Origin of the sequence: Flagellimonas profundi, from assembly GCF_017313275.1 — a bacterium.
In the GTDB taxonomy this organism is placed as follows: Bacteria; Bacteroidota; Bacteroidia; order Flavobacteriales; family Flavobacteriaceae; genus Flagellimonas; species Flagellimonas profundi.
The window spans coordinates 1,672,474-1,787,816 of the sequence record NZ_JAFLNM010000001.1 but is presented as its reverse complement, the minus strand read 5'-3'; the positions used below and the strand labels follow the sequence as shown (position 1 = coordinate 1,787,816).

The window sequence follows — 115,343 nt, the reverse complement described above, 5'->3', positions numbered from 1 at the left end:
AAATTATATGGGGTGGAAGTATGGTCGGCCGCTACCCAAAGTAGAAATAAAAAGGTTCCTGCCAATCCTGTTATGAACAACAGTGAAAAATCCAACCAGCGACTACGCGCTTTGTGTTTGTAGTCAAAATATGTGGCAATAGCTGTAAAAGCCAAGAGCATTAAAAACCAAAACAAAGGGGATAATAGAAAAAAGCCTTTTTGGGAATGCTCGCTGTAGTTCAAAATAGTTCTTTCCCTTTTTACCAAAGGCTTTCCATTTAAGGTAGTGTTTCGCAATTGCTCCATGGTATAATAGGGCAAAAACATATGTTCCTGCACGGAGGCCTTTCTATCCACAGGTGAACCAAAAGCCAAGTCGATTCCAAACATGGACCAGGTATTTACCCCCATAAACTGACGAACTAGTTGGCGGAATGTATATTGTTTCTCAAGATGCGAGCCATCAAAAACAATAGCATCGCCAAATTGTTCTTTTAAAATATCCCCCGTAATGCTGGAACAGTTGTTCAGTAAAGGGTCATAAAGATAATCCCTGTTTTCCGGTAGATAGTTTTCCTCAAAAAAAGCCAAGAGCTGATTGCGCTGCTGTAGGTTCAAGTCCAATATTTGCTCTTTTACCCATCTTTTTTCCAATTCGTACTCGTAAAGGAATGCTTCAAAACTTCTCCGGGAAAGGGAATAGATCATTTTGCCCTTGGTGAAGTTCAAATAAAAGTTAGGTTGATTAAAATCAAATGTACCGTAGTTGTACACCACGTCGATTCCCAAAGCAGGATCTTGGACACGGAAAGCGGTATGCCCAAAAGCAGAATAAAGTTCATCGCCCGTAGCGCAAGTAAGCAAGCTTACTTTTGAATTTTCTGTGAGCTGTGGGGTTTGGGAAAAAAGAGAGTTCCCGATGATGAAGCAAAAAAATAATAGATGGAACTTTTGTCTCATTCTGAATTTTATCAGGACAAATATCAGAATAAAAACGGCTCGGTACACCATCCCTTGCCCACAGTTTAATTTTTCCGTTATTTTTACAGAAACCTAATTCTATGAAGTCCTATATTCCCAATTTTTTAACCTTGCTCAACGTGTTAAGCGGTTGTATTGCCACGGTATTTGCAGTGCTCAATCATTTGGAGTGGGCTGCACTTTTTGTGTTCATTGGAATTTTCTTTGATTTTTTTGATGGTCTTGCCGCACGTGCGTTGAACGTACAGAGTGAAATAGGAATACAATTGGATTCGCTGGCCGATGTGATCACCAGCGGATTGGTGCCAGGCGTGGTCATGTTTCAATTACTGAGCATGGCAGAAAGAGGAGGGTGGAACTTGGGTTTTATTGGGCATGATACCGAGTTTACATTGTTGCCTTTCGTTGGTTTTGCCATAACCTTGGCCTCAGCCTACCGATTGGCCAAGTTTAACGTGGATGAAGATCAAGTGTCATCTTTTGTGGGATTGCCGACACCAGCGAACGCACTTTTGATCTTGTCGTTGCCAATGATTCTTCTGTACCATAACAACGAAGTGCTGAGCAACATTATCTTAAATCCATGGTTTTTGGTGATTCTTACGATTTTAAGTTCGTATTTATTGAACTCTCCTATACAATTGTTTGCTTTGAAGTTTAAAAACTGGAGTTTTAAGGATAACGGAATTCGCTATTTATTCATCATTGGAAGTCTTATATTGTTGTTGACCCTACGCTTTTTGGCCATACCTGTGATTGTCGTTGCTTACATTCTAATGTCTTTGATCGATGGAGGAGGAAAAGCCACATAACTTTCGGCAGAATGGCACTTCCAATAGTGTTGTTTATCCATCCAAGGTGGGATTGGAACTGCTTATTCCTGTTCTTCTGATTTTTGGTATAGGCATTGTGATCAGTTTTGGAAAAAGTAGTTTGGTAGGTGTGATTGTTCAGTTTGCAATCATGTTTGCCTTTATGGCACTGTTTTTCTCCGTTTCTTATGAAGTTACCGCTGAAGTTTTAACCGTCACAATGTTTTTCTTCATTAAAAAAAGCATTCGGATTAAAGATATTACAAGGATAGTAGAGTCGAACAATCCATTGAGTTCCCCTGCAGCTTCCTTAGATCGTTTGGAAGTGTATTATGGAAAATACAGCAGTACCGTTATCTCTCCAAAAGACAAAATGAAGTTTATCGAACACTTAAAGCGACTTTCGCCATCTATTCAAGTTGAATTGAAAAAGAAAAATAGGAAGTAAGGGAGTGTTAAAAATCAAGCTTCTTTTTACGTAGCTCAAAGTTCTGCCCCAAATAGACTTTTCTCACCATTTCATCCACGGCAAGTTCCTCGGGTATCCCAGCTTTTAGAATACCACCTTCGAACATAAGGTAAGAACGCTCTGTAATGGCCAAGGTTTCCTGTACGTTATGATCTGTAATCAGAATACCGATATTTTTGTTCTTCAACTGGGCAACAATACGTTGAATGTCCTCTACCGCCACGGGATCAACTCCTGCAAAGGGTTCATCCAGCAGAATAAATTTGGGGTCGGTTGCCAGAGCTCGAGCAATCTCGGTACGTCTACGTTCACCACCCGACAACAGATCACCACGGTTTTTACGGATATGTCCCAAACCGAACTCATCTATAAGGGACTCCATCTTCATGTGCTGCTCCTTTTTGCTCAAATTGGTAAGCTGCAGGACGCTCAAGATGTTTTTCTCGATGCTCAATTTTCGGAATACGGAAGCTTCTTGGGCCAAATAACCGATACCGTGCTGTGCCCTTTTATACATAGGGAAGCTGGTTATGTTGGTGCCATCCAAATAAATGTTGCCGCCATTGGGCTTTATCAAACCAACGATCATATAGAATGATGTGGTCTTTCCGGCTCCATTGGGGCCTAACAGTCCAACAATCTCACCTTGATTCACTTCAAGGGAAATACCCTTAACAACCTTACGGCCTCGGTAGGCCTTCATTATATTTTCTGCGCGTAGCTTCATAGGAATTTGCCAAAACTAAACATATTCTTTGTCTACCGTATGGTCTTTTGGATTTTTTTAAGCTTCGCTTTCTTCCAAATCTTCCCAATATTCGTAGGCGCGACGTAAGTGGGGAATCACAATGGTTCCGCCCACCAAAGTGGCTATGCCAAGGGTCTCCATCACTTCTTCTTTGTTGGCACCCGCTTCTCTGGAGCTTTCCAAGTGGTACTTTACACAATCGTCGCAACGTAACACCGCAGATGCTACCAGTCCCAAGAGTTCCTTGGTCTTAACATCCAAAGCCCCCTCCATAAAGGCATTGGTATCGAGATTGAATATACGTTTGATCAGCTTGTTGTTCTCGGCAAGCAGCTTATCGTTCATCTTGGCACGATAGGCATTGAACTCTTCTACTTTATTTGGCATTTTTTCTTGCTTTCTCTTTTCTTTCTTCTTTTTTGACTACCATTCTCGAAATAAAAATACTTACCTGATATAAAACAAGTACGGGTATACACACGATAATTTGACTTGTGATATCCGGAGGTGTAATGATTGCGGAGAGTATCAGAATGATTACCAAGGCTATCTTCCTGTATTTCTTTAGGATTTCAGGGGTTACCAGTCCGACTTTCGTCAAAAAGAAAATAACGATGGGCAATTCAAACATGATTCCACAAGCGATTACAGAAGCCCTAACGGTTCCGATATAGGACCCGAGGTCTATTTCGTTCAATACTTCCTTACTTACCTGGTACGACCCCAAAAAGTTGATCGACAAGGGGGCTACTATGTAATATCCAAAGAGTACCCCAAGGAAGAACAGCCCTGAAGCTGTAATAATGAATCCCCTGGAATGCTTTCTTTCGTTTTCGTAAAGTCCGGGACTGATGAATTTCCAAAGTTCCCAAAGAATGTAGGGGAACCCAAGTATGACACCCGCCCATATGGAAGTCCAGATATGTGCGGAAAACTGCCCGGCCATCAATCTACTCTGTATGGTAAACGGAATGGTGTCGCCACAGAATTCTGAATCTACCCCGAAGAACTTTCCAATGTTACAGAAAAACTGATAGGTCGGGAAATCCATGTTCTTGGGACCGAACAATATCGTATCAAAAATAAAGCCCCTGAATACAAAGGCCAGACATGCAATGATCACCACTGCCAAAGTGGAGCGCACCAAATGCCAACGTAACTCTTCCAAATGGTCCAAAAAGGACATTTCATCCGGATTTTTTCTCTCTTTTTTAGCCATTATAGGATTCCCTCGTTTATAAGGTTATGGATGTGGACCACGCCTGCATATTCATCACCGTCAAAAGCCAGTAATTGGGATATGCTTTTCTCCTGTAACAATTTTAGGGCCTTGATCGCCAAAGTGTCCACATCAATTGTTTTGGGGTTGGAGGTCATAATGTCCCTAGCGGTTAGTCCACTTATATTATCGTATTTGCTCAGCATTCTTCTTACATCTCCATCGGTAACAATACCAACCAATTTACCTTGATCCAATACAGCGGTAACACCTAGCATTTTTTCAGATATTTCAACAATAACATCTTTTACCTTGGTATTGATATCGACTTGTGGTTTTTGATTGTTTACCACAATATCCGCAACGCGCAAATATAGCTTCTTTCCCAATGCTCCACCAGGGTGATATTTGGCAAAATCGGAACTACTGAACCCTTTCAGTTCCAATAAGCATATAGCGAGTGCATCTCCCATGGCCATTTGGGCCGATGTACTGGTCGTAGGAGCCAGATTGTTCGGGCACGCCTCTTTTTCCACATAGGTGTTGAGTACAAAATCTGCCTGTTTGGCCAATACAGAATCCATATTGCCCGTAATACCGATAAGTTTATGGTTCGCGATTTTAATCAATGGCAGCAATGCTTTGATTTCCGGTGTATTTCCGCTTTTGGATAAACAGATGACCACATCGTTTTGTTGGATGGTGCCCAAATCTCCGTGAATGGCATCGGCAGCGTGCATAAATATGGCCGGGGTTCCTGTGGAGTTTAATGTGGCCACAATTTTTGAGGCGATTATCGCGCTTTTCCCAACGCCCGAAACAATCACCCTTCCGTCCGATTCTAAAATATACTGGACAGCTTGCGCAAATTGGTCGTCCAGAAGACCAATTAAATTAGCTATGGCCTTGCTCTCGATTTCAAGGGTCCGCTTTGCTATGGATAAAATTGACTTGGTGTCGCTCAAAGTAATTAACCGATTAACTGATTGTATTCCTAAAAGAATGTCTTATATTTAAGATTACAAAACTAATCAAACTATCTTTTACAGACTATTATGGAAGTGAGAATAGATCCTTCTGTAATCGATTGGTTTAAAATGAAAGCTTCAACTGCCTTTTAGGTTGCTTGTAATAAATTGAAAATGCGGAAATGAGCCTAATGAACACTGATTTGCATTCCTCGCTCAAAAAATATTTTGGTTTTTCAAAGTTTAAAGGATTGCAGGAAGATGTAATCCAGAACATTCTGAACGACAACGATACTTTCGTGATTATGCCCACAGGTGGAGGGAAATCGCTATGCTATCAATTACCGGCTCTTATGAAAGAGGGAACCGCCATTGTTGTTTCCCCGTTGATCGCCTTGATGAAAAACCAAGTTGACGCTATACGGGGAATATCAGAGCAGCACGGTATTGCACACGTTCTGAACTCTTCTTTGACCAAAACCGAGGTGAAGCAGGTAAAAGAGGATATTGTTAACGGAGTGACCAAATTACTTTATGTAGCACCGGAATCCTTGACAAAGGAAGAGAATGTTGACTTTTTGAAAAACGTTAAACTTTCCTTTGTTGCAGTGGATGAAGCCCACTGTATATCGGAATGGGGACACGATTTTAGACCCGAATACCGAAACCTTCGTGCGATTATCAATCGATTGGGCGATAATATTCCGATCATAGGGCTTACGGCAACCGCTACGCCAAAAGTGCAGGAAGACATCATTAAAAACTTGGGTATGACAGATGCCAAAGTTTTCAAGGCATCGTTTAACCGCCCTAACTTATTTTATGAGGTTCGTCCCAAAACAAAAGATGTTGATGCTGATATTATCCGTTTTGTAAAGCAAAATCAAGGAAAATCGGGAATCATTTATTGCCTGAGTCGTAAAAGGGTAGAGGAATTGGCGCAAGTGCTTCAGGTAAACGGAATAAGTGCCGTGCCCTATCATGCAGGGTTCGATGCAAAGACCCGCTCCAAGTACCAAGATATGTTTTTAATGGAAGAGGTGGATGTGGTTGTGGCCACCATTGCCTTCGGAATGGGTATTGATAAACCCGATGTTCGTTTTGTGATCCACCACGATATTCCCAAGAGCATTGAAAGCTATTACCAAGAAACCGGTCGTGCCGGTAGGGACGGGGGAGAAGGGCATTGCTTGGCTTACTACGCCTATAAGGATGTGGAAAAGCTGGAGAAATTTATGTCGGGCAAACCCGTGGCAGAACAGGAAATTGGAAATGCCCTGTTGCAGGAAATTGTAGCCTATGCAGAAACATCCATGTCCCGAAGAAAATTCATACTACATTATTTCGGCGAAGATTTTGATGAGGTTAATGGCGAAGGGGCCGATATGGACGATAATGCCAGAAACCCTAAGCCCAAAGAAGAGGCCAAGGAGGAGGTGGTGAAACTTTTGAACGTGGTCAAGGATACCAAAGAGAAGTTCAAGACCAAGGAGATTGTAAAGGTATTGGTAGGTAAGACCAACGCCATGATATCTTCCCATAAAACCGACGAAAAAAGTTTTTTTGGCATAGGAAAGGATAAGAACAAGGAATTTTGGATGGCCTTGACAAGACAAGTATTGGTTGCAGGGCTTCTAAAAAAGGAAATTGAGCGATATGGTATTCTTCATGTGACCAAAGAGGGTAAAAAGTACTTGGATAACCCAGAGTCGTTTATGATGACCAAAGACCATGTTTATTCCAAAGAAGATACAGGTAACATTGTTACTGCCGAAAAATCAGGGGGAGCAGTTGCGGACGATCAATTACTGAAATTACTTCGTGACCTCCGTAAAAAAGAGGCTCAAAAAAGGGAAGTACCGCCATTTGTGGTATTTCAAGACCCCTCTTTAGAGGATATGTCCCTTAAATACCCAATTACCATGCAAGAAATGATAAACATTCAAGGTGTGGGTGAGGGTAAAGCAAAAAAATACGGAAAACCGTTTGTGGACCTTATTTCCAAATATGTTGAGGAAAACGACATAACAAGGCCGGATGATCTTGTGGTAAAAAGCACAGGTGCGAATTCTGGTCTAAAGCTTTATGTAATACAAAGTGTGGACAGAAAATTACCTTTGGATGATATTGCTTCTGCCAAAGGACTGGAACTGCCCGAACTGATCAAAGAGATGGAGCAAATTGTATTCAGTGGGACCAAGCTGAATATTGGTTACTGGATCGATGAGATTTTGGATGAGGACCAACAAGAAGAAATCCATGACTACTTTCTGGAAGCGGATAGCGATTCCATTTCAGCTGCCGTAGATGAGTTTGAAGGCGACTACGAGGATGAAGAACTTCGTTTGTACCGCCTTAAATTTATAAGTGAAGTCGCGAATTAAAATTCGCGACTCAACTCACCTGTAGTAATTGCCGCTACAATAAATCCAAAATAAAGGATTACGATTACCAGGGAAATCAAGGATAGTCCCAATCCTACGTAGGATAATATTTTACCCGTTTTCACATTGCTGTAATCGGTATAACTTTCTGGGCTTGATTCGTACAATTGGGTGGCCGTCTTGGCTTTCACCAAACCGATAATGCTAAAAATAGCGCCAAAAGGGCCACAGCATATCAAAGTGCCGACAATGGAGAGTATCCCCATTGTCAACACTGTGCTTGCCCCGGGTAAGGGTTGTTGGCTCATAATATTGTCTTATTGATATTGTTCTAGAATTTCTTGCATTCTTTCTGGGTCTTGCAAAGTGTCCCATCCAAATTTGGAGATGGCCCAGATAGACAATAACAAATAGATTACGTTTAAAACAATACCTATAATGGATAATATCCTACCTGTTTTTACATTTTTAACGTCTTCGTACATTTCTGGATTTTCCGCGTAAAGCTTCAATGCCTTATTGGCCAATACCAAGCCAATTACCCCGAAAATAAGTCCGATGACACCATAGCAGCAACAAGTTATTATAGAAATGATGCCAAAGACGATGATCAGCGTTGCGTTTGGAAGTTTTTGTTGTTCCATAATTTAAGTTTTTAATTAAAAAGGTTATGCATTTTTAGGATATAACTTACTATAATGGTACCCGCTGTTATGAACATAAGAACCATCTTGGTTTGCTGGGAATACTTGAATTTTAAAAAGGTGCTCGTAATTAAGAATACGAGAAGAACCAAAATGGGATAAATGGCCGGATACATTTGAAATGCAGCCAAAAACTCACCATGAACCAATAAATCAACAGAGCGTTGCATGCCACAACCTGGGCAGTCGAGCCCTAATAGCTGTTTGTTGAGACAAGGCAGCATATAGTCCTTTAAGCTGATGGCGTTTATGGTTGGTGTTAGGTACATCATAGTCTGTGGTAGCCGAAAAATACTATTATTTTTGTATTCGGGTTTAATTTTTACGTCATTTTTTACCACAACAATTAATTATGGGCAAGTTTTCCATCGGAGATAGGGCAGAGGTGCTGGACGAAGCAATTTCGGGCATTGTACAAAAAGTGGACGGCGATAAGGTGACCTTGATCACGGATGATGGTTTTCCGATGCATTACGATACAGCCGATCTGGTTAAAATTGAAGGTGATATTTCTGTTTCTAACCACGAAGTGGCCAAAATCAAAAAAGAAAAGGAAATTCCAAAAAGAAGAAAAGCACCCACCATTAAACCTAAGGAGCGCAGCGCTCCCAAATTGGAGGTGGACCTGCATATTCATCAACTGGTAAAATCAAGCAAGGGAATGAGCAACTACGACATGCTCAATGTACAATTGGAAACCGCTAAAAGACAATTGGATTTTGCCATCCAAAAACGGATTCAAAAAGTGGTTTTTATCCATGGAGTGGGAGAGGGCGTCTTAAAAGAAGAGTTACATTATCTGTTCAATAGATATGATAATGTAAAATTTTACGATGCTGACTATCAAAAATACGGTCTCGGAGCTACCGAGGTGTATATTTATCAGAACGGTTAATTGGGAACATTGGTGGTTACCTCCCCAAATTGGCTTATGGTCAAATTGGTGATGCGCTCACCACTATCCGTTACAAAGGAAATGCCGCTCAAACTTATGGTGTGAACAAACACAGTGGCATCGTTGGGATCAACAGCAGTTTCAATGATCACCATTCCATCTTCTGCTTCAACCTCATCGATTACCGTGGGTTGGGCCGGAGGTATGTTATCACAAAAATAGCCGTTGTCCACTCCATCGGAAAAAATTCGGTAGATTACTTGGGATTGGTTGGGTACCGAGCTTTCAGTAGTCACAGTTTCTCCTACCACCCCATTGTTCAGTACACCACTTTGAAGCTCCAAGATAAGGGCTTCGGCATCATTTATTTTAAATAACAAATTGGTGGATGTTGGGATAAGGGCACTACAAGATTGCGCAGAAACACTATCAAAATCAATGGTCTCGATCTCTAAATCACCATCACTGCAAGAAAAGAGCAAAACCAAACCAACGATTGAAAAGATAAATTTTCTCATGCTCCAAATTTAACGTAATTCCATTTTAATACCCCAATACTAGGTTGGACTTTAATTGAAATTAACTTTATTTCACGTACTTTTGCACGTGTTAAAATGTAATCTTAGCCATGCAAAAAGTGTATCTGGATAATGCTGCGACAACGCAGGTAAGGGATGAGGTAATAGCGCGAATGCAAGAGGCACTCGCCGAACACTACGGTAACCCATCATCTACCCACAGTTTTGGTAGGTCGGCAAAAACTGCAGTGGAACAAGCAAGAAAAACAATTGCCAAAACCTTGAATGCACATCCATCCGAAATAATTTTTACTTCGGGCGGTACAGAGGCTGATAACATGATTTTACGTTGTGCTGTAAGAGATTTGGGGGTTGAAACCATTATCACATCCAAAATAGAGCATCATGCGGTACTCCATACTGTTGAGGAACTTGAAAAGGAATACAACATCAATGTTTGGTATGTGGATTTGGATGAGTTCGGCAACCCAAAAATGGACCATCTCGAAAGCTTACTCAAAAAGGACGATTCCAAAAAATTGGTCAGTTTGATGCATGTGAACAACGAGATAGGAAATATAACGGATATAGCTGCTGTTGGAGAACTTTGCAAAGCAAACGACGCACTTTTTCATTCAGATACGGTGCAATCCATAGGTCATTATCCTTGGGATGTGCAGGCCGTTCCCATTGATTTTATGACAGCTGCTGCCCACAAATTTCACGGACCAAAAGGAATTGGATTTGCCTTTATCCGTAAAAATTCTGGATTGAAACCATTGATTGTCGGTGGTGCACAGGAAAGAGGTTTAAGGGCGGGAACAGAACCCTTCCACAATATTGTTGGTTTGGAAGAGGCTTTTGTAAGGGCTTATGAACACTTGGATGAGGAAACTGAAAAAGTAAAGGAACTTAAAAAATATTTCCTGGAAAGGATGGAGCAAGAGATGCCCGATGCAGTTTGTAATGGACTTTCTGGAGATTTGGAGAAAAGTACCTATACCTTGACCAATATCCGGTTACCGTTTGATAAGCAAAAAAGTCTCATGCTATTGTTTCATTTGGACATGAAGGGTATTGCCTGTTCCAAAGGAAGTGCCTGCCAATCCGGTAGTGACCAGGGTTCCCATGTACTGTCTGAAATTTTATCGGGGACAGCGTTGGAAAAACCGAGCGTGAGATTCTCTTTTTCCTTTTACAATACCAAGGAAGAAATCGATTACACCGTTGAGGTGTTAAAAGAGTTTGCGAACAATTAATTAGTTTCTGTTCCTTCTTTTTTCCCTGTCGTAAGGAAATTTTCTGGATGCGGTTTTCATCATTTTATCGATGAGTTCCGTAGTATTTTTACCTGTTTTTTTGGAAATTTCGTTCTCATATTTCCAAAGCAGTTTGCCCGTATCCCCATCACTTATCTTGACTCCGATCCGCCCATAGTTGGCATTTCCACTAAAATAATCCAATATGCTAAAGTCCGTGGGAACCCCTTTTGAAAGTAGAATGTTGAGGTTGAGGTTACCGCTGATGATCCCATCTACATCCAGAATTCTGCACAATTCCTGTGTGGTATAGGTGTCAATGTTATCGTAGTCGATATTGTTTTGTGCCAAAATAGCATTGGTGTTCATAATGTTCTGGAAGTCAACATTGAACTTTTTTCGTTTTTTTCGTTTGGAAAAATAGGTTTCCAATGCATTTTGCACCGCATAACCTTCTTTTTCCGCCAATACGCTCAGTTCACTCCTGTCTACCGCTTTTTTTAACTCTAAATGCGCTATGAACGGAACAATGGCCAAAATTTCATGATCATCGGTAAGTTCATCAAACCTGAGATTCTCGTAAATATTTTTTTGAGCGGATGCCATCGCAGTGGTCAAAAGGATGAAAACAAGGACAATTTTTTTCATTAATCTGTTTTTAGTTCAATAATCCTGATTTATTGGCTCCTAGTTGCAAAAAGGCTGGTTGATGTAATAATAGGCTGATGTGAAAAAATAATGATTTATTGATCAATCTAATTTTTCGCTTGCAAAAGTAAGTCTATTTCCTGAAAAAATTGCCAACAAAGGTTGTGGAGTTGCCTACATTGTCCGTAACCGTGACTTTTAATTCACATTCCGTGTCATTGGTGATGTTATCGTCAAAATTATAGGTTATGGTATTTGTCTTGGGTTCGTATTCCATCAGAATCCATTTGCCGTTCAAGGTGGCGGAATAGGAATCTATACCACTCAGGTCATCCGAAATGGAGAGGCTTAAATAACTATAATTGCTCAACCATTGTTTTTCCTTAAAATTTTTGGGTCTTACTTCTGGTGCAACACTGTCCTTTACGAGGGTGTAGGTTCCCAGTGTTCGGGTTCTGGTGGTAAAAGAGCCATCTCGTTTGTATGTTTTTGAGTAAGAGGGCCTCATTTTGCTGTCCAAATGTGCAATAAACAGTTGTTTTCTATCCGCTTCGGAGTATTTAGTGGGGTCAAAACTAATGGTGAAATTGCGATGTGCCGCCACACTGTTATCATGAATGGTAATGGTATCGGAGCCTTTTTCCAGGTGAATAAAGAAATCCTTATAGAAGGTGTTCGCTGGGAAATAGACTTTGGCAGCACCAAGATCAAAATTGTTGGGCTTGTTGGCAATCACAAAGTCTTCTGTAACAGCATTGGCTTTGTCAATTTTCTTCTCTTCTTTTTTTCCTTCTATGGGGATAACAAGTTTTGTGGTGTTTCCTGCCAAATCTGAAATTAATAACTCCACATTGTAGGACATTCCTTCCTCTATATCAATTTTACCATCGTTGTACAGGGTTTTGTAAATGCTTAAGTGATTGTACGGTTCCCTGAAACATTTTTGGATTTTTTGCCTATGGTCGTAAAAATGGGCATAATCGATAAGCGTGTTAATGTACCGTGTTTCTCCAAAGGAGAAGGAATCAAAATCGAACTCGGAATACAACCTGCCATTTACTGATTGTTTTATGGCGTACACACCATTTTTGTTGGCCGCCATATCCAAACGGTCAAAACTGTTGATGCCTAAACCGATAGTGCCAATGGCAGTGATCTTATCGGCCAAATAGGAGCCATCCGATTGTCGTGTATAATTTAGCTGGATTTTGTCTGCACTCTGATTGATCAAGGCATCATCCGATAACGGGTAACCATAAAGCCCCAACAAAGTTGGGTCTGTGGCATCCCTGACCTCATAACCGTAAAGCAAAGGGTTTGTGGGCTTCCCATTTACGCTGTTTCGTATTTCAAAATGAAGATGTGGTCCAGCGGAGCTACCGGTGTTTCCCGAGTAGGCTATGGTGCTTCCTCTGGTTACCTTAAGTTCTCCATAATCCGGAAACATTTCTACCTCGTATGATTGTTTTTCGTACTGTATTTTTTTTACATATTCTTCTATTTCGGGCCCAAATTTTTGAAGGTGCGCATATACCGATGTGTAACCATTTGGGTGCGCTACGTACAAGGCCTTGCCGTATCCCCAATGAGAGATTTTTATACGGGTCACTGTACCGTCGCTAATGGCAAAAACCGGAAGTCCTTCCCTTTGTTGGGTCTTAATGTCCATTCCTGAATGAAAATGATTGGAACGAAGCTCACCAAAAGTTCCTGCCAAAACCAAGGGAATATCCAATGGGGCACGAAATGTATCTTGAGGGTACTTTTTCTGGGCAGGAAGATATAATGCAATTAAAAAAAGGACTAAAAAAAAGTTGCAACGCATATATAAATCAATAATTCCTTACGAATGTAACCAATGTTTTGATTTGATAAAAGATTTAATCCTTTGCATAAGGCTTAAAGCAATGCTTTAAGAATAAATCCTAAAAGTATTGCGAGGTTGTACTAGGTTGGTTAACTTTGTGTAATACGTATTGTTGTTTGCAAATATGAGCGAACTAGTTGAGATTGTGGATTCTTTGGAGAACAAGGTGAGCAAATTGCTGCACAAAATGGAGCTGTTGTACCAAGTCAATGCCAAATTAAAACAGGAATTGGAACTTCTGGAAGAGAAAAACGAACTCAAAGAGAACGCTCTAAAGGAATGGGAGGAGAAATATGACTCCCTTAAAATGGCGAACACAATGCTGGGTAGTAATACAAGTAAAACAGAAGCTAAGCTCAAAATAAATACATTGATCCGCGAACTTGATGTTTGCATAGCCAAATTGGCGGATTAACTGGTACCGAGATTATGGACGAGAAGCTCAAAATAAAGCTTTCCATTGCTGATAGGGTATATCCTTTAACGATTGACCCAAAGCAAGAGGAAGGGTTGCGAAAAGCGGCCAAAAACATAGAAAATTTGGTTAAAAAGTTTGAGCAAAACTATGCCGTTCGGGACAAGCAAGATGTACTGGCCATGTGTGCCTTGCAATTTGCATCCAAAATTGAGCAAGGAGGAATAGATCGTTCGGAAAATGCAGAGGCTGCAATGCAACGCCTTAGGGCACTGGACGAATTGGTACATTCCAAATTGGGAGAATAAGTTCTTATAAATAAAATATTGTTACTGCCCACATTGGTAATTAATTTTTGACAAACTCAACACTATTATAATTAGAAAGGGTGAGTTTAGGCTGTAAAAGCAGGCCCTACTTGTATAGGGATCCTTGATCAGTCTGTTAGCCCTAAACCTGTATTTAGGAGTTTGTACAAAACTTCGCCAATGTGGGCTTTTTTTTTAACTAAACACAAGCAAACATGGATAATATCATATTAATAGCCGTAGCAGCCGTTGTAGGGTTGGCGATCGGATTTGCAATTGCCAAGATGATGGAGAAGGGCAAGGCATCCAAAACCATTGCCAATGCCAAGAAGGAAGCGGCCGACATTATTAAAGAAGCCAAGAAGGAAGGTGAGAGTATAAAAAAAGATAAGATTTTCCAGGCCAAGGAGAAGTTTTTGGAGTTGAAGGCGGAGCACGAGAAAGTCATTATCAATAAAGACAAAAAAATTGGTGAAGCCGAGAAGAGGACAAGGGATAAAGAGTCCCAAGTGAGCAGCGAACTCGCCAAGAACAAAAAGCTGAACGATCAACTTCAGGAAAAAATTAAAGAGGTTGCCTATAAAAGCGATATTCTAGATAAAAAGCAATCCGAAGTAGAGAAACTTCACAAAAGCCAAGTGCAACAGCTGGAGGTAATATCCGGGCTTTCTGCCGAGGACGCCAAGGCACAATTGCTCGAGTCTTTAAAAGAGACAGCTAAAAGTGATGCCATGGCTTACCTTCAAAACACTTTGGAAGAAGCAAAACTTACCGCACAGCAAGAGGCCAGAAAAATTGTGGTCAATACCATACAGCGTATCGGAACCGAGGAGGCTGTGGAAAATTGTGTTTCCGTATTTAATCTGGAGTCCGACGATGTCAAGGGACGAATCATTGGACGTGAGGGTAGAAACATCCGAGCCCTTGAATCGGCTACCGGCGTAGAGATCATTGTGGATGATACACCGGAAGCTATTATTCTGTCCTGTTTTGATTCGGTAAGGAGAGAAGTGGCCCGATTGTCTTTGCACCGATTGGTTACCGATGGTCGAATCCACCCTGCACGTATTGAAGAGGTGGTGAAAAAGACCGAAAAACAAATCAATGAAGAAATTGCAGAGATAGGAAAGCGTACCGTAATCGATTTGGGCATACATGGATTGCACCCAGAGTTGATCAAAGCGGTTGGTAGAATGAAATATCGTTCCTCTTACGGTCAAAACCTATTGCAGCACTCCAGAGAGGTTGCAAAGCTTTGTGGTGTAATGGCAGCCGAATTGGGTCTTAATCCAAAAATTGCCAAACGAGCTGGATTGCTTCACGATATAGGTAAAGTACCAATGGCCGAAGTGGAAGTGGAAACACCCCACGCTATTTTAGGTATGCAATGGGCCCAGAAATATGGTGAAAAAGAAGAAGTATGCAACGCTATTGGTGCCCACCACGATGAAGTTGAAATGACCACTTTGATCTCTCCCATTGTACAGGTTTGTGATGCGATCAGTGGAGCTAGACCTGGGGCAAGAAGACAAGTACTGGATTCATACATTCAACGTTTGAAGGATTTGGAAGATATCGCATTTGGTTTTAATGGAGTGCAAAAGGCATACGCTATTCAGGCGGGTAGGGAACTACGCGTTATAGTGGAGAGCGAGAAGGTGAACGACGATAAAGCGGCCGAGCTTTCTTTCGAAATCTCACAAAAAATACAGACAGACATGACCTACCCTGGTCAGGTAAAAGTTACCGTAATTAGGGAAACCAGGTCTGTGAACGTAGCCAAATAATAGTGTTCTAATTTCTGGTATTGTTCAAAATCCAATTGATGGGAATGTCTTGATATTGGGAACCAGATCGGTTTGTGGTATTGGTCGCATTTTTTGACATTACAACAAGCCACATACCATCTCCATAGGTTATTGTAGTGATTGAATACCCCTTATCGGCACGTTCTTTAATCCATTCGAACGGATAGGTGGTTTCGGTTTTCCAGGATTGTGAGCCAAGTTTGGAACCTTTGCTCATGGTTAGGGCCCATAGGCCATTGCCATAAGTTGCAGAGGTAATTGCATAGCTTTCGTTCCAATTATCAATGATCCAGTCCCTGGGTATGTCGTAACTGGTCTTCCATCTTTGGGTTTGAATCCCCGTGTTTTTGCTCATGGTCAAATACCAATTGCCGTTACCGTTCATCATTGCGGTAATGCTATAGCCATCGTCCCATTTTTCATTGACCCAATCTTTTGGGAATGTACTGGACCTTCTCCAGGATTGCGGTCCCAGGCCATACCCTTTGCTCATTAACACCGCAAATTTCTTTTTACTTTCATCATAATCAAAAGTGGTAATGTAAAAGCCTTCTCCCCATTGTGTTTTTATCCATTCGCTAGGGAAGGTCGAAGATTCGATTATTCTTTGTTCCGAATAAGATGTTTTACTGTTGCTGTCCATAACCGCGGCCCACACCGATTCCCCATCCATACCATTGGCCAATACAGTCACCGCATTGGTTTCTACAGGAAAGGATATTTCACCCTTGTTCAAATAGACCAATAATTGAAAAAGCTCTTCGTCCTCTTCAAAATAATCGTCTATATACCCTTTTGTAAGCGCTTCTGGATTTAATTTGACCCAGTAGAGCATGGGTTTCATGGTTTGTGTGAAATCACCTCCTCCAAAAGCATTATCGTCCGCTGTATATGCCTCGTATGAAGCTCCGTTTTCTTTAATATAAAAATTGTCCGCACTGTAGCTGCTATTCGATGGCCCCCTAACTATTTGTGCACCGAATCCATCCAAATATCTATCGGTTGAGCCATCTGATTTAGTGAAGTTTTTATAAACACATGTATAACTGGCCAATTTGTCTGCCCCATTGGCATAATATTTTACGCGCACCAACGCTTCATTTTCACCATAAAAAATAACAAGGGCAGTATATTTTACTTCACCGCTGACCCAACTGGTCTCGTAATAGTCTTGTGAAAATCCAGAAATCGAGGATAAGAAAATCAGTAGTAGAACAAAAATGTTTTTCATGATTGGTGGTAGGAATGGTTTGTTAAATTAATATTTAAAAGTGCTACTAAATTGAAAAAAACACCAAAAAAATAGGTGTATTGCCAAATTAAGCACGTAAAAGCCAGTTTTTTGAGAAGCATTTCACATTTTGTCACCTTTTAACCTAATGGCCAACTGACAATTATCATACTTTTCAAAAAAGAATCAAGGTAACTTCATTCAGCGAATTGATAAAGTACCTGAGCGATGAAAAATGGTGTGCCCGTTTCAAAAATAATGACCAAAAACTTGGTTACTTTAGGCCTGTCTGATGAATTGGTGACTGCCGAGCGACTATTTAAAAAACATCATATTCGACATATACCCGTTGTCGAGGGAGATAAAATCAAGGGGATGTTGAGCTATACCGATTTACTGCGGATTAGTTTTGCCGATGCCATAGATGAGAATGAGGAATATGTGGACACAATTGTCTACAATATGTTTACGATTCCCCAAGTGATGGTACACGATGTTGTTAGTGTAACTTCCGATACGACCATTAAAGAGGTGGCCGAAATCTTATCGAAACGGGAATTTCACGCTTTGCCCGTTGTTGACGATGGTAAACTCAAAGGTATTGTAACCACTACGGACTTAATAAGGTACTTTTTGAAAAGTATTTTCTAAAAAATATCAGAAGGGATGGTATAGGGGACATTAGGTTTAGACCTTATTCTTCCTCATTGCCATTTTCTTCCTCATTGCCATTTTCTTCGTCATCTTCTGTTTCCTTGTTGAGCTTGTGCTCCAGAATATTGAGCTTCTTCATCTTTTCTTTCCAAGTTTGAAGCGCTTCTTTTTGTTTGTCCAATTTGTTGATGACCTCTTTTACCAAAGGATTGTCTTCGGAGTCGTCCGAGAAAAACTGAAGATTGTTCTCCAATTGACGGATTTCCGATTTTACATCATCAATTTTGCGTTTAACAAACACACGTTCGTTGCCAATGGCGTAGTTGTCTTCTGTTTTTGCAAGTTCCTGAACTTTGTTTCCATACTTGAGCAACTCGGACTGTTGCCTGCCAATCCCCAGCTTTTTGAACAAGGCATCCACAATTTTGTTGAACTTACTATTGATGTGCTTTTTGTTATAGGGAATACGGCCGTATTTTTTCCATTCCGCCAAAAAGGCCTTAATGTCTTCAATATCCTTTTTCTTGTCGCCGCTAAGTTGAAATTCCTTTAAACGATCCAAGCATTCGCTCTTCTTTTTAAAGTTTTCAAATTCTTCTTTATGGGCTTCGTTCTTTTCAGCATGTAATCTATCAAAGTAATGGTTACAGGCGTCTTTGAACTCTTTCCAGATTTTATCGGAATATTTTCTTGGGACATGGCCAATTTTTTTCCAATCCCTCTGAATCCGTTTCATTTGAGGGGTTACCTCGGACCAGTCATCACTATCTTTTAAAGAGACCGCCAATTCCAATAGCTCTTTTTTCTTTTCAAGGTTTTGCTGCTGTTCTTTCTTTTGGTTTTTATAGAAGGCATTCTTGGTCCTATTGAACTTGCGAACGGTCTCCTTAAAATGGCTCCAAGTATCCTCATTTACTTTTTGGGGAACCCTGCCCGCCTTGAAGAAAGCTTCCCTAAGGGCCTCTACTTCTTTTATTTGTTGTTGGATGCCTCTGTGGTTGTCCGCAACATTCTCGGCTATTTTGGCAATGTTACCTATGATCCCCTGCTTTTTCTCCAGATTCTTCTCGTAGGACTTTTCCAGTTCTTGGAAGTGTTCCTGCCTACGTTGGTGCATGGCCTTGGTGGCATTGCTGAATTTTTCCCAGATCTCTTCACGGTGTTCCTTGGCCACAGGGCCTATGTCCTCTTTCCAGATCTTGTGAAGGGTTTGGAGTTCCCTAAAGGCCTTGTTCAAATCCGGTTCATCTACCAAGGCTTCGGCACGCTCCACCAATTTTTGCTTTTCTTCCAGATTGTGCTTAAAATCCAAATCGCGCAATTCGCGGTTTAGATGCAGAAAATCGTAAAAGATTTCCATATGATGATGGTAGGTACGCCAAACATCGTTATAACTGGCACGTGGAATGGGTCCTGCATTTTTCCAGCGGCTCTGAAGGTCCTTAAAGTTATTGTAGGTGGTGTTAATATCCTCCTCGATATCAATAAGTCCTTTTAACTCTTCAATAATGTCCAATCTCTTTTGAAGGTTGGTCTTCAAAGATTGATCTAATTGCTTATAATATTGGTCTCTCTTTTCACGAAAATCGGAATACACTTCGTTGAATTGCCTTTTGGCGACCGAATTATATCGAAAATCTATTTCGTTACCACCTTTGGATACAAATTCCTCCTTTTTCTCATCAAGGAACTCCTGAAATTTTTGGTCGAACTCATGTTTAATGGCACTAACATGCTTGTTAATGGCCTGTACTTTCTCATTTTTGACCAAACGTTGTAATTCGCCAACAAGGTTTTCCATGGACATGGAATGGTAGTCCAGCATAGGGATGGTGTGACGCTTTTCGTTTTCACTATCCTCAGCGTCCTCGGCATTGGATTCATCTATTTCGTCCAAATGTTCGTTGGAATCGTCCTTTTCTGCAGTTTTTTTCTCGCTCTTGGTTTCGGAAACAGTTTCCTCCTTGGGTTCTTTTGAACCATCGGTTTCTGATACAGTTTCTTCGGCTACTTTGGGCTCTGCCTTTGTGGTCTCCTCCAAATTAGCTTTTTTATTCTCTGATGTTTCCTCTGTGCCACCTTCAGCTTGCTGAAGTTTACGATCGTTTTCCTGCATTATTTGCTTATTTACCTACTTGATTGATGAAAGTTATAGCCAATTTAACAACTAAATTGTCTAATAGCAAAAGTATTGATTCTTCTTTTGCACCATTTAAAGCTTGTACGGAATGGCTGAATCCTTATGTGGATAGCTGGTTTTAGCCTTTGTTCCAAATTTCCCAAGCTTTTTCGGCTTGTTGTTCCAGCATTTTTAACCCGTTGCATATGGTAGCTCCATTGGCTTCCCCCAGCGCTAGAAAACGGGTTTTTTCAGGATTGTAGATCAAATCGTACAACAAATGCTCAGGTCCAATATGCTGGTAGGGTAATGCAGGTTTATCTTCAATATTAGGGAAAGTTCCCAAGGGGGTACAGTTAATGATCAGGGTATTTTCCTTAATGATGCTTTCGTCCAGTTCCCCGTAAATGTACTGTCCTTCTTTTTTGTTGCGCGAAACATAGGTGCTTGTAATACCTAGTTCGTCAAGAACAAAACGGACTGCTTTGGAGGCACCTCCCGTTCCCAAAACCAAAGCCTTGGTGTGATGTGGTTGTAAAAAAGGTTCCAACGATTTTTGAAAACCATAAGCATCTGTATTATAACCTTTCAATCCGGTTTTTGAAAATTGAATGGTATTTACAGCTCCGATTTTGGCAGCTTTGGGGTCCAATTCATCCAAATAGGGAATAATATCCTGTTTGTAGGGAATGGTAACGTTCAGGCCTTTTAAGCTAGTGTCGGACAGTATGCTTTTAACTTCATCGATCTGCTTAATATCAAAGTTTTCATAGCTATGATCTTCTAGGCCCAATTTCTTGAATTTCTGAGTAAAATACCCTTGCGAAAAAGAGTAAGAAATGTTTCTACCTAGAAGCCCGAACCTGTTCATTTTTTTGTCTGTTGTTGCCATACCAATCCAAAATCAATAATACCAAAATCCCCATTAATATAAAAAGTATGGCCCACCAGGTTTCTACCTCTGCCAAATGTGGTAAGTGACGTTCGTAGTTGAGGATAATTTTATCCCCATTGGAATCCAATAAAGGATTTCCGGCCCCATCCAACTTAAAAATGGTTCTTTTCCATGGCCACAGCACGCCCAATGATCCTGTGATGAATCCTAATAATACTGCTGTTGTTGTAGCTTTAAAATGTTTTAAAACATAACTCAGTAAATGTGAAAAAGTGACCAAACCTGTTGCCGAACCTAAAGTAAAAACTCCCAGAATTTTAAGGATTTGTATACGCTCTTTATTCTTCCAGAAACTAAAATCCCCAGAGAAAATCTCCGAAAATGTATCATAAAGGGCATTGACAGAATCTACCAAGAGCAGCACGTAATTGCCCAATAAAATTAATATGAACGAACCTGATAGCCCGGGAAGCGTCATCCCGGAAACACTTATGATACCACAGAAAAAAATGAATAACAAGTTGTCGTTTTCTTTGGCAGGGCTCAAAAAACTAATGGATATACCTATAATCAACCCTACGATGCCTGCTGGAATGGTGCGTTGATTCCATGGAGAAAAATCCTTTCCTATGTGATAGATGGAGCCGATGACCATGCCAAAAAATGTGGCCCAAACAAAAAGTTCATTATGATCCAAAAAATAGTCCAAAATGCGGGAAACGCTAAAGTAGCTCACCAGCATCCCGAAAATCAAAAGGCCTAGGAATTTGGCATTGATGTATTGAAAAAAACTTTTGAACCTGCCGTTGAACAATAGTTTCAAGGCTTTGGAATTCAGTTTTTGAAGGGAATAGATAAATTCTTCATAAAAACCGGCCACAAAAGCAACAATACCCCCCGAAACTCCAGGAACTTTGTTGGCAGCTCCCATGCATAAACCTTTTATGACCAAGAAGAAATTATCCAGAAATGTTCTAGGTTGTTGTGGCATGAGACCTTATGGTTTTCCTTATTTTTTGGAAGCTACTCTTTCCAGGATAAAAATAAGTGAAAAACCTAGTATGGCTAATACTATGGCAAGCATTAATTTACTATCTCCCTCAAAAGCACCGGGCAGCACGTTCATATCGTCCACAACCACGGTTTTTTCGCCAAAGGTTTTGGTCTCCAAGACTTTTTTCCAAGGCCAAATTTTGTTCAAAGAGCCAAGAATGAACCCGGTCAATAGGGCCAAAGTGATGTTTTTGTAGTGGTTGAACATCCATTTGAGTAGGCGAGCAAAGCTCAGGAGTCCGAAAATAGCACCAACACCTACCGTTAGAATGATTTTAATATCCCTTTCGTGAACAGCATCCAAAATTGTCTTGTAGGAACCCAACAATACAAGGATAAAAGCTCCCGATATTCCTGGAAGAATCATTGCGCAAATCGCAAGGGCACCCGAGAGAAACAGATAAGGCAAGCTGTCTACATTATCATTGGCGGGCAGTTCGGTGATAAAAAATGCCAAAGCGGCACCGGATACTAAAACCACCGCAGTTCCCAAGGTCCATTTTGTAATCTCTTTTCCCACAAAAAAGATACTGGCCAGCACCAATCCAAAGAAAAAGGACCATAGCAAAACAGGTTCGTTTTCCAATAACCAACTCAAAAATTTCGCTAGAGATAGCACGCTGATAAGGATTCCAAGGAAAAGGGACAACAAAAAGTTGCCGTTCACTTTGTTCCAAACGGCTTTGATACCATCTTTCCTTAAAATTTTAACCAAGGTAAAATCTATACTGTTGATGGAGGTGATAAGTTCTTCATAAATGCCCGAAATAAAGGCTATGGTTCCTCCTGAAACTCCTGGTACTACATCGGCGGCCCCCATGGCCATACCTTTAAGGGTAACGAATACGTAGTCCAGTAAACGACGTGCTTGCATGAATATGGAATAATCTGTTGGCTACTTGGCTGTTTTTCTGATTTTTGAAACCAGCGCTTTCACCCAATCTACTTCAATGAATTCTGGGAATTCTTTTTCAAACTGCCGCAATTTACCAATATCCACTTTCATGGCCTTGGATAAAATGGTTTTTGCTTCGTCCAAATCGCTATTTTTTAAATGAATGCCTGCCAATTTATAGGTCAGTTCCGAATTATCGGGGTAAAATTCCAATCCTTGTATCAAAACCTGAATGGCAGAGTTGTAATCGCCGATCTTGTTGAGCACCTCGGCCCAATTTTTCCAAGTACCCAATTCGTAGTTACCCAGGTCCACGGTTTGTTTGTAAGCAAAATCAGCTTCATCATAATTGTTCAGGGCGAAATAAATCTTGGCGGCTTTTTTCCAGTATTTTGGGTTTTCACCATCAATATTTATGGCCTTGTTGATGTAATGCAGGGCTTTGTCATAATTTTTCTGCCCAAAATGGAAATCGGTTATGGCCAACCAACCCTTGTCCAACAAAGGGTCTTCGTGAACTGTGTGGTAGTAATAATACTTTGCCAAATCAAAGTTGCCCAGTTTTTCATGACATTTGCCAAGTCTAAGAAAAGCATACGAGGTAGGGTCTTCGATGGATATGGTGGATTCATAATTTTCGATGGCTTCGTTGTACCTTCCCAATTTCTCCAGAACTTTGCCCTTTTCAAAATAGGCCCCGATAAAGGAATCATCGGAGATAACGGCAAAATCAAAAGCGGTCAACGCTTCCAAGTAAAGGTTCTTGGCCAAATACATTTTTCCCAATTGGTGCCATGCGACTTCGCAATAGGGGTTTCGGTCCAAATAATCGTTCAGGTAATAAATGCTTCCGTCAAAATCTTCTAAAAATTCAAAGCAGTATACAACGTTGTAGAGTGATGAATAGTCCCTGTCATCAATTTCCACGCAGCGCATAAAGCTGAGCTTGGCCTGCTCATAGTCATCCATAAAAAGGTACTCCATTCCCAATAGGGAGTAGATGTCGAAGGAGTGGTCGGTAATGTCCAATGCTTCCAGCAATAGGTTTACGGCCTCCTGGTGTTTGTCCTGTTTGGATCTGATGTTCGCCCGTTGGATGAATACTTCTTCATTGGCCGCGTTTATGGTCTGAATTTCATCCAGAAGCGTTTCGGCAGCTTCAAATTTGTCTTCAAACGCCAATACTTCTACCTGTAACAATTTAAGTTCCATTGAATTGGGATGTTGCTCCAGACCAATTTGAATGGCTTTTTTGCCCAGGGAGACTTTACCGTTGTTAAGGTAGTGGTGAATGATTTCCTCAAAGTCCTCCGCATCAAAGAAATAGACGTCATCCGTCTTGAGCATGGACTCAAATTTGTTTATGGATTTGTCAGGATATTCGTTAGATTCTAACGCCATAGGAACGTTTTTGGTTGAACTATGGACTTAAAATTAACCTTTTGAGGTGCTCTTAAAGTCCAATTTAGGGGTATGTTATCAACAAATTAGTTAACAGTATCGGATTTGTAGCTGTCCAAAATGTCGAGGATTTGGTCGCATCCTTCCTCAATTTCTTTCATGGAAATTGTTAATGGAGGCGATATTCTCACTGCTTTTGGCTCAAATAACAGCCAGAAAAGAATAAGTCCTTTTTTTGCGGCTTCCAGGACCAAATAATCGGCTACTTCTTTGCTCTTCATAATAGGTGCGAGCATTAATCCTTTGCCCCGTATTTCTTTTATCAATGCATGTTGCAATAGTTTTCGGAACAGTTTTTCCTTTTCCAAGGTTTGTGGAATCAGGTCTGTTTCGGTGATTTCTTTCAGGGTCGCTAAACTTGCCGCTGCAATCACGGGATTTCCGCCAAAGGTGGTGATATGGCCAAATTTAGGATTCTCCTTTAAATCGGCCATAAGCTCGTGCGATGCCACGAATGCTCCGACAGGCAAACCTGATGCCATACCTTTTCCAATGACCAGAATGTCCGGTGGACAGTTGAAGTGTTCAAAAGCGAACAATTTGCCCGTGCGCCCAAAGCCAGGTTGTATTTCGTCCAATATCAGTAGGGCTCCCACTTCGTTGCAACGCTTTCGTACTTTTTCCAAATAACCGTTTTCTGGCACAATAAACCCAGCACCACCTTGAATGGTTTCCAGCACTACGGCAGCTGTTTTTTCGGTAATGTTTTTGATTTCTTCTTCAACGTTGAACTGAATGGAACGAATATCTGGAATCAACGGTCGGAACGCACTTTTGCGCTCTTCCAGTCCCATAAGGCTCAAACTGCCCATGGTGTTGCCGTGATAGGCATTCTTGGCGGCAATCACTTGTGAGCGACCTGTATGTCTGCGGGCCAATTTTATGGCACCTTCCATGGCTTCTGTTCCCGAATTGACCAAATAGGTGGTGTTCAAATTATCGGGAAGGTGCGAGGCCAAAAGTTTGGAGAATTCCACAGCAGGCTTTTGTACATACTCGCCATAGACCATTACATGCATGTATTGATCTACCTGGTTTTTGATGGCCTTCACTACTTTGGGATGACAATGCCCCAAACTACAAGCCGATACGCCTGCCACAAAATCCAAATGGGCATTCCCATCCTGGTCGTAGACGTAGTTCCCATTTGCATGGGAAACTTCCAAGGCCAATGGGTGCTGGGAAGTTTGGGCTTGGTATGTAAAAAAATCTTTTTTGGACATTATCGGCTTTGCGCTTTCTTTTTAAGAACGGGCTTTTTGGGTTTAACCGCCTTGGTATTGGGGGCGTTTATGGGGTCGTTTTGATTGTTCTGCCGTTCGTTTTCCTCGGCATCAATATCAATAGGATTGTCTATGCCCCGAATTTTGACCAATTCAATAGTATTGTCGTCTTCGTCAAAAATTTCTTCTTTGGACCTGATTCGTTCATCGCCGCGCCAAACAAAGCCTTTTAACTTTCGACTCTGTACGGGTAAATCTGTCTCGGGGAAAATATCTCCATCAGGATTCACAAAAAATGTAATGTCCTCTATGTCGCTATCTGCCATGAGCAATCTTATTTTACTACAAATGGTTTTATCTATACCTACAAGTTCCTCATCATCGTTATAGACATAGTAAATAACCTCGGTATTCTGGACCAGATCAATAATTTTCAATTCATTTTCTATAAACTTGCCAAAGAGGTTCTTTCCCTTGGCTTGATTATATCCAGTACCACTTATCGTATCCAAGGAAATGATAAAGGCATTCTCTATCACTTTCAGGGAATCCAGTTTATCGGTTTCCATATCCGATATCAAATGAATGCTGTCCCCCGTGATCTGATTATCCACATTCCATAAAATGGGATCGGTAATCAATTGGGTAATCCCTGTTTTCTCCTCATAATGAATGGAATCGCATTTGCCGCTCAAATCGGTTTTGTAGAATTTGGCATTTCTAAATGCTCTTAAGATTCGCTCTTCTTCTTTTCCTGTTACCATCAAGGTGTCACCGTGCATGTAGAGTGAATCCTTTTGCACCAAGCTGATGGAAACTGCCCTTTTGGTGGCAAAAACAGAATCTTTGGCCTTGTGCACTTCAGCATAATGTGCTCTGATCACCCCATTGTTGATGGTATCCGTAATCTGAATATTGTTCGTGGCCGAGGCAAACTCCCTTGCCTTGTCAAAATACAGACTGTCTCCTTCAATAATCTTGTTATCGTAATCGATTCGGGTATTTTTAATGCCGTAGCCTTGCTCGATAGTGGTATCGTAAAAACCACGCTCACAATAGATTTTGTATTCCTCTCCCGTTATGGTGGAGGGTCCGTACATGTAGGCATTTTTAGAGGTGGTGTAATAGTCCAGTTGTTCCGAATCAATAATGTAATCGGGATTGTCTATGTGCACATTACGCTGGAACTGGTATTTTTTTGGGGTCATAAAATAGGTGCCCACTTTACTGGTAAGCACATTGGCGGAGTCTACCACTTTCCCACCTGAATTGTAATAGGCCTGCTGATTTTCCCTATCAAAATAAAGGGTGTCAGTGGTCAATCGCATTTGTCCATTTGTCAAATCTACTTTTTCCCATGCTTTGGCCAGTTTGGTGTTTCCATCATAATCCATTTTGCCGCTGTTCATTTCAATCGAATCCCCTTGTTGAAGACGGATGTTGCCGATGGCTTTCAAGCGGTTTTCCTCAGCATAAAAAATAGCAATGTCGCACCAGAGGTCGGCACCTTGATGCTCAAACTGCACCTGTCGCTCATCGTCTTTGCTAAAAATGGAGGCACCTGGGAACTGGGCCTCATCTTTGGTAAAGTTGGCCCCGTAAACAATATTGATTTGTCGACCACCCTCAGGTTGCTGTTCTTGAGCAAACGTGCTAAAAGCAAAAAGGGATAGAATGAAAAATGAAATGCTTTTCAAATTCATGAAATTTTGCCCAAAAGTAGGATTTTTAACGGAAGTGGCATATTTCGTTTAGAAAGCTTTGGGATTTCTCTTTCAAGTGATTGTAACTGGTTTTTACTTTCCTCTTTTTAATGTAAGGGTGATTTGCCCACAGTGATATATATTGTGATATAGCACATGGCCCAATAACTTAGTTCTGGATATGGGACCAAAAAATGGAGTTTCAATAGTTTCTGCCCATTCTTTTTCGGATAGACTTTCAACAAGGTCACTCAATTTTTTATATCCGTCTTCCACTAGTTGTTGGCTTTCTTCCTTGTTGTAAACTTCACCTGTGTCCTTTTCGCCCATGGTGGTGTTTTTAACTTCGGTAGGAATGCCGAAAAATTGTGTGAGCAGGTGCATGATTTCCCCAATATGACGATATATAAATCCGACCGAAGCGGTATCATCGTTTAATTTTAGGGTGCTGTTTTCCTGAGTGATCTCGTTGAAAGTGAAATCACATGTTTTTCTGTTCTGTGCGATTAAATCCTTAAGAATGTTTTTGGTCATATAAATTATCGGTTCAAATAAGCGGAATACATCCAAATGAGTTTTTCCTGTTCGCGGATGTAATCACTCATAAGCGCATTGGTACCTTCATCGCTTGATTCCCCGGACATTTCCAAAAGCTCTCTTTCCAAAGGAAGCAATACTTCATACCCGTCTAAAATTACTTGGACCGCAACAGGGCCACTGGATATATTTTTGGCGGCTTTGATTTTGGATAACGTTGTGTAATCCCCATACGTATGAAGCGGGGTAAAGCCCAAGGTTAAAATTCTTTCAGCGATTTCGTCGATTTTAACCAATGAATCGTTATAAAGCTCTTCAAATTTTGCATGCAGTTCAAAAAACTTTTCTCCTTTGATGTTCCAATGGAATCCACGGGCATTCATGTAGAATATCTGATAGTTGGCCAACAACTCATTTAACTTATCGGCCAAATCGCTGGACGCTTGTTTATCCAGCCCTATTTGATTCAGTTTACTTGTCATAACAGCTTATTTTAGTTTATCCAAAGATAACTTCAGGCCGCCTTTTATACAGTGATATAGGTCACATAAAAAGAGGCTAAATCAATCGTTTTTCTTCATTAAACTCATGGCGAATCCACCACCTTCAGCCATTTGAACGGTTAGTGATGAACCTTTGCTGATATCGATTTTCTCAATGCTGATGGCAGTGGGATTGTTTTTGTAATGGGCATCCACTGCATCTTTATAAATGATCGCATCATATGAAACACCCTTGTCCAGAAAATCAAAATCGATCGTGACTTCCCGTGCATTTTCATCGGTGATACTGCCAACAAACCAATTGCCCGTTTCCCTTTCTTTTCGGGCTATGGTAACGTAGTCGCCCACCTCTCCGTTCAATACTTCGGTTTCGTCCCAGTCCACACCAACATCCCTGATAAATTGCAATGCAGGTTGCCCTTCATAATTTTCGGGCAGGTCGCAAGCCATTTGAACAGGACTGTAAATAACGATGTATAGCGCCAATTGCTGCGCCAGTGTTGTGTTTACCCGGTTATTTTCCTTTGTGGGGATTTCAATGTCAAAAACTCCGGGAGTAAAATCAATAGGGCCTGCCAACATTCTGGTAAAGGCCACAATGGGCAAGTGTTCGGGAGGATTTCCGCCATCGGCCGACCAGGCATTGAATTCCTGTCCACGAAGCCCTTCTCGGGCTATGGCATTGGGGTAGGTCCTTCGGATTCCTGTCGCTTTAATGGGTTCGTGGGCGTTAATGGCCACATTGTACTTGGCCCCAGTCTCCAATACTTTCCTGTAATGGTTTACCATCCATTGTCCGTGGTGGTATTCTCCTTTTGGGATGATCTTACCTACATAGCCAGTTTTAACCGAATGGATGCCCAATTGATTCATTAATTGGTAAGCCGTATCCAGTTGTTGCTCGTAGGTTCGTGGTGCAGCTGAGGTTTCGTGGTGCATAATGATTTCTACACCTTTTTCCTTGGCATACTGGTTTAATTCTTGCAGATCATAATCAGGGTAGGGTGTCACAAAATCGAATACCCCTTCACGGTCCTCAAAACCTATCCAATGTTCCCATCCCGTATTCCAGCCTTCGACCAAAACCCCAGAAATGTTGTTTTTGGCCGCAAAGTCGATATATCGCTTTGTGTTTTCAGTGGTAGCACCATGTTTTCCCGTAGGTTTTAAATCGTTTGTAAAGGTGTTCATGTCTTGGGAGCCGGCATAGTCCCAAGTAGATTTACCGACATGCATTTCCCACCAGATGCCTACATATTTTTTGGGTTCGAACCAGTTAATATCTCCCAATTTGTTGGGCTCGTTAAGGTTTACGATCAATTTTGATTCGATTAGGTCGCTGGCCTTATCTGTAATTTGGATGCTGCGCCAAGGTGTTTTAAAGGGCAGTTCCCGTTTTACTTTGTACCCGGTTCTATCGGAGCCTACCAGTTCACTGGTCAATAGCAAAGATTCGTTGTCGACCTTCAAGGTCATTCCAGCATAATCGGTAAGATTGGCCTCGTGAAAGCTTAGGTGCAGCCCATCTTCGCTCCGCATGGTCACTGGGGTGTTCACGGCATTTTCGGGAATAAAGGTTGCGGCAAGGTCTTCGTTGTCTCTTTTGGACATTGCATCAATTTCAGAAACCTTGGTTGTGTTATACAGATGTTCATAGATATCCCAGTCACCAGGAATCCAAAATGTGGTATAATCCTCGGTCAATTGGAACTCCGTATTTTCATCTATTATAATTATGCTATCTATCCCTTGTTGCGATAAAAACTCGTAACGGAAGCCAATGCCATCATCATAAGCCCTAAAATAGATATTGAACTTGCGTTTGGGAGCTGTGGTCTCTTCCAGTTCCACTTTAAGCTCATTGTAATGGTTCACGACTTCCCTTTGCTCGCCCCAGGGCATTTCCCAAGTTTCATCGACCGTATTTGTTGTTGAATTGACAATGCTCAGATTTCCCTCCAAGGATTCTTGATTTTTAAAATCAAAGCTCATGGAAGAGGAATCGATCACAATTTTGTTCTTGTGATTCACCATATAATAAGGTGTGCCATCTTCCGAAAGATGAAAATCAATAGCGTTGGTTCCATTGGGGGAGGCAACAGATAACTTTGCAGGTTCTTTAGTGCAGGAAATAAGGGTGGCTATTAAAAATAGCAGGGTCAGTGTTTTGTTCATTGTATTGATTTTTAATCAATTAAACATGTAGGTAACTAATTCTCCGTGATTGGACAATTGGACCTATAAGTTACTGAAAAATGAACAAAAAATCGAGGCTTATCTATGAATAGTCTGTAGCCTATCGGGACCTACGGATACTATTTTAATGGGTACGTTCAACTGTTTTTCCAAGAACGCAATATAGTCGTTCAGGGTCGCAGGTAAATCTTCCGCTTTAGTCAGTTTTGTAAGGTCTTTGGACCACCCTTTCATTTCGGTGTATATAGGTGTTACGTATTCTTCCTCGATGTTGTAAGGTAGGTGCTGAATTTCTTCCCCCTTGTACTTATAAGATGTGCAAACTTTAATGGTGTCAAAACCGCTCAAAACATCGGCTTTCATCATCATAAGCTCCGTAACCCCGTTTATTTGGACCGCATATTTTAGAGCTACAAGGTCTAACCAGCCACAACGGCGTGGTCTACCTGTTGTAGCACCGAATTCGTTGCCTATTTTAGCCATTTTAGCACCATCCTCATCAAAAAGTTCTGTAGGGAAGGGTCCGCTGCCCACACGCGTGGTATACGCCTTGAAAATCCCTAACACGCGCTTGATGTTATTAGGTGCAACACCCAATCCTGTACAGGCACCAGCGGCTGTAGTATTGGAAGATGTCACAAACGGATAGGTTCCAAAATCTATATCTAAAAGCGATCCTTGTGCACCCTCTGCCAAAATTTTCTTTCCTTCTGCCTGTGCCTTAAAAATATACTCCTCGCTATCAATAAAGGTCAATTTTTTCAGCGTTTCCACACCTTCGCAGAAGTCGGCCTCCAATTCATCCAAATTATACTGGATGTCCACATCATAAAAATCGATCATGGCCTCGTGCTTATTGGCCAGGGCACGGTATTTTGTTTTCCAATCATCAAACTCCAAATCTCCAACACGCATACCGTTACGGCCGGTTTTGTCCATATAAGTTGGTCCGATACCTTTTAGGGTGGAACCAATTTTGGCCTTTCCTTTTGAAGCTTCTGAAGCGGCATCCAATAAACGGTGTGTTGGTAGTATAAGGTGTGCCTTTCTAGAAATGAAAAGCTTGGATTCGATATCTATATTGAACTTCTCCAAGTTGTCCAATTCTTTCTTGAAGATTACAGGGTCTATCACAACCCCGTTGCCCACAACATTGATGGCATTTTCGTGAAATATTCCTGATGGGATGGTGTGCAGGACGTGCTTTATGCCATCAAATTCCAGTGTGTGCCCTGCGTTTGGACCTCCTTGAAATCTGGCGATAATATCGTATTCCTTGGTCAGTACATCAACAATTTTTCCTTTTCCTTCGTCTCCCCATTGGAGTCCAAGCAATAAATCTACCATGTAATGTTCGGGTTATTCGGTTAGGTTTTCTTCTTTGTTTCGAGTTCCGTAGAAATATAATGAGTGATTGTTGATCTTGATGTCAAAAACCTCTTCAATTGTTTTTTTGATGGATTGGATGCGAGGGTCACAAAATTCCACTACTTCACCAGTGTCCGTTAATATGACGTGGTCGTGCTGACGGTTGAAATATGATTTCTCATATTTCGCCTGGTTCTCACCAAACTGATGCTTTCGCACTAATTTGCTTTCCAGTAAAAGTTCGATTGTATTGTAGAGTGTTGCTCGGCTTACCCTATAATTCTTGGTTTTCATTTTAATATAAAGGGACTCCACATCAAAATGATCATCACTATCGTAAATTTCCTGTAAAATGGCGTAGCGTTCAGGGGTTTTGCGGTGTCCTTTTTCCTCAAGGAACGAGGTGAACACGTTTTTTACAATTTCCTGATTTTTATTGTTTCCCATAGCTCGTTATACTCTATGCTAATGTGCAAAGGTACAGTTAAAAATTAAATTCTGGTTACTTTATCAATACCTTCCACTTGCTTTAAACTGTTCATCAAACGTTTCAGGATATTGTTGTTTTTTACCACTAGTGTAATCTTTCCTTTAAAGGTACCGCCATCCGCGCTAAAGTTAAGGTTGCGCATGTTCACGTGCATATTATCCGAGATGATCTTGGTAATATCTTTCACCAATCCCATATTGTCGATCCCCGTGATTTTGATGTCTACGGAGAATTCTTCTTGAGAGGAATCTATCCATTTGGCACTGATGATGCGGTAGGCATAATTGGATTGCAGTGAAATAGCGTTTGGGCAGTTTTTTTTGTGCACTTTAATGCCATCGTTCACACTTACAAAGCCAAATACCTCGTCCCCTGGAATTGGATTGCAGCATTGCGACAGTTTATAGTTGAGCCTTTCTTCCTCCTTGCCAAAAACGAGCAGATCGTATTTGGTGGTAATCTCGTTTTTATCAATATCCTTAGGGGCGGGTGTCTTTCGCATCCTATTTTTAAAGAAATTGATAAACGCATTGTGATAGGAGGATGCAAAATCCTTCAGTTTGTCGTTGTCGATTACACCGATACCGACCCTATAAAAGAGATCCAAACTTGTCTTCAGCTTGAAAAAAGTTACGAGTTTGTTGACAGTGTCCTCATTCAAGTTGATTTTTTGTGCCTTCAGTTTACGGCGCAAAATCTCTTTACCTTCTGCTGCAACCTCTTTTTTCTCCTCGCTCAGCGATGATTTTATTTTAGATCTTGCCCGGGCTGTTTGTGCATAATCCAACCAGGTTTGGGTGGGCTTTGCACTTTCCGATGTTATGATTTCCACTTGGTCACCACTGCGGAGCTTGGTTCCCAAGGGCACCAATTTTCCATTGACTTTGGCACCCCGGGTCTTCATCCCGATTTCTGTGTGGATGTTGAAAGCGAAGTCCAGGGCCGTTGCACCCTTGGGCATTGATTTTAAATCTCCTTTTGGGGTGAAGACAAATATTTCTTTGGAATACAGGTTCAGTTTAAATTCCTCCACAAAATCAACTGCATTGCCATTGGCACTTTCCAATGCTTCCTGCAATTTGTTCAGCCATTCCTCAATGCCCTGTTCTTTTTGTGCTCCGTGCTTGTATTTAAAGTGGGCCGCATAGCCTTTTTCTGCAATCTCGTGCATGCGCTCACTTCTGATCTGCACTTCTACCCATTTTCCCTTTGGACCCATAACCGTGATGTGGAGCGCCTCGTAACCGGTGGATTTGGGAGAGGTAATCCAGTCGCGAAGACGTATGGGGTTGGGGGTAAAGTGATCCGTAACAATGGAATATATTTTCCATGCTAGGAATTTCTCATTCCTACGGTCCGATTTGTATATAATCCGAATCGCAAACTTATCGTAGACCTCATCGAAAGTGACATTCTGGGTCTTCATCTTTTTACGGATGGAGAAGATGGACTTCATACGACCTTTGATGTAGTAATTAAGGCCTTCCTTGTCCAAAGAGGTACGGATAACATTTGCAAAATCCTCAATGTAGGCAGCACTTTCTTCTTCGGTATCTTCTATTTTGGCCGAAATGTCATGATACACCTCGGGTTCCGTATATTTTAGGGAAAGGTCTTCTAAATGTGTTTTGATGTTGTACAGTCCAATTCTATGCGCGAGCGGGGCATAGATGTACAAAGTTTCCGATGCGATTTTCACCTGTTTGTGCTCCGGCATGGAATCCATGGTGAGCATATTGTGGTAACGGTCGGCTATTTTAATGATGATTACCCGGACATCATCATGCAGCGTCAGGAGCATTTTGCGAAAGTTCTCAGCCTGCTGACTGATATCCTTGTCCTTTTTTAGATGGGCAATCTTTGTAAGCCCGTCCACAATCCGCGCTACGGTCTCGCCGAACATGCGTTCAATATCGTCCAAAGTGTAGGCCGTGTCCTCAACCACATCATGGAGAAGGGCAGAGGCAATGGAAACGGCATCCAGCCCAATTTCCGAAGCTACGATCTTGGCAACGGCAATCGGGTGGAAAATGTAAGCTTCCCCGGATTTTCTTCGCTGGTCCTTGTGGGCATCCACAGCCACATCAAAAGCGGTACGGATCAACTTCTTGTCCTCGTCCGTAAGCGTCTGGTAGCTTATGCGAAGTAATTCCTTGTACTGCTTCGCAATCTCCTTGTTCTCTTTTTCAATAGCAGCCTCTGTCATAGTATTTTAAATTTACTACAATCTTATTATCTAACCAACAAAATCTATGCCTTTAGGTTTCGGATACGTTCCACCAAAGGTGGGTGGGAGTAGTGAACAAAAACGTAGGCAGGGTGTGGGGTTAAGTTGCTCAAGCTTTTCTTGGATAATTTTTTTAAGGACGAAACCAAAGGTGTTGCGGCAAATGTGTTCTTGGCAAAGTCATCGGCCTGGAACTCAAATTTTCGGGATAAGTAGTTCATGATCAATCCTGTCAATTCGGAAATTGGACTGTACAACAGCGCGAACCCGACCAAAGCGGCATGAAAGCTTGGTGTGGATACCCCTATTGCCAAAGATATTTCTGGATGGTTGATGAACAAGGATAGTATAAAAAGTGTTAGTCCAGTGGTCAACAATGAGACCACAAGATTCACAATGATGTGTCTGCGTTTATAATGACCTACTTCGTGGGCCAGGACCGCCACGATTTCATCTTCGGTCAAATCATTGATCAAAGTGTCGAATAAGGTGATGCGTTTTTCTTTTCCAAAACCCGAAAAATAGGCATTTGCCTTGGTAGATCTTTTGGAACCATCGATCACGAAAATATTTTGAAGTTCGAACCCTACTTTTTGGGCGTAGTTTTCAATGGAGTTTTTAAGGCTACCGTCTTCAAGAGGCGTTTGCTTGTTGAACAATGGTACAATTAGTCGACTGTAGAACAAATTGATAAACAGGATAAAAATACCTACTGCAATCCAAGCATAAATCCAAAAATTGGGCCCCGTGGATTGGTAGAACAGCATAAACAACGTTAAAATCCCCCCTCCAAGAATGATTGTTATGATGCCGCCTTTTATTTTGTCGGAGAAAAAGATGGATCTGGTTGTTTTGTTGAACCCGTATTCTTCCTCGATCACAAAGGTTCGGTAATAGGAGAAGGGGAGCCCCAAAATAGCACTACCCAACATAATGATACCGAAGAAAATCAATGCCATTGGGATACTGTCCTCCGTAATGGAACGTGTGAATTGGTCTACCCATTCAAAACCTCCAAAAGCAAGGAAGCAGATGGTCAGGACCAGTGAAAATCCATCCGAAATAATCCCGAATTTGTAATTGGTCCGTTTGTATTGTTGCGATTTTTTATACTCGTCTTCATCAAAAACATCGGCAAGTTCGGGTGGCAAAGTAGATCTGAAACGTTTGGCGTTCAGGTACTCCAAATACTGTTGAACCAAGTATTGGACCACAAGAATGGCCAGGATTACATAAAAGAGTGTATTTTTTTCCATAGCTTAAAATCCGCGCTGCCGCTTCGCCTCAAATATAAGTATTGCGGCGGATACCGAAACATTCATGGAGTCTATTTCTCCTTGCATCGGTATAATTATGTTTTGGTCGGAATTTTGAAGCCATTTTTCTGTCAATCCAGTAGCTTCTGTTCCCATTACGAGGGCCGAAGCGGCTTTAAAATCACAATCCACATAATTCTTGGAAGCGGTTAAGGCAGCACAGTAGATTTTGATTTGGTTGGTTTGTAAAAAGTCAATGATCTCGTCCGTTGTACCCACGCCTATTTGGTTGGTGAAAAGGCAACCAACGCTAGAACGGATAATGTTTGGACTATATAGGTCGGATTTGGGATTTGCTATTAAAACGGCATCGACTGCAGCGGCATCTGCGGTGCGCAACAATGCACCGATGTTCCCCGGCTTTTCGGGTGCTTCGGCAACCAACACCAAAGGTGTTTTATTTGTAAAGGAAATATGTTCCAACCCATGATCTTTGGAATGCATGAGCCCAAGAATACCCTCTGTGGTGCCGCGATGGGCAATTTTGCCGTAAACGCTTTCGGAAGCCTGGATGATTTCTGGATTTGAGCCACTGGTAAAAGCTTCAATGGAACCGGAGCCCATGATCTCAGGACAAAAAATAAGGGTTTGTAAAGTGTATCCTCCCTTTTGGGCCAATTCAATTTCCCGCTGTCCCTCCACAACAAAAAGCCCACTTTTTCTCCTTTCACGTGATTTCTCTTTTAGGAGCAGGATTTTTTTAACCAATGGATTTTGGGCACTACTGATCAGTTTAGCTTCCATACACCTGGTAAAAATAGCCATTCCTGTAATTATAGAAAGAGGTTTTCGACCAACAGGTAAAATTAAAACATGAACAAAATAACCATCCCATTACTTTTTTTGGGCTTGACCGCTTGTAAACAAACCCCTAAGCTTGTAAAGGTTGAAGAACCTGTTCAGCAAGAGATTTCAGAAACCAAGAACCAATATCCAGATGCATTGGAAGCGGTTTTTGATGCTCATGGAGGTTTGAATGAATGGAAGAAACAACGAACATTGTCTTTTGTACTTCCCAAGCCGAATTTACCTGAAACACACACTATTGATCTCTGGACCAGAAAGGATAGAATTGACACCGAACAATTTTCAATGGGTTTTGATGGCGAACAAGCCTGGCTTTTGAATGTAAACGGCAGTTATGAAGGTGATGTGGGCTTTTACCATAATTTGATGTTTTACTTCTATGCCATGCCCTTTGTATTGTCCGACGAAGGAATTATATACTCGCAAGCTGAAGACTTGAATTTTGAAGGTAAAAGTTATCCTGGAATCAAAATCGCTTATCAATCCGGAGTTGGTGCTTCTTCCAAGGACGAATATTATATCCATTTCGATCCAGAAAGTCATAAAATGGCCTGGTTGGGCTATACGGTGACTTATCGTTCAGGGGAGAGTTCTGACAATGTAAGGTGGATCAATTACGCAGATTGGCAAGAGGTGAATGGATTGGTGTTGCCAAAATCCATTACATGGTATAGTTATGAGGGAAGAAAAGTTTTAGAGCCTGCCAGTACGATTGCGTTTAAAGATGTCACCATTAGTGAGGATCCTCGGCAGGATGGTTTTTATGCTAAACCAGAAAACGGGGAATATGTGCCTGTCAAAACCAACTGATTGAAAAAACAAAAAGGCGCTCAAACGAGCGCCTTTTTTTCTTAAAAAAATTAGATTTCTATTTTCCTTCTCTTTCGTATTTTCCCATGTACCTTTTCCAAAGTTCGGTCTGGTGGGTTTCCAAGGAAACGTCCCTACCATCGATATAGGCTTTGGAAAGTTTGTTGGTCCTCATATCCAACGCATCCCCTTCAGAAATAAATAGGGTGGCACTTTTACCTTCTTCCAAAGTTCCGTACATATCGTCAATGCCCAAGATTTTGGCGGTATTGCCAGTGATCAATTGTAAAGCCGTTTCCTTATCGAGCCCTTGAGCCACTGTTTGCCCTGCATAAAAAGCAAGGTTCCTCACTTGGAAATTAGCGGCATCTTCATTCTGCAATCCTACCAAAAGACCGGCATCTACCAACAATTTTGGCAATTTGTAGGTAATGTCATAATCATCATCATCAAAACTCGGCAAGGAGTGGGTACGGCCTACCAAAACAGGTATATTGTGTTGTTTTAGTAGATCGGTAATTTTGTTGGCACGATATCCTCCAACGATCACCACGTTTTTAACACCCATTTCTTTGGCCAAGGTCACTGCATCGGTCATTTCCTTTTCGCCATCGGCATGGATGTACAAACGCTGTGAGCCATCAAAAAGGCCCTGCATAGCGGCAAAGGGCAAGTTCTTCTCATCTCCGTTGGCTTTTCCGTATGCCATGGAATTTTGGAAGAACGTTTTAATGTCATCCATTTCCTTTCCGTAATCTTCGTTGGGAATGTACCCTCTTTCTTCACCTCTCCACCAGCGACCTCTTCTAAAGAAATTAGGCCAATTCAAGTGAATGCCATCATCTGTTTTAAGAGAGGCATCTTCCCAGTTCCAGGCATCGAACTGCACAATACTGGAAGTTCCCGAAATGGTGCCTCCCTGGGGTGTCACTTGTCCAATAAGAACACCATTGGGCCGCATACTTTCCACTACTTTGGATTCTGCGTTGTATGCGATCAAACTACGAACATGTGGAATCATTTCGCCAATTTCGTCTTGATCGTCACTTGCCCTAACGGCATCAACTTCTACCAGACCAAGGGATTTGGAAGGAGCAATAAAGCCAGGATATACATGTTTGCCCTCGGCATTGATCATGGTGCCAATGGTCGGCGCCATCAAATCGGCTCCAATGGCCGTAATTTTCCCATCCTTAAAAATGATGGTACAGTTCTCTATCACCTCTCCATTACCAATATGGGCCGTAGCGCCAAGAATGGCAATTTGTTCGGATTGAGGTGGGGCAGGGGTTTGCTGTGCGTTCAATGAAACCCCAAAAACAATTGCTATGATTAAAAATATTCTTTTCATGATCTATTTTTTAAAGGGTGTCACAATTAAACTCTTGTTTCTTGCTCTGAACGGGAGTTCTGGATTTTTCACCTTTTTTGTTCTCGTTCAACATCATTCCGATCAATTGGTTACGTTCCTTTTTGATGGATTCCCTCAGCTTTTTGTCCTTTTCGAGATCGAAATACACTTTTCCTTCGATCAAGGTTTTTTCAGCTTTGGCATAAACGGATAGCGGATGGTCTGTCCACAGGACAACATCGGCATCTTTTCCTTCTTCAATACTACCTACACGGTCGTCCAAATGAAGCAGCTTCGCTGGATTCAATGTTACCATTTTCCATGCTTCGATTTCTGACATGCCTCCGTATTTTACCGTTTTGGCGGCTTCTTGGTTCAACCTTCTGGACATTTCGGCATCATCACTGTTGATGGCGACGGTCACTCCTTGGCTGGACATGATGGCAGCGTTGTAGGGAATCGCATCGTTCACTTCATATTTGTAGGCCCACCAGTCACTGAATGTACCTCCGCCAACACCATGTTCGGCCATTTTATCTGCCACTTTGTAGCCTTCCAAAATGTGGGTGAAGGTGTTCACGCGAAAATCAAATTTCTCAGCGACCTTCATCATCATATTGATTTCACTCTGTACATAGGAGTGACAAGAAATGAAACGCTCTCCGTTCAATATTTCGGCCAATGTTTCCATTTCCTCATCGTGACGGTATGGTTCACCGCTCTTTTTCTTTTCGTCATACTCCTTGGCACGCTGGAAATAATCAATATATACTTGCTCAACACCCATCCTTGTTTGTGGAAAACGGGAGTAACTGCCCCAGTTGGACTGTTTTACGTTTTCACCTAACGCAAATTTGATGAACTTGGGTGAATTGTCGAATACCATATCCTCTGCACTTTCTCCCCATTTCAATCTAAAAATAGCGGATTGCCCACCAATGGGATTGGCCGAACCGTGCAACAATTGGGCGGTGGTAACACCTCCGGCCAAATCGCGATAAATGGCGACATCCTTTGAATCGATAACATCTTCCATTCGTACTTCGGCAGAGGAATTTTGCCCGCCCTCGTTAATGGATAGCGCAGCAATATGTGTGTGCTCGTCAATAATTCCAGCAGTTAGGTGTTTGCCAGTAGCATCAACCACTGTGGCACCACCTGCACGCAAGTCTTTTCCGACTTTGGAAATTTTTCCGTTTTTGATGAGCACGTCAGTATTTTCCAAAATGCTTTCGCCTGTCCAAACCGTAGCATTTTTGAACAGTATATTTTCTTGCTTTGGTTTTTCCTTGAATCCATACCCTACATTGGGGTAGGTAAGAGCCATGAGTGTTGGTTTCTCAGCAGCTTCTTTCTCTTTGGATTTTTCTTCAAAAGATGAGGTTTTGGTCATTGTGGCCGAAGTTTCGTCACCATTTGGAAGAACCACGCTTCCCTTTATGGTTTCGGAGCCTGGTAAAACATGTGCTACCATTCTGTACGAACCAACATTGTCCCCACTGAAAGAGATGTTCAACCAATCTGAGGAATAATCTATTTTGGAGTCTACGGATTCGTCCCCTTTTTTAATTTCGGCCTTTGGCTTGTCAGCATCTCCTGTTAGAGAGACTTTATACGTACTACCATTTACAGCAAGGTCGTAATCGCCACGGATATCGATAACATCCATGCTCTCTATCACGTTCTTGTTGCCTTGGACCCAGTTTTCGTAAAGGGTGGTCCCTTTGTCAAAAATATCGCCCGAAGTGATCAAAAAGTTAGCCTGGCTTCCAGCCTGTAGTGAACCAATTTCGTTGGATTTTCCTAAAATCGCTGCAGGAACGGTGGTCAATGCTTCCAACGCCTTGGTTTTGGAAAGTCCATAGCTGATGGCTTTCATAATTTTCTCTTTCAATTCTTTAGGGGATTTGAGACCATGCAAGGTAATGGAGAAATCCACTCCATTATCGGCCAAAACCTTTGGATTGGACGGCGCCAAGTTCCAATGTCTCATATCTTTCAAGGCGATGTATTTGGCCTGGTATGGATTAGATACGTCGAATGCATCTGGAAAATTCAACGGTAGTATCAATTTGGCGTTGGTTGCTTTTATTTCATCAATGTGCTCATATTCGTCTCCGCCTGCCAAAATGGTATACTGGATACCAAAAAGGTCCCCTATTTTATCGGCACGTAACACATTGCCGTTGTCACCAGCGGCATAAATTTGGGTTAACCCTTTATTGTCGATAAGTGCTTCCAAGGAACGGTCCTTGGTGTCCACATTACCCTTGCTGTACCAGTCCATATCGTAATACACTTGGCGCATAAGGGCCATTGCACCCATTAATGAGCCTGGGTACGATTGTCTGGAAGCCCGGCTCTTTTCAAAGGAAAAGTATTGTGCAGACTTATCTGAGAGGATTCGTTGCGCTTCCGAGGCATCATCGTTCAAAGCCACCAATAGGCCGGTTCCTCTTGCGATACCATCTTCAATGTGAGTATTTATGGTTCCAAAACCTGCATTTCTCAGTTCTTTGGCTTCTTTCTCATTATATGTAAAGCTGCTGATGGCATTATTTTCTGGCATAATGTGGTCGTTCCAGTAAAACCCTTCTCGCGACGGACCATATTGTGCCGACCTTCCACTGCCACTAGCTTGTTTTGGAAGCTCCACACCAAACCCAGAAAACACATCAATGAATGAAGGATAGATGGATTTTCCACTCAAGTCTTCTACGATTGCATTTTTGGGAATATTTACGGATTTGCCCACTTGTACCACTTTACCGTTTTGAATCAGCAACGTACCATTGTTGATCACTTGGGTGGGGGTCACATAGATTTTGGCATTGGTTAATGCCGTGTAATTGTTGTTTTTCTTTGCCTTTACACCGTCATTTATTGGAAAATAATCCTGTGCGAACAAAGAAACACTGCCCATGAAGAGAAACAGGGCTAAAAGTTTAAGTCTCATAAGGTTTGAATTGAATTAGTCGGTTTAAAGATAACCTTTGTGAAAGGACTCTACAAGTTTCAATCCTTCTGATAACCTTGTTTTCGGTAGTTGATGATAAGTCCAACGACCGCATTGTAGCTTTTTATACCATCTTTTTGGTTGTTCACCTTTAAAAAAGTGTTGAATACGGATTTAAAGACCGGTTCCATGGGGTTTTTATATTTTTCCCAAAAATCACGTAATTCATTGAAGTTTTCCTTTACTCCAAAGTTGATGGTCGCAACTATCTCATTATAAGTTTGCTCATCTTTATAATAAAGGTCGGAAAGGCAATATCCAAGGGCATGGTTATAGGCTGAATATTTAAAGTAAGGGTCCTTGCTCTGAGAGGTGACCAAGTAGCCGATGAAATTGGTGGCGCCCTCAGCGGAGTAGCCCAATTGATGCCCTACCTCGTGCCCGCTCACCGTGGGCAGCCTAAATTTTGGTGTAATCCCGTTCACTTGAGCCTCGTTGGTAAAAGGATTAAGGTAGCCGCCGTATCCCATGAAGGTCAATGGAACGCTATAAATAGATGATTTTAAACTACGATGCCGATATCCAAAATCGGGGTATTGCTCTGCAAAGTTGGCATAGGCTTCTTTCGTTTTGGCAAAGATTTCTTTTTTGGAGTAGGGGATATGAACTGGTGAGACGGTATCCCCTGTTAGCTCTAGTTGATATTGATTTGTTTTTTTTATGATGAACTGCGTTAGTTCGACCAACTCATCGACCGTATATTCACGTTCGATTCCTAGTTTCCAAGTGATGGGTTGCCTATGGTAGTTCATGCCCCAGAACAGGTGAAAGGCAAAATATATGATGGAAAGGACGACAATAATGTCTTTAAGAAAGAGAAGAGGTTTTCTTTTAATGCTTTTCCAGTGTTTGTAAATGTATCGAATTACTAAAATGACGGAAGCTGTGTAAACCAGATCTCCGAAGGAGAATGGAATCCAACCGAAGAGAATTCTCAAAAACCCTGAAATGTAGAAGTAGATGCCATTGCTGTAATATTCTTCCACAAAACTGGGGTAATGGCCCATCCACCTTACCAGTATAATTTGTAGAGGTAGGCCAATGGCGATTATAGTCTTGGTTTTTTGTGTCATCAAAAATGAAAACAATAGGTTTTAAGATTCCATATAATGGAGAGAACAACTAAAAAAAGCCGTACGGAAAAGTACGGCTTTTTTTAGTTATGCTTTTGGAATTCTATTGTTCAATTCCAACAATTTCTATATCAAAAACCAAAGTGGAACCGCCAGGGATGGGACCATAATCGTTGTCGCCATACCCAAGGTGTGGAGGGATGAACAAGCGAACTTTGTCCCCGACCTTCATGGTCAACAAACCTTCGCGGAAACCTGCTGCCAATTGCGCATCGGGGCTATAGCTCATAGGAAAAGGCATGTAACCTCCTTGATCTCTCCTGCCAGGGTTCAATTGGTTGAATTGTTCCGCAATTTCTTGAATATTGCTATCGAACAAATCCCCGTTGAACAACCAACCTGCGTAGTTTACCAATACATTTTGACCTACTTTTGGTTGTTCTCCTTCACCTTCTTTAAGTTTTAGAATACGAAGACCGCTGTCAGTTTCCTCCGCTTCGTTGATCTGCTCAGTAAATTGGGCCGCTAAATCTTCCTTCATTTTTTTGAACGCCTCTTCTGCCGCTTTGGCTTCCTCGAAATAGTCGCTCATAATCTGAACGGCATCAAACTGCCTGGCTTCTTTGCCCTTGCGTACAATTTCCACATGGTCCATTACAACATCGGTAATGGGTCTGTCACCAGGTCCCGTTTCAACATTGGCAATGGAATCGACCACGTCCATTCCTGCCACAACTTCACCAAAAACAGTGTGTTTGTCATTCAGCCAAGGGGTTGCCTTGTGGGTGATAAAAAACTGACTACTATTGGTCTTTGGACCTCTGTTGGCCATGGATAGTATTCCTTTTTTTGAGTGTCTCAAGGAATCGTTGAACTCATCTTTAAAGGTATAACCAATATTACCGCTTCCACTACCGGTCGGATCCCCACCTTGAATCATAAAGTCCTTGATTACCCTATGGAATACGATGCCATCATAGAATTTCTTGTCCTTATACTCATCGTTTACAAATGGATTCTTTCCTTCGGCCAAGGATACAAAGTTGGCGACGGTAACAGGAGTTTTTTGGTATTCCAATTGGATAATGATATCCCCTTTGGTGGTTTGGATATCAGCAAAAATTCCATCGCCCAAATCGGCATACTTGCTCGATTTACACCCTATGATTACTAGTAGGAATAAGGGGATGATGTAAAATAACTTCTTCATTGCTTATAAATTTAGTTTAAACTGTCGTTGTCTATAATGATCGTATGTAATTCTACCGATGATTTAAGCGGTATTTTTGGCCCAATGGCCTTGTTGTCGCCTTGATAGCCATAGGCCAGAGGTGAAGGGAACAAAAATGTCGCCTTCTCGTTTATTTTTAAAAGCTTCACGGCATTTTGGAGGCCAGGGAACAATTGTTGTTTATCAATTACATGTGAGGTCGGTCCAATTTCTTCTGCTGTGTATATGGTGTCATTTTTCAGGCTCATCAAATTATAGGAGAACAAAATTTGGTCACCGGTTTTTGGTCGATAGCTGGCTGTGTCGTTCTTGGTCTCGTAGTAGTACCAAAATCCATCCGGACTCGAAATATATTCATGAACCGTGTCCTTGGAAATAATTCCCTGTATCGCTGCTTCTTCCGCGGCCAATAATTTCTTGGTGCGTTCTATGGACGCTTTGTAAAAACTTCCCGATTTAACTTCTACGGGTCTTCTGGGTTCTGGACCCCCACAGCTCGCAACAATCGCAACCAATAGAACGGCTAGGAAAAATCTCATGGGTTCAATTTGTCTTTATAGGTTTTTAAAATATCGTTGAATCTGGAAATTGTTTCTTCCATGCTGGTTTCGCTTCTTCCACCCGCTGCATTGGTATGTCCACCTCCGTTAAAGTGTTGTCTTGCAAATTCGTTAACGGAAAAATCCCCTACCGAACGTAACGAAATTTTAATAATCCCCTCTTCCCGATTTTCGATAAAAATGAGGGCAAAAATAACGCCTTCCAAAGTTAGCCCATAATTTACGAACCCTTCGGTATCCCCCTTTTTAAAATCGTATTGGTCCAATTCGTCTTGGGAAAGGGTGATGTAAGCGGTCCTAAATTCAGGAAGGATGACCATGTTGCTCAAGGCAACACCCAACAAGTGCAATCGGGACGGAGAATTGGTATCAAAAACCTTCTGGTGAATCTCCATATTGTCCGCACCTTTGTCAATAAGTTCGGCCACCACACGGTGCGTTTTGCTCGAAGTGGAACGGTATTTAAACGATCCTGTATCGGTCATGATGCCCGTGTACAGATTCGTGGCGATATCAGCGTCGATTTGATCGGTTTCCCCTAAAAAGGCGATAAAGTTGTATACCATCTCACAGGTAGAGCTCATGGTCACATCGGAATAGGTTACCTTGGCGTAGTCGCTCGGTTGTTGGTGGTGATCGATCATAATAAAATCGGCCTCAGCTTCTTTCAAAACCGATTCCATTTGCCCAACACGGGAAAGGTCGTTAAAATCCAAGGTGAAAATAACCGAAGCCCCATTAATGACTTCTTTGGCCTTTGGGTTTTCCCTTTCAAAATTGATGACTGTATCGTTTCCTGGCATCCATTTCAGGAATTTTGGATAGTCATTCGGTGCAACTACATAAGCGGTATGCCCCGTCGCCTTTAAAAATCCATATAGTGCCAAACAGGATCCCATGGCATCCCCATCGGGATTTCGGTGGGGAATGATCGCTATATTTTGAGATTGGGAAAGAATCGACTTTACCGTCGTGATATCCGCTGAATTCATGCGGCCAAATATACAATAATATAATATAGAGGTAACTCGGTTTATCCGTATTTTTGATTTAGTAAAAACACATCATGAAGCAATTCCATATTTTTCTTGTTGCCTTGGTTTTGTTTTCTGCCTGCAAAAAGAAGGTGGAGAAAACAGCAGATATCGAAGCGCAGTCGAACCCTGATTTTGTGGTGGCCTTCGGCTCCTGTAATATGTCACAAGAACAGAATCTTTTTTGGGACGATATTTTGGCGGAAAACCCAGATGTTTGGATTTGGGGCGGGGACATTGTTTACGCCGATACGGACGATGTGGAAAGATTAAAGTCGATTTATGCCATGCAGGACACCGTTGCGGGATATGCCAAATTAAGAAATGAAGTACCTGTTATCGGGACTTGGGACGATCACGATTTTGGTTTAAACGATGGTGGTGCTGATTTCGCTATAAAATCCGAAAGCCAACAAGTGTTTTTGGACTTTATGGGTGTGCCGAAGGATAGTGAAAGGAGAACCCAAGAGGGTGTTTATACTTCGCATGAATATGAAGTGCCCGCAGGTAAGATAAAGGTAATCGTACTGGATACCCGCTATTTTAGAAGTGAGCTCATCAAAGATGAGGATTCCAAAAAACGGTACAAGCCAACAATGGATTCCACCGCAACCGTACTGGGAGAAGCCCAATGGCAATGGCTGGAAAACGAACTGAAAGGCTCCGATGCTGATTTCAATCTGATCATGTCCAGTATTCAGGTGCTTTCGGGCGAACATGGGTTTGAAACTTGGGGCAATTTTCCTCTAGAGGTTAAGAAGCTGGAAAATATCATAGTGAAATCGGGAGCAAAAGGTGTGATTATTTTGTCTGGGGACCGTCATATTTCCGAATTTTCCAGGGCAGATGTTGTTGGACTATCGTATCCGTTGGTGGATTTTACAAGCAGCGGACTTACCCATTCTTACTCAAGCTTTAGTGGCGAACCCAATCAGTATCGTGTAGGCGAGGTGGTCTCCGATAAAAGTTACGGTGTAATCACCTTTGATTTTGATAAAAAGGAAGCCGATATGAAGATGAAAGGAGATAATGGGGTTCTGCTCCAAGAGTTAAAACAACGCTATTGAGCCTTGTACCTTGGTTGAAAAAGCTTAAGTTTGCGCAAAATTTAAAAAAATGACTGGAAATAGGACTTTTACCATGATTAAGCCTGATGCCGTTGAAAATGGGTACATCGGAGCAATTTTGGATAAAATTACGGCTGCTGGATTTAAGATTGTGGCCATGAAGTACACACAATTGAGCAAGAGGGATGCCGAAATATTCTATGCCATCCACAAAGAGCGTCCATTTTTTGGCGAATTGGTGGAGTTTATGACAAGAGGGCCGATCGTTGCTGCCATCTTGGAAAAAGATAATGCTGTGGATGATTTCCGTGCGTTGATCGGTGCAACCAACCCAGAGGAGGCTGCCGAGGGAACCATCAGAAAATTGTACGCTGCAAGCATTGGTGAAAATGCAGTACACGGTTCCGATAGCGATGAAAATGCTGCCATTGAAGGTTCTTTCCATTTTTCGGGAAGGGAAATATACTAAGATAGATACAAGATATTTTTAATCAAGGCCACCTTTATTGGTGGCTTTTTTATTTATTGTGTGCCTGATACGGAATTTCCTAGGTAATTGATTGTGCGTTATAGATTTGGTTGGATTTCTCGTCGCTTCGCTTTGTCGAAATGACCACTATGAAGGTATTTGTCATTTTGAGCCAAGCGAAAATCTCTTGATTCAATAATTGATGGTTGTTCTCGACTGCACTCGAACTGACATGGTGAATTACCGCAACACCAATTTTTTGACCAATTCCTTGCCCAGTTCCTCATTGATCATTTTAATGATCTTGGTTTTGCCCAAACTCAATTCCTCCCTGAGGACGGAAGAGGAGAGCGATACATAAAGCGTCTCGTTTTTGAGTTCAACGGCCGAAGTGTAATTGTTTACTCCATTTCCCATGAGTTTTATCCAAGCTTCTTTGGCATCTACCTTGTCCATGCCTTTTTGGAGCTTGTTTTCTTGGATGAATTCGCTCAGTGCTTCGCTCAACGGAATATGGGAACTGTGTCTTTTGGCCATTACTGTGGGATTTTTATAGGTTCAAAGCGTTTGTACTTGTAGGTAACACCTTCTTGATTGGTAACAGAAAATGAGACCGAATCCAACTGCACCAGTTTTTCTTCCCACTCGCTCAGTTCGGTTGAATACCTTAGTATGTAAGTTTCATTGGTTCTTGATACCTCAAAACCTTCCACATCTTTGGATGTATCGTAGGTCCCGTTAAATTTGGGTTTCATTTTTTTTCGGTACCCCTTGTTTTCTTTCAACTGGATGAAATCGATACTTGGGTTCATTCCATATTCTTTGATGGAACCATCGGGGAATTTCACTTCCGATATTTCCCAGTAACCATTCAAGTAATGCAAATCTTTTTCATTTACGGATGAATCACTACAGCTCCAGAACAGTAAAATCAATAAAAAGGGAAGTATGCGTTTCATGATGCTACAAGGTAAATATTTTATAACTCTGATGAATGTTTTTGACCACATTTTCGGTTCGGTCTGCATGGGTATCACTGATAAAGATTTGACCGAAATTATCGTCCTTGACCAGTCCAACGATATGGGATACCCTGTTTTCGTCAAGTTTGTCAAAAATGTCATCCAACAATAGAATGGGAGTGGTATCCGCCAATTGCTTGATGAAATGGAATTGTGCCAATTTCAAAGCGATCAAAAATGACTTTTGTTGACCTTGGCTCCCGAATTTTTTAATTGGATGGTCCGCAATCGTAAAGCTTAGGTCATCTTTATGGACACCTACCGAGGTGTATTGTAGGGCACGGTCTTTCTCAATGTTGTTTTTTAGAAGGCTCAACAAATTGTCATTGCTCAATTGACTTTCGTAGGAGAGGTCGATTTGTTCATCTTTTTCGGAGATGTTGTGATACTGTTCCTTGAAAATGGGCAGAAAAGAATCAATAAACTCAACTCTTTTCCGGTGGATGGCCGTTCCCAGCATGTCCATTTGTTCGTTATAAATGCTCAGGGTATCGGGGTCAAAAGTACGATTGGCCACAAAATACTTTAACAGTGAGTTCCGCTGCGATACAACTTTATTGTATTTGAGCAGGTTTTGTAGATATACCTTGTCCGATTGCGAAATTACACCATCCATAAACTTTCTGCGGGTGTCGCTCCCTTCCAAGATTAAATCGCGATCCGATGGCGAAATGATCACCAGGGGCAAAAAACCAATGTGCTCCGAAAACTTCTCGTAGGGTTTTCCGTTGCGCTTGATTACTTTTTTGGTGCCTTTTTTAAAGGAGCATAGAATTTTTTCGGTTCTCTCGTTTTTCTCAAATTCTCCCTCGACCACAAAAAAATCGGCTCCGTGCTTTATATTTTGTGTGGAGACTGGGTTAAAGTAGCTTTTGCCAAAACACAAGTGATAAATGGAGTCCAAAACATTGGTCTTTCCTACCCCGTTATCGCCCACCAAACAGTTGATTACAGGGTCGAATTCCAACGTCTTGGAATCAAAGTTTTTATAATTGACTAAGGATAAATGTCTTAAAAACATAAAAAGTTAGAGAAACGGTTTGGATTTAAAAGGTGGCCCTTTAAAAAAGGGAATCCAAAAATAACGAATAAATTACCTTTTGGTTTTGGATAAAAACTTTATTTTTGCGCGACCAATTAAATGACGGATGGCAACATACAAGAAGAGAGGCTTTAAGCCAAAAAATAAGGAGGAGGAAGCTAGGATAGAGGAACACGACAGCACAACAGCTGAAGTTTTCAATACTTTGGACGAAAGTGCTTCCAAGACCGAAGAGTGGGTTCAGAAGAACCAGAACTATATTTTGGGCGTTATTGGAGTAATAGCCGTGGGCGTTTTGGCCTACTTGGGTTACCACCAATTCATCCAGAACCCAAAAGAAGCTTCTGCAGCAAACGAACTTTTTTACCCACAGCAATATTTTGATCAAGCATTGGCAAGTGAAACCGCGAAGGATTCATTGTTTACCTTGGCCTTGAACGGGGCGCAGGGTAAATATGGTTTCTTGGACATTATCGAAGAATACAGCGGAACCAAAGCGGCTAATTTGGCCAAATATTCGGCTGGTATGACCTATTTGAACCTGAAGCAATATGATCAAGCCATTTCGTATCTGGAAGACTTTTCTTCTGATGATGATATAATGGGAGCTATGGCCAAAGGTGGAATAGGAGATGCTTTTTCCCAATTGAACCAGCCTGAAGATGCTTTGGATTATTACGAAAGAGCTGTTGCACACAGTGATAATGAGTTTACGGCACCACGATTTTTGTATAAAGCTGGTGTTGTTGCATTGGATTTGGGTGAAAAAAACAAGGCTTTGGGGTACTTTGAGCGAATTAAGGAAGAATTTCCTGATTCACAAGAAGGCAATGGTGTTGACGCCCTAATTGGATTGGCGCAAAACTAAAACATGGCCACAGAGAACAAAAACTTATCTGTTTACGATAAAAACAAAATCCCAAACGCGAAGGAACTTCGGTTTGGGATTGTTGTTTCTGAATGGAACGGTGAAATAACCGAAGCCCTGTATCAAGGAGCAGAAGAAGCCCTTTTGGACTGTGGTGCACTCCCTGAAAACATATTCCGCCAGAATGTTCCCGGTAGTTTTGAACTGACTTTTGGTTGCAAAAAAATGATTCAAACGGAAAAAGTCGATGCTATTGTGGCCATTGGCAGTGTTATACGTGGGGAGACCAGTCATTTTGATTTCGTGTGCAGCGCAACTGCACAAGGTATCAAGGACTTGAATGTCGCCTACGATGTTCCTGTTATTTTCTGTGTGCTGACGGATGATAATATTGAGCAGTCTAGGGCCAGGAGTGGGGGCAAGCACGGAAATAAAGGCACCGAAGCAGCTATAGCGGCTATCCAAATGGCGGTTATAGGAAAGTAAGGGATAAGTTCACGTTTAAAACATCCAACGCTTCCAAAAATCCAAAAATCTGCAGGGGTTGTTAACATTTTTTGGGACTATCGTCCGACCCTTTTTTTCTATTTTGAGTACCTTTGAGCTTACAGCGATAAGGATACCATGCGAAACCCTTTAAAACTTAGGAAAAATAAGAGCTTCGATTACTCCCCCAGATATTATAAGGGAGAGGGGAATCCGTATAAAATTGAACACAAACTTGATAAGTTTAGGACTACGGCGCACTCCAATAGGGGGCTTAAAAATAAGTTTACCTCTGCAATGGATGATCTTCAGACAGAAGGAGATAAAAATTTAAAACTTCGTTTTTGGATTATTGTGGCCGTTTTGGTTTTGCTGTTCCTGTTTATCATTGATTTTGATCTATCAATATTCCTAAATCCATAATGGCGGACATCATTAAACTTTTACCGGACCATGTCGCTAACCAAATAGCAGCAGGGGAGGTGGTCCAACGACCCGCTTCCGTAGTAAAGGAACTCATGGAAAATGCCATTGATGCCGGTGCTACTTCCATAAAACTGATTATAAAAGATGGTGGCAAAACCCTTATCCAAGTGGTAGATGATGGTGTGGGCATGAGTGAAACTGATGCTCGACTGTCTTTTGAGCGCCACGCCACATCCAAAATATCATCGGCACAGGACTTGTTTAATTTGGAAACCAAAGGTTTTCGAGGGGAGGCCTTGGCATCCATTGCGGCCATAGCTCATGTGGATATGCAAACACGTACCGCTGATAACGAAGTCGGGACCCATTTAAAAATTGAGGGAAGTAAAATTGTGTCCCAAGAAGTGGTGGCCACACCAAGGGGAACCTCCATATCCGTAAAAAATCTATTTTTCAATATCCCTGCCAGACGTAATTTTTTAAAGTCCAACCAAGTGGAGCTCCGCCATATTACTGATGAGTTTCATCGTGTGGCAATGGTGCATCCGAATGTTGAATTTCATTTTTACAACAACGGGTCTGAAATATTTAATCTGCCCAGTACAAAGCATCGTCAGCGAATTGTGCACATCTTCGGAAGTAAAATGGAGCACCGTTTGGTGCCCGTAAATGAAGAGACCGAAGTGGTTAAGGTGTCAGGTTTTATCTGTAAGCCCGAGTTTGCCAAAAAGAGCAGGGGCGAGCAATTCTTTTTTGCCAATGACCGATATATCAAAAGCCCTTATTTGCATCATGCCGTGGTGGCTGCTTTTGAAGGATTGATCAAATCCGATACATACCCAGGTTACTTTCTGTTTTTGGATGTAGATCCAAGTTCCATTGACATCAACATTCATCCGACCAAAACAGAGGTGAAGTTTGATGATGAGAATACCCTTTATGCAATTTTAAGGTCTACCATAAAGCATAGTTTGGGCCAGTTTAACGTGGCTCCTGTTTTGGATTTTGACCATGACCCTAATTTGGATACGCCTTATTCCTACAAAGAAAAAGGAGCTGTAATCCCAAAAGTGACAGTGGATGCTACCTTTAACCCATTCGAAGAAACAAGGGCGAAGAAGGGCGGTTCGAGCGCCAATTTTAGTAAACAAAGTACAAAAGGATGGGAAGATTTGTACGAGGGTCTTGGCAATCAGAATGACCATCAAGAGTTCAGTAGTGTGGTAATCGAGTCCGAAAGTGAGGAGCAGGGAACTTTGTATTCGGGAGAAGGGGTCGAGGAGCATTTGGCCAGCACCTTTCAATTACGACGTAAATATGTAGTGAGTACCGTTAAGTCGGGAATGTTGGTCATCCATCAAAATAGAGCTCATGAGCGAATTCTTTTTGAGAAGTTTTTAGGGGAGATTACCGTAAAAGAAGGGGTAAGCCAGCAGTTGCTCTTTCCTTTGGAGCTCACCTTCAATAAACAGGAATTGAATGTGCTCAAGGAAATCGAAGAAAGCCTGACAAATATTGGATTTATATTCGATGGCCTGGAGCACGAAACTGTAAAAGTGACAGGCGTGCCCATGCTGGTTCCCGAAAGTGGGATCGGCACGGTATTAGATCGCTTGATTGCAGACTATATGGAGGGTTATAATGATGGTTCCATTTCGCAGGCCGAAATGTTGGCCAAGGTGCTGAGTAGGAACCTTGCCGTGCGGACAGGGGATATATTGGATACCGAGTCGCAATTAATGTTGGTAAACAACCTTTTTGCGTGCAAGGAACCCAGTTTGAGCCCTTTTCAAAAAATAACATATACCATTATCTCCGAAGGGGATATTGATAAAAAATTCAACTAAATGGGTAGAATGACCGAGGCAGTAAAGCATATATTGATCATTAACGTGATCATGTTTTTTGCCACACAATTATATGGCGATCAGATGTTCCAATGGATGTCGCTCTGGTTTCCACAAAATCCAAATTTTGAATGGTGGCAGGTGGTTTCCCATATGTTCATGCACGGTAACCTAATGCATATTTTGTTCAATATGTATGCATTATGGGCCTTTGGTACGCCATTGGAGCGGATTTGGGGAAAGAATAAGTTTCTGTTTTTCTACTTTTCAGCAGGTTTGGGCTCAGCTGCCTTGCATACTGGGGTCAATTATTTTCTTTTCAACGAAGGAATGAGTGCTTTGGAAGGAGCAGGCATTGCCCGTACACAGGTTTTGGATATTTTGGCCAATGGACAGTATAGTCCAGGTTGGTACGATATTGCAGGAAAAGGAACGATCGACAGTATGTTGACCGCATTTAACACTCCTGCAGTAGGGGCATCTGGAGCTATCTATGGTATTTTGGTGGCCTTTGCTTTTATGTATTCGGAGGCCAAGTTGATGCTCATATTTTTGCCTGTACCTATCAAAGCAAAGTATTTTGTGCCTATTCTGATAGCGGTCGACCTTATTTTCGGGATTGGAAATGTAAACACTGGAGTAGCGCATTTTGCCCACATAGGAGGGGCTTTAATTGGATTTATAATGATGTGGTACTGGAAAAAGAACCAGTTTAACAATAATCGGTGGGATTAACCTATGATGAACGGTGGATTACGATATCAATTTGCGAGGCTTAGCATAGCCGAAAAGCTGATTGCCATCAATGTACTTATTTTCTTGATTGATGGACTCTCGGGGGCATTGTTTGGTTATTCTTTTTCACAATGGTTCCTTTTGCCCAAGGATTTTTTCGAGTTTTTGGCCCAGCCATGGTCGCTGGTAACCTATTCATTTTTTCATGCAGGATTTGGTCATATTTTTTGGAATATGCTCGTGCTTTACTTTGCCGGTCGTATTTTCTTGAATCTTTTTGATTCCCAACGGTTCATCAATGTCTATTTTTTAGGTTTGATGTTGGGCGGATTGGTGTTTTTGCTCAGTTATAACGTGTTTCCGACCCTTGTTAATTCAAATACTGCATTAATTGGTGCATCTGCAGGAGTTAACGCCGTGCTTATTTTTGTTTGTACCTATATTCCCAACCGCGAGGTCCGTGTCATTTTCTTTAATGTAAAACTATGGTACATTGGTGTTGCCTTAGTGGTCAAGGATTTGGTGCTAATAGGGATGGGTGACAATATTGGTGGCGGTATGGCTCACTTGGGCGGTGCATTTTTAGGGTATATGTACGCTCGTCAGTTGTTCAAGGGGAATGATATCGGTTCGGGATTTACCAAACTGAGGTATGCTATTGCTGACCTTTTTAAACCAAAGGAAAAGAAGGCCCCCATGAAAACGGTCTACAGGAAAAAAGCATCATCCAGTAGTAAAGCGGATTACGATAAAAAGGCCAAGCAAAAAAAGATAGACTCCATTTTGGATAAAATCAGTAAGTCTGGTTATGAAAGTTTGTCCAAGGAAGAAAAGGACTTTTTGTTTAAGGCAGGTAAAGAAGACTGATAAGTGAAAAAATCGACCTCTATATGGGATAGGGTAGTTTTTGCAATTAATTTACTGGTTGCAGTATTGCTTATTACTGCGGGTATTATATCGCTTTTACCCTTTCAATTTGTATCATCACTTGCTGTACTAAGTATATTTGTTCCCTTTTTCTTTGCGTTCAATATTTTGTTTCTAATATATTGGATTCTTAAATTTAAAAGACAATTCATATTGTCACTACTTGCCATCTTTATCTGTTATCTAATTTTTGGACCTTTTTATGGTATTGGCGGGAATGATTTTACCAGTCAGACAAAGTCTCCCAGCTTAACAATAATGACCTATAATGCTTGGGGGTTCAATAAAAATGGTTGGATGAAAGAGCCTGGTGTGGGAGATAGTATTGTCCAATTTATTAAGAAGCAAGACCCTGATATTCTTTGTATACAGGAGCACACTAGAATACGTCATCGACAGTTAAAACAGTACCCATATAGAAGCGAGACCCCTTATGTTCCCCAGAGAACTATTCAAGCAATATTTTCTAAATATCCAATTGTAGGCAACGGTTCATTAAACTTGCCCAATACTAGAAACAATATTATTTATGCAGATATCGCACGCGAAAATGATACTATCAGGGTTTATAATATACATTTACAGTCTTTTCGTATAGTTCCAAGTAAAGATGATTTTTCGGATGGAGAAAAATCGGAGAAGATTTATAGAAGGATGGTCAGTACATTTTCAAAACAATTGGAACAAGCTGAAATCTTTAGGGTTCACTTAGAAAGCAGCCCTTACAAAAGTATTGTGTGCGGTGATTTTAACAACACCCAATTTTCCAATGTTTATAAGATAGTAAAAGGGGATTTGCAAGATACTTTTTTAGAAGAAGGCACTGGTTTCGGAAGAACATATAATCTTTGGAAAATTCCACTTCGAATCGACTACATCATGGCCGATCAAAACTTTGAAGTATTGTCCCATCAAAATTTTGATATACGCTTGTCCGATCATTACCCAGTGATGGCCAGATTGCGCTTAAGGTCACATGAGTAAGCAGTCCATCCAATCTGCTATGATGTGAATGATCAAGGCCAACCCAACTATCCGTGTTGTTTTAAAAAAAGGTAATATACTATAGACTAAAATAGCCCAATAGCTGTGGAGTGCATGGAACCCAATGCTGCATCGATTCGGGTCGTATAGTGGTGTTGCCCAAAGGTGGTCCATGTCAATTATGATTCCTGCGAGAAGAATCAAAGCAACTTTTAAGCTGTCCCCTTTAAAGAACCAAACGGCTATCAAAACAGGGACCAAAAAATGTATGCCGTAATGAATAAGGTGCCTAAGCATTTTTTAAATCTAAGGGTAGACTTTCTAGGTAATTGAGTGTATTGGTTCCTTCATTGAACAAGAGGTCCAGTACACTTAAATTTGGAATAAATCCATGCCGTTCTTCAAAAACTTGGGTGTAAGGGGCCATATCCCAATTTTTTTCCTTTTTTGCATCTACCAAAAAACGAGCGTCAAAATAGGTTGATGGTTCAACTTCGTAAGTCTTGGTTTTCTCCATTGGAATATCCATACCGATGCAACCAGCAATAGCTTCAATGGTTTTTAAATTGAAGTTATAAAGGGAATTATCATTTCCTTCATAAAGAGGTCTTAGTTCATCCTCATAAAATTCAAAAAAAGGAGAGGTTCGGTATGCAGTTTCCAAAGTGCGCCAATGTTCCTTTTTCCAGTTGTAACTATTTTCGGTAGATACATCGGCATATTTTTGACGTCCTTCTTTGCCCCCAACATGTTTTATAGGGATATTGAGCATGTGTTTACCCTTATCCGTTGATATATAACAACGATTTCGGTAGGTCTGCTTTTGAAAATTATCTTGCGCCTCCCAGATTACCTCATGCTGAACAATGGCCGCAAAAGTGGCAATGCTTGGAAAATAGGAAGGATGAACAAGAATTTTCAAAGAACAAGTTAATTAAGATTACTTATGATTTTTTCTTCTTTTTCTTACGGAAGAAATCAAAAATGAACCAAGCAGCTAAAAGTGCTATAAAATACCAGAAGTAGGATACTGGCTCGCCACTTCCGCCAACAGTGGTGAATACACGGTCCCAGCGTATCTTCCAATTGGCGATTCCCTGTCTAAAGTTGTCAAAACTCATCCATAGGAACACTGGTTTACCTACGATATGGTCGGCCGGAACATACCCCCAGGTCCTGCTGTCTTCGGAGTGGTCGCGGTTATCCCCCATCATCCAATAATAGTCCTGTTTAAAAGTATAGGAATCAGCTTCTTCTCCGTTTATGAATATCTTATTGCCCGTAACCCTTACATCGTTGTATTCGTAATCCCGTATAATTTTTTTGTATAGAGGAATTGTTCTGGAATTGATCTCAACGGTGCTTCCTTTCTTTGGAATATAGATGGGACCAAAGTTATCGTTGTTCCAAGGATACAGATTGGGTTTTTGCGGAAACGTGTTTCCACCATATACTCCTTTCGGTTCAATGGTTTTAACTACGGAGTCAATGACAGGATTGTTCCTGAGTGTGGCAACCATTTCATCCGTAAGATTGGCCATTCGGGAACGTGGCTTTTCTTCGGTTAGGGAAAGTCGTAATTGGCGAATAACATCGGTCGGTATACCGTTTTCGTTGGTGTAAAGTTCAATTTTGCCATCTTCCGTTTGTCGTCCACCGGAAATGAAGGGCGCCAAAGCGTTATATTGTGCCTCGCTGATATTGGTTGCTATATATTTTCGAACATAGTCGGCAGCATCCACATCATTTAAATAGCTGCTGGAAACCCCATTTTTCGCATAGATGTCATACACATACATCGGCTTTGCCCTATCCGATAATTGAAGTTGTTCACCATTGATGTATACAAATCCATCAATTACCGCTAGGGAATCTCCAGGAGTGCCTACACATCGTTTTACATAGTTGGATTTTTTATCAATTGGTTTTATAACGGCTTTTTGTGCCTTGAAGAACTGATACAAAGTATCAGCGGGCAAACTAAATACCACAATATCGTTTTTCTCCACTTTTTCAAATCCCGGCAAACGCATGTAAGGCAACTGGAGTTTGTTGATCCAAGAGGTTTTATAGGTTTCGGGGTTTACATCTGCCAAATACGATCTTGTTTTTAATACAGGAAGTGTGTCGTGAACCATGGGTGCGGCCAAGGTGGTCATAGGTACCCGTGCACCGTAGTGGAATTTGCTGACAAATAAGAAATCACCTACTCTTAAGGTGCGCTCCAGAGATCCTGTCGGAATCACATAAGGTTGAATGAAATAGGTGTGAACAAAAGTTGCTGCCACAATGGCAAATACAATGGAGCTGACCCATTCGCCCAATCCTGTTTTTGGTTTTAGACTGCGGTCTTCAATATACTGTACATCTTCAGCGTAGTTGATGTAGTAGATATAAAAACCGAGCGTAAGGATGACCAACCAAGTGTCCACAAGGGAGTTTTTTCCAAAACTTCGGATGGTTTCTACCCAAACCACAGGGAACATCAATAAATTGATGATGGGAATAAACAATAAAAGTACCCACCACCAAGGTCGGTTTATGATTTTCATCAAAACAATACCATTGTAAACGGGTATGGCGGCTTCCCATGCTTTTCTGCCTGCCTTAACGTAGAGTTTCCATGTTCCCAAGAAATGGATGACCTGAATGATCAGGATAAAAATAATCCATTGAATACCGTCCATATAAAAAAGTTTCTTTGTTAGACCCTGGGTCTATATTCCTGTTACGTTTTTTAGCTAAGGTTTAACACATCTTTCATGGAAAAAACACCTGTTTTTCCCTGTATCCATTCCGATGCGATTACTGCTCCGAGTGCAAAACCTTCCCTGTTATGTGCTTCGTGTTTTATTTCGATGGTGTCAACCGGGCTTTCATAGGAAATGCTATGGGTTCCCGGCACCATGCCTTCCCTAATGGATTTAATGGAAATTGTTTTGTCGCCTGATTCGTTCAGTTTCCAGTCTTTATTAGAGGTGTTTTCAATAATGCCTTCGGCCAAAGTAATGGCAGTTCCGCTGGGTGCATCCAGTTTTTGGGTATGATGTATCTCCTCCATGGAAACTTTATACTGTTCCAGCTCCGCCATCATTTTGGCAAGATGTTTATTGAGTTCAAAAAAGATATTTACACCCAGGCTAAAGTTGGAGGCATAGATGAATGCACTTTTATGCTCTTCGCAAATTTTGATGGCTTTATCAAGCCTATCCAACCAACCAGTGGTTCCGCTGATTACGGGCACATTGTTCTTAAAGCAATTGGTGATATTGTCAAAAGCAGCTTCGGGCGTACTAAAGTCAATGGCAACATCCATTGAGGTGTAATCTACATCTTGCGAGCGGTCATCAATCTTTGCTACAATCGAATGACCTCTATCCCGGGCAATCTGCTCGATCATCTTTCCCATTTTGCCATATCCGAAAAGAGCAATCTTCATACGTTAGAATTTTATGACCATAGCCATACCATAGTTTGGCTTGTTGGTAAAAGGATTTATATCTAGATAAGGGTTGAAATCAACAGCCAGGTCATCGCTCACATTATATTGTTTTAAATGTGAGTCCACGTTGGCGTCTATAATATTCAAGGCATAAAGAGCAATTGTGATCACTAAGGCCAAATCCCTATCTCTTTGGGTATTTTCTTGGGCTCCCTGCAATGCTTCCGATGTTAGATCGGGACCGAAACCATCTCCGTTCAAATCCCAAAATTCATCGTCTTCAAAGCCTGCGAGTCTACGTTTATACGCGTTTCTTGCTCTTCGATACTCCGTATTGTTTATGGAATAGACATAAATTCCTGTTCCTATGGCGCCCCAAACTATAGGGGCTTTCCAGTAGCGTTTGTTGTATATCTGTCCAAGCCCGGGTAAAATGGCCGAATAAAATGCAGCTTTGCTCGGTGCAAGGGGGTTAATGTCTTTTTGCTTGGTAACTTCTTCAAAAGTAACACCTTCCCCTTCCATATTTTGTGCAATGGAGTCTACCTTATTTGATGGTTGTGGCTGTTTTTTGGTTTCATTTTTCTCTTCTTCCTGAGAAAATCCTGAGTAAAAAAACAAAAAGGTAAAGAGCAATAAAAGAAGGTTTTTATTCACCTGTCAACAATTTTTTGATACGCTTAAAGTCTTCTTCCGAATGGAAGGGTATCACTATTTTTCCTTTTCCATTTTTAGATGTGGTAATATCCACTTTGGTAGCTAGTCTTTCTTTGATGGAATCCAAACTGTTGGAAACAAAATCTGGAACATCGGGAGTGCCCCTTTTCTTATCAGTGCCAGAACTTTTGGGGTCCTTATGTGCTTTTACCAGTTGCTCAGTTGCCCTAACGGATAGGCCGTCGGAAACCACTTTTTCGTAAATGGCAATCTGGTCTTTTTTCTTGTCGATGTTAATAAGCGCCCTTCCGTGCCCCATACTGATGAATCCATCACGCATTCCTGTCTGAATGATGGGGTCCAATTTTAGTAAGCGTAAATAATTGGTGATAGTGGAACGTTTTTTACCTACGCGATCACTCAACCTTTCTTGAGTAATCTCAATTTCATCGATAAGTCGTTGGTAAGAGAGTGCAATTTCAATGGGGTCCAAATCTTGCCTTTGGATATTCTCCACTAAGGCCATTTCCAAGGATTCTTGATCGTTGGCAATACGGATATAAGCTGGAATGGTTTCCAACCCTACCAATTTGGATGCACGGAACCTTCGCTCTCCGGAAACCAATTGGAATTTGTTGAAATCCAGTTTCCTTACCGTAATGGGCTGTATAATGCCCAGTTCGCGAATGGAACTCGCTAATTCTTCAAGGGTTTCGTCGTTAAAATTGGAACGTGGCTGAAAAGGATTGACTTCAATGGAATTGATGTCCAGTTCTACCACATTTCCTATGACCTTGTCCGCATTTTTATCCGAAACTGATTTAATATCATTCTCTGGATCATTCAAAAGAGCGGACAGGCCTCTTCCCAACGCCTGTTTTTTTGTTGCTTTCGCCATCTAAACTTTCTCCTTGTTTTTCTTCAAAATTTCGTTGGCTAAGTTAAGATAATTGGAAGCACCTTTACTGCTCGCATCATATTTTATGATGCTCTCGCCATAACTAGGAGCTTCGCTTAGCCTAACGTTTCGTTGGATTATGGTATCAAAAACCATATCCGCGAAGTGTTTCTTCACTTCTTCAACAACTTGGTTGGAAAGTCGTAACCTGGAATCGTACATGGTCAACAACATCCCTTCGATGTCCAAATCGTTGTTGTGTATTTTTTGTACACTCTTTACGGTATTCAATAATTTGCCAAGACCTTCCAAAGCGAAATATTCACATTGTATGGGTATCATTACCGAATCTGCCGCGGTAAGTGCGTTCAAGGTCAATAACCCCAAGGAAGGAGCACAATCAATCAACACAAAATCATACTTGTCGCCCAAATTCTTTAAGGCTTCTTTCATCATGTATTCCCTGTTGTCCTTGTCCACCAATTCAATTTCTATGGCAACAAGGTCAATGTGCGCAGGCACTAGATCCACATTGGGAGAATCTGTTGGGATGGTCACCTCTTCAACACTCATGGTATGCTCCAAAAGCTGATATGTACCGTTTTCCACGGAATCCACATCAACGCCTAAACCTGAAGTTGCATTGGCTTGGGGGTCGGCATCAATGAGTAACACCTTTTTTTCCAATACACCTAAGGAGGCTGCAAGGTTCACCGTTGTGGTTGTTTTGCCTACACCGCCCTTTTGGTTTGCTATTGCAATAATCTTGCCCATTTCATAGTAAGTTAGGTGCTAAAAATACGATTATTTAGGATGCGATAAAATGTAATTTGTTAACAGGGGGTGAATAAACCCAGTATCCTGCGTTAAATAAAGTTAAACTTTTATTGGTTAGGCCGTTATGTGGTTTAATCCAAAAGTATATTCAGTATTTCGGTGGCTGCATCCGCAATTTTGGTACCTGGTCCAAACACGGCAACGGCACCATTATCCAGTAGATGCTTGTAATCTTGCTTTGGGATGACGCCCCCAACGATGACCATAATGTCTTCACGACCGTATTTCTTCAGTTCTTGAACTACCTCGGGGACCAAGGTTTTATGCCCTCCTGCGAGTGAGGAAATCCCAAGTACGTGTACGTCGTTTTCAACAGCTTGTTTGGCCACTTCGGCAGGAGTTTGGAACAAGGGGCCTATATCCACATCAAAACCTAGATCGGCATAACCTGTGGCCACTACTTTGGCGCCGCGGTCATGTCCATCTTGTCCCATTTTGGCGACCATAATTCGTGGTCTGCGCCCCTCTTGCTCTGCAAAGGTGTCTGCCAGCTTTCGGGCCTTTTCAAAACTTTCGTCGTTTTTGATTTCTTTGGAATACACTCCGGTAAAGGATTGGATTTTTGCTCTATATCGTCCAAACGCACTTTCCATGGCATCGCTGATTTCACCCAAAGTAGCACGTTCTTTGGCCGCTTCTATGGCTAAAGCTAATAAATTTCCACGGTCTGAATCGTTTTTAGTGGCCTTTTTGGAGGCAACCCGGATGGCTTCGAGTACTTTTTCAACAGCTTTTGTATCCCTGCTGTTTCTTATTTGGTCCAGGCGTGCCATTTGCTGTTTCCTCACCTTGGCATTGTCCACTTCCAAAATTTGAAGATCGTCCTCGTTCTCCAATCGGTATTTGTTCACTCCCACAATAACATCTTGTCCGCTATCAATGCGGGCTTGTTTCTTGGCTGCAGCCTCTTCAATGCGCATTTTTGGGATACCTTTTTCGATGGCCTTGGTCATTCCACCCAATTTTTCCACTTCTTGAATCAATTCCCAGGCATTTTCTGCAATTTCCTGAGTCAATTGTTCCACTTTGTGGCTACCCGCCCAAGGGTCCACTGTTTTGGTGATATGGGTTTCTTGCTGTAGATAAATTTGGGTATTCCTTGCAATTCGTGCCGAGAAATCTGTTGGCAATGCAATCGCTTCGTCCAATGCGTTGGTGTGAAGACTTTGTGTTCCTCCAAAAGCTGCTGCCATTGCTTCGACAGTTGTCCTGGCCACATTGTTGAAAGGATCCTGCTCCGTAAGGCTCCAACCACTGGTTTGACTATGGGTACGGAGCATTGATGATTTTGGATTTGAAGGGTTGAATTGCGCTACCAATTTGGCCCAAAGCATGCGACCTGCACGCATTTTGGCGATTTCGGCAAAATGGTTCATTCCAATACCCCAGAAAAAGGATAGTCGTGGAGCGAATTCATCAATCTTCAAGCCTGCCTTTATTCCAGTTCGGATGTACTCAATACCATCGGCCAACGTATAGGCCAACTCCATGGATGCAGGAGCACCCGCCTCGTGCATATGGTATCCGGAGATACTGATGCTATTGAACCTAGGCATGTTTTTACTCGTAAACTCAAAGATATCAGCGACCAATTGCATGGAAGGGGTAGGTGGGTAGATATAGGTGTTCCGAACCATAAACTCCTTCAATATATCGTTTTGAATGGTTCCCGAAAGTTGTTCCATGGAAACACCTTGTTCCAACCCTGCCACGATATAAAAAGCCATAATGGGAATTACGGCTCCATTCATGGTCATGGAAACGGACATTTTGTCCAAAGGGATGCCATTGAACAGGATTTTCATATCCTCCACAGAGTCGATGGCAACCCCAGCCTTGCCCACATCGCCAACAACGCGCTCGTTGTCCGAGTCATATCCACGATGGGTGGGTAGATCAAAGGCTACAGAAAGACCTTTTTGCCCCGCCTCCAAGTTTCTTCGGTAGAACGCATTGCTTTCCTCGGCCGTGGAAAATCCCGCATATTGGCGGATGGTCCACGGTCTGCGAACATACATGGTAGAGTAGGGTCCACGAAGGAAAGGGGAAATCCCCGCAGCAAAATTTTCGTGCTCGTATTTTTGGGTCTCGCCGGCATTCGAATCGGCAGCCAATTCCAGGTGTTGAAGGTCCTTTCTACTCATCGTTCAATCTTTTTTGTTCAAACGCTTCGGCCAATCTTTTTTCAATTATGGGCTCAACGATGGTTTTTCGTGCTTTTTGCTTCATAAAAGGGTAGAGCTCCAGATCATTCTTCATCCTATCTTGTGGATTCAGGTATTTGTTGGTGCCCACTGAAACGATTTTTCCTTCATCAAAAAGTTGTTGTTCCTTTTCGGCGCTTTCCTTTATTTTTTGTTGGATGGTGCCTTTTTTAATCCCTTCCAAGAATCCACCGGCTTTTTCCACTTGTTTAAATAGCCGTAAGCCTTTCTCGGCCAATTGATTGGTCAGCGATTCAATGTAGTATGAGCCTTCGGAAATTTGCGAAGCCTCGGAAAAATAGCCTTCTTCTTTTAAAAGTAGCAGTTGATTACGGGCAATACGCTCCCCGAATTCGTTGTCTTTATGATAAAGGGCGTCGTAGGCCAAATTGCAAACGGTGTCGGCTCCACCCAAAACCGCAGACATGCATTCGGATGTTGTGCGGAGCATATTCACGTTATAGTCGTACAGGGTTTTGTTCCGTTTGGAGGGAACAACTAGGATATTGCATTCGTTTTGTATGCCATATGCTGATGCGATACTTTTCCAAAGCCATCGTAAAGCCCTGATCTTTGCTATTTCAAAGAAATAGTTGCTGCCCACCGCCACTTTAAAAGTAATTGGGAGTGACTTCTCGACTCCGCTCGAAGTGATATAGTTCAAGTACTCGTTGGTATGGGCCATGGCATATGCCAATTGTTGTACCATGTTGGCGCCAGCATTTTGATAAAGCGACGTATCGACCCCGATAATTGAAATTTCCGAAGTGCCGAGTGAAACCAATTCAGTGAATATTTTGTGGTCTTCTTCCAGATTGTGGTGCCAATTGCCATCTTTGGACAAGTGCCCGACAATGTCAATGTTCAAATGGGCCTTGGCTTTTTTGCCTTTAAGGAGGGAAATTAATTTTTTGATGGGTTCCAAGGCCAAAAACTCAAAATTGAAGTAGAGGTTGGTCTCTTTCAGGTCAATGCCGGAGATCAAGGCTTCAAAGTCCGTAGTTTCGTTGGGTATGGTCAAAATCAAGTTTTCCATACCTTTTTTTAATATTTCGAGGGCTTTTGCATTGGATTTTTTTTCATCGCTCACATAAATAGCTTGCCCTATGGACCAATCGTGGTCTTTCGGCAATGAAAAACTGGGAATGTTCTTTAGGTCCTCTTTATTGTAAAAAGGCTTTACGTTGATGCCTTCCAAAGATTCCCAGACCAAGGTTTCGTTATAATCGGCACCTTTTAGGTCAACCTGAATCTTTTGTTTCCATTGTTTGGCGGAAATTTCCGGGAATTCTTGAAATAGGCTGGTATTATTCATCTTGTTTGTTCTTTAGGCTATCTTCATATTCGATCAAGAATATTTCTTCATTATCCTTTTTCATATAATATTTTTCGCGGGCCAATTTTTCGAGCTCCTTTTCATCGGACATCTTCTTTAATATTTCTTTGTCCTTTTCAATCTCACTTTTTAGGAACTGCTTCTCCTTTTCCAACTTATCGATTTCATTCTCCAGCTCCAAATGGATCAACAGGGAATTGGTGTCGAAAAAAGCCATCCAAATCACAAAAATGGTCAATACCAGGATATAGGTATTGGTCATGATCTTGAACCATTTCTTTTTTCTCAACTCCTTTAGGCCCATGTTACGATAGTTTGTTATTAATGATGGTTCTAACAATATCCACAGCAACGGTATTGTAGTGGTTGTTTGGAATGATAATGTCCGCAAATTCCTTTGAGGGTTCAATAAATTGAAGGTGCATCGGCTTTACAGCGGTTTGGTATCTTGTAAGCACTTTCTTCAGATCGTGCCCACGTTCCTGGGTGTCGCGTTGCAACCTTCTGATCAAGCGCTCGTCCGAATCGGCATGGACATATATTTTTATATCGAACATATCCCTCAATTTGGGATTGCTCAATACCAAGATGCCCTCCACGATCATAACCTTTCGGGGAGCTGTGGGAACAGTCTCCTTCATTCTGGTTTCCTCTACAAAGGAATACATGGGCGTATCAACGGTCTTTCCTTGTCTCAGTTGGTCAATATGCTCTATCAATAGGTCGAAATCTATCGAATTTGGGTGGTCAAAATTCACCAAGGCCCTTTCCTCTTTACTCATATGGGAAAGGTCGTTGTAGTAAGAATCTTGGCTTATTACACCTACTTCGTCCGTGGGCAATTGTTCCACAATCTGGTTAACTACCGTTGTTTTCCCGCACCCTGTGCCGCCAGCAATCCCTAAGATCAGCATAGTTTGAATTTTGGCATCAAAAATAAACAAATGATTATATCTTCTGCCTATCTACAATACTTCATAATTAGTGTTTAATATTAAAGAAATTAATGATCATTGTCATAATCGACCCTGCTTATTAGGTATAGTTTTGTATGGTTTTTAATGCATTAACCTCTATCTTTATCAGGCTAACCAAAGGAAAAATCTTTTATGGATAATTCTTATGCTGTCAAGGTTGGGGACGACTTTGACTTTAAACTTTCCAAGGACACTATTTCTTCATTGGATTTGATAAAAACCGGGGATCATGCCTATCACCTGCTAAAAGATGGTACATCCTACCATATAAAAATCCTGAATTCCGATTTTAACAAAGGAACTTACACCATTAGCATTGATGGCAGCGAATACCGTTCTTCCATTCAAACCCCTTTGGATGAGCTTATCGAGAAAATGGGCTTTGCCATCAATGGAGGAAAAAACATAGATTCTATTTCGGCACCTATGCCAGGGTTGATTTTGGATATTTTGGTGGAAGAAGGTCAGGAAGTCAAAGAAGAAGATCAATTGGTCATTCTGGAAGCCATGAAAATGGAGAATATCATTACCTCCCCAAGAAACGGTGTCATCAAGAAAATAGGAGTGTCCAAAGGGGATGCCGTTGACAAGAAACAATTGTTGATTGAATTTCAATAGAACATCATGAAAAAAATATTGATCGCCAATCGCGGCGAAATTGCGGTCAGAGTAATGAAGACCGTGAAAAAAATGGGTATTGATACCGTTGCCGTTTTTTCGGAAGCGGACAGGAATGCTCCCCATGTTCAATTTGCCGATGAAGCGGTATGTATCGGTGAGGCACCTTCCAATAAATCATATTTGAGAGGCGATAAGATTATTGAAGTCGCCAAAAAGCTCAACGTGGATGGGATTCATCCTGGTTATGGGTTTTTAAGTGAAAACGCGGACTTTGCGGAAGCTGTCGAGAAAAGCGGCATTACCTTTATCGGTCCAAAATCCAAAGCCATCCGAATTATGGGAAGTAAGTTGGCGGCCAAGGAAACTGTTAAAGCATACGACATTCCTATGGTACCGGGTATAGATGAGGCCATTACCGATGTGGCCAAGGCGCACGAAATTGCCAATGAGGTAGGGTATCCGGTATTGATAAAAGCCTCTGCAGGAGGCGGGGGCAAGGGAATGCGGATCGTGGAAAATAAAGAAGACCTGGAATCTGGGATGAAACGAGCCATTAGTGAAGCAACATCTGCTTTTGGAGATGGCTCCGTTTTTGTGGAAAAATATGTGAAATCACCAAGGCATATTGAGGTACAGGTGATGGCCGATACACACGGCAATGTGCTGCATTTCTTTGAAAGGGAATGTAGCGTTCAGCGACGTCACCAAAAGGTAGTGGAAGAAGCGCCTTCTGCAATTTTAACGCCCGAACTGCGTGAGAAAATGGGTGTGGCGGCCTGTAAAGTGGCCAAATCCTGTGACTATATCGGCGCTGGTACGGTTGAATTTTTGATGGATGCCGACCATAATTTCTACTTTTTGGAAATGAACACCCGCCTTCAAGTGGAGCACCCTGTTACGGAATTGATTACGGGAGTGGATTTGGTGGAATTGCAAATAAAGGTAGCTAGAGGCGAGGCACTTCCCATGAAACAGGAGGACCTAACCATAAACGGCCATGCGGTGGAGCTTCGGGTTTATGCCGAAGACCCTTTGAACGATTTTTTGCCCAGTGTGGGTAATTTGGAAACGTATCAATGGCCAGTTGGCGATGGTATTCGGGTAGATAATGGCTTTAAGGAAGGAATGGATATTCCCATTTATTACGACCCCATGCTTTCCAAGCTGATCACCTATGGTAAAACCCGTGAAGAGGCCATTGAGCTGATGCTAGATGCCATTCAGGAGTATAAAGTGAAGGGAGTGCAGACCACTTTGCCTTTTGGCACCTTTGTATTTGCCCATGAAGCCTTCCGGTCAGGGAATTTTGACACTCACTTTGTAAAGAATTACTATTCTCCGGAAAAAATAAAAGAACAAACGGCCAAGGAGGCAGAAATTGCGGCCATGATTGCCCTGCACCAATTTCTGGAAGACAAAAAAATAACAAGATTACCTTCAAATTGAATCCTATGGATCCCAAAATAAAAGCATTACAGGAAAAAATAGCGGAAGCCCATTTGGGTGGAGGCAAAAAACGTATTGAAAAACAGCATAAAAAGAAAAAATTAACGGCTCGTGAAAGAGTACTTTACTTTTTGGATGAAGGTTCTTTTGAAGAAATGGGCATATTGGTAACCCACCGTACCACGGATTTTGGTATGGAGAAAGAGATGTATTATGGCGATGGGGTGGTTACAGGTTATGGAACAGTGCACGGAAGGTTGGTGTACGTTTATGCCCAGGATTTTACTGTTTTCGGGGGAGCGTTATCCGAAACCCATGCCGAGAAAATCTGTAAGGTAATGGATTTGGCCATGAAAGTGGGCGCACCCGTAATCGGACTCAACGATTCTGGTGGGGCCCGTATTCAAGAAGGTGTAAAATCCTTGGGCGGATATGCCGATATTTTTTACCGTAACGTACAGGCTTCGGGGGTAATACCTCAAATTTCAGCCATTATGGGGCCATGTGCCGGTGGTGCGGTGTATTCACCAGCCATGACGGACTTCATCATTATGGTAGAGGAAACCAGTTATATGTTCGTTACCGGACCCAATGTGGTCAAAACGGTGACCAATGAGTCCGTGACTTCGGAAGAGTTGGGCGGGGCGAGTACCCATGCCGTTAAATCGGGGGTGGCACACAGAACATCGACCAACGATGCCGCATGTTTGAACGATATTCGGAATTTGTTGGACTATTTGCCTCAAAATAATAAGGAAACCACGCCATTGTTGCCATATGAACTAGGCGACGAAACCAGGGAGGAACTATCAGGAATAGTTCCTGACAACCCCAACAAACCCTACGATATGCACGATGTGATCAATGGTATTATTGATGGGGACTCGTTCTATGAAATCCATAAGGATTATGCAGAAAACATTATTACAGGATTTGCCCGGTTGGGTGGAAGAAGTATTGGAGTTATTGCCAATCAGCCTATGTTCTTGGCAGGGGTGTTGGATGTAAACAGCTCTACCAAAGCAGCACGTTTCACTCGTTTTTGTGATTCTTTCAACATTCCGTTATTGGTTTTGGTGGATGTACCAGGATTTTTACCCGGTACGGACCAGGAATGGAGCGGGATTATTATGCACGGGGCCAAATTGCTCTATGCCTTGAGTGAAGCCACGGTACCAAGAGTTACTGTTATTACCCGAAAAGCATATGGTGGTGCCTACGATGTAATGAACTCCAAGCACATTGGGGCCGACTTTAACTTTGCTTGGCCAAGTGCAGAAATTGCCGTAATGGGCGCAAAAGGTGCCAGTGAGATTATTTTTAGACGTGAGATTGCCGCTGCTGATGACCCAGAAGCCAAATTAAAGGAGAAGGAAACCGAATATGCGGATAAGTTTGCCAACCCATACCGAGCAGCCAAACGTGGTTTTATCGATGAGGTGATTCTGCCCAAAGATACACGGAGCAAATTATTGAAGACTTTTGCCATGTTGGAGAAAAAGGAGGTGCAGACCCCTTGGAAAAAGCATGGGAATATACCGTTGTAAGCCAAGAGTGAAGTTTGAAAGGTGAAGGGTAAAGGCTAAAGGGTAAAGATTTTATACGGATACACTAGTCTTTACTAAGACCTGACACCAAACATAGTGAAGTATTTTAAAATAGGTCTCGACTCCGCTCGACCTGACACTTTACTACAACATCACTGTCTTGCCCGTTTTTACGGATTCATCCGCGGCCAGTACTATTTTAAGACTATTTACGGCATCATTTAAATGGTGGGTAAGGTCCCGGTCGTTTACAATGGCATCCAACAGATATTCCTGTTCCAATAGGCAAAGCCCGTCGTGGTCTGGTTCGTCGGCCGTGCTTATAATTTCATCTTTTTTGGTAAAATGCCCATCTGGATCAAGTTCGCTGTGGTGTAATTTTAGGCTTCCTGTCTTGGAATGCCCCTCAATATCATCTGACGCTCCCTTGTCCTGGTCACTTATGGAAACACATCCTTTTGGTCCAATAACATCTTTAATGAAAAATGCGGTTTCACTCATCATAGGTCCCCAACCTGCTTCGTACCAGCCTACGGAACCATCCTCAAATCGCACCTGTAATTGTCCGTAATTGTACATTTCGGAATCTATCTCGTCCGATAAATGAGCGCCAATGGCAGAAACACTGATGGGTTTGGAACGTGTCATGGAACACATCACATCCACATAATGTACCCCGCAATCCACAATAGGGGACATAGAGTTCATTAACTGCTTATGGGTGTACCAGTGCTCCCCGGAACTTTGTTGGTTCAAGTTCATTCGCATTACCAAAGGTTTGCCCAAGGTTTGTGCCATCTCGGTAAATTTGGCCCACGTGGGATGTACCCTCAAAATATACCCGACGACCATTTTTTTGTTTTGTTTCTGTGATAGGTCCACTAAACCTTGAGCTTCTTCCACGGTAAGTGCCAAAGGCTTTTCCACAAAAACATGCGCATTGGCTTTCAAAGCCATCTTTACATAGTTAAAATGTGTATCGGGGTAGGTGTTGATGGAAACTACATCGGGTTGTGTGGTTTCTAGGGCTTCAGCATAATCCCCGAAGGTGGGTGCTCCATCCAATTCTTTGGAAAGCCGCTCGCGACTTTTTTCTCCTCGACTTACCAATCCTACGATTTCAAATCCGTCCAATTGATGATAGGCCCGTGCATGCGAAGTACCCATATTTCCACAACCGACTACCAATACTTTTAAGCTTTCCATTGATTATTCTGTTTGACCCTAAAGATAGGGTTATATTGAATTTTAACCCCATCGGAACAGTGATTTGTTTACGAAATCTGGATGTAAATCCCGCATAATCTTAAACTAAAACGTTGGATGTGTTGCCTTAACATTAAACCTTTCTTAAAAGCTTTACCGATCCAATGGGTATACCTAATTTTGCTGGATGCAAAAAATAAATCAAAAACCCAACTTTGAATTTGTGGCCATGATGGCCGCATTAATGTCCATTGTGGCATTGGCCATTGATGCCATTCTACCTGCAATTTCCAATATTGGAATGGCGATCAACAGCACTGACCCTACGGACAATCAATTGTTGGTTACCATGATTTTCTTGGGACTTGGCGTAGGGCAGTTGTTCTTTGGCCCTATATCGGACAGTTTTGGGAGAAAACCTGTGGTTTATTTCGGTTTCATCATCTTTTTGATAGCGAGTGTTATCTGTTTATATGCCCCATCCTTGGAAATTATGGTTGTTGGACGAATTTTACAAGGAATTGGACTTTCTGCACCTCGAACCATATCCATATCCATAATTAGAGATACCTATGAGGGGGATTATATGGCAAAAATAATGTCGTTTGTGGTAGCCTTCTTTATTCTAGTGCCGGTCGTGGCGCCTGCAATAGGAAAGTTAATTTTGGATGCTGCCGGGTGGAAGGCCATTTTTTATGTTCAAATGGTTTTTGTTCTTGCCGTTGCAATTTGGTTTTGGAAGCGACAAAAGGAAACCCTGCATCCAGAATATAAAATTCCGTTTACCAGACATGTATTTGTTGATGGGTTAAGGGAATTTGTAAAATATAGGGAGACAGTTGCATTTACCTTGACTTCTGGTTTGGTCACCGGAGCGTTTTTAGTGTATTTAAGTTCGGCCCAGCATATTTTTGAGGACCAATATGCACTTAAAGAAATGTTCCCTTATATATTTGCCGGTCTTGCGATTTCCATTGGGCTTTCCACTTTTTTGAACGGAACTTTGGTCATGCGTTTTGGAATGCGACGACTTTCTTTAATGGCTACGATAGTATTTTGCGTTGTTGCCCTGACATACTCCGTCTTGTTCCTGAACTCTCCAAATCCTAGTATTTACGTTTTGGTCGGATTCTTGTCCATTCAGTTTTTCTGTCTTGGTTTTATGTGGGGGAATTTCCGTTCGATCGCCATGGAACCTATAGGACATATTGCGGGAATCGGAGCGGCAATCAATGGTTTTGTGTCTACTTTGCTATCCATACCCATTGCTACTTTTATTGGAGAGTTTGTTAAGGATACGGTTTGGCCACTTTTCGCAGGTTTGGCCATTTGCGGTCTTTGTGCACTTGCTATTTTCTTATTGGTGAACAAACCAAAAAGAAAACGAGTTGTTACGACTTAACCCTCTTTTGGAAAAAACACTTCACCACTACAGGAATCTTTTATAGCGCCTGTAACCGATTTTAGGACGTTTGTTTTTCCCTCTAGGCGAAGAACCCCCATTAAAGCAAAAACCAGTGCTTCTTTATAGGCAATCAATGTTTTATCAGGGACAATAACCTCGAAAGCTGAACCCAGTTTATCTTGAAGCGTATCCATAAAAAACTTGTTCAGGGCACCACCACCAGTGGCAAGCAGGTTACTTTTGGAGTTTCCTTTGTTTTTATGTTTTTGTGCTGCTATTGCAATTTGCTCACAATTATGATGAATAAAAGTGTGCAACAAATCCTCGTTGGAGATTTTAGAGGCTTCAATTAATGGGATAATTTTGGAAGTAAACCATTCGTACCCTGTGGATTTAGGGTAGGGTAACCGATAGTATTCCAAATTGTTGAGTTGTTGGAGTAGTGAGGCGTCCAATATTCCCGATCGGGCGAGCTTTCCATCTTCATCATAAGCTAGTCCCATTTTATGTGTAATGTAGTTCAACGGCATATTTGCCAATCCAATATCATAAGCAATTCGCTCACCATCTTTTTCAAAAGAAATATTACTGATTCCCCCTAAATTCAGACAAAAATCATATTCATGGAACAACAATTTATCTCCAATGGGTACCAAAGGGGCGCCTTGTCCCTTTAGGGACACATCTTTACTTCTAAAGTCACATACTACCTGTTTGCCCGAGATGTTTGCCAAAAACTGCCCATCGCCCAATTGAAAGGTGACACCATCCTCAGGTCTATGGTGCGAGGTATGCCCGTGACTTGCAATAAAATCAACCTCTTCGCCAAGTTCATCAATAAATAACCTACACTGTTGCCCCAACCAAATTCCATAATCTTTGTGCAATTGTGCATGGTCTTCTTCAGAAAGATGGATTGCATTTTTGAGGTACTCCATCATATTGTCCGCATAGTCAATTTCTGCGGTTTCTTTGATGGAAAAATTCCATTTTCCATCTTTTTCCCAAATATGGCAATAGGCTATATCCAGTCCATCCAAAGAGGTTCCGGACATTAGCCCCAAAACTTTGTAAGTGCTCATACCCAATAATTTTAGAGACTTTTAAAAATAATAAATTATAGCTTTATGGTTGGAAGGTTTTTAGTTGAATCGGAAGTTTTCCTTTTGCTTTTGTTTTGCCGGAAAAGTGATCAAAGGCTACTTCTTGAAATTCAGCAAAATCTTGATAAGCCAATACCACATTGGATGATTCCTTTAATTGTAAGATGTCCAAAACGTATGGGTTTCCGAAAAGATAAATGAGCGTGTTTTTATCTTTGATCAATCTGTGAATGGAGCCCAATGTGCTCTTATCGATTCCAAATTGGTTTTTTGGTTTTATGGCAGGAGGGAAGAAGCTCAACACAATATTTTGATTGTTGGAAGCTAAGCCAGCGTCCAAATCCATGATTTCTACCCCTAATTGAGACGAAATCTGCTCCGAAAAACTATTTGTTTTGCCCAAGCTGGCCGAAACATTAAGAAAGTCGGAAGATTTTATTTTCGCTACTATTGATGCATCGCCATACAATTCCGTGATGCTTTGCGCTGCAATTTCACGGTTCAGTTTGCTAAGGGCATTGGGCTCAGGTTGGTTCAACTTTTTTTTGATGGAAAACACCTTTTGTTTCAAAGCCCAAACTCTTTCAAAACTCTCTTGAATCCGTTCTTTGGATGAATGGGTCAAAATCTTGTCCATTCCTTCTTTTACATGTTCACTAAAACAGAGCACATCCATTCCAGCATTAAAAGCAGCTTGCTCCAAATTACCTTTTTTGGGGAATTTCTTGGAAACCGCATGCATGTTGAGGGCATCCGAGATAACAACCCCGTTAAAACCCAACTTCCTTCTAAGTAGATCTGAAATAATCTTGGCAGAGGTAGTGGAGGGATTGTCTGCATCTAGCTGGGGTAGGAGTAAATGACCTACCATAACGGAGTCAACTCCGGATTCAATCAATTTTTTAAAAGGATAAAGCTCATTTTCCATAAGCTCTTCCATAGATTTATCGATAATGGGCAATCCCAAATGAGAATCCGTTGTAGTATCGCCATGACCTGGAAAATGTTTTATGGAATTCAGGGTGCCACTGTTCGTCATCCCGTTTAAGAATGCTTTGGCTTTTCCAAATACCCGCTCTCTATCATCCCCAAAGGAGCGATAACCGATTACCGGGTTTTCCGGATTGTTGTTGATGTCCACTACTGGTGCCAGATTCCATTGGATCCCTGCTCGCCTGCAATCGTCGCCGATAGCCTTGCCCACTTGTTGAATATGGTCATCCCCGTTGGTCAAGGCCCCAAGTGTAATGGCATAAGGGTACTGCGCTGTGTTTTCAATGCGCATGGCAAGCCCCCATTCTGCGTCAATTGCCACCAACAAGGGCACACTTGCTACTTTTTGGTAACGTTCGATAAGTTCGAGTAGACGATCATAGCTTTTTTCGTTGTGTACTATCTTTTTCTTTCCTTCAAAGTTGGTCGCCGCACTCGCCCTGCTATGAAAGAAACATATGGAGCCAACATGACATTCTTTAATGAGCTTCTCCATTTGCTGAACCTCTTCTTCGGTGTCGTTTATGAAAACTGCGGGCATAAAAAATTGACCTACTTTTTGCCTCAAGTCTAATGTTTCCTCTGGAAGGGTATATGGGATATCGCTATCAATCATTGGATTCTGTTGTTTTTTTACCATAGTCGGCTGGGTATTTTAAGTAGCGGAGCACTAAAAATGCGGGCAAGGCCGCTATTACTACCCAAATAAAGAAACCATCGTATCCAAGCCATTCCTGAATATAACCGCTCAGCATACCGGGCAGCATCATGCCCAAGGCCATAAACCCTGTTGCAATGGCATAATGTGATGTTTTGGAAGCTCCTTCAGCTACATAAATGAGATACATCATAAATGCGGCAAAGCCGAACCCATAACCAAACTGTTCAAGCACTACTGTGCCCACCACGGCATAAATACTCGTGGCTTGGGTAATGGCCAACAAAGCGTAAAGTGCATTGGGCAGATTTAGCGATAGCAGCATAGGCAGCATCCATTTTTTAAGGCCGTCCCTGGAGATCAAGATACCGCCCAATATTCCTCCAAGCGATAACATGATTACCCCTACCGTTCCATAAATGGTGCCTACAGCTTCGGTGGAATAGGCCAACCCACCCACTTCCAGCGTGTCCAGAAGAAAAGGAGAGGCCATTTTTACCAATTGGGACTCTCCCAACCTGTAGGTAAGGATAAAAAGCAAGGCAACTCCAATCTGATGTTTTCTAAAAAATGAGGCGAACACTTCAAAAAATCCTGCTGGTTTTTCAGCTGATTTTGGGTTTGATTCTTCAAACTTTGGTGCGGTGAAAAAGTTGGAAATGGTTAAGGCAATCATTAGAACTGCTGCGCTTATCATGGTTATGGACCATGCCTTTGTGTTGTCTCCGTATCGATTTTCCAAAAAACCGGCAAAAATCACCAAAAGCCCTTGCCCTGTTACCATCGCCAGTCGATAAAAGGTACTACGCAGGCCTATAAAAAAAGATTGTTTTTTCTGGGTAAGGCCTATCATGTAATAACCATCCGAGGCAATGTCGTTAGTGGCAGAAGCAAAAGCCGCCATCCAAAAGAAGGCCAGCGTGATGATGAAGAACGAATTGGACGGCAAAAAGAGCCCAATGCCCAAAAAAGCAACGGAAATCAATAGTTGCATGCTCAAAAACCATTTTCTCTTGGTGCCTTTCAGGTCTATAATAGGGCTCCACAAAGGTTTTATCACCCACGGTAGATAAAGCCAGCTGGTATAAAGTCCTATTTCTGCGTTACCAATGCCCAACCGTTTGTACATGATTACGGAAACCGTTACCACAAGAATATATGGAATGCCTTGGGTAAAGTATAAAAAGGGAATCCATAGCCAAGCGTTTTTGTCTTTTGGAGCTACGTTCATTAGGGTTGGTTTAAAAGGTTGTGCAAATACTTTTTAAGGTGTGGTCAGGTTCTAAAAGGTGATACATAAAAAATGGAAGTCATGAGAAAATCGATTCATTTAAGCGTAAAAAAGGCCTACTTATACATTAAATGTAGGCCTTTTTGCTAGATTAAATTAAACAACTAACAACTTAAAATGAAATATTTTGCTATTCGAAATGGTATCTTACAAAGCCTTCCATTGCCTCGTATTCCGCCATTCCAAGCTGATTGTATCTGTTTGCGGTATCCTTATTTCTTTGTTCGGCACGTTGCCAGAATTCCCTTTTATCGTTTCCTGGGAACATTGCACTGTCCTTTTGGGACTGGTGTTTAAATATGGCATTGATTTTTCTTGCCATATCCTTTGGTCCGATCGGTACGGCCATTTCCATATCTGCAATATCCCATTCCTGCCATGCTCCTCGGTATAACCATACATAACAATTTCGAATCCAATCGGAACCTTCGTCAAGTAAGCGTTGAATTGCCTTAAAGATTACATCCAAGCAGACTCTGTGGGTTCCATGTGGGTCTGACAGGTCTCCTGCAGCAAAAATTTGATGGGGTTTTAGTTTATTTAAAAGGTCATACGTTATTTGCACGTCTTCCTCGGAAAGCGGTTTTTTTCTCACAGCCCCGGTTTCGTAGAAGGGTAAATTCTGGAAATGGGCGTTCTCTTCTGGAACTCCACAGTACCTGCAGGCGGCCAAGGCTTCACCTTTACGGATAAGCCCCTTGAAATTCTGTACTTCTGGGCTGTCCAACTCTCCAGGCTTTTTACTTGCCAGGAACTTGCGCACTTCCTTGAATTTCTTTTGAAGCTCTTTATTGTCTTTTTGGACATCTGTAGCAAAATCCAGAAAACGTATTACTTCATCATCAAATACGGCAATATTTCCAGAGGTTTGATATGCTACATGAACATTATGCCCTTGATCGACCAATCGGAGCAATGTACCTCCCATGGAAATCACATCATCATCGGGGTGCGGGCTAAAGATCAAAGATGTTTTTGGATGAGGTTGGGCTCTTTCGGGTCTTTGGCTATCATCTGCATTTGGTTTGCCCCCTGGCCAACCAGTAATGGTTCGTTGCAGTTGGTTGAAAACCGATAGGTTGATTTGCTCTGCGGAACCCACTTCGGCGATGAGACTGCCCATGCCGTGTTCGTTATAATCTTCGTTTGTGAGTTTTAGTATCGCCTTATCCAGTTTTTCTGACAACCAAATTGAGGCAGTCTTAATGAGTTTTTCATCCCAGTCGCATTCGGTGACCAGCCATGGGGTTTTAATCCTGGTTAGGAATGAAGACGCAGCTCCGTCAAGTACAAAATCACAATTTTTATGGTGTTGCAAAAAAGTTGCTGGTACCGATTCCTTTATCTTACCTTCCACGGCTTGCTGTACAATTGGAGCTTTTCCTTCGCCCCAAGCCATAATTATGATTCTTTTTGACTCCATAATGGTACCGACCCCCATTGTAATGGCTCTTCTCGGAACGTTTTCTTCTCCAAAGAAATCACTGGCGGCATCAAGGCGGGTTACACGGTCCAAACGAACCAAACGGGTTTTGCTATGTAGGGATGATCCCGGTTCGTTAAACCCGATATGACCAGTTCTCCCGATTCCGAGAACTTGTATGTCGATACCTCCAACATTTTGAATTTTCTCTTCATAATCCAGGCAATACTTTCTGATTTCCTCTTTGGATAAACTGCCATCTGGAATATGAACATTGTGAGGGTCAATATCAATATGATCAAACAGATGTTCATTCATAAAGCGAACATAACTATGGATGGAATCTGGTGACATTGGAAAATATTCATCCAAATTGAAAGTGACTACATTTTTAAAGCTAAGCCCATTCTCTTTGTGGAATTGGACCAAGTAGTCATAAACTTTGGTTGGAGTTGACCCTGTGGCCAATCCAAGAACGGCTTTTTGGCCCTGCTCTTGTTTTTGCTTGATAAGACTGGCTATTTCATTGGCCACATACCAAGATGCGTTTTGTGAATCCTCGTAAATATGAGTGTTGATTTTTTCAAATTTCAAGGTTTCGGTGTCGAGAGGCTCTCTTTTTAAAGGATTTTCAGCTAAATCTTGCATGTTTTTGTCAGGTTTAACAAATTTTACAGGGCAAATATAATCAAAAAAAGCATAAAAATGCAAAATATTGCAATATATTTGCATTAGTTTGCAAGTTTTAAAGGGAATTGACATTGCATTAATGCCCAACAGTTTTTTTGTGCAATTGTTTTCTACATTTGAACCTGGAAGAAAAAGATGTTAAATGTTAAAAGAAGAAAGACAACATTCCATTTTAAATGAAGTAGAGTTGCACAACAGGGTGCTCTTGACAGACTTGGCGGAAAAGCTTAATGTTTCAATAGATACCGTACGGAGGGACGTTAAGGAGTTGGATGACGAAAATCTACTGATCAAAGTACACGGAGGAGCCGTTTCTTTAGGTTTTGCGAACCATAGTCCCCAAAGGAACAACAATGTGTATGCCCTGGACAAAAAAATGGCCATAGCCAAGAAAGCCGTAACTCTTTTAAGGAATAACAGTGTCATATTAATAGATGGAGGTACCACATGCTTGGAACTAGCTAAATTATTGCCTCCAAACCTCAAGCTTACTTGTTTTACGCTGAGTTTGCCCGTAGCAATGGAGTTGTTGCGCAAACCTAATGTCGAAACCATTTTTATAGGAGGTACGCTATCAAAGGACTCTCAGATAGCCATGGGGCCGAGCACAATAAACGCTTTATCGGAGATCAAGGTGGATTATAGCTTTATTGGAACGGGCTATGTGGATACCGAATTTGGATTGACGGAATTTGATTGGGATGTGGTTCAAACAAAAAAGGCGGTTATCAATGCTTCAAAGAAAACGGTACTTTTATGTATTTCAGAGAAGTTGAATTCCCAACATCGTTTTAAAACTTGTCATTTAAATGTGATCAATACTATGGTCACAGAACTGGAACCATGGGACACTAAGCTTGATGCATTTAAAAATTTGAACATACAAATATTATAAAGTAGTGGCGGAAAAGCACATCAAGATTACTGAGGAACCATCCAATTATAATCGTTTGGATGAAATGGATAGTTTGGAGATTGTTTCCAATATCAATAATGAGGACAAAAAGATCGCAGACGCTGTGGAGTTGGTCTTGCCCCAAGTGGCCCAAGTAGTGGATGAAACGGCCAGGCGATTTGAAAATGGGGGGAGGCTCTTTTATATCGGAGCGGGCACGAGCGGAAGATTGGGTATTCTGGACGCCTCCGAAATACCACCCACTTTTGGAATGCCCCATGACAGGGTGATTGGATTGATTGCCGGGGGAGATCAAGCTATTAGAAAGGCGGTTGAGTTTGCCGAAGATGATACAGAACAAGCATGGAAAGATCTTTTGGAATACAACATTAACGATAATGATGTTTTGGTCGGAATTGCTGCCTCGGGTACAACGCCCTACGTCTTAGGGGGTATTGCCGATGCAAAGAAGAATGGTGTTTTAACGGTCGGGATTACCAATAATCCCGGTTCTCCTTTGGCGCAATCTGCTGATATTCCAATTGAAGTGAACGTGGGACCGGAGTTTTTAACGGGAAGTACCCGGATGAAAAGCGGGACCAGTCAAAAATTGGTGCTCAACATGATTTCGACAGCATTGATGATTCGCGTGGGCCGGGTAAAGGGAAATAAAATGGTAAACATGCAACTGAGCAATACCAAATTAGTGGACAGAGGAACCCGATATATCATGGAGGAGCTTGGTCTCGGTTACGAGGAGGCTGAAAAAGTACTGAAAAAGTACGGCTCCGTTAAAAAGGCTATTGATGCCCTTAAACAATAATTGGTTGACTTATTTTGGAACAAGTCGGTAAAGCCCTTTCCCCTCAACACTTATATAAATATAACCATCAGGCGCTTGGCGGACATTTCGTAACCTCCCCATGCCATCCAATAGTTTCTCGCGATAAACGACCTTGTTGTCCTTGAGCTCCAAACGTTCCAAATATTGAAAAGCTAGCGAACCGACCAATAAATTGCCTTTCCATTTAGGGTATTTGTCCGAAGTAACAAATGTCATCCCAGATGGCGCAATCGATGGTGTCCATTGGTAAAGGGGTTGTTCCATGCCGGGCCTGGAGGTTTCATCTGTTATTTCGGTGCCACTGTAATTAATTCCGTAAGTAATTATGGGCCAGCCGTAGTTTTTACCTTTTTGTATAATGTTGATTTCATCTCCGCCTCGTGGCCCATGCTCATGTTCCCATAAAACACCGGTTGTTGGATGCAATGTGAGCCCCTGTGGATTACGGTGTCCATAGCTCCATATCGCTTTTTTGGCACCTGGCTCGTTAACAAACGGATTGTCGCTCGGGATGCTACCGTCATCATGAAGCCGATATATTTTTCCGCCATCCCTCGAAATATCTTGAGGGTTTACATCCCTATTGCCTCTTTCACCAATGGAAAAGAACAGGTATCCGTCTCTGTCAAATTCTATTCTTGATCCAAAATGTTGTCCGCGGGTGGAGTTGGGGGTCGCTTTGTAGAGCACTTCATTGCCCACAAGTTTGTTGCCGGATAATTTGGCCCTCATTATTGCAGTATTACCTCCCTTGCCCTCTCCTTCTTCAGAAGCGAAGGAGAAATATATCCATCCATTTTTATCATAATCAGGATGTAACTCAATATCCATTAAACCACCTTGGCCTCGATTGTATATTTTAGGGGCATTTTCTACTTCAATAGTATTTCCGGATTCGTTAAGTAGCAGTCTACCAGACTTTTCGGAGATCAAAATTGCGTTATTTGGTAAGAAAACCATGCCCCAGGCATTTTGAACATTGCCAACCACCAATTCCGCAGTAAAATCAAGGGTTTCGGGAGTATTTATCTCGTTGTCTGTGTTTTGAGCGCAGGATGTACTGAGCAGTACAACGAAAAAATATGGTAATAAGAGACTATTTCGCATAATTTTACGTTGAAATAACATGTTTTATAGATGAACGGTAACTTTTTGGTTATCGGGTATAATGAATATAATGAGAATTTTATAAGAACAAAAAATTACTATTAAGAATATTAAGGTCCCAAATCTGACATATTCTTCCAATCAAGACTTAACCCTATGCTCCCACAAAAAACAAGGCATTTGCTATATGTCGTGTTGTTGGTGTTCATATCAATCTTCGGTTCCACGGTATTGGCAAAAACTCATGTTACCCGGAATTTGACCCACAAGGTCTCCAATAAAACAGAGTCCGATACCCAGAAGGATTTTTCTGATACGGCTATTAAGGAAGTATCGGTTGAAGAAAATGAAGCCTTTACATCAACGGCTATGTTTGCAACCATCATAAACGGTGCGAATGAAGAAGTGGTGTGTTCCAACGATGGGAGTACCTTGGCAAAATTCTTTTTGTGCGGTACCAGTGATGTTAGAACTCTAACCTTAAGTCAGTCCGGAAGTTCTTATCAATGGCAGCAGCTCGACCCAAACAGTTGTGCACCTACAGTAGTGGATGATTGTCCTACCATTAACAATGCCTGTACATGGAATACCGTTGGAACTGATGCTACTTTTGATTTGTCCACAGCAGGAGAGTTCAGGGTCCGTGTAAATTCAGGTCAGTACTATTATTTTAAGTCCACGCTTAATCCGTTGAACCCCCAACTGATCAAAGAGGATATTATTTGTGGCAATCCTGGTAGGGTGGAAGTAACCAATGTTCCCGCTGGTTATGAATACAGTTTGAACAGCGCTGCAGGTCCTTATCAAGATGACCCATTTTTCGATATTACCGCTCCAAGCGACTATCGCGTTTATGTAAGATTGAAAAATGTTTCAGAGTCTGCCTGTGTATTTCCATCTAATTTGGTGACAGTGGATGATTTGGACATCACCGTAGATGTTACGGCGAACGATATTTTATGTAGTGGTGAACTGGGAAGTATTGATGTTGCCGTATCGGGTGTCCCGGGCTTTTATACCTACCGATTGGTGAAGAATGGTATTACGGTAGATACTTTTGGTCCCAACGGATCGGATAATTACACTTTTGCCAATGTAAGTCCGGGAACCTATAATATTCGAGTGGAAACCAATACTTGTTCCGAGACCATAACCACTGATATGGATGGCGACCCTATTGTGATCGGGGGAGGGATAAGCCCATTGGCCGTTTCGGCAACGGCGTCCGATAGTTTTGGTTGTGGAGCCTCATCTGTGGATGTAAATGTCACCACAAGTGGTGGCACTGCACCTTATCGATTTAGTGTCGATGGAGGTTCATTTGGTTCAACGTACTCAGGTACGTCCACTTTTACCGTTTCAACGGCAGGAACCTATAACATCTTGGTCGAGGATGCCAATGGCTGCCAAAGAACTGCAGCGGTAGATGTTGAAAATATACCACCGCCGCTCTTCAACTTTACCGAAGAAGACGCCAATTGTGGTGGTGCCAACGATGGTAGGATCACAGTAAACGTGACCAATGGATATGGTTACGAAATACAATATAGCGTCGATAACGGAGCAACTTTCCAAATCAGCAACACCTTCTCTAATTTGGCCCCGGGCAACTACGATGTGGTATTGCTTTACGAGCAGGATTCTTTTACCTGTATGACCACTCCGCAAGCTGCGACCATAGGTACACCATCTACAATTACGGCTACCGCAACACCCGATAGTGCCCCGACCTGTGTGGACGAAAACGGAGGACAAATCACGATATCTGGAGTTTCAGGTGGAACGGCGCCTTATGAGTATAGTATGGGAGCTGGCTTTAGCAGTAATCCCGTATTTCCAAGCCTTGGGGTCGGAACCTACACCCCAATGATCCGTGATGCGAACGGGTGTGTACAAGCACTTCCGGATATCGTTTTCAATAGCTTGAATAAACCAACAGATTTGGATTTTACCATTTCCAGTTTGGATTGCATTACGACCACGGCATCTTTGGATTTGAGTGTAACCGGTGGTTCGGGAACATACACCTATGAAATTATTGCCCCGGCGGGTAGCGTTGTGAACAATGGAAACAACAGCACGTTCACAGGTTTGGGATTGGGAACCTATACCTTCAGGGTAACCGATGATGAAGGTTGTTCCTATGATGAAAACTATGCCATCACAGATATCAGCTCGATTGGAGTTCAAGGTCAGCAGACCCGTGTGGTAACCTGTGTGGGTGATGCTGATGGTGAAGGTCGATTTTTGGTGGATGGATTCAACTCCACCTACAGCTATAGCATTGATGGTGGACCTGTTTCAACGGGACAAAACAGTAATATTGTTCCATTAACAGGATTGGCAGCCGGAAGCTACGTGATTTCCGTAACCGATGAAGAAACCAATTGTACCGATACAGCCACATTGGTCATTGAGGAGCCATCGACTGCTTTCACCATTTCCAGTTTGGATGTAACAGCAATGAGTTGCCAAAATGGTAATACAGGGGCTGTACGCATCAATACCATAGGTGGATGGGGCGGTAATAGATATACCTTGACCCAGCCAGATGGTTCCACTAGGGGACCTAAAAATGGAAGTACGTTCTCCAATCTTTCACAAGACGGGCCTTATCAAGTTAGTGTCACCGATGCCAACGGATGCACTGTAACGGATAGCTTTACGTTGACCCGTTTGGACGCCCCTACCTTGACCCTGGATGCAGGAGCATCAGACTTTTGTTACGACAACTTTACGGCTGCTACACTTGCGGTGAATGCTTCTGGTGGTTTGGCCCCATATCAATACCGCATCAACGGGGGAGCTTTGGGTGCCGGTACTAGTTTTAGTGGTTTAACACCTGGAACCTATACCATTGAGGTGATAGATGCCAACGATTGTAGGGATACCGTAACCGCAACCATAGAGCCACAAGTGATAGCCAACGCTACCACTATACAAGAGTTGGATTGTGCAGGACCTCCCGGTCAGATTCAGGTGAACATTAGCAATGGCTATACATCATCAGGCGATTATGATATTTATGAAGTAAGTATCAATGGCGCACCATATACTTCGAATAACAATAACATTTCAGGGAACTCCTTTGTGTACAGTATTCCCAATGATGGCTCCATCATTTCCGATACCACATTCCAGTTTATGATTACCGATGCAAGAGGCTGTACCACGGAAACCAATACAGTGACCATTTCTCCGCCGGAGACCATTGCAGGTACCGCTGTTGCAACAGATACTCAATGTGGGGACGATTCCAGTGGTGTAGTAGAGCTCATCCCTGACACCACGCAAGGTGTTCCTCCTTATGAATTCAGTAATGACAATGGAGCAACTTTTAGCCCACAAAATATATTCTCAGGATATGGAGCAGGAACACATGGCGGTTTTATTATTCGTGACAGTAGGGGGTGTGTGAGTCCTGCCTACTCCGTAACCATTGGCTCCAGCGACCCTTTGGATGCCACGGCAACACCAACGGATGCCGTTTGTTCCATAGGATCGGTAAATGGCTCCATATCCGCTACAATAAACAATGGGGTTGCCCCCTTCGATTATGTTTTGGTCGATGAATTTGGAGGTATGGTAGCTTCATCAACCGGAACAGCAAGCACAACAGTAACCTTTCCAAATTTACCATTGGGCAACTATACCGTTATTACAACCGATGCACAAGGTTGTGAGGATAGAGATCAAGTAGTTATCGATCAAAATCAATTGGATTTGATTCCATTGGATCCAGACCCTGCAGTTTGCTCTGATACCTCGTTTCCATATCGAGTACAAGCAACGGGGGGATTGGCACCTTATGAATTTAGATTGGTGGGAGAGCCAACTTTTAACCCTGCTACTTCAGGAGGGAATACCTACGATTTTACTGGTCAAGTGGTACCTGGCGTAACCTATTTTGTTGAAGTAAGGGATGCAAATGGCTGTACCTATATTGAAGAAATAGACCCTATCGGTCCAAGTAACCCGGTTTCCGTCTCCGCAACATCTTTGGCGGCTTCCTGTAATGTAGCCGGAAGTGGTTCCATAGATTACGAAGTTTCCGGAATTTCAGCACCGGGGGATTTCACCATTACGGTTCAGAACACCGATACAGGGGCAATGGTCTCCACACAATCATTCACTGGGGAGGCTATGCCATATACGGGTACAATTACTGGGTTGGCACCAGGAAATTATCAACTAATTGTAAGGGACGATACAAATGGATGTAGTGGAAGTACGCTCGCTTTTATCGATATCAGTTCAGTGTCCATTTCCATTGATAATTTTGTAGAAGCTACCTGTAATGTAGGCGCTTTAGTTACTGTCCGAGGTTTTGGAAGTGCAGCACCCTACAACTATGCTTATGTACCTTCTGGAGACCCGGCGCCAACTTCTTTTGTTTCCGAGACAACTTTTGAGATTCCAGGACCTTACCCAGCGGATTACGATTTTTATGTTCAGGATGCCAATGGATGCACGGCCTATACTACTTTGACTGTTACACAAGAAGCTGGGGTTCCCGATCCGGTTATCGACGTAGTGAACCAATGTACGGCAACGAGTGGATATCAAATTGATATGGTATCGCCACTTTCAACTGGCTCGGGACTGCCCGATGAGACTTACCAATACGATATTGGAAGCGGTTTTCAAACCGGAACAACCTTCATAGTACCCAATCCTGGAAGTTATGTAATAACGGTAAGGGATGGCAACGGATGTACCAACACCGTAACAGCCAACGTCTTTGACTTCTTTGCCATTTCGGCTGATGCAACATCATACCCAACCTGTAATGCTGGCGACGGTGAAATTACCGTAAATACTACCGGAGGTAGTGGTAATTTTGAATATCAGCTTAGGGATGCAGGCACTTTGGCCAATATAGGATCCCCGCAGAGTTCCAATGTTTTTACAGGTGTTGCCCCAGGTGATTATAATATTTTGGTTACCGATCTGGACTCCAACACGGCACCTTTATGTTCAGATGAAGCCATTGTGAATGTTTCCACGGTAAATTCACCCGTAATTACGGCCACACCAAGTAGCGATGTAACCTGTTTTGGATCTGATGATGGTACCATATCGGTGGAATTACAACCAGGGACAGATACGGACACGCCTATAAACTATGTTTTGTATCAAGGTGCAACAGCTACAATTATAGCGGGACCACAAGGTTCTCCGGTATTCGATGACCTTCAACCAGGTACATATCAAGTAGAGGCCGTATCCGATAGAGGGTGTACGGACCGGTCCGGAAATATTATCATAGACGAGCCAACACAATTGATGATGAATGCAGTTAATACGGATTTTAGTTGTAATCCATCGAGCAATCAATTTAGCACAGCTACCATCACGATTTATACCGATGACAATGGCGATGGTACGGGAATACCTACCGGTTCGGGATCGTATACCTATAGCATGAACGATGGCACTCCTCAGTTTGATGGTACCAATTTCCAGACAAGTAACACTTTCGAAGTAATCGACAATGGTACGGATCAAACGATAATTTTGACAGCAAGGGACCAAAACGGTTGCGAACAGACTGCAACCGTAACCATCAATACACCTACGGACATAACCTTTAGCTACAATGTGAATCAAATTACATGTAGTACTACAGGAAGTGGTGTTAATCCAGGTTCCATTGATATTATCGTAAATGAAGGACCGGGAAATTACGAAGTCGAAATTCTTCCATTGGGCTCGGAACCTGCCCGAAGTTCAGGTGGCACTGACCGAGTAACCTGGGATATTACTACACCTGGGGATTACATTTTTGCCGTAACCGATGTTGGCAGTGGCGGTTGTACCTATTTGACCACCACCATCAATATGCCGGAGTACAATAATATAGAAGCTGTTATTACCGAGGTGGAACCTGTGACCTGTTTCAACGGTTCCGATGGAGTCATCAGTTTGGATATTACAAATTATAGCGGCGCATACAACTACGAGGTGTTCTCTAGGGACAATGCCGGGGTCGAAACATCTACTGGGGTAACAGGTAGTTTTGATACCAACGCACCGATAAATTCTCCGGAAATTATTGAAAATGTACCAGCCGGTAATTTGGTGGTACGGATTGAAGCTTTGGATGCTCCGTATTGCGATGCAGTGAGTAACGTAACCACGGTGCGCTCTCCCGATAGGCCATTGACCGTGGATGCGGTGCAAACATCACCGGTAACATGCAATGTGCCCGGATTCGGTGAGATTACAGCTTCGGGTGATGGAGGATGGGGAACCTATGAGTACCAATTGGTAGCTTCGGATGGTACGGTATTGGTGGATTACCCTAATACCAATCCTGTTTTTGATAACCTTTCGACCGATACGTATTCTGTTAATGTAAGGGATTGGAGGGGTTGCGAATCCACTACCACTGTCGATTTGCCATTGCCAACACCAATTTCAGCGGATATTCAGGTGGTGAGTCCATTGGCCTGTAATAATGACAACGATGCCATTATTGAAGCATACAACGTGGCTGGCGGACAAGGTCCTGGAAACTATCTGTATCAATTGAACAGAATTACGGACGGTACTAATAGCGGTCTTCAAACAACCACAACCTTTGCTAATTTATCCGCAGGAGAATATACCATCACCATTTTTGATGGATGGAACTGTAGTTTCACCACAGTCCCTATTGTAGTCCAAGACCCAGAGATTGTTGTTGCTGAACTGGTGGAGCTTCAGCCTCCAGGATGTGGGGACTTGGGAAGAATGGAGCTTACTGTGACCAACCCGGAACCAGGAGTGGATTATTTCTACCGAAGAGCTGGAACCACCGACCCGTTTATACCTTTTGGAGCTGGTATGACGAGTGTGGAAATTGCCGCGGACATTACCTTAGATCCCGGACCCTTTCAATATGATGTACAGAATTCCAATGGATGTCCGTTCGAGAAATCAAATCAGATTTCACTGGACCCAGCAGCCCCTTTGGTCATTGCATTGGATTTGACCAACGCGACCATCAATTGTGCGGGCGAGGCAACGGGAATTATCCGTTCCGAGGCATTCGGAGGCATTGGAAACTATGTCTACACCTTGGTGAATTCCAATACTGTGCCACCAACGGCAGCATCAATAGTGCGTCCTGCCCAAAACTCTGGAATTTTTAGGGAATTGAATCCTGGCACCTATTATGTTTATGCGCAGAGTGGTGGCTGTGAGGCTATTTCCGACCCCATTGTTATTGAACCAAAAGATCCATTGGTGTTGGACTATTTGGAAGCAGTTCCTGTGGTTTGTGCTGGCGACATGAACGGACAGATCATTATAGAGGCCAGTGGAGGTACCGGTCAAATAAGGTATTCCATTTCCGATACGTTGAGCGAGTTTTTTGAAGGTGATGACCCTGACAACCCCAACAGAAAAACCTTTACAGATTTGGCACCGAGAACCTACGATATCATTATCCAAGATGATTTGGGATGTACCATCACCAGAACAGTGGAGATTACCCAACCCATGGAGTTGGTTGCAGGAGTTGCGGAAACTACCCCTGAAACCTGTATGGGCGATGGGGATGGAACAATGACCCTCGAGGTTACGGGAGGAACGGCACCATACTATACTAGTGTCAACTCAGCGGACGATGCCGATTTTGTGCAAAACGATGATTTGTTCTTTGACAACCTTCAAGGAGGTGAAAGTTATATTGTGTTCGTTCGTGATGCCAATGGCTGTCAGACCAATATAATCGCTGACATCGGCGTGGGAGTGGATATTGCTGCAGAACCTATTGTGGAATATGGTTGTGAAGGCATTTTCCCCAATAGTACGGTCACCATTAATATAGAAGATAGTTCCCAATTATCCGATTTGTTGTTCTCCCTGGATGTGGACGATGTGATGATGGCGACCGAACAACGTACCTTCGGGGATTTGCCTGCAGGGGAGCATACCGTCTTTATTTACCATTCCAACGGTTGTGTCACTTTTGTGGAATTTGAAGTTGACGCTTACGAACCATTGACCTTGGAAGCAACCAAAACAGGCCCCGGGGAGGTTACGGCAGTTGCATCCGGTGGATTCGGTGGTTATGAATATTTCTTCCAAGGTGAATCCTATGGTGAAGTCAATACTTTTAGCATCACACAGGATTCCAACATCAATATCATGGTACGCGACCAAAACGGTTGTGAGGCAACTTTGGTAATGCCGTTCAATTTTGAGGGAATGCCCGAAATGCCAAACTTTTTTACACCGGATGGCGATAACCTTAACGATTACTGGTATCCTGAAAACCGCGAATACTTCCCTTTTATAGATGTAATTATTTACGATAGGTACGGTAGGGTAGTGGCTCGTTTGGACCAAGTGAAAAAATGGGATGGCACCTATGAAGGTAAACCTTTGCCAACCGGAGACTATTGGTACGTAGTAAATGCAAACGATAACGAAAAACAGCAGTTTGTAGGTCATTTTACTTTGTATAGATAGTAAATCAACACAAACTGCGTATACTTTTCAAACTCCAGTAATTCGGTTCTTTTTCATAATCAGCATAATACCAAGAGCAGTGAGAGAAAAAGGTGTTTAACTGATTTAAATCATTGTAAACCAGATAATAGTAAGGTAAATTGTGTTGCTTGTGAAAAATGGAGCTCCAAGATCCTTTTCGTAAGGTTATTAACTTAAACATTAAGATCATGAAAAAGCTATTATTGGTTCTTTTTGTGCTGGGGTTGGTAGCACCTATGCAATCTCAAATCATTAAGACAGAGGAATTATCAGAGGTAGTTGTGTATGCCACAAACTACAAGTATCTGAACAGCATTGAGACTCAGGAAGAAGCTTCCATACCAGTCGAAATGCTTAGACGTAAAGTAGCAGCTTTCGATGTAAAGAACTCAGAGTATTATCAAGATGACTATGATGTTTACAACATTAATTTCTACATCCCAGAGGGTAAGATTTTAGCTGCGTATGACAAGGACGGAAAAATAATCCGTACTGCTGAAAAATTTAAGAACATTAATCTGCCTAACTCTGTGAAAGCAGCTGTTTTGGAGAGATTCCCTGAATGGACCATCACCAAGGATACCTACATTACTCATTATTATGATAACAAAGGTGTTACCAAAAAGTACAAATTGAAATTGGAAAATGGAGATAAGGTATTGAGAGTAAAAGTGGATGAAAAAGGTGAGTTCCTGTAGCGGGTAAGTTCCTAATGTTCATTAATGAACAATTAAATTGGTTACAATGTCTGTATTAAAAGTTATTGAGATTTTAGGGAATTCTACCGATAGTTTTGAAGATGCCATTCAAAATGTAATAAATGAAGCATCTAAATCGGTAAGGAACATTAAGTCTGTGTATGTCCAAGATATGCAGGTTAGCGTTAAGGAAGGTAAAATTTCGGAATACCGTGTCAATGCCAAAGTTACCTTCGGTATTGTCGGTGAATAAAGTTTTTCTTTCCTAGGAATATGGTCCAAGCAAAGTTTTGTTTTGGACCATATTTTTTGTAAAAATTTAGAAGTCTATGGGTTTACTCCTTTGAATTAAAGGATTTACGTGTTTTTTCCAATAATTGGATGGCCTCTTCATCCGAAACCTCCCTGAATTGGTTATAAAACTGTCCCACCGCATGAAAGTTATAAGGTGTTTCTAGGCAGATTACTTCATCAATATAGTTGGAAGACTCCATGTTTTCAATGGCACTCCTTGGGGCAACAGGGATAGCCACGACTACTTTTTTCGGATGTTTTTTATAGACCATTTGCGCCGTGATCATGATGGTGTTTCCGGTGGCAACCCCATCATCAACAATAATTACGGTTTTCCCTTTTAAATCCAAAGGTGAGCTATTCTGGTAATATTGGTTGTATCTTTTTTTTAGTTTTTGTCTTATGATTTCGGTTTCTTTGGTAATGTAAGACGGGTCTATTCTGGTGGAATCACTAAGGATGATATCATCTAGACTTACTGCCCCAATGGCATATTCCCTATTATACGGATGCCCTATTTTTTTTGAAAGGGCCACATCTAACGGGGCATGAAGGGATTCTGCAACAATTGCTCCCAAAGGAAGTCCGCCCCTAGGAATAGCGAGGACCACAACCTTTTCTTTTAAAAACTGCTGTAATCTATCTGCCAATTGCAGGCCGGCATCTGTTCTATTTCGAAACATTTTCTTTTGTTGTTTTAAACCATTTATCAAACCACTCAGCCGCTAGGTGAGCCACTGTTTCAAGCTTTCCGGGCTCTCCAAACAGGTGGGTTGCTCCTGGAACTATTTCCATTTTCTTTTGGCACTCAAGCTTTTCATAGGCTTTTTGGTTCAGCCAGATTACCTCTGTATCAAGCCCTCCTACTAGCAATAGGGTGGGGGCTTTTACCATATTGAGTTCATTGAGGGCAAGGTCGGGTCTGCCACCTCGTGAAACTACGGCACTTATGGAGTTTCCAAAAAAGGCGGCTGCCCTAAGTGCAGAAGCAGCTCCCGTACTGGCTCCAAAATATCCCATGGGTAATTTTAAAGTATTGTGTTGATGATAAGCCCATTGGGTGGTTTCGATTAGCCGCTTGGTAAGTTTATCGATATCAAAGCGATTTTGATAAATTCTGTCCTCTTGCTCGGTCAATAGATCAAATAGTAATGTGGCTATTCCCTTAGCTTGAAGAATATGTGCCACAAAGTTGTTTCTGGAGCTAAATCTACTGCTACCGCTCCCATGGGAGAAGATGACCAATCCTTCGGGGTTGTCAGGAATGGTAAGGTTGCCCGCTAAGGTGGCGTCTGTTACGTTGATGTTTACTTCCTGGGTCGTCATTATTTCCTTCTATTTATAAGTGTCCTCAATTGATGAAGCTAGGAAGATTCCTTTGGGCGGACAATGACGGGAATCATATAAAAAATATACAGAGCTGTTTGTTGATGGTTTAAATGCTCCCGATGATATTCTTCTGAATGGGCAAAACATTTTATGATAATATGTCTCTGGACAGCGGAAAACCTTTGTTGGCCAAAAAACGATAAAAGTTTTAAGTACTCTATGTTTAAATCTTGTCAAAATTTATATTTTTGCAGTCCCTTTTCGGGATGTGGCGCAGTCTGGTAGCGTACACGCATGGGGTGCGTGTGGTCGCTGGTTCGAATCCAGTCATCCCGACGAACCATGGTTTTATGACACTAAGTAAAACCTTAATTAATTGAAAACCAGAAAATTAATTTTTTCTGGTTTTTTTTATTTCCATCTGAAACCATCGATGAGGATGTCCTATAGAGTGTCCTATTTTTGTCGGGAAAAATTCCCTAAATTGTACTTCCGTAATTGATTTTTCGTGTGATTTGACTTTCGCTTAATCCAAAGTTTAACTTAAAGCGAGAACACATGAATACCTCTAACGCCTTCAGTATCAGTTTTTGGCTGAAAAAATCAGGAAGAAAAAAAGATGGACGTTTTCCAATTTATGTCCGAATCAGATGTAAAGGAAAAAATGCAGATCTCAGTGTCCATCGATCAACTTTTGAAGAACGATGGTGTCCTATTTTGGGAAAAATGGACCATAGGGCCAGTGAATCCGTTGTTGTCAACAAATATTTGGACGACGTCCGGGCAAAATTACTGGAATGCCATCGACAACTCTGTGCGGAGAGCAACTTTATAACGGCACAATCCATCAAGCTTAGATATCTGGGGAAGGACAAGGTGATGCTCACCCTATTGGACCTTTTGGAGTATAACCGAACCTATGAGTTGCCCAAACTGGCCAAAGGGACAGTCAAGAACTATTCTTCTACAGAGACCTACCTGAAACGTTTCATTGGCAAAAAATATCGGGTGCCCGATATTGGGTTGGCCTCCATTGACTATGCCTTTTTGATTGAATTTGAAAACTTCCTGCGGAACTGCGAACCCATCAAGTCGTTCCAAACATTGAACAACAATGGCATCATGAAACATATGCTACGGTTCAAGAAATTGGTGACCATGGCCTATAAATTTGATTGCATCCCCAAGAATCCCTTCAACCTCTATAAAGTGAAAATGGAGGATTATGACAGTGCTTTTCTGGAAGAGGAGGAAATCTTGGCACTGGGCCAATTGAAATTCGAGGAAAAGGGGATGGAACTGGTCCGCGATATTTTCCTTTTTGCATGCTATACAGGACTCAGCTACATTGAGATCAAACTTCTCAAACCCAACGGTATCGTATCCGGCATCGATGGGGAACTATGGATCGATGTAAAGCGCCAAAAGACCAAGACCGAAGTCAAGGTCCCCCTATTGACCAAAGCCAAGAAAATCTTGGAGAAGTATGCGGATTTTCCCAAAAATGAAGATATTGTTCTTCCTGTGTACTCAAATCAAAAGGTGAACCAATACCTAAAGATCATTGCACAAAGGGCAAATATTGATAAGCACCTAACGTTCCATGTGGCCAGACATACCTTTGCAACAACAATCACCCTTATGAACGACGTACCCATAGAGACCGTTTCCAAGCTCTTGGGGCATACCAAGCTTTCCACGACCCAAAAGTATGCAAGGGTGGTGGAAAAGAAAATCAGTAAGGACATGGCCCAATTGAAAAACATATTGGATGAGAGCAGCCATAAAATTCAAGATAACAGTGGGGTTCCCAATTTGAGAATTGTACGGTAGAGCTGTAGGGGTATTGTTATTTCTATTTAGAATACCTTTCAGGAAAGCAGTTTTTGCTGATGAGCGGGTTGTTTTATGCGCAATATCGAATGCAGTTCGACTTCAACAGATAAGACAGGACACTTAGTTTCAAGGGGTCAAAAGTCAGCTGTCGCGGAAAGGGACTCTACTTCAACGCTACTTTAACATTTGAGTCCTGTTTCTGGGCTATTTGAGAACAATTGGAATCAAAATGAACTAGGCTGAATTAAACCTATCTCTCAAGCCGGTCAGCTTGTTGATTAAATCTTTAAAGCTTTCCGTTTTACCATAGAACATGCTCTCTTTCATCTCCGCATAATCTTCTTCCCATTCTGCCATAACTTCTTCAGGTGGAATGAAATTCAAAGTTTCATAACCATGCTTTGAATAATCGATCCAAGATATTCGTGCATATACTTCTCGGTGTGCCACAATTTTGTCGTACAATGCTTTGTCCTTTATTGCCGATTCCCCAAATCCTGTATCCATCATTCTGGATACATCATATAAATGCCTTGTCATTCGATGACCTCTTATTGGTCCCCGTTCTTTTGGTTTCTGAAATTCCTCATGCAATAGGAACAGTTTTTCCAAAAATGTGCGTTGAGGCAAAACTGTGGGTATATTAACGGCTTTATCAGCAAAGGATAGGCCTCTGTACATTTCCCCAATAAACGATATAACTTCTCTATTTTCAAAGGGTCCCCGAAGTGACCTGGAGCTTATTTCAACCAGTATTCTTGGTTCTAAATAGGGAACCTTGTCGACCAATGACTTATAGCGGATTTCAATGGCCAAGGGATCAGTATCTGATTCTTCAAAATCGCGGACATGGATGGTAAAATCCTTGATGCCCATTTCATGAAGCTTATCCTCTAAATCTTGCGGCAGTATCTCGCTCACAAACTTGCATGATGCCTTTCTAAGTTTTTTAACCTGTTTTCGGGAAAGATCTCCCTCAAATTCAAAAAAGGATTTATCCATACCCAGATCTATGTCCTCCGAAAAGCGCTCAATAAGTCTCCATGCTTTGCTCAAGGATGTACCTCCTTTGAAAACCAGGTGGTTTGAATATTTGGTTTCGAATAGGGTGCGAAGGACAGCGACCACCCACCAATCCTTTTCTATGGCCGCCTGTGGAAGGCCTTTTAAAATACTTGTTTGAACAATCACTTCTCTTCTGTCCTGTTCGGATAAATCAAACCATTCCTTCATGTCGGTTCCCTTTTTGATAGTGAATTTTGCATAATTTCAGAAATCCAAACAGGAGCTAGTTTCATATCATGAACTATTGATTCTCTGTCAACCTTTTGGAGTATCATATTTATTTTTTCCAAGGTTTTGTCATCTATATTGTGTTTGCCCAATTGGCGCAGGGCTTGCATGATAAGGATATTGGTCTCACTCTTGACGGCTAGAATTTTAGGGGAAGCCTTTTTAAACTTTATTGTATTTTCCCCAACGGATATGGTACGGGAAGTTCCGTCCGTTAAGTAAACTAAATTCAAAGGTACCTGTGTGGAAAGCCCCAGTTGGTTGAGTGCCTGAATCCCAGTGGGAATAATTCTGGCCTTATCCCTTTTAGAGATTGCTTTGGCAATTTCTTCCAAAGACGGATATAACGTCCCAAGTAGCTTGTGTTCTTTGGGATATAGATAAATGCCTTGGGCCAATCGGATCAAAAAACCTTTGTCCTCTAACCTTTTCAATGCTTGCCTTATCGCTTCAGATGTACCGAATTTGGAAAAGTTTTTCGGGAAAAAAATTTTTCCACGCTTATGGTTCGAAATTGAATTTTTTATAAGTTTTTCAGTGGGTATGGGCATTTTGTCACTTATTTTCCGTCACAAATTTAGTAAAAAAATGTGACGAATAAATTTTTGGGGAGACAAGAGTGAAAATCACAAAAGATGGAAGGTGTAAACCTAGTGCTGTTGGTCAAGACCAACAGCACTAGGCAAATTTTCCACATGGTAAACATCGGTGTTCATGAGCTATTTAGACATTTCGAGTGAATTATGAACACCGATGTTTACCATGTAATGAAGTTAGTTTTTTCCAGGAAGAAAGTCAATGGGGTAGGGGCTTTGTCGACGGTGTGTTATAAACAAATTAATGAACAGTGTGCTCTTGGGCCAAAATTCTTAAACTTGTCTATTGCATGGTAAGGGCAACCATTGGGTTCCCAAGGAGCGCTTTTGAAACCATTATAAATCACATCAGGCACCAACGCTTGAATTTTGCCTTATAACTTTTATTTTCTTACCAATATTCCCGAAAGTTAAGCTCGCACTATTTTCTCGGACAAGGGACGGCATAAAACCGTTTCGAAGGTAACTGTTATATACTCTGTTAAAAATTAAATTTTTTAGTATGAATTAAATCAAATGGTTATTACAATAAGGGTATATGGTTACGAAAAATGTTTGTCTTTCAGAACAGTTCAAGTTAATTCAAAAACAAAAAATCCCCAGAAAAGGGGCTTTTATAAATTTTACAGTTTCAGAAACTAATTTCCCTCGCTCAAAGAAAAACTGCCATCACCATTAAAATTGTTCACTTCAATGGTTACAGTCCATATTCCTGAAACGCCTGCTGAAGTTACCCCATCAATACTGTCGGGCTCAGTGCCGCCTTGAATAGTCCTGTCCAAAACAACAGTAGCATCTGCATCTCGGACGATAATTTGAAAACTTCCTTCTGATGTGGCTGTTATGTCAGCATTATAATCGGCAGTGGTTAGATTGTTGTTCCAACTGAACACACGGACAGCAGAACCACCATTGCCCTTAAAGCTTGCATCAACATCGCCATTAAAATCCGAACGATCCCCTACGACAAAATCGGATGGGGTGGCCATTATCTCGGTTCCATTAACGGATACCCTTGCGAAAGTATCATCATCTTTGCTGCAGCTAACAAAAACAGTGGAAGCAACAACGGTAAGGATTATAAAAAAAAAATTGGTGAGTTTCATAACAATTGTAAGATTGGATTATTGAACTATGTAACAACCATAACGCAAATCACCCTACTTTATTTTTTAAAGGAGATCTTTCCTTGGCTGAAATTTCCTTATGTCATTTCCATGATGCCCCACTAGAAACAATTTACAAGCAATTATGGATTGACCTTTTAAGTCACATTCAGATCAATCAGGCGAATTGGCCCACCACTTTTCTGGGATCACTGCAATATGGTTCATGTTAAGTGGTCTGCCACTTTGTATCACTCCATAGCCCGTTCTCAAAAGTTTATTGGATACACTATTCAAAATCAAGAAATAGGGGTTTACCTTCAAGCTTTTTCCGTTCTGCATATAAACTTATACTCTTATTGTGCACCACTGTGGTTTTTGCAGCTAAGAATAACAATGATTTTAGTTTTTTGTCGGCCATATGACTGGTCTTGGACTTCATTGACATTTTTGCGGAAGAATTGGATAAGGACATACACTGGTAAAGCCTGCAGCTTTTTGGCCGTTGTAATACATTTGAAGTTTTCAGTTTTGATGACAAGGTTTTTTGCGATTACTGGACCAATGCCCTTAATGGCGGTAAAGAGTTCGTAGCTATCCTTTAAATTGGAATCGTTCAGAACGATTTTCTTAATTTCCTTTTCGATAGCATCAATTTTTTCCAGATTTAGAATCGCTCTCTGCCAGCTTCTATAGGCGCAACACTCTGGCAAGGGCCATGCTTTCTTTTTTCTGTCCCAACAAAAGTCATGTCCTGCTTTTTGATAACTGTTCGCGCAAATTGTAAAGTTCCTATAGCTCTTTGACCGACTCTGACCTTGGTTCCGTAAAGCGTAATTCCTCAGCAGAACTCTCCCCGTATTTTTTGACACGACATGCATCCTTGGAATCACTCTTACCTCCTTTGCTCGTAATTACAGTTCGAGTGTTTTTTATCATTGTGGTACAATACTATTACCGTTTTTGCAGATACAAATAGGAAACATAAGGCCTACTGTCATTTTCGATTTGGCCAAGACATCAAAAGAAAAAAAACAGCGATAGATCATCGACCCTGCATCCTGTCTTTTTTTCCGGTCCTCCTTCTTTTTTTGTTCCGGTATATGCTGAGCCCCGTCAAGAACAACAGCAAAGGGACCAGACCGGAGACGAAGACCAAGATCCTGCCGAGGGTACCGGCCATTTCACCGATATGGATAGGGTAGAACTGCGTTGCCATTCGGTTGCTGTTGGGGTCCGTCCTAAAATCACTCACCACCGTAACACGACCATTGGTACCAAGTTCCACTTCTTTGGTCCTTCGAAGCCCAGCGGTTATGAACCGTTCCCTGATATATCGAAGCCTATAATGGTCCGTTCCATTCTTGGGAAAGTGGATGGCCCGTAAGGCGTAGGATTCATTTGTTTTTGAGAGATAATCCTGTAATTGTGGAGAATCCCCGTGTACCCATGGTCGTTGGGTATTGTCGTGTTTCCCATCAAATAGACTTAGTGCCGACTTGTAGTAGGAATTATAGGTAAAGTAGGAACCACTTAGGGCCATTAGGAGCAAGGGCACGATAAAATAGGCCCCAAAGGCCTTGTGCAAATCGAAATTGATTTTCTTTCTTTTTCCCTTCCATTTTATGGTAAAGCCCTCTTTCAAGTTGTTGCGATAGGATGTTGCCCAGATATAGATTCCAGAAGTCAACAGAAACATAAAGAAAATGATGGCACTGGTCCCCACAATGTATTTGCCATACGTTGGTATGCCCAAGTTCCGGTGAAGGACCAACAGGTTTTCAAAAAAGCGGATGGAAGTTGATTTTTTGCCGAGATGGGCATGGGTCTCGGGGTGGTAATAACTGGTTTTTCCACTATTGAACGTAATGGAGATCGTCTGTTGTTCCCGATAGGGGAGGAACATACTGTTGATGCTGTCCCTATGAATGGCAACCAAACTTGCCGTGGTTTCCATGATGGTCCTATCGTCCAGATTCCCAAAGCCCTCCACTTGGAGCAGGTCGGGATTGAGAAATGCCGATATTTCGGGTTGCCAGACATAAAGGGAGCCCGTGAGTCCGGAAAATGAGGCGATAAGCCCACAGGTGAGGCCCAACCAAAGGTGTATTTTCCGTATCGTTTTGTTCATGGTGGTCAAAAAGATGCCCAAGAGTATTTATAAAACGGTGCCAATGGGAACATCGACACCGTTTTCTATGGATTAGAAACTGTACAAAAGGCTCAATTTCGTATTGATGCCTTCCCCGGCTCCTGTAAAGGTGCGCAAGGGTGCTGCCCATTGTGACCTTGCGGGCAGGTAATATTCGTTCAACAGGTTATTGATGGCCAAGGAGACGGATATATTGGACTGCAAACGATAGGTCGCGGACCAATTGAGCAAGGTATAGCCTTCCACAGGAAATTGGGTATGTCTATAGGTATAATCGTCATTGGCATCCAAATAAGGGTCAAACCTGTCCCTGTCCCCCAAATGGGTCAATCGCAGGGAGGTGCCCAATTTGTCCGTTGGTGCCCAATTGACATAGGCCGTCCACTTTGGGGCAGCAATGACATCACCTCCCAAGTAGACCAGATTGTTTTCATTGCCCGCATTATGGGTCACTCCTTCCACATAGGTGTACGAGGTGCCCAGTTGCCATTTGTTGTCCGGGGAAAAATAATCCAGGGCAACCTCCCCTCCATAGATGTCCTGGGGCTGTTTTGAGGGGACAAACGAATTGATGTTCTCATCGAATACAACTCCAGTGCCCAAATTGGAGGTGCTGTAATATCCCACAGCTTCAAATTTGATGTTCTGGAACTTGGACAGGAAGCCGAACTCATAATTTTTGGTCACTGCCGGTTCCAATTGGATGTCATTGATGTTGTCTGCCGTTGCGGACCGGAGTACCGAACCCAGATCGGCAATGGAGAATCCTTGGGAATAGCTCACATAGGGAATGAACTCTTGGTGTTTGATGTAACGGAGCCCAACATTGAAGGCCAGATTGTCAAAACCTATCTTTCCACCTTCCACGGCCACTGATGGATTGAAGTTGCCATCCCCCAAGGGAGAATACGGTAGCGTATTGTAGTCCTCAATGTCCAAGTTCATGTCATCGAAACGAAGACCGGCCTTGACCACCCAGGTCCCGTTGAACTTTGCAGTGGACTGAAGATAAGGTGCCCAGCTGAACATTTTGATGTTTGGCACCCAAAGCCTCCCGTCCAAAAGACCTTGATTGGTCTTGTCACGGAGCAGGTCCACTCCATAGGTCAGGGAGACGTCCGTTGTGGAGCTGACAGGGAAGGTCGTATTGAAATTGGGCCTCAGTCCGTATTTTTCAGCATTGATGACGGATTGGCCCCCGTTTTCAAATTTATCCGAGTAAAAGAAGATGTTTTCCGTGTTCTGGTAATATAGGTCCGTCGTAAAATCCGTGGTCCCGGCAAAAATTTCGGTCAGGTTATATTTTAGCTGTCCGTTCACAAGTGTCGATCCCGTGGCTTCCTCTCCTTCGATAGAACCCTCGACCCCATAGCCGGCCGTTAGCGAATAATCCCCTTCTTCGTTGAATACTTCAAATTCTCCGGGAACCGGGATGAAAGGAGTGTCCTGGGCGGATTTGTATAGATTACCGCCCAAAGTGATATTTTGGTTATCGGAAATCCGGTATTCCAACTTGGCCAGGACACTGTAGATCTTTGTGTTGTCCAGGCCATAGGTGGGCAAGATCACGGTCCCGTCAGCATCATATTTATTGCCGGTCTTTTCGTAGCTTCCACTAATGTAGTAGGTGAACCTATCCAAATTGCCCTTAAGGGATTGGTACAGCCCAAAACCAAGGGCATCATCGGTGGCCGCCAAGTTGGAGGTACCCCAAACATTTGTGGTGCCCTCTATTTTTTCAGTGGCGTCCGGCTTTTTGGTGATATAGTTGATGAAGCCCCCATTGCCCCCATTGCCAAAAATGGAGGTGGCCCCCTTGATGACCTCGACCCGACTGATATCATTGGGGCTTATCGATTTTATTCCCAATTGTCCATTTCGCAGTGGGGTGGACTGGGGAATCCCGTCGACCATGACCAATAGCGAACGTCCCCGTAAGGTCTGCCCCCAGTTCGAGAAGGTTCCGGTGGATACCGCCAGACCGGGTACCGTAAACTCCAATATTTCACTGATGTTCGAGGTGGAGTTGGAGAATTCCTGAAGTTTGACCTCGCCCACCACGGTCACGGAGGCCGGTATCTCGGAAAGGTATTCCGAATTCCTGCTGGCTGAAATCACGACCTCGTCCAAACTGTTCAGGTCTTCGGTCAGTACGGCAGTATATGTGAGGGTTTCATTTTGTGAAAATGTCATTTTCTCTATGAGTGTCCTATAGCCCAACATTCTAAACGAGACCTCCCAGGAGCCTGCTTCAACGGAAGGGAGTTCAAAGTTGCCGTTGTAGTCCGTTGTTGCCCCTATCTGCAGTGCAGGTATATAAACCGTGGCACCCATCAAGGGCTGATTTTGTTCATCGATTACTTTTCCGTTAAGATTGGATTGGGAAAATGCACAAACCGATAATAAGAGGGTTGTGGCAAGTGTTATGAGCTTCATTAATTTGGATTTATTTAAAATAAGGGGCAAAAATAGGTTTTTGTGCTGTGTTCGCAAATCTTATTTAGATTTAATACAAATAAAAACATGAAATTGCTTGCTAGATGGTTTTGTTGGCCAGAGGTGAGCAGTGGTGGTTGAACTTTGAATTCCAATTGAGTGGACATTCAATCTTTCAAAGGAAAAACCTGTAAAAGGTTCCTACCTCCAAAGTGCCAAAGATCATGAGGTTCCTTTGGATTTTTTTATTTTTATATCTTCTGGTCGCCGATATATTGTAGCACATTCGGGTTATATGCACTACTGATTATTGTCTATTTTATATGCGTATGGTATAGACACGCCTTTACGCCTACGGTAGGTTTAGGATACATCGGAATATTGCGTCATCAGAAGAACTTGAAAATACCAAGATTAAAAAGGTCATGGTTTACGGGAATCCTGGGAATATGGTTTAAAAATAAACGGGACAAGGGCATACTATCCTTTTTTATCTGCCGTTGGGTAAATATGGAATTACATGTAAGAAAAAGATTTTGTTCCATTTGTTTAATGGGATTGCTTGGTATTTTGGGTCTTGGCTGCAGTGCCGACTCTGGACAAGCGGATGATGGAAATGGATTGAACGACACAATGGATGTTTCACAGAACCGTAAGTCCGTCGGGGATTCGGCCGCAGATCTGTTGGATGGTTCCCGTTTTCCAGCACTGCACCTTGAAATATTCTATGTGGAAGGTCTGAAGCCCAGTGCAACAACCTTGGACAATTTTGAGTCCTTCTTGATGGAACGGCTCCATAAACCCGATGGGGTTACCATTGCGCTTACAGAGATTTCATCCCCGGGGCAGGCCGTTTATTCCATTACGGATATCAGGAACTTGGAGGACGATATACGTACAGCCTATAACCAAGAGGGTATCCTAAAGGTTTTTGGCCTTTTTATTGATGGGGAATATTCCGAGAACACGGAAAACGGTTCCGTATTGGGGGTAGCCTACAGGAACACCTCCTTTGTCATCTTTGCGGATACCATCCGGGAATTTAGCGGACAACCCTTGGCCCCGAGCACTGCGGTTCTGGAGACCACGGTCCTTGACCATGAGTTTGGACATCTATTGGGATTGGTAAATGCAGGTACCCCATTGCAAAGTGCGCACCAGGATGAGCCACACGGAAGGCATTGTACCACTGAGGATTGTCTGATGTATTGGACAGCGGAAACCGGTGAGGGGCTCATCAATATGATCAGTGGCGGCACCATTCCAGGATTGGATGCCGCCTGTTTGGCAGATTTACAGGCCAATGGTGGCAAATAAAACCTTTGACCATAAAAAAAGCCCCGTTCTGGGGCTTTTCTTGTTATAATCGATGGGATTGCCTATAGCGAAGCGGTCCCGGTCACGGTGACATTGGCGCTCAACTGTAGGGCCGATGTGATATTGATGGCCCCTAGGTCGAGACCTGTGGTGGACTCCACTTCCAATTGTGAGTTGAAATAAAACTCAGTACCATCTTGGGTATAGGAAGCAAAGATGAGTTCATACTCCCCTTCGGCCAAAAAGTTAAGGCTATAGGAGTTGTTGATTCCGCCCACTTCAGCACTGGTCACGGCATTGGCGAACCTGATACTGCTCTCACCCTGGCCCTGGGTCTCCACTTCGGCATTGTATGTGCCCTTTTCATAGGCATACACCACAATTTTATCGGACGTATCTTGGGAATCGTTGACCGTACCCGAAATCTCTCCCGTCGCTTCTTTGTTTACGGTCCGAATACCTGCGGAAAGCTCTGAAAGCGTCACGAAATCAAAGTCCGATTCCAAGGTCCCCTGTTCTTCCTTTATGGTCTTGCGCAGGTCGAAATCGATGATGATCTCATTGGTATTGGTGGCAAAGACCTCAAAGGCATCCGTGATGTCCACAGTATTGGAAGAGGCCTCTATCCTGTCCTTGGTCCCATCGGCCATTTCCACATAACACCCGGGACTGTTGCCGTTCATGTCATTGGCATAGTCCAGGACCAATTCAATGTTGGAATAGGTCCCTGCCTCCATTTGGAGATTGCCCAAGGTCTTCGTCTGGCCGTTGACCAAGGCCGAAAGGTCAAAAGTGGTCTTGGAGAATCCCTCAATGGAGTTCCCATCCACCTTTACATCGGAGACCGTGATGAACACCGCTTCCACGTTCGCATTGTCAATGGGTGCATCGGTCATTTTAAGGGTTGTTTGATAAGATTCCTTCTCTACATTGTCATTCTCATTGTTGTCACTACAGGATACTATCAAAAGCATTGTTCCAAAGATAATTCCCAAGTTTTTCAAAAGGGTCTTCATAAAAATTAAGATTTAAGGATTTATTATTTGTTTCAGTAATATAACAATTGGCATACGTCAAACCCTACTTGGGTCAAACAGGCCCAATACAATGCCGACTTCATGGAATGATGGTTCGGACTCCCTACGATAGGGCTCACAGATGATACGGCATACTTAGAAACACATTGGATTTTTTTGATTAAAGAGGTCAAGGGTCCTGGTCTGTATACGTAGAACAATGGTTCTGATATTTTAAATCAATGAAGGTTCGATCATTTACGTTTTTCGATTGGATTGTTCAAACAACAAGCGGGAAAGTGAACCTTGAAATTTGGGACAAAAACATGATTCTGGGAATCTTGTTTTCAGTAATGGCTTAATCGGTTTCCCGTTCAGTTTAAAGGATGGTCGTTTTGTAAAGCGAACTTTTTAAGGAACAAGTGAATTGTCCAATGTCCCTCACTATTTTCTGGACCAGATTAAAATTGCGTTCTCCTTAAAATTCGTGCTGTATAGGTATTCCCCGTCGAATTGCACATCCGTTGGATACTTGATGCTTTCGGTCAAGACTTGCCGCAATGATCCATCAAAGCTGTAAATCAACACCCGGCCATTTTCTTGGTCGGTAATTGCCAACTCCCTTTCCCCCATTGCAATACCTGAAGCGACGTTCATTCTTTCATTTCCACCAATGGTTTTTAGGTGTGTTCCATCGAACCCGAAGACCTGTATTCTGCTGTTGTAGGCATCGGCCACATATATCCTGTTATCCTTCATCTTTACGTCTATCGGATAGTACAGCTCCCCATCTTTGTGCCCCTGCCTGCCAATAGTGAAGCATTCATTCGGTGTCTGTACGATGATTCGGTGGTTATAAAAATCGGCTACAAGAACTGTATCTCCGTAAATGGAAACCCCTGCTGGGGCCTGTGGTCTTTTGGATAGTTTCAAAGGCCATCTTTTGTCATCTCTATATTGCCAGATGGTGTCCGTCAAAAATTCGGGAATAAACAGGGTGCCATTGTCAATATGGATGTTCATTGGTCGCTGGATACCAGTAATCGAATCCAACAGCTCTCCGTCCCGGTCGATCTTGTAAAGCCTAAAATAATCAGGGTCGGAAAACCATATCGCATCACCATCTTTGGCCAAAGCCAAGGGTCGGGCTTCCTCGGGCAGCATGATCTTTCGTTCGAACTGCCATTGTTTCTCGGGCTGCTCACAACTTGACATAAGGGACAGTAAAAAAACAACCTGAATAATATGTGCGGGTCTAATATTCATATCCATAGTTTACTATCGTAAGTATTAAAACCAGAAATGTAACGGTCCAAAGCGTCCACGAATTAATGTGGTGCTTTTGTCCATGGTTTTGACAAGGACCTGCATTCCCACATTTCCTTTCATTTTTGATGTTTTTAAAATGGGCGAACCCAAGCGTTCCTGCCGAAATAGTGGTCAGATAGGGCTGCACGGGATGCACCCATTCAAAATTCCCGCCCAAGAAACCCAGTCCCGCCACGATTGACAGCAAGGTCGGGGCCAAACAGCACATTACCGGAAGAAGGGCCGCTACCAAGCTGGTGCCCAATACCATTTTGAGAATTACTTTCATAAGGCCTATTCTATTTTGGACAGTATGATCTCCCATTGGTCCGAGAGATTATCATCATCTTCATCCTGTACCGTGCCACTTAGCGTTGTCCTGCCCACCGCCAATTTTTGAACCAATTCGACAGATGTATCCTGCGATACCGCAAACCGTTCGTTATCGGTCTCGATGTACCATTGGCCATCTACTTTATTCAAGTTCCCCATGAGTACCACTTTGGCTTTCTTTGCCGAAAAACCGTTCTTTTTGACCTCTTCCTGAATGCTACGTAAGGTAAGGTCATTCTTTTCGGCCAATCCCAAATACGCTTTTCCATCGTTCAGGCTGACGCGAACCTCCTGAAGCCCGTCCATCTTTTTCAACCCGCGTTCCAATCCATAGGCACAGGGCGCGCAGTCCATTCCATAGACTTCTTGGTCAACCCTGGCGATTTGGCCGCTTATCGTGCCTATTCCAAGAATACCGATCAGGGCCATCATTTTGATGTTTTTCATTATATGTGCTTTTTAATTTATACTGTGTTTACAACCAATAACTTAAATTTACGGCAATCCGATACCTTTCTTTTACCGTACCGAGTGTCAAATCCTGTACTACTGGAACCATCGCACCAAAGGATATGCCCCAAGCACCGTAAAGTCCTAGGAAAGAAGGTCCCACCAAAACCTTTGTACTGCGCGTATCGCTAAAATCCAGTTGTCCATCAATTTTATTGCCTCCAGGGAATTCGGCCAATGATTCGATAAAGATGCGCCAATCGGGTTTTGGGTAATCCCCCATAAAGATATTGGGCCGGTACCCCACAACGGCACTCGCATAGGGCAGGTCGCCCAATCGTTCGTCATCTCTTTCAAAATAATATTGGTAACCGCCACCGATCCATGCATACCAAGTGCGTGAGGCATAGCCCGTGGAAATGGCCGCATGTATAGCGTTGCCGACATTGACCTGTCCCCTGACATTATCGGTAGGAGCGGAAACACCCACGATGGCAGTGGACTCAAACCGCTTTCCCACACCAAAGGCGTTCGAGAAAAAACGGTACCAAAGGGAAGCCTCGATATCCCCATTGGCGGGCATATTGCTATTGCCCCGTGTCCTTGGCGTCTCGCCCAACCGTTCTATCATTGTGGGCGTGGTAAGGTTTACCTGTAGATCTTCTGTAATGCCATAGGAAAATAGGTAGCGCAACATATAGGAGGTTTCGGTTTCTGTGCCTAGGCTCATCCCGGCCACGTTCAAATCCACCCCGCCTTTTGCAAGGGTCGGTGTCTGTAGCCCATAGAGGGGGCCGTGGCCCTGGGCCATCACCGATCCTGATATGGCCAATAGCAATATCAATTTGACATAGCGAATGTTCAGGAATATTCTACAAATCATATGCAAACACTTTTCAATTATGACTGCCAATTCCTGCTTCCACCAATTCCATTTCGGTAATGGCCGAATTCTTACAGCACTCCAAGAGCTCACCGTTCACGACCACAGCAGGCACTTTCTTGATGCCGTATTTCTCCAACTTATCAAGACAGGTCTTGTCCTCACACAGCCTGACCAGATCATAGGTCGTTACCTCACATGTATCGCAGGCCAGTTCCTTTATCTTTTTGACCACGGGGTCACAGACCGGACAATTGGCCGTAAATACTTCTACTTGACGTTTCATGTTTCTGTTTTTTAAATAGTTTAAAATTTCCTGTACGCGACATGGAATTCAAACAATGCATCAAAGGTAGAATGATGGGTAGGGTGGTCTCCAAATAAAATTTCAAAAAAAAAGCCCGCATCGTGCAGGCCATCAAATCGGTTCTGATTATGGGGAGGTCAGGCATTTTTGTGGTTTTCGAGTTTGGCCTTGAGCGCATCTATCTCCTTCATCTTTTCCGTTAGGCTGTCCAATTCCAAATCTGGAAATTGCTTTCGTATAAATTCGATACGTTCTTCATTGCCGCAATTTCCTGGACAGGCCTCGACAGTCTCGGATATCTTGATGGCGAGGGTCTTTCGATAGGTCTCATCGAGGAGCAGGTGATGTGCCTTGTCCAAGGCGTTCTTCACTGCTTTGAACTGTACCAAAATCTTCTCGGGGTCGGAACTTTCGTCCAATAACCTGACCAAACCGTTTACCTGTCCATTGATGCTTTGAAGTCTCGTTTTGATGTCCTGGCTTAAATCTTTTGGTATCATAATTTATATTTTATCTGCAATATATGGTTGTGAAAAGGGTGGTCTACCACTATTCTCGTCAACAACAGGAAGATTTATTCTGTATGGGTGGACAGGCGACAGAGCCATAGGAACAAAAAACACAGCAATCGCCTTCTTTAGGTCGAATTACTTCGTGACAGTTTTTACATTCATAAAAGTACTGGCAAGCATCGGTTGGCATTTCTTCCTCTTCTTGGTACCCACATTTGGGACAGGTAATGGTAGATAATATTTTTGTATCCATATTATTCGGAAACGTTATAGCCCGTATTGTTGATGGCCTTTATGATTCGTTGCTCCGTAACTTTGGTACGGTCATATTTAACTGTAGTATTGCTTTTTTCATAGCTTGCTTTTACTGAAACGATACCGTCCAATTTGTTGACCTCGCTCTCAATGTGGTTTTCGCAGCCGGAACAGGTCATTCCTTCCACTGTAAAGGTTATATCTACCATGTTGTCCTGCTGCACATATATGATTTCCTTGGTCGGTTGGGCATAAAAAAGCCCTGAGAAATATGGAAATGCCAGCATCAGTCCCGCAAAGAGGGTAACAAATAGCAGGAACCTTTTTGATTGTAGAAAGGAAGGTTTTACATCATTTTCACAGGCACAATCAATTTCTTGCTGCGATTTTGACTTTAGCTTCTGGTACCAGGCAAATCCAAGTACCAATACGGTCAGGCCTATAAAAAATGGTCTGAAAGCTTCCAGCCATGCAAAGGTAGATGCCATTCCGCTGGTGCCCGCAATCAATGCAAGCACAGGTGTGATGCAGCATAATGAGGCTGCGATCGCTGTAAAAACTCCAGTGAACATTGCTGAATATGATGATCTTTCTATGTTCATTCTATGCAACTTTTTTGTTTTCCTGAAGCCTGCTGAATATGCCTTCCAACACCTCGCTTTGGCCTTTTACCAGTGAGTAATACAAGGTTTGACCTTCCCGTCTGGAGGTAATTAGACCAGCATCCTTCATCTTACGGATATGCTGCGAAATTGCGGGTACGGTCATTTCCAGTATATCTGAAAAATCACAAGGGCAGAGCTCACCTTCCTTGTTCAGCAGGAAAAGAATCTTCAATCTGGTCTCATTTCCTGCTAGGGCCAGTACCTTACCAATAGTGTTGATTGAATTCGAACTCATCCGTAGTGTCTCGCGACAGCGCATCAACTGCTTTTGGTCCGCCTCGGCGCGGGTGCAACTTAATTCAAGGGCCATGATAAAAATTTTATTAAAGATAAGGTTATATCATTATATAAGCAAATGCTTAAGTAAATTGTGTTTTTTTATGACCGGTTTATGGAACGACTGGCTTATCCTTCAAGGAAGCATCCCATTACAGGTCAACTTGCCCCGTTTGAATAGGACTTTTATACATCCGACGTGGCCTTTAGTACTGCCCACTACATAAATTAAATCTTATAGGCCACCATTTTGTACTATGATTAAGACCGTTTATTACGGTCAGTTGGACAGCTTGTCCATTACAATGAACGTTTGCTTGTTCCACTTGCCAACTGTACTTTGTTTCGTGATCCATGGCAGTTGTAGTGGCTTGTTCCAGCAGTGATTTATTTTTTCGGTTATCATGAGCGGTCTTGGATACTTTGATTTTTTCCAGACGAATTGGGATAGGGACGTACTCTGGTAAAGACCATAGCCTTTTTGGGGTCGGTATGGATTGGAAATTTCCTGTCTTGAATTTTGGATGGTCCGGATTGCCCCATTTGATCATCCCTTGAAATTTGAAATGGAATGCTCTTGTTTCCATACACTAAATCTTCAATAGGTCCTTTCCGGATTTTGCAATGCAGTTGCACCAAAGTTCTGTTATCTTTGCAAAGTGAAATTTTTTACCGTCATATTATCCATCTACGTGTTGGCACTCAATGTGGTTCCTTGCAGTGATGCGGGTAACGTAACAGAAGACTCCCAAGGTGTTTATCTGGTTCAATTTGATGGTGAACACAGCGAGAATTGTGAACTATGCTCACCATTTTGCCACTGCCATTGCTGCCATGTGCACACGGTGGATTTTGGTATAGCTCGATTCCAGCCGCTTCAAGAGACTTACCTTGAAGATGATTTCACCCATTTTGAAGGATTGGGCAAGGAATTTACCGACCCACTATTTCAACCTCCACAGGTTTAATTCAGTTTTACAGGATAGCTATATCCGATTATGAGGTTTATGGACTTTGAACTTTTCAAAGACCTGTTCCCTCATACTTGCAACCCTATTGCATTGGTTCAACTGAATTAAGACACATTTTATATGATCAACAGAATCATTGATTTTTCAATCAATAACAAATTTATTATAGGTCTGCTGACCCTCGCATTGATTGGTGCGGGCGTTTATAGCATGACCCAAGTTCCCATCGATGCCGTACCGGATATCACCAATAATCAAGTACAGGTCATCACCCAATCACCTAATCTGGGAACAGAGGATATTGAACAATTCGTGACCTATCCCGTGGAAGTTGCGATGAGCAACCTGCCCAATGTCAAGGAAATCCGCTCTGTTTCCCGTTTTGGGCTTTCTGTGGTGACCATTGTATTTGACGATGAGGTGGGCACTTATTTGCCCAGACAACTTGTAGCCGAAAAACTGCCCGAGGTTCAGGAACAGATCCCTTCTGGCTTTGGCAAACCCGTTATGGGGCCAATTTCAACGGGATTGGGCGAAATCTACCAATATACCCTTGAAGTAGATGATGAACATCAAGGTGAATATTCGGCAACGGAACTGCGAACGATGCAGGACTGGATTGTACGGAGACAGATGGCCATGGTACCCGGCGTGGTCGAGGTAAACGCCTTTGGCGGAAACAAAAAGCAATACGAAGTGGCGGTTGACCCGGACGAACTTCGCGCCATTGGTATTACCATTACAGAAGTGTTCTCGGCCCTAGAGAACAACAACCAGAATACAGGTGGGGCCTACATCGAGCGTAACCACCAAGCCAACTTCATTCGTGGTGAAGGGCTGGCCAGGACCATATCGGATATTGAAAACATGGTGGTCAAGGCCGTTAATGGCATTCCCATCAAAGTGAAGGATATAGGTAAGGTAAGCATGGGAAGTGCGGTACGCTATGGTGCGCTTACCAAAGATGGAAAGGGTGAAGCCGTGGGCGGAATGATCTTGATGCTCAAAGGGGCAAATTCCAACGAGGTGATCGAGAACGTGACCCAACGTGTGGAACAGATACAACGGTCCCTTCCTGAAGGAGTGTCCATCAAACCTTTCCTTGACCGTAGCGAATTGATTGCCGAGACAACAGGCACGGTAACGGGGAACCTTTTGGAAGGTGGGCTTATCGTGATCTTCGTGTTGGTCTTGTTGTTGGGAAATTGGCGTGGCGGACTCATTGTGGCTTCGACCATACCCTTATCCCTATTGTTTGCCTTTATTCTGATGAATGTTTTTGACGTATGGGCAAACTTGATGAGCTTGGGGGCAATCGATTTTGGAATCATTGTGGATGGTGCGGTGATCATCGTAGAGGGCACCGTTTTTTTAATGTACTCCTATGTGGTCAAAAAGAATGGCGTTAGTGCGGAAACACGGGATGACATCGCCGCCAAGGCCTCCAAAAAAATGATGAACGCCGCTTTCTTTGGCCAGCTGATCATTCTGATCGTGTTCCTGCCCATTTTGGCCTTGGAGGGCGTCGAAGGGAAAATGTTCCGGCCCATGGCCCTCACCTTCATTTTCGCCATGATCGGGGCCATGCTATTGTGTCTTACCTATGTGCCCATGGTTTCGGCATTGTTCCTACGGCCGCCAAAATCCAAAAAACAATCCTATGGCGATAGGTTCGTGCATTGGATTGAGCAGAAATATGAACCGTTGTTGACCAAATCACTTTCCAAGGCCAAAGTGGTCGTAAGCATTGCCCTTGGCCTTTTTGCCATTGCCATTTTCGCCTTTACGAGAATGGGTGGTGAGTTTATCCCGCAATTGGACGAAGGTGATATTGCCTTTCACGCGATCTTGAAACCCGGCAGTTCCCTGTCGGAAACCATCGAAACCACGACAAAGATTGAACGTATCGTGAAGGCCGAATTTCCCGAAGCGGAAACCGTTCTCAGCCGTATCGGTGTCGCCGATGTACCAACGGACCCGATGCCCATGGATATCGCCGATGTCTTCGTTATCCTCAAACCAACGGATGAATGGACATCTGCAGAAAGCAAGGATGAATTGGTGGAAAAAATGAAGGAGGCCATCAGTATCGTTCCCGGTGTGAATTTTGAGTTTACCCAACCTATAGAAATGCGCTTCAACGAATTGCTTACGGGTGTTCGTGAGGATGTGGCCATTAAATTGTTCGGGGAAGACCTCGGCATATTGGCAAGCAAGGCCGAGGAAATGGGGGAAATCATTGCCACCGTTCCCGGTGTGGCAGATATGAAAGTTGAGGCCACGGACGGCCTGCCACAAATCACCATTGACTATAATCGCAATAAATTGGCACAGTACGGTCTAAAGATCGAACAGCTCAATAAAGTGGTACAGGCCGCCTTTGCAGGAGGAAAGGCGGGCGTAATCTTCGAGGGTGAAAAACGGTTTGACCTGGTCGTAAGACTTCAAAAGGAAAACCGGCAAGGCATCGAGGACATCCAGAACCTGTTCATCAACCTGCCCAATGGTTCGCAAATCCCATTACGGGAAATTGCCGAGGTAAGTTATGAACCCGGCCCGATGCAGATAAGCCGTGACAATACCAATAGGCGGACCTATGTGGGCATCAATATTCGCGACCGTGATGTAAAATCCGTTGTAGAGGATATCCAAGAAAAATTGGATGCCCAGTTTGACCTGCCCACAGGATATTACATTCGGTATGGTGGTGCTTTCGAAAATCTGGAACGCGCCAGCAATAGATTGCAAACTGTGGTCCCTATTGCCTTGTTCCTGATTTTCATATTGATTTATTTTGCGCTAAAGTCCTTTCCACAGACCTTGATGATCTACCTCGCCATCCCGATGGCCACCATTGGCGGTGTGTTCGCCCTGTGGTTAAGGGATATGCCCTTTAGTATTTCCGCGGGGGTCGGCTTTATCGTGCTTTTTGGCGTGGCCGTTCTGAACGGACTCGTCATGATAAGTGGTCTCAATGAACTGAAGGAAGAAGGCGTGACCAATCTTAAAGGTAGAATTATAGAAGGCACCAAAAGACGGATTCGTCCCATTATGCTCACGGCCTTTACGGATATTTTAGGGTTTCTTCCCATGGCCGTTTCGGCTTCGGCCGGGGCAGAGGTACAGCGACCTTTGGCCACCGTGGTCATTGGTGGCTTGATAACTTCGACCCTCTTGACCCTCTTTATCCTACCCATCTTTTACCAATGGGTCGAGGGACGTTCGGAACGGATGAGTAAACCCGACCCGAAATGGGTTACCCCTGTGGTCATGGTCCTTCTTTTGTTCGCCACCGCACTGCCTGCCAAAATGCATGCGCAAGAAGGTTTTGAAAATGCACGGCAGATCCAGCCTAAAGATTCACTGCCCGCTATTTCATTGGAAGAGGCGGTGGAAGTTTCCAAGAAAAACTATCCGTTGTTGAAAACAAAACAATGGGAAGTCCAAAAACAAACCGCCCTTAAAGGAACGGCCTACGACCTTGGCAATACCCAAGTCTTCACAGGTGGCGAAGAAATTGCGGACGGACAAGGAATTTATACCTTGGTTGGGGTTGGACAACAGAATATCGACCTGTTGGGCATCAGTGCAAAAAGGCGTTTGCAGAGACAACGCATCGCTTTGGCCGAGACAGCTCTTGACCTTTCCGAACTGCAAGTGGAACAGGAGGTCAAAAAGGCTTGGTCAGAAGCCTATCGACAACGACAGAAATTTGAACTGTACCGTGAACTGGATTCCATTTATTCACAGTTTAAAAAAGCAATAGAACTCAACTTCAAGGTAGAGGCCATTTCCCGGCTGGAATATTCATCGGCTACAAATCAGGCCTTACAAATCAACAATCAACTGCAACAGGCCGAAAGTGATTATGCCATCGCCCTGCAAAAGCTCAATCTTTGGTTGGTTTCGGACATCTACTATTCCGTTCCAGAAAAGCTTGATGAAAGTGCGGTAACGGTTTTGGGATGGGACGGGGATTTAGGAAAACATCCAGAGCTGGAACTTTCACAAAGGCGCATCGAGGAGGCCGAGGCGACATACGATGTGGCACGTGCCGACCTGCTGCCTAAATTCAACCTTCAGGGCGGACTGCAACAGGTCAATGGTGATAGCGGGTTCTATACCTATCAAGCTGGCATTTCGGTTCCTTTGTTTTCAGGTGGACAGCGTAGTCAAGCCAAGGCCGCCAAAATTGAAAGTGAAATTGCAAAGACCAATGCGGATTATACCAAACGCCAGCTGCAATCCGAATATCGGCAGGCGGTGCAAGCCTATCGGAAATGGAGCGCATCGTGGCAATTTTATAGGGACAAGGCCTTGCCACTTGCCCAAGAGCAGCGCAGGGGAGCATTGTTGGCCTACGCGGAGGGTGCGGTGGACTATGCAGCGTTCACACAGATTATTCGGGATGCCATAAACACGGAAATGGATGCACTTGACGCCCTTGACAACTATCTAGAATCAGTATTTGAATTACAATATTTTAAACAATAGACAAATGAACAATCTTTTTAAACATAACGTTATTGGGCTTGTGACGATGCTCTTGGTACTTGCTTCCTGTGGGAATTCCAAAGCCGATACTGAGGAAGCAAAGCAAAAAAAACCTGAAATGGGCGAAATGCACAAAGAAAGTGAAGCCAAAGAAGCCATGCTTACGGAGGCGCAGTGCCGGAATCTTAACATGAGAATCGATACCGTTGCCCAACGTGTTATGAAGCAGTATGTGGAAGCCAATGGCCAACTGGAGGTCCCACCTCAGAATGAAGCGACCATTACGACGGTCGTGGGTGCCAATGTGGTGTCCATAGAGGTCATTGAAGGCGACAAAGTAAAAAAGGGACAAACGGTCGCCTATTTGTCCCACCCCAATATCATCCAGAAACAGACCGATTACCTGAACGCCTACAGTAACAGCCAGTTTCTGCAAAAGGAATTTGAAAGACAAAAAAACCTGTATGATGCCGGGGTGGGCAGCGGGACCAACTTTCAAAAGGCCGAAGCGGAATACCGGGCATCCCAAAGCCTGGCAAAGGGATTGGAAGCACAGTTGCAACAATTGAACATTGGTGCGTCCGGGGTGAGAAACGGTACGATTTACCAACGGGTGGCATTGCGAAGTCCCATTGAGGGATTTGTCCAAAACGTAGCGGTGAAGACCGGACAGTATGTAGAACCGCAGACCGACCTATTTGAAATCGTTGACACCCATCACGTCCATGCCGATTTAATGGTGTTTGAAAAGGATGTGTACAAAGTAAAGGTAGAGCAGCAAGTATCCTTCAATGTACAATCCATTCCCGGAAAGGAACTTACTGCGAAAATTTATTCCGTAGGGAAAACTTTCGAGCAAAATCCCAAAGCGATACACGTCCATGCTGAAATCGAGAACAAGGAAGGGCAGCTGATTCCAGGGATGTATGTTGAAGGACGGATTGAAATCCAAAAATCCGAGACCGTTGCGGTGCCTGAAAGTGCAATAAGTTCGAACGAGGGAAAGAAGTATATTTTTAAAGCGGAGCGTGAAGGTAATGACTGGAGCTTCAAACCTGTCGAAATTAACACAGGCCCAAATGACGGGGATTGGGTCGCCATCGATTTTGTAGATTCCGTTGGGCCAAATACTACATTTGCATACA

Annotated in this window: 105 protein-coding genes, 1 tRNA gene and 1 other RNA gene (2 of these 107 only partly in view); 35 read left to right on the top strand and 72 right to left on the bottom strand. The window is 42.5% G+C overall.

Features of this window, described 5'->3' with window-relative positions; translation table 11 throughout:
- A protein-coding gene (locus tag J0654_RS08265) for a lipoprotein N-acyltransferase Lnb domain-containing protein (protein WP_237685912.1) crosses the window boundary here: on the bottom strand, positions 1-941 show its 5' portion. 229 nt of this gene lie to the left of the window's left edge; the window shows 941 of its 1,170 coding nt (coding positions 1-941); its start codon is at positions 939-941; its stop codon lies beyond the left edge, outside the window.
- A gap of 101 nt (positions 942-1,042) precedes the next feature.
- On the opposite strand from J0654_RS08265, the gene J0654_RS08260 reads away from it, so the two are divergent.
- Positions 1,043-1,774, top strand: coding sequence for a CDP-alcohol phosphatidyltransferase family protein (locus J0654_RS08260; RefSeq protein ID WP_207027569.1), 732 nt, complete (start codon positions 1,043-1,045; stop codon positions 1,772-1,774).
- Positions 1,752-2,222 (top strand): PH domain-containing protein, encoded by a 471-nt coding sequence (locus J0654_RS08255; RefSeq protein WP_207027567.1) that lies wholly within the window; start codon positions 1,752-1,754, stop codon positions 2,220-2,222. Before J0654_RS08260 ends, J0654_RS08255 begins: the two co-directional genes overlap by 23 nt.
- Positions 2,223-2,229: 7 nt before the next feature.
- Here the strand turns inward: J0654_RS08255 and lptB are convergent, their stop codons facing one another.
- The 4 genes from lptB to J0654_RS08235 are packed head-to-tail and all read right to left on the bottom strand — an operon-like array spanning position 2,230 to position 5,175.
- Positions 2,230-2,970 carry an LPS export ABC transporter ATP-binding protein gene (gene lptB / locus J0654_RS08250; protein ID WP_163625811.1) on the bottom strand — a complete coding sequence of 247 codons (741 nt, stop codon included), beginning with the start codon at positions 2,968-2,970 and terminating at the stop codon, positions 2,230-2,232.
- A gap of 57 nt (positions 2,971-3,027) precedes the next feature.
- On the bottom strand, positions 3,028-3,378 hold the full coding sequence (locus tag J0654_RS08245) for a carboxymuconolactone decarboxylase family protein (RefSeq protein ID WP_207027565.1): 351 nt from the start codon (positions 3,376-3,378) through the stop codon (positions 3,028-3,030).
- On the bottom strand, positions 3,368-4,210 hold the full coding sequence (gene tatC / locus J0654_RS08240; RefSeq protein WP_207027563.1) for a twin-arginine translocase subunit TatC: 843 nt from the start codon (positions 4,208-4,210) through the stop codon (positions 3,368-3,370). Before tatC ends, J0654_RS08245 begins: the two co-directional genes overlap by 11 nt.
- The gene (locus J0654_RS08235; RefSeq protein ID WP_207027561.1) at positions 4,210-5,175 is read right to left on the bottom strand and encodes a KpsF/GutQ family sugar-phosphate isomerase; all 966 of its coding nucleotides are present in this window, start codon (positions 5,173-5,175) and stop codon (positions 4,210-4,212) included. The genes tatC and J0654_RS08235 overlap by 1 nt, the downstream gene beginning before the upstream one ends.
- Positions 5,176-5,360: 185 nt before the next feature.
- Between J0654_RS08235 and recQ the strand changes: the two genes are divergently transcribed.
- A complete protein-coding gene (recQ, locus tag J0654_RS08230; RefSeq protein ID WP_207027559.1) occupies positions 5,361-7,562 on the top strand; it encodes a DNA helicase RecQ in 2,202 nt (733 codons plus the stop codon).
- Here the strand turns inward: recQ and J0654_RS08225 are convergent.
- From J0654_RS08225 to J0654_RS08215, 3 genes are read right to left on the bottom strand one after another with little or no spacing between them, the layout of a single operon-like run.
- Positions 7,559-7,870 carry a CCC motif membrane protein gene (locus tag J0654_RS08225; RefSeq protein ID WP_207027557.1) on the bottom strand — a complete coding sequence of 104 codons (312 nt, stop codon included), beginning with the start codon at positions 7,868-7,870 and terminating at the stop codon, positions 7,559-7,561. The two genes, recQ and J0654_RS08225, sit on opposite strands and share 4 nt — an antisense overlap.
- Positions 7,871-7,879: 9 nt before the next feature.
- Entirely contained in the window at positions 7,880-8,206 is a 327-nt protein-coding gene (locus J0654_RS08220; protein WP_207027554.1) for a CCC motif membrane protein, read from the bottom strand.
- 11 nt (positions 8,207-8,217) lie between these two features.
- A complete protein-coding gene (locus J0654_RS08215; protein WP_237685911.1) occupies positions 8,218-8,538 on the bottom strand; it encodes a DUF2752 domain-containing protein in 321 nt (106 codons plus the stop codon).
- 80 nt (positions 8,539-8,618) lie between these two features.
- Here J0654_RS08215 and J0654_RS08210 point away from each other — a divergent pair, with 80 nt between their 5' ends.
- Positions 8,619-9,161 (top strand): Smr/MutS family protein, encoded by a 543-nt coding sequence (locus J0654_RS08210; RefSeq protein ID WP_207027552.1) that lies wholly within the window; start codon positions 8,619-8,621, stop codon positions 9,159-9,161.
- Here the strand turns inward: J0654_RS08210 and J0654_RS08205 are convergent.
- A complete protein-coding gene (locus J0654_RS08205) occupies positions 9,158-9,679 on the bottom strand; it encodes a hypothetical protein (RefSeq protein ID WP_207027550.1) in 522 nt (173 codons plus the stop codon). The two genes, J0654_RS08210 and J0654_RS08205, sit on opposite strands and share 4 nt — an antisense overlap.
- 110 nt (positions 9,680-9,789) lie before the next feature.
- On the opposite strand from J0654_RS08205, the gene J0654_RS08200 reads away from it, so the two are divergent.
- Positions 9,790-10,938, top strand: a complete 1,149-nt coding sequence (locus J0654_RS08200; RefSeq protein WP_207027548.1) for a cysteine desulfurase family protein — start codon at positions 9,790-9,792, stop codon at positions 10,936-10,938.
- Here the strand turns inward: J0654_RS08200 and J0654_RS08195 are convergent, their stop codons facing one another.
- Positions 10,939-11,586, bottom strand: a complete 648-nt coding sequence (locus J0654_RS08195; protein WP_207027546.1) for a hypothetical protein — start codon at positions 11,584-11,586, stop codon at positions 10,939-10,941.
- A 133-nt stretch (positions 11,587-11,719) separates the two neighbouring features.
- The gene (locus J0654_RS08190; protein ID WP_207027544.1) at positions 11,720-13,411 is read right to left on the bottom strand and encodes a M23 family metallopeptidase; all 1,692 of its coding nucleotides are present in this window, start codon (positions 13,409-13,411) and stop codon (positions 11,720-11,722) included.
- 166 nt (positions 13,412-13,577) lie between these two features.
- Here J0654_RS08190 and J0654_RS08185 point away from each other — a divergent pair, with 166 nt between their 5' ends.
- The 4 genes from J0654_RS08185 (at position 13,578) to rny (ending at position 15,963) form a co-directional block, all read left to right on the top strand.
- On the top strand, positions 13,578-13,868 hold the full coding sequence (locus J0654_RS08185; protein WP_207027542.1) for a hypothetical protein: 291 nt from the start codon (positions 13,578-13,580) through the stop codon (positions 13,866-13,868).
- A 14-nt stretch (positions 13,869-13,882) separates the two neighbouring features.
- On the top strand, positions 13,883-14,176 hold the full coding sequence (locus J0654_RS08180) for a cell division protein ZapA (RefSeq protein ID WP_207027540.1): 294 nt from the start codon (positions 13,883-13,885) through the stop codon (positions 14,174-14,176).
- Between the two features lie 54 nt (positions 14,177-14,230).
- Positions 14,231-14,340, top strand: a non-coding RNA gene (ssrS, locus tag J0654_RS08175) — 6S RNA.
- 51 nt (positions 14,341-14,391) lie between these two features.
- Positions 14,392-15,963 carry a ribonuclease Y gene (gene rny / locus J0654_RS08170; RefSeq protein WP_207027538.1) on the top strand — a complete coding sequence of 524 codons (1,572 nt, stop codon included), beginning with the start codon at positions 14,392-14,394 and terminating at the stop codon, positions 15,961-15,963.
- A 7-nt stretch (positions 15,964-15,970) separates the two neighbouring features.
- Here the strand turns inward: rny and J0654_RS08165 are convergent, their stop codons facing one another.
- On the bottom strand, positions 15,971-17,215 hold the full coding sequence (locus J0654_RS08165; RefSeq protein WP_207027536.1) for a DUF7477 domain-containing protein: 1,245 nt from the start codon (positions 17,213-17,215) through the stop codon (positions 15,971-15,973).
- Positions 17,216-17,443: 228 nt separating this feature from the next.
- On the opposite strand from J0654_RS08165, the gene J0654_RS08160 reads away from it, so the two are divergent.
- Complete coding sequence (locus tag J0654_RS08160) at positions 17,444-17,866, top strand: CBS domain-containing protein (protein WP_207027535.1); 423 nt, start codon at positions 17,444-17,446, stop codon at positions 17,864-17,866.
- A gap of 43 nt (positions 17,867-17,909) precedes the next feature.
- Here J0654_RS08160 and J0654_RS08155 read toward each other — a convergent pair whose 3' ends face one another.
- The 15 genes from J0654_RS08155 to J0654_RS08085 all read right to left on the bottom strand — a co-directional run bounded on the left by J0654_RS08155 (position 17,910) and on the right by J0654_RS08085 (position 36,599).
- Entirely contained in the window at positions 17,910-19,985 is a 2,076-nt protein-coding gene (locus J0654_RS08155; protein WP_207027533.1) for a DUF349 domain-containing protein, read from the bottom strand.
- A 142-nt stretch (positions 19,986-20,127) separates the two neighbouring features.
- Complete coding sequence (locus J0654_RS08150; protein WP_237685910.1) at positions 20,128-20,880, bottom strand: shikimate dehydrogenase family protein; 753 nt, start codon at positions 20,878-20,880, stop codon at positions 20,128-20,130.
- Positions 20,834-21,874, bottom strand: coding sequence for a DUF368 domain-containing protein (locus tag J0654_RS08145; protein WP_207027531.1), 1,041 nt, complete (start codon positions 21,872-21,874; stop codon positions 20,834-20,836). The genes J0654_RS08150 and J0654_RS08145 overlap by 47 nt, the downstream gene beginning before the upstream one ends.
- An 18-nt stretch (positions 21,875-21,892) precedes the next feature.
- Positions 21,893-22,810 (bottom strand): polyprenyl-phosphate transporter, encoded by a 918-nt coding sequence (locus tag J0654_RS08140; protein WP_207027529.1) that lies wholly within the window; start codon positions 22,808-22,810, stop codon positions 21,893-21,895.
- A 21-nt stretch (positions 22,811-22,831) separates the two neighbouring features.
- Positions 22,832-24,232: a tetratricopeptide repeat protein gene (locus J0654_RS08135; RefSeq protein ID WP_207027526.1), complete on the bottom strand. Its 1,401-nt coding sequence runs from the start codon at positions 24,230-24,232 to the stop codon at positions 22,832-22,834.
- 86 nt (positions 24,233-24,318) lie between these two features.
- Entirely contained in the window at positions 24,319-25,515 is a 1,197-nt protein-coding gene (locus J0654_RS08130) for an aspartate aminotransferase family protein (RefSeq protein WP_207027524.1), read from the bottom strand.
- Positions 25,515-27,218 (bottom strand): OstA-like protein, encoded by a 1,704-nt coding sequence (locus tag J0654_RS08125; RefSeq protein WP_207027522.1) that lies wholly within the window; start codon positions 27,216-27,218, stop codon positions 25,515-25,517. Before J0654_RS08125 ends, J0654_RS08130 begins: the two co-directional genes overlap by 1 nt.
- Before the next feature lie 93 nt (positions 27,219-27,311).
- Complete coding sequence (locus J0654_RS08120; RefSeq protein ID WP_207027521.1) at positions 27,312-27,752, bottom strand: DinB family protein; 441 nt, start codon at positions 27,750-27,752, stop codon at positions 27,312-27,314.
- Positions 27,753-27,757: 5 nt separating this feature from the next.
- Entirely contained in the window at positions 27,758-28,237 is a 480-nt protein-coding gene (locus tag J0654_RS08115) for a Dps family protein (protein ID WP_207027519.1), read from the bottom strand.
- Positions 28,238-28,318: 81 nt separating this feature from the next.
- The gene (locus tag J0654_RS08110; protein WP_207027517.1) at positions 28,319-30,433 is read right to left on the bottom strand and encodes a glycoside hydrolase family 97 protein; all 2,115 of its coding nucleotides are present in this window, start codon (positions 30,431-30,433) and stop codon (positions 28,319-28,321) included.
- 99 nt (positions 30,434-30,532) lie between these two features.
- A complete protein-coding gene (locus J0654_RS08105; RefSeq protein ID WP_207027515.1) occupies positions 30,533-31,801 on the bottom strand; it encodes an adenylosuccinate synthase in 1,269 nt (422 codons plus the stop codon).
- A 12-nt stretch (positions 31,802-31,813) separates the two neighbouring features.
- Positions 31,814-32,269 (bottom strand): Fur family transcriptional regulator, encoded by a 456-nt coding sequence (locus J0654_RS08100; protein WP_207027512.1) that lies wholly within the window; start codon positions 32,267-32,269, stop codon positions 31,814-31,816.
- A 44-nt stretch (positions 32,270-32,313) separates the two neighbouring features.
- Positions 32,314-34,518, bottom strand: a complete 2,205-nt coding sequence (locus J0654_RS08095) for a RelA/SpoT family protein (RefSeq protein ID WP_207027510.1) — start codon at positions 34,516-34,518, stop codon at positions 32,314-32,316.
- A 44-nt stretch (positions 34,519-34,562) separates the two neighbouring features.
- A complete protein-coding gene (locus tag J0654_RS08090) occupies positions 34,563-35,795 on the bottom strand; it encodes a M48 family metallopeptidase (RefSeq protein ID WP_207027509.1) in 1,233 nt (410 codons plus the stop codon).
- A 3-nt stretch (positions 35,796-35,798) separates the two neighbouring features.
- Positions 35,799-36,599, bottom strand: coding sequence for a TrmH family RNA methyltransferase (locus tag J0654_RS08085; RefSeq protein ID WP_237685909.1), 801 nt, complete (start codon positions 36,597-36,599; stop codon positions 35,799-35,801).
- A gap of 69 nt (positions 36,600-36,668) precedes the next feature.
- Between J0654_RS08085 and J0654_RS08080 the strand changes: the two genes are divergently transcribed.
- Entirely contained in the window at positions 36,669-37,472 is an 804-nt protein-coding gene (locus J0654_RS08080) for a DUF6503 family protein (protein WP_207027505.1), read from the top strand.
- Positions 37,473-37,530: 58 nt separating this feature from the next.
- Here J0654_RS08080 and J0654_RS08075 read toward each other — a convergent pair whose 3' ends face one another.
- From J0654_RS08075 to J0654_RS08050, 6 genes are all read right to left on the bottom strand, one after another.
- Positions 37,531-38,823, bottom strand: coding sequence for an amidohydrolase family protein (locus J0654_RS08075; RefSeq protein ID WP_207027503.1), 1,293 nt, complete (start codon positions 38,821-38,823; stop codon positions 37,531-37,533).
- Between the two features lie 10 nt (positions 38,824-38,833).
- Positions 38,834-41,779 carry an amidohydrolase family protein gene (locus J0654_RS08070; RefSeq protein ID WP_207027493.1) on the bottom strand — a complete coding sequence of 982 codons (2,946 nt, stop codon included), beginning with the start codon at positions 41,777-41,779 and terminating at the stop codon, positions 38,834-38,836.
- Between the two features lie 59 nt (positions 41,780-41,838).
- A complete protein-coding gene (locus J0654_RS08065) occupies positions 41,839-42,912 on the bottom strand; it encodes a DUF3810 domain-containing protein (RefSeq protein ID WP_207028039.1) in 1,074 nt (357 codons plus the stop codon).
- A 103-nt stretch (positions 42,913-43,015) separates the two neighbouring features.
- On the bottom strand, positions 43,016-44,122 hold the full coding sequence (locus tag J0654_RS08060; RefSeq protein WP_207027492.1) for a peptidylprolyl isomerase: 1,107 nt from the start codon (positions 44,120-44,122) through the stop codon (positions 43,016-43,018).
- A gap of 11 nt (positions 44,123-44,133) precedes the next feature.
- The gene (gene gldI, locus J0654_RS08055) at positions 44,134-44,682 is read right to left on the bottom strand and encodes a gliding motility-associated peptidyl-prolyl isomerase GldI (protein WP_207027489.1); all 549 of its coding nucleotides are present in this window, start codon (positions 44,680-44,682) and stop codon (positions 44,134-44,136) included.
- Positions 44,679-45,695: a DHH family phosphoesterase gene (locus tag J0654_RS08050; RefSeq protein ID WP_207027488.1), complete on the bottom strand. Its 1,017-nt coding sequence runs from the start codon at positions 45,693-45,695 to the stop codon at positions 44,679-44,681. The genes gldI and J0654_RS08050 overlap by 4 nt, the downstream gene beginning before the upstream one ends.
- Positions 45,696-45,769: 74 nt before the next feature.
- Between J0654_RS08050 and J0654_RS08045 the strand changes: the two genes are divergently transcribed.
- Entirely contained in the window at positions 45,770-46,804 is a 1,035-nt protein-coding gene (locus J0654_RS08045) for an alkaline phosphatase D family protein (protein ID WP_207027486.1), read from the top strand.
- Positions 46,805-46,853: 49 nt separating this feature from the next.
- Positions 46,854-47,273, top strand: a complete 420-nt coding sequence (locus J0654_RS08040) for a nucleoside-diphosphate kinase (RefSeq protein ID WP_207027484.1) — start codon at positions 46,854-46,856, stop codon at positions 47,271-47,273.
- A 240-nt stretch (positions 47,274-47,513) separates the two neighbouring features.
- Here J0654_RS08040 and J0654_RS08035 read toward each other — a convergent pair whose 3' ends face one another.
- From J0654_RS08035 to recF, 3 genes are read right to left on the bottom strand one after another with little or no spacing between them, the layout of a single operon-like run.
- A complete protein-coding gene (locus tag J0654_RS08035; protein WP_207027482.1) occupies positions 47,514-47,810 on the bottom strand; it encodes a DciA family protein in 297 nt (98 codons plus the stop codon).
- Positions 47,810-48,232 (bottom strand): hypothetical protein, encoded by a 423-nt coding sequence (locus J0654_RS08030; RefSeq protein WP_207027480.1) that lies wholly within the window; start codon positions 48,230-48,232, stop codon positions 47,810-47,812. Before J0654_RS08030 ends, J0654_RS08035 begins: the two co-directional genes overlap by 1 nt.
- A gap of 4 nt (positions 48,233-48,236) precedes the next feature.
- Positions 48,237-49,316 carry a DNA replication/repair protein RecF gene (recF, locus tag J0654_RS08025; RefSeq protein ID WP_207027478.1) on the bottom strand — a complete coding sequence of 360 codons (1,080 nt, stop codon included), beginning with the start codon at positions 49,314-49,316 and terminating at the stop codon, positions 48,237-48,239.
- A 127-nt stretch (positions 49,317-49,443) separates the two neighbouring features.
- Here recF and J0654_RS08020 point away from each other — a divergent pair, with 127 nt between their 5' ends.
- The 7 genes from J0654_RS08020 to J0654_RS07990 all read left to right on the top strand — a co-directional run bounded on the left by J0654_RS08020 (position 49,444) and on the right by J0654_RS07990 (position 55,610).
- Complete coding sequence (locus J0654_RS08020; protein WP_207027470.1) at positions 49,444-50,205, top strand: tetratricopeptide repeat protein; 762 nt, start codon at positions 49,444-49,446, stop codon at positions 50,203-50,205.
- A 3-nt stretch (positions 50,206-50,208) separates the two neighbouring features.
- The gene (gene ribH / locus J0654_RS08015; protein WP_207027468.1) at positions 50,209-50,691 is read left to right on the top strand and encodes a 6,7-dimethyl-8-ribityllumazine synthase; all 483 of its coding nucleotides are present in this window, start codon (positions 50,209-50,211) and stop codon (positions 50,689-50,691) included.
- Between the two features lie 138 nt (positions 50,692-50,829).
- Positions 50,830-51,114, top strand: a complete 285-nt coding sequence (locus tag J0654_RS08010) for a riboflavin synthase subunit beta (RefSeq protein WP_207027466.1) — start codon at positions 50,830-50,832, stop codon at positions 51,112-51,114.
- The gene (gene mutL, locus J0654_RS08005; RefSeq protein ID WP_207027464.1) at positions 51,114-52,964 is read left to right on the top strand and encodes a DNA mismatch repair endonuclease MutL; all 1,851 of its coding nucleotides are present in this window, start codon (positions 51,114-51,116) and stop codon (positions 52,962-52,964) included. Before J0654_RS08010 ends, mutL begins: the two co-directional genes overlap by 1 nt.
- The gene (locus tag J0654_RS08000; protein ID WP_207027462.1) at positions 52,965-53,699 is read left to right on the top strand and encodes a rhomboid family intramembrane serine protease; all 735 of its coding nucleotides are present in this window, start codon (positions 52,965-52,967) and stop codon (positions 53,697-53,699) included.
- 3 nt (positions 53,700-53,702) lie between these two features.
- Entirely contained in the window at positions 53,703-54,566 is an 864-nt protein-coding gene (locus J0654_RS07995) for a rhomboid family intramembrane serine protease (RefSeq protein WP_207027460.1), read from the top strand.
- A 3-nt stretch (positions 54,567-54,569) separates the two neighbouring features.
- Positions 54,570-55,610 (top strand): endonuclease/exonuclease/phosphatase family protein, encoded by a 1,041-nt coding sequence (locus J0654_RS07990; protein WP_207027458.1) that lies wholly within the window; start codon positions 54,570-54,572, stop codon positions 55,608-55,610.
- Here J0654_RS07990 and J0654_RS18285 read toward each other — a convergent pair.
- From J0654_RS18285 to udk, 11 genes are all read right to left on the bottom strand, one after another.
- Positions 55,599-55,907, bottom strand: a complete 309-nt coding sequence (locus J0654_RS18285; RefSeq protein ID WP_237685908.1) for a DUF6122 family protein — start codon at positions 55,905-55,907, stop codon at positions 55,599-55,601. The genes J0654_RS07990 and J0654_RS18285 overlap by 12 nt on opposite strands.
- Positions 55,900-56,532, bottom strand: coding sequence for a WbqC family protein (locus tag J0654_RS07985; RefSeq protein ID WP_207027456.1), 633 nt, complete (start codon positions 56,530-56,532; stop codon positions 55,900-55,902). Before J0654_RS07985 ends, J0654_RS18285 begins: the two co-directional genes overlap by 8 nt.
- A gap of 22 nt (positions 56,533-56,554) precedes the next feature.
- Entirely contained in the window at positions 56,555-58,297 is a 1,743-nt protein-coding gene (gene lepB / locus J0654_RS07980) for a signal peptidase I (protein WP_207027454.1), read from the bottom strand.
- A gap of 50 nt (positions 58,298-58,347) precedes the next feature.
- A complete protein-coding gene (dapB, locus tag J0654_RS07975) occupies positions 58,348-59,049 on the bottom strand; it encodes a 4-hydroxy-tetrahydrodipicolinate reductase (protein ID WP_207027452.1) in 702 nt (233 codons plus the stop codon).
- 3 nt (positions 59,050-59,052) lie between these two features.
- Complete coding sequence (locus tag J0654_RS07970) at positions 59,053-59,709, bottom strand: DUF5683 domain-containing protein (protein WP_313783466.1); 657 nt, start codon at positions 59,707-59,709, stop codon at positions 59,053-59,055.
- Positions 59,702-60,607 (bottom strand): ParB/RepB/Spo0J family partition protein, encoded by a 906-nt coding sequence (locus tag J0654_RS07965; protein WP_207027450.1) that lies wholly within the window; start codon positions 60,605-60,607, stop codon positions 59,702-59,704. Before J0654_RS07965 ends, J0654_RS07970 begins: the two co-directional genes overlap by 8 nt.
- Positions 60,608-61,381: a ParA family protein gene (locus J0654_RS07960; protein WP_207027448.1), complete on the bottom strand. Its 774-nt coding sequence runs from the start codon at positions 61,379-61,381 to the stop codon at positions 60,608-60,610.
- 134 nt (positions 61,382-61,515) lie between these two features.
- Positions 61,516-63,588, bottom strand: coding sequence for a methylmalonyl-CoA mutase (gene scpA / locus J0654_RS07955; protein WP_207027446.1), 2,073 nt, complete (start codon positions 63,586-63,588; stop codon positions 61,516-61,518).
- Positions 63,581-64,963: a methylmalonyl-CoA mutase subunit beta gene (locus tag J0654_RS07950; RefSeq protein WP_207027444.1), complete on the bottom strand. Its 1,383-nt coding sequence runs from the start codon at positions 64,961-64,963 to the stop codon at positions 63,581-63,583. Before J0654_RS07950 ends, scpA begins: the two co-directional genes overlap by 8 nt.
- Positions 64,956-65,288: an FtsB family cell division protein gene (locus tag J0654_RS07945; RefSeq protein ID WP_207027442.1), complete on the bottom strand. Its 333-nt coding sequence runs from the start codon at positions 65,286-65,288 to the stop codon at positions 64,956-64,958. Before J0654_RS07945 ends, J0654_RS07950 begins: the two co-directional genes overlap by 8 nt.
- A gap of 1 nt (position 65,289) precedes the next feature.
- Positions 65,290-65,898, bottom strand: coding sequence for a uridine kinase (gene udk / locus J0654_RS07940; RefSeq protein ID WP_207027440.1), 609 nt, complete (start codon positions 65,896-65,898; stop codon positions 65,290-65,292).
- Between the two features lie 195 nt (positions 65,899-66,093).
- Between udk and J0654_RS07935 the strand changes: the two genes are divergently transcribed.
- From J0654_RS07935 to J0654_RS07925, 3 genes are read left to right on the top strand one after another with little or no spacing between them, the layout of a single operon-like run.
- Positions 66,094-66,579: an acyl-CoA carboxylase biotin carboxyl carrier protein subunit gene (locus tag J0654_RS07935; protein ID WP_207027438.1), complete on the top strand. Its 486-nt coding sequence runs from the start codon at positions 66,094-66,096 to the stop codon at positions 66,577-66,579.
- Between the two features lie 6 nt (positions 66,580-66,585).
- A complete protein-coding gene (gene accC / locus J0654_RS07930) occupies positions 66,586-68,028 on the top strand; it encodes an acetyl-CoA carboxylase biotin carboxylase subunit (RefSeq protein WP_207027436.1) in 1,443 nt (480 codons plus the stop codon).
- A gap of 5 nt (positions 68,029-68,033) precedes the next feature.
- Positions 68,034-69,575 carry an acyl-CoA carboxylase subunit beta gene (locus J0654_RS07925; protein WP_207027435.1) on the top strand — a complete coding sequence of 514 codons (1,542 nt, stop codon included), beginning with the start codon at positions 68,034-68,036 and terminating at the stop codon, positions 69,573-69,575.
- Between the two features lie 144 nt (positions 69,576-69,719).
- Here the strand turns inward: J0654_RS07925 and J0654_RS07920 are convergent, their stop codons facing one another.
- Positions 69,720-70,781 (bottom strand): Gfo/Idh/MocA family protein, encoded by a 1,062-nt coding sequence (locus J0654_RS07920; protein WP_207027433.1) that lies wholly within the window; start codon positions 70,779-70,781, stop codon positions 69,720-69,722.
- A gap of 187 nt (positions 70,782-70,968) precedes the next feature.
- Here J0654_RS07920 and J0654_RS07915 point away from each other — a divergent pair, with 187 nt between their 5' ends.
- Complete coding sequence (locus tag J0654_RS07915; RefSeq protein ID WP_207027431.1) at positions 70,969-72,183, top strand: multidrug effflux MFS transporter; 1,215 nt, start codon at positions 70,969-70,971, stop codon at positions 72,181-72,183.
- Here J0654_RS07915 and J0654_RS07910 read toward each other — a convergent pair.
- The 4 genes from J0654_RS07910 to nagB all read right to left on the bottom strand — a co-directional run bounded on the left by J0654_RS07910 (position 72,180) and on the right by nagB (position 78,302).
- Positions 72,180-73,268 (bottom strand): anhydro-N-acetylmuramic acid kinase, encoded by a 1,089-nt coding sequence (locus tag J0654_RS07910; RefSeq protein ID WP_207027429.1) that lies wholly within the window; start codon positions 73,266-73,268, stop codon positions 72,180-72,182. The genes J0654_RS07915 and J0654_RS07910 overlap by 4 nt on opposite strands.
- Before the next feature lie 43 nt (positions 73,269-73,311).
- Positions 73,312-74,922 (bottom strand): glycoside hydrolase family 3 protein, encoded by a 1,611-nt coding sequence (locus J0654_RS07905; RefSeq protein ID WP_237685907.1) that lies wholly within the window; start codon positions 74,920-74,922, stop codon positions 73,312-73,314.
- A complete protein-coding gene (locus J0654_RS07900; protein ID WP_207027427.1) occupies positions 74,891-76,171 on the bottom strand; it encodes an MFS transporter in 1,281 nt (426 codons plus the stop codon). The genes J0654_RS07905 and J0654_RS07900 overlap by 32 nt, the downstream gene beginning before the upstream one ends.
- 190 nt (positions 76,172-76,361) lie before the next feature.
- Complete coding sequence (gene nagB / locus J0654_RS07895; RefSeq protein ID WP_207027425.1) at positions 76,362-78,302, bottom strand: glucosamine-6-phosphate deaminase; 1,941 nt, start codon at positions 78,300-78,302, stop codon at positions 76,362-76,364.
- 184 nt (positions 78,303-78,486) lie between these two features.
- Here nagB and J0654_RS07890 point away from each other — a divergent pair, with 184 nt between their 5' ends.
- Both J0654_RS07890 and murQ read left to right on the top strand, forming a co-directional pair.
- Complete coding sequence (locus J0654_RS07890; RefSeq protein WP_207027423.1) at positions 78,487-79,239, top strand: DeoR/GlpR family DNA-binding transcription regulator; 753 nt, start codon at positions 78,487-78,489, stop codon at positions 79,237-79,239.
- Positions 79,240-79,243: 4 nt separating this feature from the next.
- Positions 79,244-80,062, top strand: coding sequence for an N-acetylmuramic acid 6-phosphate etherase (gene murQ, locus J0654_RS07885; RefSeq protein ID WP_207027421.1), 819 nt, complete (start codon positions 79,244-79,246; stop codon positions 80,060-80,062).
- Positions 80,063-80,071: 9 nt separating this feature from the next.
- Here the strand turns inward: murQ and J0654_RS07880 are convergent, their stop codons facing one another.
- Entirely contained in the window at positions 80,072-81,190 is a 1,119-nt protein-coding gene (locus J0654_RS07880; RefSeq protein ID WP_207027419.1) for a PQQ-dependent sugar dehydrogenase, read from the bottom strand.
- Between the two features lie 156 nt (positions 81,191-81,346).
- Between J0654_RS07880 and J0654_RS07875 the strand changes: the two genes are divergently transcribed.
- From J0654_RS07875 to J0654_RS07865, 3 genes are all read left to right on the top strand, one after another.
- The gene (locus J0654_RS07875) at positions 81,347-89,650 is read left to right on the top strand and encodes a T9SS type B sorting domain-containing protein (protein ID WP_207027417.1); all 8,304 of its coding nucleotides are present in this window, start codon (positions 81,347-81,349) and stop codon (positions 89,648-89,650) included.
- A 209-nt stretch (positions 89,651-89,859) separates the two neighbouring features.
- Entirely contained in the window at positions 89,860-90,369 is a 510-nt protein-coding gene (locus J0654_RS07870; protein ID WP_207027408.1) for a nicotinate-nucleotide adenylyltransferase, read from the top strand.
- A 46-nt stretch (positions 90,370-90,415) separates the two neighbouring features.
- Positions 90,416-90,622: a dodecin family protein gene (locus J0654_RS07865; protein WP_207027406.1), complete on the top strand. Its 207-nt coding sequence runs from the start codon at positions 90,416-90,418 to the stop codon at positions 90,620-90,622.
- An 82-nt stretch (positions 90,623-90,704) separates the two neighbouring features.
- On the opposite strand, the gene J0654_RS07860 is transcribed toward J0654_RS07865, so the two are convergent.
- Both J0654_RS07860 and J0654_RS07855 read right to left on the bottom strand, forming a co-directional pair.
- Positions 90,705-91,346, bottom strand: coding sequence for a phosphoribosyltransferase (locus J0654_RS07860; protein WP_207027404.1), 642 nt, complete (start codon positions 91,344-91,346; stop codon positions 90,705-90,707).
- Positions 91,333-91,989, bottom strand: a complete 657-nt coding sequence (locus tag J0654_RS07855) for a dienelactone hydrolase family protein (protein ID WP_207027402.1) — start codon at positions 91,987-91,989, stop codon at positions 91,333-91,335. The genes J0654_RS07860 and J0654_RS07855 overlap by 14 nt, the downstream gene beginning before the upstream one ends.
- Positions 91,990-92,254: 265 nt before the next feature.
- Between J0654_RS07855 and J0654_RS07850 the strand changes: the two genes are divergently transcribed.
- Both J0654_RS07850 and J0654_RS07845 read left to right on the top strand, forming a co-directional pair.
- Positions 92,255-92,328 (top strand) — tRNA-Pro (locus tag J0654_RS07850).
- Between the two features lie 222 nt (positions 92,329-92,550).
- Positions 92,551-93,825, top strand: a complete 1,275-nt coding sequence (locus tag J0654_RS07845; RefSeq protein WP_207027400.1) for a site-specific integrase — start codon at positions 92,551-92,553, stop codon at positions 93,823-93,825.
- A gap of 237 nt (positions 93,826-94,062) precedes the next feature.
- Here the strand turns inward: J0654_RS07845 and J0654_RS07840 are convergent, their stop codons facing one another.
- The 6 genes from J0654_RS07840 to J0654_RS07815 all read right to left on the bottom strand — a co-directional run bounded on the left by J0654_RS07840 (position 94,063) and on the right by J0654_RS07815 (position 101,411).
- On the bottom strand, positions 94,063-95,061 hold the full coding sequence (locus tag J0654_RS07840; protein WP_163636587.1) for a nucleotidyl transferase AbiEii/AbiGii toxin family protein: 999 nt from the start codon (positions 95,059-95,061) through the stop codon (positions 94,063-94,065).
- A complete protein-coding gene (locus tag J0654_RS07835) occupies positions 95,058-95,672 on the bottom strand; it encodes a DUF6088 family protein (protein ID WP_067036133.1) in 615 nt (204 codons plus the stop codon). Before J0654_RS07835 ends, J0654_RS07840 begins: the two co-directional genes overlap by 4 nt.
- 683 nt (positions 95,673-96,355) lie before the next feature.
- Entirely contained in the window at positions 96,356-96,823 is a 468-nt protein-coding gene (locus tag J0654_RS07830; RefSeq protein WP_207027399.1) for a hypothetical protein, read from the bottom strand.
- Positions 96,824-97,179: 356 nt separating this feature from the next.
- Complete coding sequence (locus J0654_RS07825; RefSeq protein WP_207027397.1) at positions 97,180-97,536, bottom strand: hypothetical protein; 357 nt, start codon at positions 97,534-97,536, stop codon at positions 97,180-97,182.
- 332 nt (positions 97,537-97,868) lie between these two features.
- Complete coding sequence (locus J0654_RS07820; RefSeq protein WP_207027395.1) at positions 97,869-98,954, bottom strand: PepSY-associated TM helix domain-containing protein; 1,086 nt, start codon at positions 98,952-98,954, stop codon at positions 97,869-97,871.
- 72 nt (positions 98,955-99,026) lie between these two features.
- Entirely contained in the window at positions 99,027-101,411 is a 2,385-nt protein-coding gene (locus tag J0654_RS07815; protein ID WP_207027393.1) for a TonB-dependent receptor, read from the bottom strand.
- Positions 101,412-101,921: 510 nt separating this feature from the next.
- Between J0654_RS07815 and J0654_RS07810 the strand changes: the two genes are divergently transcribed.
- On the top strand, positions 101,922-102,728 hold the full coding sequence (locus tag J0654_RS07810) for a membrane metalloprotease (protein WP_237685906.1): 807 nt from the start codon (positions 101,922-101,924) through the stop codon (positions 102,726-102,728).
- Positions 102,729-102,790: 62 nt separating this feature from the next.
- Here the strand turns inward: J0654_RS07810 and J0654_RS07805 are convergent, their stop codons facing one another.
- The 11 genes from J0654_RS07805 to J0654_RS07760 form a co-directional block, all read right to left on the bottom strand.
- Complete coding sequence (locus tag J0654_RS07805) at positions 102,791-103,744, bottom strand: DUF4382 domain-containing protein (protein ID WP_207027391.1); 954 nt, start codon at positions 103,742-103,744, stop codon at positions 102,791-102,793.
- 444 nt (positions 103,745-104,188) lie between these two features.
- Positions 104,189-105,010, bottom strand: a complete 822-nt coding sequence (locus J0654_RS07800; RefSeq protein ID WP_207027389.1) for an NHL repeat-containing protein — start codon at positions 105,008-105,010, stop codon at positions 104,189-104,191.
- Positions 105,000-105,341 (bottom strand): hypothetical protein, encoded by a 342-nt coding sequence (locus J0654_RS07795; RefSeq protein WP_207027387.1) that lies wholly within the window; start codon positions 105,339-105,341, stop codon positions 105,000-105,002. The genes J0654_RS07800 and J0654_RS07795 overlap by 11 nt, the downstream gene beginning before the upstream one ends.
- Before the next feature lie 5 nt (positions 105,342-105,346).
- A complete protein-coding gene (locus tag J0654_RS07790) occupies positions 105,347-105,832 on the bottom strand; it encodes a heavy-metal-associated domain-containing protein (protein ID WP_207027385.1) in 486 nt (161 codons plus the stop codon).
- A 28-nt stretch (positions 105,833-105,860) separates the two neighbouring features.
- Positions 105,861-106,718: a hypothetical protein gene (locus tag J0654_RS07785; RefSeq protein ID WP_207027383.1), complete on the bottom strand. Its 858-nt coding sequence runs from the start codon at positions 106,716-106,718 to the stop codon at positions 105,861-105,863.
- A gap of 13 nt (positions 106,719-106,731) precedes the next feature.
- Positions 106,732-107,004 carry a thioredoxin family protein gene (locus tag J0654_RS07780; RefSeq protein WP_207027381.1) on the bottom strand — a complete coding sequence of 91 codons (273 nt, stop codon included), beginning with the start codon at positions 107,002-107,004 and terminating at the stop codon, positions 106,732-106,734.
- Positions 107,005-107,162: 158 nt separating this feature from the next.
- A complete protein-coding gene (locus tag J0654_RS07775; protein WP_072882308.1) occupies positions 107,163-107,525 on the bottom strand; it encodes a metal-sensing transcriptional repressor in 363 nt (120 codons plus the stop codon).
- Between the two features lie 58 nt (positions 107,526-107,583).
- On the bottom strand, positions 107,584-107,790 hold the full coding sequence (locus J0654_RS18280; RefSeq protein ID WP_072882309.1) for a GDCCVxC domain-containing (seleno)protein: 207 nt from the start codon (positions 107,788-107,790) through the stop codon (positions 107,584-107,586).
- A gap of 1 nt (position 107,791) precedes the next feature.
- Positions 107,792-108,394, bottom strand: a complete 603-nt coding sequence (gene merTP / locus J0654_RS07770; protein WP_207027379.1) for a mercuric transport protein MerTP — start codon at positions 108,392-108,394, stop codon at positions 107,792-107,794.
- Between the two features lies 1 nt (position 108,395).
- Positions 108,396-108,767: an ArsR/SmtB family transcription factor gene (locus tag J0654_RS07765; protein WP_067036171.1), complete on the bottom strand. Its 372-nt coding sequence runs from the start codon at positions 108,765-108,767 to the stop codon at positions 108,396-108,398.
- Positions 108,768-108,939: 172 nt separating this feature from the next.
- A complete protein-coding gene (locus J0654_RS07760; RefSeq protein ID WP_207027377.1) occupies positions 108,940-109,320 on the bottom strand; it encodes a hypothetical protein in 381 nt (126 codons plus the stop codon).
- A gap of 72 nt (positions 109,321-109,392) precedes the next feature.
- Here J0654_RS07760 and J0654_RS07755 point away from each other — a divergent pair, with 72 nt between their 5' ends.
- The 3 genes from J0654_RS07755 to J0654_RS07745 all read left to right on the top strand — a co-directional run.
- Positions 109,393-109,701, top strand: a complete 309-nt coding sequence (locus tag J0654_RS07755; protein ID WP_067036178.1) for a DUF6660 family protein — start codon at positions 109,393-109,395, stop codon at positions 109,699-109,701.
- 123 nt (positions 109,702-109,824) lie between these two features.
- The gene (locus J0654_RS07750) at positions 109,825-114,198 is read left to right on the top strand and encodes a CusA/CzcA family heavy metal efflux RND transporter (RefSeq protein ID WP_207027375.1); all 4,374 of its coding nucleotides are present in this window, start codon (positions 109,825-109,827) and stop codon (positions 114,196-114,198) included.
- A gap of 4 nt (positions 114,199-114,202) precedes the next feature.
- Positions 114,203-115,343: the 5' portion of an efflux RND transporter periplasmic adaptor subunit gene (locus tag J0654_RS07745; RefSeq protein ID WP_207027373.1), read on the top strand. 59 nt of this gene lie beyond the right edge of the window; only the first 1,141 of its 1,200 coding nucleotides appear in the window; it begins with the start codon at positions 114,203-114,205; its stop codon lies beyond the right edge, outside the window.

Coding starts and splice junctions, on each gene's coding strand:
- J0654_RS08260 (WP_207027569.1), top strand. CDS start 1,043: ATGAAGTCCTATATTCCCAATTTTTTAACCTTGCTCAACGTGTTAAGC.
- J0654_RS08255 (WP_207027567.1), top strand. CDS start 1,752: ATGGAGGAGGAAAAGCCACATAACTTTCGGCAGAATGGCACTTCCAAT.
- lptB (WP_163625811.1), bottom strand. CDS start 2,970: ATGAAGCTACGCGCAGAAAATATAATGAAGGCCTACCGAGGCCGTAAG.
- J0654_RS08245 (WP_207027565.1), bottom strand. CDS start 3,378: ATGCCAAATAAAGTAGAAGAGTTCAATGCCTATCGTGCCAAGATGAAC.
- tatC (WP_207027563.1), bottom strand. CDS start 4,210: ATGGCTAAAAAAGAGAGAAAAAATCCGGATGAAATGTCCTTTTTGGAC.
- recQ (WP_207027559.1), top strand. CDS start 5,361: ATGAGCCTAATGAACACTGATTTGCATTCCTCGCTCAAAAAATATTTT.
- J0654_RS08225 (WP_207027557.1), bottom strand. CDS start 7,870: ATGAGCCAACAACCCTTACCCGGGGCAAGCACAGTGTTGACAATGGGG.
- J0654_RS08220 (WP_207027554.1), bottom strand. CDS start 8,206: ATGGAACAACAAAAACTTCCAAACGCAACGCTGATCATCGTCTTTGGC.
- J0654_RS08215 (WP_237685911.1), bottom strand. CDS start 8,538: ATGATGTACCTAACACCAACCATAAACGCCATCAGCTTAAAGGACTAT.
- J0654_RS08210 (WP_207027552.1), top strand. CDS start 8,619: ATGGGCAAGTTTTCCATCGGAGATAGGGCAGAGGTGCTGGACGAAGCA.
- J0654_RS08205 (WP_207027550.1), bottom strand. CDS start 9,679: ATGAGAAAATTTATCTTTTCAATCGTTGGTTTGGTTTTGCTCTTTTCT.
- J0654_RS08200 (WP_207027548.1), top strand. CDS start 9,790: ATGCAAAAAGTGTATCTGGATAATGCTGCGACAACGCAGGTAAGGGAT.
- J0654_RS08195 (WP_207027546.1), bottom strand. CDS start 11,586: ATGAAAAAAATTGTCCTTGTTTTCATCCTTTTGACCACTGCGATGGCA.
- J0654_RS08190 (WP_207027544.1), bottom strand. CDS start 13,411: ATGCGTTGCAACTTTTTTTTAGTCCTTTTTTTAATTGCATTATATCTT.
- J0654_RS08185 (WP_207027542.1), top strand. CDS start 13,578: ATGAGCGAACTAGTTGAGATTGTGGATTCTTTGGAGAACAAGGTGAGC.
- J0654_RS08180 (WP_207027540.1), top strand. CDS start 13,883: ATGGACGAGAAGCTCAAAATAAAGCTTTCCATTGCTGATAGGGTATAT.
- rny (WP_207027538.1), top strand. CDS start 14,392: ATGGATAATATCATATTAATAGCCGTAGCAGCCGTTGTAGGGTTGGCG.
- J0654_RS08165 (WP_207027536.1), bottom strand. CDS start 17,215: ATGAAAAACATTTTTGTTCTACTACTGATTTTCTTATCCTCGATTTCT.
- J0654_RS08160 (WP_207027535.1), top strand. CDS start 17,444: ATGAAAAATGGTGTGCCCGTTTCAAAAATAATGACCAAAAACTTGGTT.
- J0654_RS08155 (WP_207027533.1), bottom strand. CDS start 19,985: ATGCAGGAAAACGATCGTAAACTTCAGCAAGCTGAAGGTGGCACAGAG.
- J0654_RS08150 (WP_237685910.1), bottom strand. CDS start 20,880: ATGGCAACAACAGACAAAAAAATGAACAGGTTCGGGCTTCTAGGTAGA.
- J0654_RS08145 (WP_207027531.1), bottom strand. CDS start 21,874: ATGCCACAACAACCTAGAACATTTCTGGATAATTTCTTCTTGGTCATA.
- J0654_RS08140 (WP_207027529.1), bottom strand. CDS start 22,810: ATGCAAGCACGTCGTTTACTGGACTACGTATTCGTTACCCTTAAAGGT.
- J0654_RS08135 (WP_207027526.1), bottom strand. CDS start 24,232: ATGGCGTTAGAATCTAACGAATATCCTGACAAATCCATAAACAAATTT.
- J0654_RS08130 (WP_207027524.1), bottom strand. CDS start 25,515: ATGTCCAAAAAAGATTTTTTTACATACCAAGCCCAAACTTCCCAGCAC.
- J0654_RS08125 (WP_207027522.1), bottom strand. CDS start 27,218: ATGAATTTGAAAAGCATTTCATTTTTCATTCTATCCCTTTTTGCTTTT.
- J0654_RS08120 (WP_207027521.1), bottom strand. CDS start 27,752: ATGACCAAAAACATTCTTAAGGATTTAATCGCACAGAACAGAAAAACA.
- J0654_RS08115 (WP_207027519.1), bottom strand. CDS start 28,237: ATGACAAGTAAACTGAATCAAATAGGGCTGGATAAACAAGCGTCCAGC.
- J0654_RS08110 (WP_207027517.1), bottom strand. CDS start 30,433: ATGAACAAAACACTGACCCTGCTATTTTTAATAGCCACCCTTATTTCC.
- J0654_RS08105 (WP_207027515.1), bottom strand. CDS start 31,801: ATGGTAGATTTATTGCTTGGACTCCAATGGGGAGACGAAGGAAAAGGA.
- J0654_RS08100 (WP_207027512.1), bottom strand. CDS start 32,269: ATGGGAAACAATAAAAATCAGGAAATTGTAAAAAACGTGTTCACCTCG.
- J0654_RS08095 (WP_207027510.1), bottom strand. CDS start 34,518: ATGACAGAGGCTGCTATTGAAAAAGAGAACAAGGAGATTGCGAAGCAG.
- J0654_RS08090 (WP_207027509.1), bottom strand. CDS start 35,795: ATGGAAAAAAATACACTCTTTTATGTAATCCTGGCCATTCTTGTGGTC.
- J0654_RS08085 (WP_237685909.1), bottom strand. CDS start 36,599: ATGGAAGCTAAACTGATCAGTAGTGCCCAAAATCCATTGGTTAAAAAA.
- J0654_RS08080 (WP_207027505.1), top strand. CDS start 36,669: ATGAACAAAATAACCATCCCATTACTTTTTTTGGGCTTGACCGCTTGT.
- J0654_RS08075 (WP_207027503.1), bottom strand. CDS start 38,823: ATGAAAAGAATATTTTTAATCATAGCAATTGTTTTTGGGGTTTCATTG.
- J0654_RS08070 (WP_207027493.1), bottom strand. CDS start 41,779: ATGAGACTTAAACTTTTAGCCCTGTTTCTCTTCATGGGCAGTGTTTCT.
- J0654_RS08065 (WP_207028039.1), bottom strand. CDS start 42,912: ATGACACAAAAAACCAAGACTATAATCGCCATTGGCCTACCTCTACAA.
- J0654_RS08060 (WP_207027492.1), bottom strand. CDS start 44,122: ATGAAGAAGTTATTTTACATCATCCCCTTATTCCTACTAGTAATCATA.
- gldI (WP_207027489.1), bottom strand. CDS start 44,682: ATGAGATTTTTCCTAGCCGTTCTATTGGTTGCGATTGTTGCGAGCTGT.
- J0654_RS08050 (WP_207027488.1), bottom strand. CDS start 45,695: ATGAATTCAGCGGATATCACGACGGTAAAGTCGATTCTTTCCCAATCT.
- J0654_RS08045 (WP_207027486.1), top strand. CDS start 45,770: ATGAAGCAATTCCATATTTTTCTTGTTGCCTTGGTTTTGTTTTCTGCC.
- J0654_RS08040 (WP_207027484.1), top strand. CDS start 46,854: ATGACTGGAAATAGGACTTTTACCATGATTAAGCCTGATGCCGTTGAA.
- J0654_RS08035 (WP_207027482.1), bottom strand. CDS start 47,810: ATGGCCAAAAGACACAGTTCCCATATTCCGTTGAGCGAAGCACTGAGC.
- J0654_RS08030 (WP_207027480.1), bottom strand. CDS start 48,232: ATGAAACGCATACTTCCCTTTTTATTGATTTTACTGTTCTGGAGCTGT.
- recF (WP_207027478.1), bottom strand. CDS start 49,316: ATGTTTTTAAGACATTTATCCTTAGTCAATTATAAAAACTTTGATTCC.
- J0654_RS08020 (WP_207027470.1), top strand. CDS start 49,444: ATGGCAACATACAAGAAGAGAGGCTTTAAGCCAAAAAATAAGGAGGAG.
- ribH (WP_207027468.1), top strand. CDS start 50,209: ATGGCCACAGAGAACAAAAACTTATCTGTTTACGATAAAAACAAAATC.
- J0654_RS08010 (WP_207027466.1), top strand. CDS start 50,830: ATGCGAAACCCTTTAAAACTTAGGAAAAATAAGAGCTTCGATTACTCC.
- mutL (WP_207027464.1), top strand. CDS start 51,114: ATGGCGGACATCATTAAACTTTTACCGGACCATGTCGCTAACCAAATA.
- J0654_RS08000 (WP_207027462.1), top strand. CDS start 52,965: ATGGGTAGAATGACCGAGGCAGTAAAGCATATATTGATCATTAACGTG.
- J0654_RS07995 (WP_207027460.1), top strand. CDS start 53,703: ATGATGAACGGTGGATTACGATATCAATTTGCGAGGCTTAGCATAGCC.
- J0654_RS18285 (WP_237685908.1), bottom strand. CDS start 55,907: ATGCTTAGGCACCTTATTCATTACGGCATACATTTTTTGGTCCCTGTT.
- lepB (WP_207027454.1), bottom strand. CDS start 58,297: ATGGACGGTATTCAATGGATTATTTTTATCCTGATCATTCAGGTCATC.
- dapB (WP_207027452.1), bottom strand. CDS start 59,049: ATGAAGATTGCTCTTTTCGGATATGGCAAAATGGGAAAGATGATCGAG.
- J0654_RS07965 (WP_207027450.1), bottom strand. CDS start 60,607: ATGGCGAAAGCAACAAAAAAACAGGCGTTGGGAAGAGGCCTGTCCGCT.
- J0654_RS07960 (WP_207027448.1), bottom strand. CDS start 61,381: ATGGGCAAGATTATTGCAATAGCAAACCAAAAGGGCGGTGTAGGCAAA.
- scpA (WP_207027446.1), bottom strand. CDS start 63,588: ATGAGTAGAAAGGACCTTCAACACCTGGAATTGGCTGCCGATTCGAAT.
- J0654_RS07950 (WP_207027444.1), bottom strand. CDS start 64,963: ATGAATAATACCAGCCTATTTCAAGAATTCCCGGAAATTTCCGCCAAA.
- J0654_RS07945 (WP_207027442.1), bottom strand. CDS start 65,288: ATGGGCCTAAAGGAGTTGAGAAAAAAGAAATGGTTCAAGATCATGACC.
- udk (WP_207027440.1), bottom strand. CDS start 65,898: ATGCTGATCTTAGGGATTGCTGGCGGCACAGGGTGCGGGAAAACAACG.
- J0654_RS07935 (WP_207027438.1), top strand. CDS start 66,094: ATGGATAATTCTTATGCTGTCAAGGTTGGGGACGACTTTGACTTTAAA.
- accC (WP_207027436.1), top strand. CDS start 66,586: ATGAAAAAAATATTGATCGCCAATCGCGGCGAAATTGCGGTCAGAGTA.
- J0654_RS07925 (WP_207027435.1), top strand. CDS start 68,034: ATGGATCCCAAAATAAAAGCATTACAGGAAAAAATAGCGGAAGCCCAT.
- J0654_RS07920 (WP_207027433.1), bottom strand. CDS start 70,781: ATGGAAAGCTTAAAAGTATTGGTAGTCGGTTGTGGAAATATGGGTACT.
- J0654_RS07915 (WP_207027431.1), top strand. CDS start 70,969: ATGCAAAAAATAAATCAAAAACCCAACTTTGAATTTGTGGCCATGATG.
- J0654_RS07910 (WP_207027429.1), bottom strand. CDS start 73,268: ATGAGCACTTACAAAGTTTTGGGGCTAATGTCCGGAACCTCTTTGGAT.
- J0654_RS07905 (WP_237685907.1), bottom strand. CDS start 74,922: ATGGTAAAAAAACAACAGAATCCAATGATTGATAGCGATATCCCATAT.
- J0654_RS07900 (WP_207027427.1), bottom strand. CDS start 76,171: ATGAACGTAGCTCCAAAAGACAAAAACGCTTGGCTATGGATTCCCTTT.
- nagB (WP_207027425.1), bottom strand. CDS start 78,302: ATGCAAGATTTAGCTGAAAATCCTTTAAAAAGAGAGCCTCTCGACACC.
- J0654_RS07890 (WP_207027423.1), top strand. CDS start 78,487: ATGTTAAAAGAAGAAAGACAACATTCCATTTTAAATGAAGTAGAGTTG.
- J0654_RS07880 (WP_207027419.1), bottom strand. CDS start 81,190: ATGCGAAATAGTCTCTTATTACCATATTTTTTCGTTGTACTGCTCAGT.
- J0654_RS07875 (WP_207027417.1), top strand. CDS start 81,347: ATGCTCCCACAAAAAACAAGGCATTTGCTATATGTCGTGTTGTTGGTG.
- J0654_RS07870 (WP_207027408.1), top strand. CDS start 89,860: ATGAAAAAGCTATTATTGGTTCTTTTTGTGCTGGGGTTGGTAGCACCT.
- J0654_RS07865 (WP_207027406.1), top strand. CDS start 90,416: ATGTCTGTATTAAAAGTTATTGAGATTTTAGGGAATTCTACCGATAGT.
- J0654_RS07860 (WP_207027404.1), bottom strand. CDS start 91,346: ATGTTTCGAAATAGAACAGATGCCGGCCTGCAATTGGCAGATAGATTA.
- J0654_RS07855 (WP_207027402.1), bottom strand. CDS start 91,989: ATGACGACCCAGGAAGTAAACATCAACGTAACAGACGCCACCTTAGCG.
- J0654_RS07845 (WP_207027400.1), top strand. CDS start 92,551: ATGAATACCTCTAACGCCTTCAGTATCAGTTTTTGGCTGAAAAAATCA.
- J0654_RS07840 (WP_163636587.1), bottom strand. CDS start 95,061: ATGAAGGAATGGTTTGATTTATCCGAACAGGACAGAAGAGAAGTGATT.
- J0654_RS07835 (WP_067036133.1), bottom strand. CDS start 95,672: ATGCCCATACCCACTGAAAAACTTATAAAAAATTCAATTTCGAACCAT.
- J0654_RS07830 (WP_207027399.1), bottom strand. CDS start 96,823: ATGAAACTCACCAATTTTTTTTTTATAATCCTTACCGTTGTTGCTTCC.
- J0654_RS07820 (WP_207027395.1), bottom strand. CDS start 98,954: ATGAACAAAACGATACGGAAAATACACCTTTGGTTGGGCCTCACCTGT.
- J0654_RS07815 (WP_207027393.1), bottom strand. CDS start 101,411: ATGAAGCTCATAACACTTGCCACAACCCTCTTATTATCGGTTTGTGCA.
- J0654_RS07810 (WP_237685906.1), top strand. CDS start 101,922: ATGGAATTACATGTAAGAAAAAGATTTTGTTCCATTTGTTTAATGGGA.
- J0654_RS07805 (WP_207027391.1), bottom strand. CDS start 103,744: ATGAAGACCCTTTTGAAAAACTTGGGAATTATCTTTGGAACAATGCTT.
- J0654_RS07800 (WP_207027389.1), bottom strand. CDS start 105,010: ATGAATATTAGACCCGCACATATTATTCAGGTTGTTTTTTTACTGTCC.
- J0654_RS07795 (WP_207027387.1), bottom strand. CDS start 105,341: ATGAAAGTAATTCTCAAAATGGTATTGGGCACCAGCTTGGTAGCGGCC.
- J0654_RS07790 (WP_207027385.1), bottom strand. CDS start 105,832: ATGAAAAACATCAAAATGATGGCCCTGATCGGTATTCTTGGAATAGGC.
- J0654_RS07785 (WP_207027383.1), bottom strand. CDS start 106,718: ATGATTTGTAGAATATTCCTGAACATTCGCTATGTCAAATTGATATTG.
- J0654_RS07780 (WP_207027381.1), bottom strand. CDS start 107,004: ATGAAACGTCAAGTAGAAGTATTTACGGCCAATTGTCCGGTCTGTGAC.
- J0654_RS07775 (WP_072882308.1), bottom strand. CDS start 107,525: ATGATACCAAAAGATTTAAGCCAGGACATCAAAACGAGACTTCAAAGC.
- J0654_RS18280 (WP_072882309.1), bottom strand. CDS start 107,790: ATGGATACAAAAATATTATCTACCATTACCTGTCCCAAATGTGGGTAC.
- merTP (WP_207027379.1), bottom strand. CDS start 108,394: ATGAACATAGAAAGATCATCATATTCAGCAATGTTCACTGGAGTTTTT.
- J0654_RS07765 (WP_067036171.1), bottom strand. CDS start 108,767: ATGGCCCTTGAATTAAGTTGCACCCGCGCCGAGGCGGACCAAAAGCAG.
- J0654_RS07760 (WP_207027377.1), bottom strand. CDS start 109,320: ATGGAAACAAGAGCATTCCATTTCAAATTTCAAGGGATGATCAAATGG.
- J0654_RS07750 (WP_207027375.1), top strand. CDS start 109,825: ATGATCAACAGAATCATTGATTTTTCAATCAATAACAAATTTATTATA.